General features: G+C 37.2%; 82 protein-coding genes and 1 pseudogene. 40 read left to right on the top strand and 43 right to left on the bottom strand.

Features of this window, described 5'->3' with window-relative positions; genetic code table 11:
- The 12 genes from PMI13_RS12820 to ypfJ all read left to right on the top strand — a co-directional run.
- Positions 1–619, top strand: a 619-nt coding sequence (locus tag PMI13_RS12820) for a 4Fe-4S dicluster domain-containing protein (protein ID WP_007844360.1), incomplete at its 5' end; no start/stop codon positions are given.
- Positions 620–644: 25 nt separating this feature from the next.
- Positions 645–2,042, top strand: coding sequence for an NrfD/PsrC family molybdoenzyme membrane anchor subunit (gene nrfD / locus PMI13_RS12825; protein WP_007844361.1), 1,398 nt, complete (start codon positions 645–647; stop codon positions 2,040–2,042).
- Positions 2,029–2,550 carry a DUF3341 domain-containing protein gene (locus PMI13_RS12830; RefSeq protein WP_007844364.1) on the top strand — a complete coding sequence of 174 codons (522 nt, stop codon included), beginning with the start codon at positions 2,029–2,031 and terminating at the stop codon, positions 2,548–2,550. Before nrfD ends, PMI13_RS12830 begins: the two co-directional genes overlap by 14 nt.
- A 55-nt stretch (positions 2,551–2,605) precedes the next feature.
- A complete protein-coding gene (locus tag PMI13_RS12835; RefSeq protein ID WP_034669666.1) occupies positions 2,606–3,289 on the top strand; it encodes a c-type cytochrome in 684 nt (227 codons plus the stop codon).
- An 8-nt stretch (positions 3,290–3,297) separates the two neighbouring features.
- Entirely contained in the window at positions 3,298–4,629 is a 1,332-nt protein-coding gene (locus PMI13_RS12840; protein ID WP_007844369.1) for a hypothetical protein, read from the top strand.
- Positions 4,630–4,772: 143 nt separating this feature from the next.
- Complete coding sequence (locus PMI13_RS12845) at positions 4,773–5,789, top strand: hypothetical protein (RefSeq protein ID WP_007844372.1); 1,017 nt, start codon at positions 4,773–4,775, stop codon at positions 5,787–5,789.
- Between the two features lie 49 nt (positions 5,790–5,838).
- Positions 5,839–7,020: an NTF2-like N-terminal transpeptidase domain-containing protein gene (locus PMI13_RS12850; protein ID WP_007844375.1), complete on the top strand. Its 1,182-nt coding sequence runs from the start codon at positions 5,839–5,841 to the stop codon at positions 7,018–7,020.
- Positions 7,021–7,557 (top strand): adenine phosphoribosyltransferase, encoded by a 537-nt coding sequence (locus tag PMI13_RS12855; RefSeq protein WP_007844380.1) that lies wholly within the window; start codon positions 7,021–7,023, stop codon positions 7,555–7,557.
- Between the two features lie 115 nt (positions 7,558–7,672).
- Complete coding sequence (locus PMI13_RS12860; protein WP_007844382.1) at positions 7,673–8,380, top strand: YfgM family protein; 708 nt, start codon at positions 7,673–7,675, stop codon at positions 8,378–8,380.
- Between the two features lie 3 nt (positions 8,381–8,383).
- A complete protein-coding gene (gene ribH, locus PMI13_RS12865) occupies positions 8,384–8,902 on the top strand; it encodes a 6,7-dimethyl-8-ribityllumazine synthase (protein ID WP_007844385.1) in 519 nt (172 codons plus the stop codon).
- Positions 8,903–9,132: 230 nt separating this feature from the next.
- Entirely contained in the window at positions 9,133–11,211 is a 2,079-nt protein-coding gene (locus PMI13_RS12870) for an LTA synthase family protein (protein WP_007844389.1), read from the top strand.
- Between the two features lie 85 nt (positions 11,212–11,296).
- Positions 11,297–12,151, top strand: coding sequence for a KPN_02809 family neutral zinc metallopeptidase (gene ypfJ / locus PMI13_RS12875; protein ID WP_007844391.1), 855 nt, complete (start codon positions 11,297–11,299; stop codon positions 12,149–12,151).
- Between the two features lie 49 nt (positions 12,152–12,200).
- Here ypfJ and PMI13_RS12880 read toward each other — a convergent pair whose 3' ends face one another.
- Positions 12,201–13,055: a GLPGLI family protein gene (locus tag PMI13_RS12880; RefSeq protein ID WP_007844393.1), complete on the bottom strand. Its 855-nt coding sequence runs from the start codon at positions 13,053–13,055 to the stop codon at positions 12,201–12,203.
- A 145-nt stretch (positions 13,056–13,200) separates the two neighbouring features.
- On the opposite strand from PMI13_RS12880, the gene PMI13_RS12885 reads away from it, so the two are divergent.
- The 5 genes from PMI13_RS12885 to sufD all read left to right on the top strand — a co-directional run bounded on the left by PMI13_RS12885 (position 13,201) and on the right by sufD (position 17,882).
- A complete protein-coding gene (locus tag PMI13_RS12885) occupies positions 13,201–13,530 on the top strand; it encodes a HesB/IscA family protein (protein WP_007844397.1) in 330 nt (109 codons plus the stop codon).
- Positions 13,531–13,609: 79 nt separating this feature from the next.
- Entirely contained in the window at positions 13,610–15,058 is a 1,449-nt protein-coding gene (gene sufB / locus PMI13_RS12890) for a Fe-S cluster assembly protein SufB (protein ID WP_007844398.1), read from the top strand.
- Between the two features lie 154 nt (positions 15,059–15,212).
- Complete coding sequence (locus PMI13_RS12895) at positions 15,213–15,602, top strand: GxxExxY protein (RefSeq protein ID WP_034669639.1); 390 nt, start codon at positions 15,213–15,215, stop codon at positions 15,600–15,602.
- Between the two features lie 112 nt (positions 15,603–15,714).
- Positions 15,715–16,458: a Fe-S cluster assembly ATPase SufC gene (gene sufC, locus PMI13_RS12900; RefSeq protein WP_007844400.1), complete on the top strand. Its 744-nt coding sequence runs from the start codon at positions 15,715–15,717 to the stop codon at positions 16,456–16,458.
- A gap of 116 nt (positions 16,459–16,574) precedes the next feature.
- Entirely contained in the window at positions 16,575–17,882 is a 1,308-nt protein-coding gene (sufD, locus tag PMI13_RS12905) for a Fe-S cluster assembly protein SufD (protein WP_034669665.1), read from the top strand.
- 74 nt (positions 17,883–17,956) lie between these two features.
- On the opposite strand, the gene PMI13_RS12910 is transcribed toward sufD, so the two are convergent.
- The gene (locus PMI13_RS12910) at positions 17,957–18,886 is read right to left on the bottom strand and encodes a DUF3078 domain-containing protein (protein ID WP_034669664.1); all 930 of its coding nucleotides are present in this window, start codon (positions 18,884–18,886) and stop codon (positions 17,957–17,959) included.
- A 196-nt stretch (positions 18,887–19,082) separates the two neighbouring features.
- On the opposite strand from PMI13_RS12910, the gene PMI13_RS12915 reads away from it, so the two are divergent.
- The 4 genes from PMI13_RS12915 (at position 19,083) to PMI13_RS12930 (ending at position 23,034) form a co-directional block, all read left to right on the top strand.
- Positions 19,083–19,850 carry a rhomboid family intramembrane serine protease gene (locus PMI13_RS12915; RefSeq protein ID WP_007844406.1) on the top strand — a complete coding sequence of 256 codons (768 nt, stop codon included), beginning with the start codon at positions 19,083–19,085 and terminating at the stop codon, positions 19,848–19,850.
- Between the two features lie 33 nt (positions 19,851–19,883).
- Positions 19,884–20,993: a DNA-processing protein DprA gene (dprA, locus tag PMI13_RS12920; RefSeq protein WP_007844408.1), complete on the top strand. Its 1,110-nt coding sequence runs from the start codon at positions 19,884–19,886 to the stop codon at positions 20,991–20,993.
- Positions 20,994–21,183: 190 nt separating this feature from the next.
- Positions 21,184–22,542 (top strand): NADP-specific glutamate dehydrogenase, encoded by a 1,359-nt coding sequence (gene gdhA / locus PMI13_RS12925; RefSeq protein WP_034669662.1) that lies wholly within the window; start codon positions 21,184–21,186, stop codon positions 22,540–22,542.
- 126 nt (positions 22,543–22,668) lie between these two features.
- Entirely contained in the window at positions 22,669–23,034 is a 366-nt protein-coding gene (locus PMI13_RS12930; RefSeq protein WP_007844411.1) for an iron chaperone, read from the top strand.
- A 45-nt stretch (positions 23,035–23,079) separates the two neighbouring features.
- Here the strand turns inward: PMI13_RS12930 and PMI13_RS12935 are convergent, their stop codons facing one another.
- From PMI13_RS12935 to PMI13_RS12945, 3 genes are all read right to left on the bottom strand, one after another.
- Positions 23,080–23,430 carry a hypothetical protein gene (locus PMI13_RS12935; RefSeq protein WP_007844413.1) on the bottom strand — a complete coding sequence of 117 codons (351 nt, stop codon included), beginning with the start codon at positions 23,428–23,430 and terminating at the stop codon, positions 23,080–23,082.
- 118 nt (positions 23,431–23,548) lie between these two features.
- Positions 23,549–24,037, bottom strand: a complete 489-nt coding sequence (locus tag PMI13_RS12940) for a YkgJ family cysteine cluster protein (RefSeq protein ID WP_007844415.1) — start codon at positions 24,035–24,037, stop codon at positions 23,549–23,551.
- Positions 24,038–25,009 carry an ion channel gene (locus PMI13_RS12945; protein ID WP_007844417.1) on the bottom strand — a complete coding sequence of 324 codons (972 nt, stop codon included), beginning with the start codon at positions 25,007–25,009 and terminating at the stop codon, positions 24,038–24,040.
- Between the two features lie 197 nt (positions 25,010–25,206).
- On the opposite strand from PMI13_RS12945, the gene PMI13_RS12950 reads away from it, so the two are divergent.
- On the top strand, positions 25,207–25,590 hold the full coding sequence (locus tag PMI13_RS12950; protein WP_007844420.1) for a group III truncated hemoglobin: 384 nt from the start codon (positions 25,207–25,209) through the stop codon (positions 25,588–25,590).
- Here PMI13_RS12950 and PMI13_RS12955 read toward each other — a convergent pair.
- The 9 genes from PMI13_RS12955 to hflX all read right to left on the bottom strand — a co-directional run bounded on the left by PMI13_RS12955 (position 25,587) and on the right by hflX (position 35,037).
- Positions 25,587–26,657 (bottom strand): calcium:proton antiporter, encoded by a 1,071-nt coding sequence (locus tag PMI13_RS12955; RefSeq protein ID WP_007844423.1) that lies wholly within the window; start codon positions 26,655–26,657, stop codon positions 25,587–25,589. The two genes, PMI13_RS12950 and PMI13_RS12955, sit on opposite strands and share 4 nt — an antisense overlap.
- Positions 26,658–26,722: 65 nt before the next feature.
- Positions 26,723–27,058, bottom strand: a complete 336-nt coding sequence (locus tag PMI13_RS12960) for a DUF6122 family protein (RefSeq protein ID WP_007844424.1) — start codon at positions 27,056–27,058, stop codon at positions 26,723–26,725.
- A 35-nt stretch (positions 27,059–27,093) separates the two neighbouring features.
- Positions 27,094–28,332, bottom strand: coding sequence for a hypothetical protein (locus tag PMI13_RS12965; RefSeq protein ID WP_007844426.1), 1,239 nt, complete (start codon positions 28,330–28,332; stop codon positions 27,094–27,096).
- Entirely contained in the window at positions 28,333–30,387 is a 2,055-nt protein-coding gene (locus PMI13_RS12970; RefSeq protein WP_007844429.1) for a hypothetical protein, read from the bottom strand.
- A gap of 14 nt (positions 30,388–30,401) precedes the next feature.
- Positions 30,402–31,070 (bottom strand): hypothetical protein, encoded by a 669-nt coding sequence (locus tag PMI13_RS12975; RefSeq protein WP_007844432.1) that lies wholly within the window; start codon positions 31,068–31,070, stop codon positions 30,402–30,404.
- A 76-nt stretch (positions 31,071–31,146) separates the two neighbouring features.
- Positions 31,147–31,872 carry a DNA alkylation repair protein gene (locus PMI13_RS12980; protein ID WP_007844434.1) on the bottom strand — a complete coding sequence of 242 codons (726 nt, stop codon included), beginning with the start codon at positions 31,870–31,872 and terminating at the stop codon, positions 31,147–31,149.
- A 14-nt stretch (positions 31,873–31,886) separates the two neighbouring features.
- Positions 31,887–33,173: a cation:proton antiporter gene (locus tag PMI13_RS12985; protein WP_007844436.1), complete on the bottom strand. Its 1,287-nt coding sequence runs from the start codon at positions 33,171–33,173 to the stop codon at positions 31,887–31,889.
- Positions 33,174–33,184: 11 nt separating this feature from the next.
- Positions 33,185–33,814, bottom strand: a complete 630-nt coding sequence (locus PMI13_RS12990) for a DUF4919 domain-containing protein (RefSeq protein WP_007844439.1) — start codon at positions 33,812–33,814, stop codon at positions 33,185–33,187.
- Positions 33,814–35,037 (bottom strand): GTPase HflX, encoded by a 1,224-nt coding sequence (gene hflX / locus PMI13_RS12995; RefSeq protein WP_007844441.1) that lies wholly within the window; start codon positions 35,035–35,037, stop codon positions 33,814–33,816. The genes PMI13_RS12990 and hflX overlap by 1 nt, the downstream gene beginning before the upstream one ends.
- Before the next feature lie 202 nt (positions 35,038–35,239).
- Between hflX and PMI13_RS13000 the strand changes: the two genes are divergently transcribed.
- The 4 genes from PMI13_RS13000 to PMI13_RS13015 all read left to right on the top strand — a co-directional run bounded on the left by PMI13_RS13000 (position 35,240) and on the right by PMI13_RS13015 (position 39,562).
- Complete coding sequence (locus PMI13_RS13000) at positions 35,240–35,953, top strand: LytR/AlgR family response regulator transcription factor (protein WP_007844442.1); 714 nt, start codon at positions 35,240–35,242, stop codon at positions 35,951–35,953.
- A 178-nt stretch (positions 35,954–36,131) separates the two neighbouring features.
- Positions 36,132–36,611: a T9SS type A sorting domain-containing protein gene (locus tag PMI13_RS13005; protein ID WP_007844445.1), complete on the top strand. Its 480-nt coding sequence runs from the start codon at positions 36,132–36,134 to the stop codon at positions 36,609–36,611.
- Positions 36,612–36,616: 5 nt separating this feature from the next.
- A complete protein-coding gene (locus PMI13_RS13010; RefSeq protein ID WP_007844447.1) occupies positions 36,617–39,136 on the top strand; it encodes a beta strand repeat-containing protein in 2,520 nt (839 codons plus the stop codon).
- 6 nt (positions 39,137–39,142) lie between these two features.
- Positions 39,143–39,562, top strand: a complete 420-nt coding sequence (locus PMI13_RS13015) for a hypothetical protein (protein ID WP_007844449.1) — start codon at positions 39,143–39,145, stop codon at positions 39,560–39,562.
- An 82-nt stretch (positions 39,563–39,644) separates the two neighbouring features.
- Here PMI13_RS13015 and PMI13_RS13020 read toward each other — a convergent pair whose 3' ends face one another.
- Positions 39,645–40,079 carry an META domain-containing protein gene (locus PMI13_RS13020; protein WP_007844451.1) on the bottom strand — a complete coding sequence of 145 codons (435 nt, stop codon included), beginning with the start codon at positions 40,077–40,079 and terminating at the stop codon, positions 39,645–39,647.
- An 86-nt stretch (positions 40,080–40,165) separates the two neighbouring features.
- Between PMI13_RS13020 and PMI13_RS13025 the strand changes: the two genes are divergently transcribed.
- Positions 40,166–42,367 (top strand): S46 family peptidase, encoded by a 2,202-nt coding sequence (locus PMI13_RS13025; RefSeq protein ID WP_007844452.1) that lies wholly within the window; start codon positions 40,166–40,168, stop codon positions 42,365–42,367.
- Positions 42,368–42,451: 84 nt separating this feature from the next.
- Positions 42,452–42,928 carry a YdeI/OmpD-associated family protein gene (locus PMI13_RS13030; RefSeq protein WP_007844455.1) on the top strand — a complete coding sequence of 159 codons (477 nt, stop codon included), beginning with the start codon at positions 42,452–42,454 and terminating at the stop codon, positions 42,926–42,928.
- 35 nt (positions 42,929–42,963) lie between these two features.
- On the opposite strand, the gene PMI13_RS20675 is transcribed toward PMI13_RS13030, so the two are convergent.
- The 20 genes and pseudogenes from PMI13_RS20675 to PMI13_RS20685 all read right to left on the bottom strand — a co-directional run bounded on the left by PMI13_RS20675 (position 42,964) and on the right by PMI13_RS20685 (position 69,331).
- Positions 42,964–43,785 (bottom strand): hypothetical protein, encoded by an 822-nt coding sequence (locus PMI13_RS20675; RefSeq protein WP_007844457.1) that lies wholly within the window; start codon positions 43,783–43,785, stop codon positions 42,964–42,966.
- 90 nt (positions 43,786–43,875) lie between these two features.
- Positions 43,876–44,451, bottom strand: a complete 576-nt coding sequence (locus PMI13_RS13040) for a Crp/Fnr family transcriptional regulator (RefSeq protein ID WP_007844459.1) — start codon at positions 44,449–44,451, stop codon at positions 43,876–43,878.
- Positions 44,452–44,613: 162 nt separating this feature from the next.
- Positions 44,614–47,721, bottom strand: coding sequence for a non-ribosomal peptide synthetase family protein (locus PMI13_RS13045; protein ID WP_007844461.1), 3,108 nt, complete (start codon positions 47,719–47,721; stop codon positions 44,614–44,616).
- A gap of 352 nt (positions 47,722–48,073) precedes the next feature.
- Complete coding sequence (locus tag PMI13_RS13050; RefSeq protein WP_007844464.1) at positions 48,074–49,609, bottom strand: YifB family Mg chelatase-like AAA ATPase; 1,536 nt, start codon at positions 49,607–49,609, stop codon at positions 48,074–48,076.
- A gap of 182 nt (positions 49,610–49,791) precedes the next feature.
- The gene (locus PMI13_RS13055; RefSeq protein ID WP_007844466.1) at positions 49,792–50,760 is read right to left on the bottom strand and encodes a T9SS type A sorting domain-containing protein; all 969 of its coding nucleotides are present in this window, start codon (positions 50,758–50,760) and stop codon (positions 49,792–49,794) included.
- Positions 50,761–50,850: 90 nt separating this feature from the next.
- A complete protein-coding gene (locus tag PMI13_RS20680; RefSeq protein ID WP_007844468.1) occupies positions 50,851–52,233 on the bottom strand; it encodes an outer membrane beta-barrel protein in 1,383 nt (460 codons plus the stop codon).
- Complete coding sequence (locus tag PMI13_RS13065; RefSeq protein WP_007844470.1) at positions 52,226–52,792, bottom strand: RNA polymerase sigma factor; 567 nt, start codon at positions 52,790–52,792, stop codon at positions 52,226–52,228. Before PMI13_RS13065 ends, PMI13_RS20680 begins: the two co-directional genes overlap by 8 nt.
- Before the next feature lie 103 nt (positions 52,793–52,895).
- On the bottom strand, positions 52,896–53,471 hold the full coding sequence (locus PMI13_RS13070) for a DUF4840 domain-containing protein (protein WP_007844472.1): 576 nt from the start codon (positions 53,469–53,471) through the stop codon (positions 52,896–52,898).
- Positions 53,472–53,707: 236 nt separating this feature from the next.
- Entirely contained in the window at positions 53,708–55,225 is a 1,518-nt protein-coding gene (locus PMI13_RS13075; RefSeq protein WP_007844473.1) for a TSUP family transporter, read from the bottom strand.
- Between the two features lie 4 nt (positions 55,226–55,229).
- Entirely contained in the window at positions 55,230–58,103 is a 2,874-nt protein-coding gene (locus PMI13_RS13080; RefSeq protein WP_007844474.1) for a TonB-dependent receptor, read from the bottom strand.
- 133 nt (positions 58,104–58,236) lie between these two features.
- Positions 58,237–59,919, bottom strand: a pseudogene (gene cysI, locus PMI13_RS13085) (assimilatory sulfite reductase (NADPH) hemoprotein subunit); the annotation flags it as partial.
- Between the two features lie 23 nt (positions 59,920–59,942).
- Positions 59,943–61,652 (bottom strand): diflavin oxidoreductase, encoded by a 1,710-nt coding sequence (locus PMI13_RS13090; RefSeq protein WP_007844476.1) that lies wholly within the window; start codon positions 61,650–61,652, stop codon positions 59,943–59,945.
- Positions 61,642–62,487, bottom strand: a complete 846-nt coding sequence (gene cobA, locus PMI13_RS13095; protein ID WP_007844477.1) for a uroporphyrinogen-III C-methyltransferase — start codon at positions 62,485–62,487, stop codon at positions 61,642–61,644. Before cobA ends, PMI13_RS13090 begins: the two co-directional genes overlap by 11 nt.
- Before the next feature lie 26 nt (positions 62,488–62,513).
- Positions 62,514–63,425 carry a cysteine synthase A gene (gene cysK, locus PMI13_RS13100; protein WP_007844478.1) on the bottom strand — a complete coding sequence of 304 codons (912 nt, stop codon included), beginning with the start codon at positions 63,423–63,425 and terminating at the stop codon, positions 62,514–62,516.
- A 22-nt stretch (positions 63,426–63,447) separates the two neighbouring features.
- Positions 63,448–64,278 (bottom strand): serine O-acetyltransferase EpsC, encoded by an 831-nt coding sequence (epsC, locus tag PMI13_RS13105; protein ID WP_007844480.1) that lies wholly within the window; start codon positions 64,276–64,278, stop codon positions 63,448–63,450.
- Positions 64,279–64,280: 2 nt separating this feature from the next.
- Complete coding sequence (locus PMI13_RS13110) at positions 64,281–65,519, bottom strand: sulfate adenylyltransferase subunit 1 (protein ID WP_007844483.1); 1,239 nt, start codon at positions 65,517–65,519, stop codon at positions 64,281–64,283.
- Positions 65,520–65,610: 91 nt separating this feature from the next.
- Complete coding sequence (gene cysD, locus PMI13_RS13115) at positions 65,611–66,519, bottom strand: sulfate adenylyltransferase subunit CysD (RefSeq protein WP_007844485.1); 909 nt, start codon at positions 66,517–66,519, stop codon at positions 65,611–65,613.
- A 10-nt stretch (positions 66,520–66,529) separates the two neighbouring features.
- The gene (locus PMI13_RS13120) at positions 66,530–67,243 is read right to left on the bottom strand and encodes a phosphoadenylyl-sulfate reductase (RefSeq protein WP_007844486.1); all 714 of its coding nucleotides are present in this window, start codon (positions 67,241–67,243) and stop codon (positions 66,530–66,532) included.
- A gap of 90 nt (positions 67,244–67,333) precedes the next feature.
- Positions 67,334–67,744, bottom strand: a complete 411-nt coding sequence (locus PMI13_RS13125) for an RrF2 family transcriptional regulator (protein WP_007844488.1) — start codon at positions 67,742–67,744, stop codon at positions 67,334–67,336.
- A 207-nt stretch (positions 67,745–67,951) separates the two neighbouring features.
- On the bottom strand, positions 67,952–69,331 hold the full coding sequence (locus tag PMI13_RS20685; protein ID WP_157158220.1) for an endo-beta-N-acetylglucosaminidase H: 1,380 nt from the start codon (positions 69,329–69,331) through the stop codon (positions 67,952–67,954).
- Between the two features lie 434 nt (positions 69,332–69,765).
- Between PMI13_RS20685 and PMI13_RS13135 the strand changes: the two genes are divergently transcribed.
- Together PMI13_RS13135 and PMI13_RS13140 are read left to right on the top strand one after the other, a co-directional pair.
- On the top strand, positions 69,766–70,821 hold the full coding sequence (locus PMI13_RS13135; RefSeq protein WP_007844490.1) for a sensor histidine kinase: 1,056 nt from the start codon (positions 69,766–69,768) through the stop codon (positions 70,819–70,821).
- Complete coding sequence (locus tag PMI13_RS13140; protein WP_007844492.1) at positions 70,811–71,503, top strand: LytR/AlgR family response regulator transcription factor; 693 nt, start codon at positions 70,811–70,813, stop codon at positions 71,501–71,503. Before PMI13_RS13135 ends, PMI13_RS13140 begins: the two co-directional genes overlap by 11 nt.
- A gap of 63 nt (positions 71,504–71,566) precedes the next feature.
- Here PMI13_RS13140 and PMI13_RS13145 read toward each other — a convergent pair whose 3' ends face one another.
- Positions 71,567–74,185, bottom strand: a complete 2,619-nt coding sequence (locus PMI13_RS13145) for a T9SS type A sorting domain-containing protein (RefSeq protein WP_007844494.1) — start codon at positions 74,183–74,185, stop codon at positions 71,567–71,569.
- A gap of 227 nt (positions 74,186–74,412) precedes the next feature.
- Between PMI13_RS13145 and PMI13_RS13150 the strand changes: the two genes are divergently transcribed.
- From PMI13_RS13150 to PMI13_RS13165, 4 genes are read left to right on the top strand one after another with little or no spacing between them, the layout of a single operon-like run.
- A complete protein-coding gene (locus PMI13_RS13150; protein WP_007844496.1) occupies positions 74,413–74,922 on the top strand; it encodes a hypothetical protein in 510 nt (169 codons plus the stop codon).
- A complete protein-coding gene (locus PMI13_RS13155; protein ID WP_007844497.1) occupies positions 74,919–75,266 on the top strand; it encodes a tRNA-binding protein in 348 nt (115 codons plus the stop codon). The genes PMI13_RS13150 and PMI13_RS13155 overlap by 4 nt, the downstream gene beginning before the upstream one ends.
- Before the next feature lie 14 nt (positions 75,267–75,280).
- On the top strand, positions 75,281–75,985 hold the full coding sequence (locus tag PMI13_RS13160; RefSeq protein ID WP_007844498.1) for a 3'-5' exonuclease: 705 nt from the start codon (positions 75,281–75,283) through the stop codon (positions 75,983–75,985).
- 3 nt (positions 75,986–75,988) lie between these two features.
- Positions 75,989–76,315 carry an SUF system Fe-S cluster assembly protein gene (locus PMI13_RS13165; RefSeq protein WP_007844500.1) on the top strand — a complete coding sequence of 109 codons (327 nt, stop codon included), beginning with the start codon at positions 75,989–75,991 and terminating at the stop codon, positions 76,313–76,315.
- A gap of 91 nt (positions 76,316–76,406) precedes the next feature.
- Here the strand turns inward: PMI13_RS13165 and PMI13_RS13170 are convergent, their stop codons facing one another.
- Positions 76,407–77,246, bottom strand: a complete 840-nt coding sequence (locus PMI13_RS13170) for a sulfurtransferase (protein ID WP_034669648.1) — start codon at positions 77,244–77,246, stop codon at positions 76,407–76,409.
- A 115-nt stretch (positions 77,247–77,361) separates the two neighbouring features.
- On the bottom strand, positions 77,362–78,210 hold the full coding sequence (locus tag PMI13_RS13175) for a hydroxymethylglutaryl-CoA lyase (protein ID WP_007844502.1): 849 nt from the start codon (positions 78,208–78,210) through the stop codon (positions 77,362–77,364).
- Between the two features lie 187 nt (positions 78,211–78,397).
- Here PMI13_RS13175 and pepT point away from each other — a divergent pair, with 187 nt between their 5' ends.
- Positions 78,398–79,645: a peptidase T gene (pepT, locus tag PMI13_RS13180; protein WP_007844503.1), complete on the top strand. Its 1,248-nt coding sequence runs from the start codon at positions 78,398–78,400 to the stop codon at positions 79,643–79,645.
- Positions 79,646–79,728: 83 nt separating this feature from the next.
- Here pepT and thiL read toward each other — a convergent pair whose 3' ends face one another.
- Both thiL and PMI13_RS13190 read right to left on the bottom strand, forming a co-directional pair.
- The gene (gene thiL, locus PMI13_RS13185; RefSeq protein ID WP_007844504.1) at positions 79,729–80,790 is read right to left on the bottom strand and encodes a thiamine-phosphate kinase; all 1,062 of its coding nucleotides are present in this window, start codon (positions 80,788–80,790) and stop codon (positions 79,729–79,731) included.
- A 74-nt stretch (positions 80,791–80,864) separates the two neighbouring features.
- Entirely contained in the window at positions 80,865–81,356 is a 492-nt protein-coding gene (locus PMI13_RS13190) for an acyl-CoA thioesterase (protein ID WP_007844505.1), read from the bottom strand.
- A gap of 110 nt (positions 81,357–81,466) precedes the next feature.
- Between PMI13_RS13190 and PMI13_RS13195 the strand changes: the two genes are divergently transcribed.
- From PMI13_RS13195 to PMI13_RS13215, 5 genes are all read left to right on the top strand, one after another.
- The gene (locus PMI13_RS13195) at positions 81,467–82,669 is read left to right on the top strand and encodes a BaiN/RdsA family NAD(P)/FAD-dependent oxidoreductase (RefSeq protein WP_007844506.1); all 1,203 of its coding nucleotides are present in this window, start codon (positions 81,467–81,469) and stop codon (positions 82,667–82,669) included.
- 110 nt (positions 82,670–82,779) lie between these two features.
- Positions 82,780–83,982: an alpha/beta fold hydrolase gene (locus tag PMI13_RS13200; RefSeq protein ID WP_238536312.1), complete on the top strand. Its 1,203-nt coding sequence runs from the start codon at positions 82,780–82,782 to the stop codon at positions 83,980–83,982.
- A 7-nt stretch (positions 83,983–83,989) separates the two neighbouring features.
- Positions 83,990–84,628, top strand: coding sequence for a DUF2306 domain-containing protein (locus PMI13_RS13205; RefSeq protein WP_007844508.1), 639 nt, complete (start codon positions 83,990–83,992; stop codon positions 84,626–84,628).
- Entirely contained in the window at positions 84,625–85,545 is a 921-nt protein-coding gene (locus PMI13_RS13210) for a YARHG domain-containing protein (RefSeq protein WP_007844509.1), read from the top strand. The genes PMI13_RS13205 and PMI13_RS13210 overlap by 4 nt, the downstream gene beginning before the upstream one ends.
- A gap of 10 nt (positions 85,546–85,555) precedes the next feature.
- Positions 85,556–85,972: a Gram-negative bacterial tonB protein gene (locus tag PMI13_RS13215; protein ID WP_007844510.1), complete on the top strand. Its 417-nt coding sequence runs from the start codon at positions 85,556–85,558 to the stop codon at positions 85,970–85,972.
- Here the strand turns inward: PMI13_RS13215 and PMI13_RS13220 are convergent.
- From PMI13_RS13220 to PMI13_RS13230, 3 genes are all read right to left on the bottom strand, one after another.
- Positions 85,959–86,354, bottom strand: a complete 396-nt coding sequence (locus PMI13_RS13220) for a ribosomal maturation YjgA family protein (RefSeq protein WP_007844512.1) — start codon at positions 86,352–86,354, stop codon at positions 85,959–85,961. The two genes, PMI13_RS13215 and PMI13_RS13220, sit on opposite strands and share 14 nt — an antisense overlap.
- A 144-nt stretch (positions 86,355–86,498) precedes the next feature.
- A complete protein-coding gene (locus PMI13_RS13225; protein WP_007844513.1) occupies positions 86,499–87,152 on the bottom strand; it encodes a thioredoxin family protein in 654 nt (217 codons plus the stop codon).
- 14 nt (positions 87,153–87,166) lie between these two features.
- Entirely contained in the window at positions 87,167–87,649 is a 483-nt protein-coding gene (locus PMI13_RS13230; protein ID WP_007844514.1) for a TlpA family protein disulfide reductase, read from the bottom strand.
- Positions 87,650–87,783: the final 134 nt, after the last annotated feature.

The following is an 87,783-nucleotide window of genomic DNA, read 5'->3' on the forward strand; positions in this document are numbered from 1 at the left end:
TCCTGAATTATACGGAACTGCTTTCGGCGACGGAGGTGCTCTTAACCACCCTGCCGATAATCCGGATGTAATCTTCCAGCCGGTAATGTGCCAGCACTGTAACCACGCTCCTTGTGAAACGGTATGTCCGGTAGCGGCTACTTCACATGGTAAGCAAGGTCAGAACCATATGGCTTACAACAGATGTATCGGTACAAGATATTGTGCAAACAACTGTCCTTACAAAGTAAGACGTTTCAACTGGTTTACATACAACCTTAATGACAAGTTCGATTTCAACATGAACAACGACCTTGGAAGAATGGTACTAAACCCCGACGTAGTTGTAAGAACAAGAGGGGTAATGGAGAAATGCTCAATGTGTATCCAGGAAACCCAGGCTACAATCTTAAATGCTAAGAGAGAAAACAGAAAAGTAACGGACAACGAATTCAAAAATTCTTGTGCTTGTGCTGCTGCATGTTCTACCGGAGCAATGACGTTTGGAGATATGAATGATAAAGAATCTGAAGTGAGAAAGCAATACGCTAGCAACAGAAGATATTATTTACTGGAAGAGATAGGAACAAAACCAAACGTGTTCTATCACACTAAAGTAAGAAACAGAGTAGAAAAATAACGTTTAAATAATAAATAGGTAAAAAATGTCAGGACATTACGAAGCTCCGATAAGGGAACCTCTAATTATTGGTCACAAAACTTATCACGATATCACAGAAGATATTGCACGACCTATCGAAGAAAGAGCAGGTAAATTATGGTGGATCTCATTATATGCAGCCTTAGTTCTATTCATCTATGGATTCGGGTGTATCGCTTATACTATCGGAACAGGTATTGGAGCATGGGGGCTTAACAGAACTATTAACTGGGGTTGGGATATTACCAACTTCGTATGGTGGGTAGGTATCGGTCACGCCGGAACCCTAATCTCAGCGGTATTATTATTATTTAGACAACGTTGGAGAATGTCGGTAAACCGTTCAGCTGAAGCGATGACCATCTTTGCAGTTGTACAGGCGGCCATTTTTCCCGTAATCCACATGGGTAGAGTTTGGGTAGGATACTGGGTATTCCCGTTACCTAACCAGTTCGGTTCTCTTTGGGGGAACTTTAACTCTCCTCTACTTTGGGACGTATTTGCAATCTCTACGTATTTCTCAGTATCTACAGTATTCTGGTTTATGGGATTGATCCCTGACTTTGCCATGATCAGAGACAGAGCAAAAACGCCTTGGACAAGAAAAATTTATACATTCCTTGCATTCGGTTGGGGTGGTAAGGCAAAACACTGGCAGAGATTCGAAGAATTATCCTTGGTATTGGCAGGTTTGGCAACTCCACTTGTATTCTCAGTACACACTACCGTATCTTTTGACTTCGCAACTTCGGTAATTAAAGGATGGCACTCTACAATCTACCCTCCTTATTTCGTTGCCGGTGCGATCTTCTCAGGATTTGCAATGGTACAGACCCTGTTGTTAATCGCAAGAAAAGTTTGTCACCTTGAAGACTATATCACGATGTATCATATCGAAATTATGAACATCGTAATTATCCTGACAGGTGGTATGGTAACAGTTGCTTATGCAACAGAATATTTTATCGGATGGTATTCCGGATCAAGATTTGAAGACTTTACCTATCTTTCTCCAGGTGCTGCCGTTGGACCTTACTGGTGGGCATTCTGGTCATTGATCATCTGTAACCTTGTAATTCCGGCTTCTTTCTGGTTCAAAAGATTGAGAACAAATATTATCTGGACGTTCATCGTTGCATTGATCATCAACATCGGGATGTGGTTTGAACGTTTTGATATCATCGTTATCAACCTTTCCAGAGATTATTTACCAGGATCTTGGACGATGTTTAAGCCAACGATTATTGATGTGGGTGTATATTTAGGAACAATCGGATTCTTTTCTACATTATTCTTATTGTACGCAAGAACATTCCCTGTCATTGCACAGGCTGAATTAAAATCGATTTTGAAAATCTCAGGTGAAACTTATAAAGCAAAAGAAGGAGATGAGCACCACTAAAATTGTATACGGACTTTATGCTGACGACGACGATTTAATGAACGGCGTTAAAGCATTCAACGATAAAGGAATTAAAATAAACGAAGTTTATACTCCATTCCCGGTTCACGGACTAGATAAAGCTTTAGGTTTAAAGAAAACAAGAATTTCTGATGCCGCATTTATCTATGCGCTTTACGGTGTTACTATCGGTGCTACTGTAACCTGGTATATTATGAATCATGACTGGCCTCAGAATATCGGTGGTAAACCGGCATTCGACTGGGGACATAACATGCCTGCATTCGTAGTTCCAATGTTTGAATTGATGGTGTTCTGTGCCGCTCACATGATGTCTTTAACTTTCTTGGTAAGAAATAAAATGTATCCCGGAGCTCCTGCACAAAACCCGGATCCGAGAACTACAGATGACAAGTTTATGATGGAATTTGTAACTGAAGATGTAGAATCTGTAAAGCAGTTGCTGATTGAAACCGGAGTTGAAGAAATAACTGTTAAAGATGCTTAAAATGAAACCTAATGCAATGGTTACATCTGACCATAAAAAAAATAAAAATGTCCAGATGAAAAAGAATGTATTAAAAATTACAGCAATTTTAGGTTTAACAACGGTTTTACTTAATTCTTGCGGACCAAAAGAAAATGTACCATTGGTATATTTCCCAGATATGTACTTTCCGGTAGCTTATGATCCATTGATGAAAGCTCAGGATGCTTATTCCGATCATGAAAATGAAATTCCTGCTTTTGTTAAAAACAGCTTCGCTACAGGGCTTGCTCCGGTAGAAGGAAGCGTACCTCAGAATAAGGACGGAATTTTTGAAGAAGGCTTACTTCCAAGAAATGTAGATGAATATAACGCAGGGTATGATGCTTCTAAAAAACTGACAGCTTCTCCTTTGAATCCGGCAAACGCTGCCAAAGATATCGAAAGAGGAAAAATGTTGTTTGACCGTACCTGTGCTGCATGTCACGGAACAGGAGGTGATGGACAGGGGCCAATTGTACAAAGCGGTGCTTTCTCAGGTGTACCTAATTATGCCGACAGAGAAATTACTGTAGGATCTGTTCATTATGTATTAACAAACGGTAGAAACGCGATGGGATCTTATGCGGGACAATTGAACGCAGGAGACAGATGGAGAGTAGCAATGTATGTGATTAGCGCCTTCAAAAAAGGAGCAGCAGCACCGGCAGCAGCTACAGAGACAGCAAAAACTGAAACTACTACCGAAACTAAAAAATAAGAAAAGAAATGTATAGTTTTTCACCAAAATTAAAATCAACTTCTATAATACTTCTTGTTGTAGGTTTAGTTCTGTTTGGTATCGGTTTCTTCATGAATAAAGGAATCTCTACTGAGAAAATAGAACAAATGATGGAAGCTGTTCATGCTTCAGGTCATACCGCACCTACACACTCAAGTGAAATGGTGGGCCCTCAGGATCATGCAGCTCATTTAGAGCATGCTACTCTTCAGGTTCACAACCAGCCTTTGGCATCATTACACTTTGTAGCTGTATTTTTCTTTGGAGTTAGTTGTGCTGTACTGTTCTTTTACTGTATTCAGCACGCGGCTCACGCAGGTTGGCCAATTATCATTACAAGAGTGATGGAAGCTATTGCTTCTTATATTCCTTGGGGTGGTGCTATTTTAATTATCCTTATGATAATTAATATCACTCACAACGGTCACTTGTTCCACTGGATGGATCCTGAGTTGACAGATCCTGAATCTGCACACTTTGATGTGATCCTATTTGAAAAGAAACGATTCTTAAATATTCCTTTCTACGCTATCAGAACGATTATTTATGTTGCTGGTGCCTCTTTCTTTGCATGGAAGCTTAAAGCTCAGTCTAAGAAAGTAGATGAAACAAAATCAAAAGTAGATTACCAAATGCTTTACAGATGGGCTGTAGGATATATTGCATTCTTCGGATTTGCATCTGCGGCATGGGCTTGGGACTGGTTAATGTCTATTGACCCTCACTGGTATTCTACGATGTATATCTGGTATTCAATGGTTAGCTGCCTTTCAAGTGGTATCGCTGTAATCATCTTACTAAGTGTATACCTTAAGAAAAACGGATTTCTTCCTCAGTTCAATGACAATCACTTACACGATTTAGGAGTATTCCTTTTCGCTACAAGTATGCTATGGACGTATACATGGTTTGCACAGTTCATGCTTTACTGGTATGCAAACGTTCCGGAAGAGGTTAACTATTTCTTTGGAAGATTCCAACACTATGCTCCTACATTCTTACCCATGTTGATCATTAACTTCTTATTACCATTATTGGTATTGGTAAGCAGCAGCATAAAAAGAAACTACAAAGTAGTAACAACGATGGCTGTAGTGGTTATCCTTGGACACATTTTAGATTACTTCAATATGGTAATGCCTGGAACAGTAGGTCCTTACTGGAAAACTCCTGAAGTGTTCTTATTAATATTAGGTGCTGTTTTATTTATCGCAGGATTATTTATGTTTACCGTAATGACTGCATTATCTAAACTGAAACTGATTCCTACAGGAAACCCTTTCTTACACGAATCTGAAATTTACGAGTATCCTTTCTAAGGGCTTGTAACAAAATAAAACTCCAAAAGACTGATTGATAAAACAATCGGTCTTTTTTTATGCGATAAAATGAAGTTCAGGCAACCAATTCAGATTTCATGCGTCTTATAATCAGATAAACTAACTATTGAAAAAATATTTACATGAAAAAAATTCACGTACTCAGCTTTTTGCTTATCCTGTTAATAAACTTTGTAAATGCACAGACCATCACTTTTATTTCTGAAAAGACCAATAAACCGCTACCCAAAATTTCGGTTTTCGGAAAAGACGGAAGTATTCTGGCTTTCTCCGATATTGACGGAAAAATAGATAAGCAGTTATTGGATCCTTCACAGGAAAAATTCCAGCTGGTTTATGATAATTTTCCCATTGCTACCCTATCTTATGCCGATTTTGATAAAGAGATCATAAAAGTAAATGACAGGGTGAAAGACATTGAAACCGTCGTTATAAAAAACAGCAAACCCGCAAAATATATTTTAATCAAAGGAAACTTCAACTCTTATGTTACAGTTAATAATAAACTTAACTCATATGCTGACGGAATTGCAACCTATATTTTTGACAACAAAACAAAAAAATTAAAAAGCACCAAAGTTGAGCAGTATAGAATTTTCAGGTTGACAGACGCTAAAAATGAAAAGAAGCAGACATCATCCTGGGATTATGGTAATTCTTTAAACCTTCCGAAGCTTAAAAATGTTGGAAACCCGGAAGAATACAAAACAAAAAATAATATCATAAAAGAACTGAAAGGAGACCAGAAAGACCAGATCGAAATTACCGGAGCTGCACTGCAGGAAAAAGAATTTGCTATTTTCGGATATAGGTTTTATGATATCAGATCTATTTTAAACCTGTCTTTTGAAAAAGGATCGCAAAAAACATTAAGGGATTTCTTAGAATATAACGAACTTATTTTTATCAAGCTAAAACACAAAAGTGAACCCAACTACAATCAGATTACAGTCTATGGCAATTTTTATCCTACCGAACTTAGCTTTGAAAACGGTGATGACATCGAAAAAGTGAAATTTGACAAAGACAACAGCAATTATCAGACAAAATATTGGCAAGAGCCTTCTTTTCCGAATATGCAGACTATTTTCAGTTCATTCTTTAAAGATGATTTAAAAGAAGCTGAAAATAAAAAATAAAAATTTCTATTAATAAAGGTTTTACTAAATTTGTAGCAAACCAATAAAAATGAAAAAGTTTTCTCTTCTGCTACTATTCAGTTTATTCTTTTTTACGGCTTGTAAGAAGGACCATGTTGATGCAAGCACAACCCAAACTTTACAAACCAGCATCAATGATATGGCTTCGAGTCTGTCTACCATTAAACAGATAAAATTTAATGAAGCTCTTTATATTTTAAAAACATTCGGAGTAGAGGCTGAAGGTGACGAAAATGAACTGAAAGCTCTTGGCCAGCTTATTAATGGAAAAAAAGTTCCTGAGATAATGACCATGGCAGATGAAGTGGCTCAAAAAAACGGGATCGAATGGGCAAGCAATGCACCGCCGTCATTAGGAGAAATGAACATTTTCGGAGATGATAAAGCTAAGGAAAGCGACCCGAACGATGTGAAAGCAAATTCATTAAGCATTATTACAAGACCTACAGGAGACAATGGAGAAGGTGCAACTGCCCTTCAGATCGTACCAAGACTTGTAGACAACACCGGAAAACCCATTTCTTTTACCGGAGCCGCTTTAGAAACAACTTTAGAGGTTTTCAGCAATGGCGTAAAACTTTCTACAGCAAAAAACCTGATGCAGGATAATAATTTCGGAGGTTTTAATCTAAAGTTCTCATCCATCCCTGCAGCTAAAGTCGTAGATAATAAAATAGATATTACAATCTCTGTAAAAACAACGGCAAAAACTTTCAAAATGACTAAAATAGGGCTTGATGTAAACCCTACCGCATTGAAAGTTCCTGCTCCACCGAAAGTGGATTCAACAGCAGTGATTCAGGATCCGAGTGCAGCAGACCCGAACAGTCCCGTAAATACTGCGAATCCTACAGATCCTACAACAACTCCTGCTACACCAAAACAACCAACAGGAGATCCGAAAAATACAGTAAACAAGTTTTTAAGCAACGTAAGTTCTCAAAACCTTAAGGCAGCATTTGACTCTTCCAGCAACCCAAGCTGGGGAAGCTACGAATCTTTTTCAAACCCTACGTCAGGATTTGGATCTGTAAAAAATGTAAACGTTAAAAATATCAGTACCAATGCAAGCAACACTAATAATGCAAGTGTAAATGCCACGTATGATGTAACTGATAAGAATGGAAAAGTAACTTCCCTGAAAGTAACTTTCGGACTTAAAAATGTAAACGGAGACTGGAAAATATCCAGTTATAAAATAAACCCATAAATGGCTTCAAAAGAACTCATCAAAAACCTGGAAGATACGATTGAGAATATTCCTGATTTTCCGATTCCCGGAATCCAGTTCAAAGATATCTCCCCTATTTTCCTAAATCCGAAATTGTATGAATCTGTTATTGAAGACCTTGTAACCTTCAGCAAAGGAAAAGTAGATGCCGTGTGCGGAATTGAGAGCCGGGGCTATTTATTTGGAATTGCAATTGCCGTAGCTTTGGAAGTTCCGTTTATCCTGATCCGGAAAAAAGGAAAACTCCCCCCTCCGATTATCTCAGAAAAATATGATCTGGAATACGGAAGTGCGGAAATTGAAACCCGTGAAGGGCAAATACAGAAAGGACAACGTATTTTAATTCATGATGATCTTCTTGCAACAGGCGGAACAACGGAAGCTGCCGCCAACCTGGTTGAGAAACAGGGGGCAGAAGTGACCCAGTTCAGCTTCCTGATCGGATTGAAAGGGCTAGGCGGCGATGAAAAACTGAAAAGGTTCAACGCTGAGGTCTATCATATTTTAGAATATTAGCATCCTTGTATTAGCAGTTCTCCGACATTTACCATACTTTTATTAATAATAACCTCAAAGTATTTTGTAAATCATTCAGAAACAATTAAATTTGCAATTCAATTTTTAAGAATTTATGGCAAAACTTGCAAAGAATGCTCAACATGAGCAAGAAGGTAAAGAAACAGTGGAATTTTTTAAAGATCTTGACAGAGAGGCTTTAAACACTGAAAGATTCCTTGAAAAATATTCAAAACCACTAGGTATTGTTTTTGGTGTGTTGGTGTTAGGCGTTCTTGGATTTTTCGCTTACAAACAATTCATTGTTGCTCCCAAAAATGTTGAAGCCGTAAAAAGCTTCCTTGCTGCACAAAAGAACCTGACTGAAGGAAAAGATAAAGAAGCTTTAGGAGGAAAATCTGCTGCAAACCCAGGATTTCTGGGAACGTATAATGAGTTCTCATCTACTGATATTGGCAAACTTTCTGCATACAATGCAGGTTTATTGAAATTCAAAGAAGGGAAATTCCAGGAAGCATATGATCTTTTAGATAAATTTTCGTCTGATAATAAAACATTGATGGCCATGAAGTATGGAGCAATGGCAGATGCAAAATCAGGCCTTAATAAAAATGATGAAGCTTTAGCGTTATTGGATAAAGCAGCTTCTGCTTCCAGTGACCCATATACCATTTATTATTTTACAAAAAAGGCAGGTATCGTAGCATTGGGATTAAAGAAAAATGCAGATGCTAAAAAATATTTTTCTGCTATTGACGAAAAATACCAGGACTACGATAACGGAATGTCTGATTCTTATATTGAAATGACTAAATATTACTAAAAAATGGCAACAGTTAATCTTTCCGATTACAAGCCACTTAATATAACTAATGCCGAAGATTTTTCTATCGGCATTGTTTTTTCTGAGTGGAATGATTTTATAACCTACAATCTTCGTGATGCAGCTTTGGAAATCCTGAAAAAAGAAGGGGTAAAAGCTGACAACATTAAACTTTTCCCCGTTCCCGGAGCGTTTGAATTAAACTATGCAAGCATGCAGCTTTGTAAAGAGCGAAAATATGATGCTGTAATTGCTATAGGATGTGTAATCCGTGGAGAAACTCCACATTTTGATTACGTCTGCTCAGCGGTAGCCCAGGGGATTAAAGACTGCAATATTTTAACGGATACCCCTACCATTTTCTGTGTACTGACTGACGACACAAAAGAACAGTCTATAGCAAGAAGTGGCGGTGATCTTGGAAATAAGGGTGTAGAAGCAGCCGTTACCGCTTTAAGAATGATTGATTTCAAAAAAAATCTCTCTGAGAAAAAAGGAAATATCGGATTCGGCCATTCTTAATTTTAACACTTATTACAGAATGATAAAACAAAAAGAGACTATTTTCATAGCCTCTTTTTTTTATGTATCTCCCCTTAAACCCTTCACAGAAAAGCTTTTCCGGATAATATCATTTTTTAATCTTAATTTAAACAATTATAAATAATCCAATAAATCGCCGATTTTTATTTTTTTTATTGAAAGATTTCGTACAAAAACTATCTTTGCGAAAACTATATATATTTAAACTAATGTTTACTCAAAAAACTAAACCATTCTTATATTTAGGATTTTTTTATCTTATCTTTTCATTGATTGTAAGGGTTGTTTTCCTGTTTCATCCGATCACCACAGCCAGTTTCGGTTTTTTTGAAATAATAAAAATAATATCACTGGGTATTTTAAATGATATTTTAGTTTTCATTATAACATGCCCATTTCTGGCTGTATATTTTTTATTCTTATCAAATTCAAAATATAAAAGCCCTTACGGCCAGATTATACTAACTGCGTTAGTGCTTCTCTTTTTATACATCCTTCTGATACCCAATAATATTTTCAAACAATACGGAGGTTCTTTGGCAGAGATAGCTCTTGCATTTATAGGATTGAAAATAATCCTATTCAGCTTAATGCTATTCTTACCGAATCAAAGGCTTAAAATTAGAAATACCCTCTATTTCATTACATTATTTTTATACGTCGTGCTCATTGTCTTTAATGCGGTAAGTGAATATTTCTTTTATAATGAATTTGGATTACGTTATAATTTTATTGCAGTTGATTATCTTATTTATACCAACGAGGTCATTGGAAATGTAATGGAAAGCTATCCGGTAATTCCTTTATTCCTTGTTATATTTGCTGTATCATTGGCTGTTACGTGGTTTATTTATAAAAAAACAAAACAGGAGCTGACTGACCTGCCTAACCTGAAACAGAAATTAATTTTGCTGGCAACATTCATCCTGTTAGTGGGAATCAGTTTGTCCGGATTACATTTTACAACGCAAATCAAATCATCAAATGTTTTTACAGAGGAAATTGAAGCCAACGGATTACCGAAATTCTATTGGGCTTTTACCCATAATGAACTGGATTATTTTCGGTTTTATCCACTAATCGGTCAGAAAACAGCTGAAGCCAACTTTTTGAGTCAATATTCTGAACATACTTTAACACGAAATATCATTTCTGATCAGCCGGAACTTAAGAAAAATGTAGTACTTATCTCTGTAGAAAGTTTATCGGCTGACTTTCTGGAACATTATGGAAATGATCAGAAGATTATGCCTTTTTTAGACAGCCTCGCGGATCGTTCATTGATGTTTACCAATCTTTATGCCACAGGAAACAGAACTGTAAGGGGTTTAGAAGCTTTGACCCTTTGCATTCCGCCCACTGCGGGAGAAAGTATCATCAAAAGAGAAAACAATAAAAATAAATTCACAACCGGAACTGTTTTTAAAGCTAAAGGATATGATGTGAAGTTCTTATATGGAGGTTATAGTTATTTTGACAATATGGAAGATTTCTTTTCCGGCAATGGATATGGAATTGTTGACCGGAATAGTTTTAAGCCTGAAGAAATTACATTTGCCAATGTTTGGGGAGTAGCAGATGAAGATATGGCGAAAAAAGCAATCCAGATAATGAATACAGAATCAAAATCCGGAAAGCCTTTTTTTAATCATTGGATGACTGTTTCCAACCACAGGCCTTTCACCTATCCCAACGGAAGAATTGATATTCCCGGAAATGCAAAATCCAGGGAAGGTGGGGTGAAATATACCGATTATTCATTGAGAAAGTTCTTTGAAATGGCAAAAAAACAAGACTGGTATCATAACACCGTTTTTGTGATTATCGCCGACCATTGTGCATCCAGTGCCGGAAGTACGGAACTTCCAACCGATAAATACAGGATTCCGGCTATGATTTTTTCTGACGGTTTTATCAAACCACAGAAGTTTAACAAGCTGATGTCTCAGATCGATATAATGCCTACTCTTTTTGGTCTATTGAATTTCAGTTATCAGTCCAAGTTCTTAGGACAGGATGTATTTAAGACCGAATTTCAGCCTAAAGCCTATGTTGCCACATACCAGGATCTGGGTTTTATAAAAGATGACCATTTAACCATTCTTTCTCCGGTAAAAAAAATAAAGCAGTATTCACTATCTCCGAAACCGGGCAAACTGGCTCCTCAATTCAATATCTATAATGATGAAAAGATTCTGAAAACACCTGATCAGAAACTGATCAATGAAACAATTTCAGCATACCAGTCTACATCATGCTGGCTTAAAACCAATCAGCTTAACCACTAATGAATTTTCTGAAGCTTACCATTAAAAAATAATCTTTTCGTATCAATAATAATTTTAAATTTACACTGATAAAAATTTATTTACTATGAAATGGACAGACGACAGAAGCGGTAATGTAGAAGACCGTCGCGGAAGCGGCAGTGGTGGTGCAATTGTAGGTGGTGGACTCGGAACTCTTATTATTGCTGCCATTATATTTTTTTTAGGAGGAGATCCTTCATCCATCCTTTCTTCATCCGGTGGCAACAGTTCTGCTCCAACTGAGCAAAGAGATTTGAATGCAAATGAACTTAAAGTTCGTGAATTTGTACAAATGATCACGGCCGAAAATGAACAGACATGGACTAAAATTTTTGCAGACAACGGAATGCAGTATCGCCCGGCAAGGGTAGTACTATTTGAAAGTACAACACAATCCGGATGTGGAACTGCACAATCTGCAATGGGCCCGTTTTATTGCCCGGCAGACCAGACCGTTTATATGGATATGAGCTTCTTTAAAGAACTTCAGCAACAATTTGGAGCCCAGGTTACAGAATTTACGATCGCTTACGTAATGGCTCATGAAATGGGACATCATGTACAAACACTTTTGGGAACAACCCAACAGGTAGATAAATTAAGAAGAGCAGGACAATATTCTGAAGCCCAAATGAACAGAGTTTCAGTAGCAACGGAGTTACAGGCCGACTTTTATGCCGGAGTCTGGGCGAAACAGACAGACAGCAGAGAACATATATTGGAACCCGGAGATATTGATGCTGCAATCAGTGCTGCTGAAGCAGTAGGTGACGATAATATTCAGAAAAGATCTCAGGGATACGTCAATCAGGAAAGCTTTACCCACGGGTCATCTGCCCAACGTAAAGAATGGTTTATGAAAGGCTATACTTCCGGTGATATCAGACAGGGCAATACTTTCGATCAGCTTTTAAAATAATTTTACATTATATAATAAAAACACCCTGAAGATAACTTCAGGGTGTTATTTATTTCAGTTCTATTGGGTTGCTGTTATTTTTAGCTTCTTCTTTCATTCTTTCTTCCATTCTCTTTCTCATATCGGCCGGATTTTGATTTCCTCCGCCGCCACGGTTTCCGCCACCACCCATAATACGGGTCTGGGCAAATCCTCCGCCACCTTGTTGGCTCATAAATGACATCGGGTCAGATTTAAACTTTTCCTGTTGTTTTACGAAATCCGTTCTTTTTACCTTAATGGTATTTCCAAACTGATTCATTGCCGGAAATTCTGCAATTTTATAGTTTTTCATCAGATCAAAAGAATAATCTCCCTCGCTGTCTTCCACTTTAATAATTAAGCCCGGCAATCCGCCAAACTTGTACGGACCATCCTGATAAGGCAGATCTGTACTGAACCATGCTGTCCATTTTCTTCCTCCAAAATCCGTTTCCGCTTTCTGAACCTTATATTCCCCGATTTTAGTAGTTTCTGAAAGAATCTTCCAGTTTAAAGGACGATCTTCTTCGTAAGAATAAATATCTCTTCCGATTCTGTCTTTAAAAAACGTTTTCTGGTTGGCTTTATCCTTTTCGATAGAATAATTGATATTTGATCTTAAACCTTCCATCTGCTCACGGTTGATGCTTCCTCTTCCCCCTCCGCCCTGAAAGGCTTTTTGCATAATCGAATCTCTTTTCAGTCTATTTTCCGAATAAAACATTGACTTTTCAGGAGAAATATCCAAATATGCATTTTCTGTCTTAATATCGTTTTTATTTGAAGCATCCGGCTTCATAGAAACCTGATACACAAATCGGTTGGTTTGTGCAAAAACATTTTGTATAAGCAGTGTTAAAGCAATGATACCTAACTTTTTCATGTTGAGTTAATTTAATCTTTGGATTTCAAAACCTTACCAAAGTTAAACTCATCAATGATAAAAATCGATAAAATAAAAATGTCGATTTTTATTTACTGATTTTTGTTCGTATTTTTGCAACATTAAATCATTCTAAATAAATACAATGATAAAAGTATCAGATCAAGCAAAAGAAAAAGCCATCCAGCTGATGACAGAAGATGGTTTTAAGCCTTTTGAAGATTATATAAGAGTTGGAGTAAAAAGTGGCGGATGTTCCGGTTTAGAATATGTTTTGAAATTTGACAATCAAAAAACAGATACTGACCAGATTTTTGAAGACAATAACATCAAAATTATTGTAGATAAAAAATCCATCCTCTATTTAGCAGGTACCATTCTTGAATATTCAGGAGGTTTGAACGGAAAAGGATTTGTTTTTAACAATCCTAATGCATCCAGAACGTGTGGTTGTGGAGAAAGTTTTTCTCTGTAGAGAAAAAAGACACTAGATACAAGACCAGGATCCAACTTATTCCAGAATCCGAAGTCTAACATCTGAAATCTAAAAGATAATGAGTAAATATACTGAAGACGATTTAAGAGTCGATCTCGAAAATAAAAAATATGAATTCGGTTGGGAAACAAAGATCGATTATGAAGATTTCCCGATCGGTTTGAATGAAGATATCGTCCGTGCCATCTCTGCTAAAAAAGAAGAGCCGGAATGGATGACAGAATGGCGTTTGGAGTCTTTCAGAATCTGGCTGAAAATGATAGAGCCTACATGGGCAAATATCAAATATGAAAAGCCTGATTTCCAGGCCATAAAGTATTACGCAGCTCCAAAAGCAAAACCAGAACTCGAAAGTTTGGACGAGGTAGATCCTGAATTGTTGAAAACTTTTGAAAAATTAGGAATCAATATCGAAGAGCAGAAAAGGCTTTCCGGAGTGGCTGTAGATATTGTGATCGATTCGGTTTCTGTGAAAACTACTTTTCAGGAAACATTGATGGAGAAAGGAATTATTTTCTGCTCCATTTCTGAGGCCATTAAAAACCATCCGGATCTTGTGAAAAAATATCTTGGAAAAGTAGTTCCCAGAGGAGATAATTTTTATTCCGCATTAAATTCCGCAGTATTTTCTGACGGAAGTTTTTGCTATATTCCTAAAGGTGTAAGATGCCCGATGGAACTTTCCACATATTTCCGTATCAACCAGGCAGGAACAGGCCAGTTTGAAAGAACGCTTGTGATCGCTGATGAAGGAAGTTATGTTTCTTATCTTGAAGGATGTACAGCGCCATCAAGAGATGAAAACCAGCTTCACGCAGCCGTTGTGGAACTGGTTGCCCTGGATAATGCTGAAATTAAATATTCAACCGTTCAGAACTGGTATCCAGGTAATGAAGAAGGAAAAGGAGGTGTTTTCAACTTTGTAACGAAAAGAGGTCTTTGTGAAAGAAATGCAAAGATTTCCTGGACTCAGGTTGAGACCGGTTCTGCAGTAACATGGAAGTATCCGTCTTGTATCCTGAAAGGGGATAATTCAATCGGTGAGTTTTATTCTATCGCAGTAACCAATAACCACCAGTATGCAGATACAGGAACAAAAATGATCCATATCGGTAAAAATACCAGATCAACAATCATTTCAAAAGGTATTTCTGCAGGAAAATCTCAAAACTCATACCGTGGACAGGTAAAAGTAATGCCTTCTGCAAAAGGAGCAAGAAATTTTTCACAGTGTGACTCTTTGCTAATGGGTAATGAATGTGGGGCACATACCTTCCCATATATTGAAATTAAAGATCCGACCGCTCAGCTAGAACACGAAGCTACCACTTCAAAAATTGGAGAAGATCAGATTTTCTACTGTAACCAGAGGGGTATTGATACTGAAAGAGCAATCGCTTTAATCGTGAATGGTTTCAGTAAGGAGGTTCTAAATAAACTTCCTATGGAATTTGCCATTGAAGCCCAGAAACTACTGGAAATCTCATTAGAAGGTTCAGTAGGATAAGGCTTGTTTATCGCAAAGTAAAACAAAGATATTTTTTAATATACCTGAAAATATTTTAAGCTAAACTAAGCCGCTAACGCTTAGGAAAGTAATACAAGTCTTAGATTTAAGTTTTCAAGAATTAACTTGTGTATCTTTGCAGAAAACAACACAAATGACTGAAAATGAAATTTCAAAAATTGTCTTTGAAATTGGATTAAAAATTCATAGAAAACTAGGAGTAGGCTTATTTGAAAGTATTTATGAAGAGTGTTTATTCTATGAATTACAAAAAACAGAATTAAAAGTCGAAAGACAAAAATTTCTAAATATCCAATATGAAGATTTGCTATTGGAAAAAGCATTTAAGATGGATTTATTGATTGAACACAAGGTTGTTTTAGAAATCAAATCTGTTGATGTTTTGAATAATTTTCATGCAGCACAATTAAAAAATTATTTGAGATTAGGAAACTATAAGTTGGGAATGCTTATAAATTTTAATTCCCAACTCTTTAAAAATGGAGTTAAAAGAATAGCCAACGGTCTCAACGAATTAAAATAAAAAAGAAAATAGTATTTCATTCATAAGCGCTAGCGCCTTTGTCTGTCTTTATTTTTTGACAACAAAGAAGACTAATAAGTCTTTGTCTAGCCTTGCGATAAATTATGAATATATGTTAGAAATAAAAAACCTACACGCCAAAATTGAAGATGGCGCAGAAATTTTAAAAGGGATCAATCTTGAAATAAAACCAGGTGAAGTTCATGCTATTATGGGACCGAACGGAGCCGGAAAATCTACTCTTTCATCTGTAATAGCAGGAAAAGAGGATTATGAAGTAACTGATGGAGAAATTCTTTTCGAAGGAGAAGATATTAGGGAAGATGCTCCTGAAGAAAGAGCTCATAAAGGAATTTTCCTTTCTTTCCAATATCCAGTGGAAATTCCGGGAGTTTCTGTGACCAATTTTATCAAGGCTGCTTTAAACGAAACAAGAAAGGCAAACGGGCTTGAGGAAATGCCGGCAAAAGAAATGCTTGCCATGATCCGGGATAAGTCTGAAAAATTAGGAATCAAGAAAGATTTTCTTTCAAGATCATTAAACGAAGGATTCTCCGGAGGGGAAAAGAAAAGAAACGAAATTTTCCAGATGATGATGCTTAATCCCAAGCTGGCTATTCTGGATGAAACGGATTCAGGATTAGATATCGATGCTTTAAGAATTGTTGCAGATGGTGTAAACTATTTTAAAAATGAAGGAAATGCAGTTCTCTTGATTACTCACTACCAGAGATTGCTTAACTATATCCAGCCTGATTTTGTTCACGTTTTGGCTAATGGTAAGATCATCAAAACAGGTGATAAATCTCTTGCCCTGGAACTTGAAGAAAAAGGGTACGACTGGCTTCTTAATTAAGAAGAAGAGCTTTTTGACAGGATTTTATCAATCCTTTAAAAAGAAAAGCGGAAAACCCGCAATATTATTACAATTTTTAAATATATAAAAAAGGTGTGATGGCCGAAATATCAGTAATGGCTTTATACGATCAGATTATTGACAACCACAGTGAATTTTTGGAGAGTCTTCATCATCGGTTTTTGGATGGCGACAGAAAGGCTGCTCTTCAAAGATTTGAAAACACTGGTTTCCCGACGAAGAAAGACGAAGAATATAAATATACCAGCCTTAAGGAAATCACGGAAAAAGACTATAATTTTTTCCCGAAAGAAAGTCATAATATCACCAAAGAACAGCTGGAAGAACTGCATTTAGGGGAAGAAAATTTTGACTGGATTGTTTTTGTTAACGGTAAACTTCATAAAGAACTATCAAAAATCTCTATTGAAAATGTTGAGTTTCTTTCTTTCAACTATGCATTGAATGATGCCAAACATAAAGAGGTTTTTGAAACTTATTTCAATACAATTGCGACTAAAGATTCAGCTTTCACCAATTTAAATCTTGCTTACTGCAAATACGGATTCTTCCTGAAAGTTCCTAAAGATGTAGTGATTGAAAAACCGATCCATGTTTTCTATCTTTCACAAAACCAGGAAGAAAACACATTCTATAATACAAGAAACCTATTGATTGTAGAAGAAGGGGCTAAAGTAGAAGTTATTGAAAGTCACCACAATTTTGATAACTCATACGTATTCACTAATTCGGTAACTGAAATTTTCACCTATCCGAATGCAAAAGCAGACTGGCACAAACTTCAGAACGATAATGATACTTCTTACCTTATTGACAATACATTTGCAAGACAGGAAAAAGACAGTTTAACGACTGTAAACACCTTCTCTTTCGGAGGAAAACTGGTAAGAAATAATCTGGATTTTATTCATAACGGACAGAATATTAATTCATTTATGAACGGAATAACGATTATCGGGAAAGATCAGTTGGTAGACCACCATACGGCGGTTCACCATAATCAGCCCAACTGTGAAAGTTATCAAAACTATAAAGGTATTTTCAAAGATAAAGCCCACGGTGTATTTAATGGAAAAGTTTTTGTAGATAAAATCGCGCAGAAAACAAATGCCTATCAGCAAAATAACAATGTTTTATTAAGTGAAGGGGCAACAATTGATACCAAACCTCAGTTAGAGATTTTCGCTGATGATGTGAAGTGTTCTCATGGCTGTACGGTAGGCCAGTTGAATGAAGACGCGTTATTTTATTTAAGAGCAAGAGGAATCTCTAAAAAAGAAGCCCAGGCGCTTTTATTATACGCTTTTGCCAATGATGCAATGCAGAATATCGATATCGAACCTCTTAAAGAAAAAATTTCACGCTTACTGGCGGAAAAACTGGAGGTACAGATAGAGTTTTAAAATTATTACTAATTGATATATAAAAAAACACTTCAAAAAATGAAGTGTTTTTTTATTAGGTAACCAGAGGCTTATTATTTTTTTATCCACCATTGGCTGTCTTTCCTTTCAGAGCGTTTACCTCCATTGTTAACAGTATATGCAAAACCGATTCCCAGAGTCTGTTTTAACTGCGTTTTCTGAATCTGGTTGTGATCGTACAGTATGTCCAAAGTAATATTGGAAGAAATATATTTATTAATCTTCATATTTAATACTGCACCATAAGCCAGAACCAGCCTTTCGGGATGATCCAGGTAGTTTGAGAAAACGGATGCTGTATTGGTTAAATTGATATTTTCCATTAATTTAACTTTATACAAAGCATTTCCCAAAAAACCGAACTGTAATAACGAATCATCTCCATCTGCTTTTAAACCGTAGCTTCCCGCGAGCTGAAGATCTTTATCCAGTACAAAGGTCCATCTCGCGTTGGCAGGGCGTAAAGTCACATTTAAATTATCATTGGGTCTGTAAGTAATACCGATACCCAGATTTAAATATCCTGGAGCCATAAAATTAGAGATCTTTTTAGCATCGGGATTGTTCCCGTCTTCATACCCTCCCGAAAACTGGGACTGAAAACTGGCCCCTGAAGAAATATACCAGCTTTTGGAAAACTGCCGCCCGTAATTGGTTGAAATATTAATAACATCCTGGGTCTTTCGGGTGCCTAAACCTTTTGTATTATTTTGACCATAATCCAGAATAATGATGTTCTCCCAAAGATCTTTGTCTTTTTCATAGGTGATATTATAATTGATGCCCGCCAGCCAGCCAACGTTGTTGGCGCCACCGCCTACCCAATTGGAAAAAGCAGCCTGATTAAGCATTACCGTATTCTTTCCCAACACCGACCAATGTTTTATAGTATCCGCCACCGGAGCCAGAGTATCTTTTTTCACCTCTTGTGCTCCTGCATTCAACCCGAAACAAACTACAAACACCGCTATAATTTTTCTCATAAACAAAAGATTTGTCCTGCAAAAATAAAAAATATAATTTTTGTCATCGTCATAAACAGCCTGTACTATCATTTATTAATGACATACTTAATTCATTTAAAATCATCCCTTTTGTCTTAAAATGAGTTTCATCATATAAAATATCGCCATAATTTCCGAAATTTATAATTGGCTTTTGATTTGAGATAATTCCTTCATGTTTAAAAATGTAATTTCCAAAAAAGCGATCATTAATCCATTGCTGATGCTTTCTGCAATGTGGTTGGGGTTCTTTTTACAGATGCACGGCTTTTTTGAAAGTTGCTTTGGAGCGATTATTCCTTTATTGCCGGAGGGTTTAATAGGAGTAATAACATCGCCGCTTTTACACGGAAATTTAGATCATATCATAGGAAACTCAATCCCGGTTGCGGTACTGATGTTTCTGCTCTATCAGTTTTATCCTTTAGTGGCTAATAAAGTATTCGTTATAGGATGGCTTGCTACAGGCTTATTGGTATGGATGCTTCCGCCCGTTGATATTCTTACCGGCGAATATATGTACACCTGTACAATCGGAGCCAGCGGTGTTGTATATGTTTTAGCCTTTTTCTTATTTTTCAGTGGTGTTTTTAAGTGGAATATGAAGCTTCTTACCATTTCACTGCTTGTCGTATTATATTACGGAAGCCTGGTATGGGGCATGTTTCCGGAAGAGCTTTTCTACAACCTTCAGGAGCCGAGTAAGATTTCATGGCAGGCCCATCTCTCCGGTGCTGTTGTAGGGAGCATTATTGCTTTTATGTTTAAAAATGTAGGTGAGAAAAAGAAAAAATACATCTGGGAATTCCCTAATTATTATAGTGAAAAGGATGATAAACTCTGGCAGGAATATAAAGAAAACCATCCTGAAGATTTCCTGGAGCTACCCTATAAAAAAAGAGATGATATCTGGGATCGTCTGGATGAATTAAGAAAAAGGTAAAACTTATTTCGTTACATTTGAATAAAAACACACATGATTTCCGAAGAACATCTTTATGCAATCGCGTTACGCGAATGCAACTTAATTGGTGACATTAACTTTGCCAAACTCATCAGGACTTTTGGGAGCGCAAAAAACGCCTGGGAGTATGCCAGAAAAGAATATCATAAACCGGAAGGCTTTGGCCGGAAAACAGTTTCAGACATTGGAAATATTAATCACCTGAATTTCGCTGAAAAAGAATTGACGTTTTGTGAAAAGAATAACATCCGGATCAGGCTAAAACATTTTGACGAACTTCCTTTCCTCCTCAGTGAATGCGAAGATGCTCCAGCCATTCTATATCAGAAAGGAGATTTTACCAACACCTTAAAGCCGTTAAGTATTGTCGGGACCAGAAATATTACCTCCTATGGAAAACAGTTTGTAAAAGATTTTTTTGAAGCACCAAAATCTTCCCGTTTTATCTCCGTAAGTGGTTTGGCATTGGGCGTGGATAAAGAAGTTCATGAGCAATCTATTCATCATAAAATTCCCACAATTGCCGTTCTGGCTCATGGCTTTCACACTTTGTATCCTTCAAAAAACAAAAAACTATCCGAAAAAATTCTTGAGGATTGTGGTGCTTTAATTACAGAATTCAATTCTTCGAGAAAACCTGACCGGGAAAATTTCATCCAGAGAAACAGGATTATTGCGGGGTTGTCTCCTGCAACGGTTGTAGTGGAAACCGGCTTTGGAGGTGGTTCCGTAAATACAGCAACCTATGCCAATAACTATAACAGGGATGTTTTTGCACTTCCCGGAAAAATTACAGATTTATACAGCCAAGGGTGCAATCAGCTTATTTTTCAGAATAAGGCAGCTACAATTTCTACCATAAAAGATCTTATTGAGATTTTAGGATTTAATAATTCCCAACATAAAATAGAGGAGCTTTTTCCACATAGCAGCCATACCATACAATTATCTGAAAATCAAGAATTAATCTATCAATATATCGACAAAAACCCACAAATTTCTCTGGACGATCTGGCCCATAAAATTTCTATCTCTTCCTATAAAATTTTACCGGTAATTTTAGAATTAGAGCTTTTAGGGAAAGTAAAATCATTTTCCGGGAGACAATTTATTGCAATTTGAAATTTAACCATTTCTTAATATTACATTATTTAATAGATAACATTTAATTTTTAATAAAATTTAATCACAAATTATTAATTTAATAATATTACCGCACATTATTATTAAATTTTCAGCAATCATCAAATGAGGTGTTGTGAATCTTGAAAAAAAAATTAAATTTGTTGGCAATAATATTCAACCTTACTATATGGAACAATATAATATTGACCAGAAAATCCAGGAGTTTATTGCAAAAATTGAAGCAAAAAACCCTAATGAGCCAGAATTTTTACAAGCTGTAAAAGAAGTTGCCGTAACTGTAATTCCGTTTATTATGACCAAAAAGGAGTATACAGGAATGAAGCTGCTTGAAAGAATGGCTGAAGCTGAAAGAATTATTATTTTCAGAGTTCCATGGGTTGATGACAAAGGAGAAATTCAGGTAAACAGAGGTTTCAGAATTCAGATGAACTCTGCAATCGGACCATATAAAGGCGGAATCCGTTTCCATCCTACTGTAAATTTATCTGTTCTTAAATTCTTAGCTTTCGAGCAGGTTTTCAAAAACTCATTGACTACTCTTCCGATGGGAGGTGGAAAAGGAGGTTCGGATTTCGATCCGCAAGGAAAATCTGATATGGAAGTAATGCGTTTCTGCCAGGCTTTCATGACTGAATTATGCAAGCATATCGGCCCTGAAACAGACGTTCCTGCCGGAGATATCGGTGTAGGTGCAAGAGAGATTGGATACCTTTTCGGCCAGTACAAAAAAATCAGAAATGAGTTTACGGGAGTTCTTACAGGAAAAGGTCTTGCTTACGGAGGTTCTCTAATCCGTCCCGAAGCTACAGGATATGGTGTGGTTTACTTTGCTGAGCAGATGCTTAAGACTATCGGACAAACATTTAAAGATAAAACAGTAACCGTTTCAGGTTTTGGAAACGTAGCCTGGGGAGTTATCAAAAAAATATCTGAGCTTGGAGGAAAAGTAGTAACGATTTCAGGTCCGGACGGATATATCTATGACAAAGATGGTATAGACGGAGAAAAAATTGATTATTTATTAGAATTGAGATCTTCCGGAAACAACAGGGCTGAGGATTATGCTAAAAAATATCCGTCTGCAGAATTCCATGCCGGAAAACGTCCTTGGGAAGTAAAATGTGATGTTGCTATTCCATCTGCAACTCAAAACGAACTGGATTTTGAAGATGCTAAAAAATTAGTTGAAAACGGATGTCTTTGTGTAACTGAAGCGGCTAATATGCCTTCTACTTTAGATGCCATCAATTATTTCCTGGACAGCAAAGTACTGTTCTCTCCGGGAAAAGCTTCTAACGCCGGTGGTGTTGCTACTTCAGGATTGGAAATGACTCAAAACTCGATCCGTCTTAACTGGACTTCTGAAGAGGTGGATGCAAGACTGAAAGAAATCATGATCGGAATCCATAAGGCATGCAGAGATTACGGAAAAGAGGAAGATGGCTATGTAAACTACGTAAAAGGTGCTAATATCGCCGGCTTCGTGAAAGTTGCAGAAGCTATGCTGGCTCAGGGAGTTGTATAAATAAAATATAAGGTTGGGAAAATTCCCGACCTTTTTTCTTATAACCTGTCCCGGGGAAATGGGAAAAAAGTAAAAAGTGAAAGGAGAAAGCATTGAAATATTCAATGCTTTTTTTATTTTTATACGATGAAAACGGCATTTAAAACTATTGATGAATATATTCTTTTATTTCCTGAAGAAGTGCAGGAAAAAATGGATCAGATGAGAGCTGCCATTCATTCTGAGGAAACAGATATTACAGAATATATTGGTTACCAGATGCCTGCTTTTAAATATAAGGACAAGCCCCTGATTTATTTTGCGGGGTATAAAAAGCATATCGGGTTTTATCCCGGTGCAGAAGGCATTAAGAATTTCGAAAAAGACTTTATTGCAGCCTGCTATAAATTTTCAAAAGGCGCCGTACAATTTCCCGTTACTGAAAAACTCCCTTTGGAGCTTATTAAAAAGATGGTCAGATTCAGGATACTTGAAATCGAAAAAAAATCCTGAAATAAATTATTTCAGGATTGCTAATTTCTACTTTTTAAAAATAACTTATTTCGACTTTGCTTTTCTTTTAGCTTTCTTTTCTTCTTTTGTTGCTTCAGCAGGTTTTGTAGCCTCCATGCTTGTGTCGGCAGTTGCACTCACTGTTTCATTAGGAGTTGCAGTTGTGTTTGCCGTAGCATCCACTGTTGTCGTAGCCGTCGTATTCCCTGTTGTTGAGGCATTGGTATTGGTGTTCACATCGGTCGTAGATCCCGCTGTTCCCAGTGTATTCTGTTGTTGGGTTTGAGTAGTCGTCTGGTTATTGGTATTTTCAACCGGTTTTTGAGGTTGAGTTTGAGCTGATACAGCGATTACTCCGACTAATGAGAATGCTGCTGTTAAGAATAACTTTTTCATAATGTAATATTTAAATGATTGTTTAGTATTTTTTAAACGACACATTTTCTATTAAATTATGTGCAACCTTCTTATTTAACGTACTTTATAATTCTTTAAGACGAATTGGGATTATCTCTTATTTTCCTAAATTTTTCATAATTTTTTCTACAAATTCAAAGGCAGCCGGACAAATTACGGTGTTTTTTATCATCAGATTATTGATCTGATAAATCTTCTTCCTGTCGGTATGCGGATACTCACGGCAGGCTTTCGGCCTTACTTCATAAATGGAACAGGTATTGTCTTGATTCAGGAAAAAGCATGGAAGGTTCTGTAAAACTTTATCATTATCTTCATCTATCCTCAGGAACTTAGCTTCAAAATCGGCAGGTTTCATCCGGAGATGTTTTGCAATCCGCTCAATATCTTTCTCGGTATACAAAGGTCCTGTAGTTTTGCAGCAATTGGCACATTGCAGGCAATCTATCTTTTCAAAAACTTCGTCATGGGTTTCCTGAACTACATAATCAAGATTTTTAGGCGGTTTTTTTTTCAATCCGTCTAAAATTTTTTTATGTTCTTTTTGCTTTTGTAAGGCCTGTTTTTTATAAAGTTCTAAATCCATTTATTTTTCTTCCTCTGCCCAAACGGGAAGATCTGCTTTTTGATATTCATTGATTTTATCAAGATCCAGAATTGTAGAAATGTTTTCTTTATCCGGATAATACATCGGAGTAAACTTTGCACCATAAATGATTTCACTGGTTACATAGGATGACCTCTGCACTACTGTATTTGAAAACACTTCATCAAATGCCCTTACCTGAACAATGATTTCGATATCCGTATTTTTAAAATCCTCTTCGGAAAAGCCATAGAAAGGAGAGTTTTCATCTATTTTATGAACAACCGTCCAGTTCAGAGCCAATGTGTTGATCTTACTTAGCTGGGTTTCCAACCTGTAAAAATTGCTTTTAGGAACTCCGTCTTCAATAACCTCTATTGCTGTAGATACAATTACATCTGCATCCGTGAGAGCATTATTTTTATAAGGAGCCAACCTGAACATTAAAGCGGTTGAGTCTTTAAAAGGAGCGATTATTGCAATATCCGAAAATCTCAGATAAGCTCTCGGCCTTGAGAACCTCCCATAAAACAAACCCGTAGCAATCGCAAAGGTAAGCAATCCCAGGAAAGCTTCAAATGTAGCGACTAAACTTGCCGTAAAACCTACCGGAGCAATTCTTCCGTATCCTACTGTGGTAAAGGTTTGGGAACTGAAGAAAAACACATCGATAAACTCATTGGATGGGGTACTTTTATCAATTCCCGTGAGATGCTGCACTCCTATCAGAAAATAAATCATGGCAAAAAGAAGGTTGATTGAGATATAGGCAATCACCAGATAAGAAAGAAAACGGAAAGTCGATAGGTTGAGCATGGTATGGTACCAGCTCAGCCTGTTGAAAACATTCACTCCTCTTCTCTGAACATTCGGCAGACCATCTTTATTGATAAACCTTCCGGAAGCATTACTTCCGAAACCACTGTTTTCAGTATTTCTTTGTCGAATTTTTTGTCTGAATCCTCTTGCCATTTTTTTAATGATTATTGTTTTAAGGGTTAATCGCAAATCTCTGAATCCTAAAAGTATACTGATTTTAAAATAATCTTGTTCCTTAACAGCTATTTTTATTTTCAAAGTTACAATATGCAAAGATAAAATATTGTTTTCATGAATTTTATCAAGCTGACATTTGAATTTTTAAATTGATTTTATACTAAATTTGAGGTATGAAAAAACTTAAAACAAGAGAAGACATTGAGCATCTTGTCAATTCGTTTTATGCAAAAGTAGTTAAAGATGAAACAATTGCATTTTTCTTTAATGATGTAGCCAGAATTGACTGGGATAAGCACCTTCCAAAGATGTATTCTTTCTGGGAAACCATTCTTTTCGGGCAAATGTCTTATAAAGGAAACCCAATGGCTGTTCATTTTCCTATCAATCAAGTGGAAGCTATGGAGAAAAAGCATTTCGACAAATGGCTCGAACTATGGAGAAATACAATTGAAGAAAATTTCATCGGCGAAAATGCTGATATGGCGATTTATAAATCTGAAAATATCGCCAGGCTAATGGCCCATAAAATGGAAATGGCAAGGAACCCGAATTAAGGAACAATCACTGTAAAAATATAAGCCGCCAGGTTGACCAGTAAAACCGTTCCGTAGAGGACATTTGTTTTTCCCCTGCTTAAAGACAGCATGACGATAAACACAGATAAAGAGAGCAGAATAATATCTTTTTTATCTAATCCTAAAACCAAAGGGATATCATACATAATACAAACTACCGATACCGCAGGAATAGTAAGGCCTATACTCGCTAAAGCTGAACCCAGAGCCAGATTTAAACTGGATTGTATCTGATTGCTTCTTGCCGCCCTGATCGCAGCAACACCTTCAGGAAGTAAAACAACGGCAGCAATGATAACTCCTACAAGAGATTTTGGGGCCCCAAATCCCTGAACCATAGTCTCAATCGATGTGGAAAGCCCTTTAGCCATCAATACTACAATAGCAAGACATGCCACAAGAAAAACAAAGCCTATTGAAGTTTTAACCATAGAAGGTATATAAAGCTCTTCAGGATGCTTATCTGGAATAATAAAATAGCTTCTGTGCCTTACCGTCTGAACCATTAAAAATACTCCATAGATTACCAGACAGGCAATAGAAACAAAAGTGAGCTGGGCTTCATTATAGAAAGGCCCGTTGACGCTGGATGTAAAATTGGGAAGTACAAGCGTAAGAACCAAAATAGAAACAATACTTACAAGATAAGTGGTCGCTGAGGTTCTTGCAAAAAACTGTTCATAATACTTCACCCCACCCACTAAAATACAGATTCCTAAAATACCGTTAAGAATAAGCATGACCGCAGCAAAAACCGTGTCTCTGGCCAGTGTGATCGCCTGATCTCCACCGGCCACCATGAGTGAGATGATTAAAGCAACTTCAATAATGGTGATACAAAGCGCCAGAATAATCGTTCCGAAAGGTTCTCCTACTCTATGGGCAACCACTTCGGCATGATGAACTGCCGACAACACACTCCCGGTCAGTAAAAGACCTGTAATGACATCATAAATAACACCCCTCCCCGTTAAGCCTGAAAAGTAATATCCCACTGCCAGAACAGGAAAAATATAAGTATAATGTAAAAGTTCTTTTAATTTCATACGTGTCTACAAAATACAAAAAATCAATGAAATTTGAAATATCAAAAGAAAATATTAATCATATTTTAATGAGTCCAGAAATAATAATCCTGAAAATCGGTGAAAATATGAAACAATAATCCTATACCTATGATCCTGATATTGCCTTTGAAAAAGAGCATCAAAAAATACACAGCAAGAGCATAGTAAGAATGTAAAAAATGAAATCCCACACTATTTCTTGAAGGGTCAAAAACAGGGTTTGCAAACAGATGATCAAGATCGATCAGCATAGTAGCCAATAGAATAAGATAAACTTTCTTCCAGTTTTCACGATAAAAAACCAACGCAATAAACACCGGAAAAACCAGATGTAAAAAGTAATGAACAAAGGGTTTTATCAATATCGTTTCTGAGAGCATGCCTACTTATTAAATTTTGGATTTGAGCAGTTATTTTACCATCTTAAAATTAATGGCAATCCTCCTTTCCTGGCTTTTAACTTTACATAATAATCCTGTGCTTTATTTCCGTAAAAAATATAATCCATCTCTGAAATTATCTTTTTTTCAGCAACGCTTAATGTACTGATTGAAGAAACCAGCAAGTTGTTATATTTAATGAAAATAAAGTTTTCTTTTAGCTTTTGGGATGATGGTATCGTTTTTCTGGTTGATTTTATTTCAAACCCATTTTTATTTCTTGCAATATTATTGGGCTGGAACGGAATGACTGTGAATTGATTCTGAGGGTTAATCCATTTTTTATTCCGGAAATATTCCCATGTCTTTTCAGGAGCCTTGCTTTGAAGTTCAATCACATAATTGGGCTGAATAATCTTTTGATACGTCTTCTTTTCCACTTCATTAAAATTATCATCATACCCGTAACTGATGATGGTGTCATTCACCTGCTCAAGCTCAGCTGATGCTCTAATATAACTTATTTCCGAGGAATTGCTGAAACTTTTATTAAAAAATCCGGTCAATGTTTTTACATTGGCAGCATCCAGTTCCATTTCTAAAAAGCTGGTCTTCTGCTCTGCCATAGCAAGGATTGAATTAAAAGCCTTTATTTTTGAGGTGTTTTTTATTTCAATGTCATCAGCATTCAGCTCAATAGAAAAATTCCGGATCTTTTCTCCTGAAATAAATGAAATACTTCCTACTGTATCATCAATAAATTTATCTGCATTTAAATTCTTTTTCCCGGAAGATCGGAAAAGCTGCTGATTTATATTTTCAAAAGCCAGATCAGAAGTTCCCAAAATACATTTTTCACCGTCTATTTTAAGAAAAAACTGATCTTTCTGAAAGGTGTTTTTACCTTTGTTTACAAACTTTTGTATTTTTAAAAAAGCTAAAAACTTCTCGTGATCTTTAACTTCAATGACACTATACCAATCTGAATATCCGGTGTTTTTGAGGTGGAAAATCTGTAAAAAATCAGGAATTTTCACCCCGGAATCTCTTAACGAATTTTCATCTTTCCTTTTCTTTTTTTCGTCAAACCACAAAGAAGGATGGGTAGTCAGACTGTAAATATATTGACCTCCCAGTTTTTTCACATCCAGCAAAACCACTACATCTGCATTTCCAGGGATAAACTTTAATGTTTTATTTTTATGGAAAAATATAAAATAAAAGACCAGTGCCAATAGGAAAATACATAGTACAATAAGCTTATTCCTTTTCATTTATAATATTTGTGGCTTTTTTTCTGCTTCCTGGATTTTATAAATCTCGTCAAACAAATCGAAGAAATACATCAGACTATTTTCGGCTGAATCTCTGATGTTATAATCTATTTCTGTTTGTACGCTTTCTCCTTTTACTTCTGATTTATAATACAGCTCGCCAATATTTTTTCTCAGCACATCCAGTGTTTTTCTTTCGGAAGCACTTTTGAATTCTTTTTCCAGTCCTATTAAAAGCTTCTGTATATCCAACCTTCCGGATAAAGAATATTTAGATGAATCTTTTGCCCATTTTTTAGAAATTTCAGACTGACTTTTTGGGGTGAGGTTATCTGTAGAAGTAGTAAGATATACAATTCCGTCTTTTACCGTAAAGTATAACTGATCAAAGTAGCCATTGTTTTTCCCTTCTTCTTTAAATGCATAAAAATCTCCTTTTTTAGAGAAGTTTTTAGCTAATTCTTTATTTGTAATTAACAGATTAAAAACACGGCTCCAATATTTCTCATTCTCTGTAGCGAAAGCAAAAATGAAATTCGGGATCATAACTTCCTTCGTTTTTTTCACTTCTTTTTCGTTATAATCATCATCGTAATCATAATCTGTATATTCTACCGTTTTTGGTTTTAGTTCATTTAAAACAAAAATTCCGTTTCCGGGTGCTATTTTGGCTATAGCTTCTTCATCAAGAATAATTTTCATGGTTTCCATCATCAGATCCATTTCTTTCTGATATTCACCTTCTCCCGTATCTTTAAGCAGGCTGTACATCATATCAAAATACTTAACCCCGTTTACATTGATTGCATAATATCCGATGCTTTTATCATTGATAAGTGCTGTCAGTTTTCTGTTTTTCTTTCCTTTATAAACCGATGAAATACTTTTCTGGGTTTCGGCATCTTTGTGCTGATAGTTATTAACCAGCTTTACTTTGTCTTTGTCAAAATATAAATTGTATGAAGAATTTGAATTGTATGCTTTTTCAAAAAACCTGCTGAAACTATAGCGTTTCATCATTTTCCCGTAAAGCCCTTCGTTAACTATTCTTCCATAATCTGTATAAACAAAGACATCTGAATCCGGATCCCGGAAAGAAAGCATATCCTTAGGGACATCAATTTCCAGATTGGAGCTGAAGTATCTGTCGAATGAATCTTCTGCAAATTTTTTCACGATTTTAAACTTCTCTATGCGCAGAGAATCCATTTCTTTTTGGAATGCGATGTCTTCTTCGGTTCCTACAGCTTCCGGTTCTTCCATTTCGGGAGCCGGTGAGGCCTCATCATGATTTTCTGAATATTCCGTATCTGTTGTGTCTTTTTTTTCTTCCGGATACTGATGGTGTTTTTCCAGATATTTTATATCCTTCTGAATTCTGGCAATTTCAGCATTATTATCTTTGATATTGTCTTTTAAATATTTGATGTCATCTTTCAGGTACTGTATTTCTTCTTTATAGTCAAACGGTTTTTCCGGTTCTTCGGCATAAACGCTGTCAATGGCAACAACAGCACTGTCTGCAACAACTGCAACACTATCTGCCACAGCTTCATCCAGCCACAGATCTTTCTGAGGCTTATTATAGTTTATCATGCTGAGAACAGCCCGGTCGCCGCTCCATGCAACGAAAACGTCATCGTCTATATCAACATAGGAATAATTGTTTCTCTTAGAAATCTCCAATCCTTTTTTCTTTACAGAATTAATAAATTCCTGGAATTTTTCTTTGTTATCTAAAATAAAATGAGTCGTGTACGTTTGCACAGAATCATTAAAGGCAGCATAATGATATTGCGTGGCATCGTATTTAATCCCCGTTTTGGAATAATCATTCCATGAAGGTTTTTCTTTATTTTTTTTATCTTTTTTGGTTATTCCCTGTAAAAAAGGATTTAATTTTCCCCAATTCATTTTTTTATTCAGCTGCTTACCGTTGATCTCCATATAAAATGCAGCATCACCAGGGATTTTCATGCTTTGTTGTGCAAAAGCAAAGGCAAAACCAAAAAGCAGGAATGTAATTATTTGTGTTTTTAATAGAATAGATTTCATGGCTTAGGATTAAATTATTGGAAGAGGATATTATTTTGTAATTGTTTTTTCTGAATGATTAAATCTAAAATATTCGCTTCCATCTTCACCGCTTTTTTATTGGGAGAAAGCAGGTAGGCAGCATTTGTCTGAGATTTTATCATATTTTCAAACTGCAGCACAGAAGTGTATCTGGCATTATTAAAGATTTCTTTATCTGCCTTACTCATCTTGTCATAATCATTTTTGAAGGTATTTATTTTGTTTCTGGTAAATGATTTATTCCCTGCATTTTGACTGTAGATCTGCGTAGGAACCATTTTCCCTATAATATTTTTATTTTTTAACTGTTCCAGCCCGGCATTGATATTTTCAATTTTTTTGAAATTACAGCTCAATTTGATGATATAATTATTAAAATCCATCGTTGTCTTCACATTGCTGATCCCCGGTGTTGCCCTGAATATTTTTGCCGCTTCATTGATTTTATTTTCAATTTCAGATTTTTTCGGAACTTTTTTCCCGTTCACTGTCTCCATTTTAGAAATGGAAGCCAGCCGGGTTTTACTCTTGCTTGCATTCAGAATAATGGTATATTCTCCGGTTCCATCTGCTTTTACATTGACTTTATCTAAAATGTCAAAACAACTTGTCAGCAATAACAGAGGAAATAACAGAATAAACCGCTTGAGAAAAATTTTCATGATTGAATTTTAAAAGACAAAACTACTTAATTCTATTTTAAAATGCTTTGTACCGATTGCTATTTTGAATCCTGTACTAATTAATTCTGCCTTTAAGATAATCCTGCCTTATTTCTTCATCAAGTTTTTCGATGGCATATCTAAGGCATGTCCTGGGCATTTCTTTGTAGTATTTATTTAAATAGTTAATTAATTCCATTTCATTTTTCTGTCCCATTTCTCTCAACAGCCACCCATTTGCTTTGTGCATCAGGTCGTGGGAATGCTTTAAATTATTGGTAACAAATTCTTTCGTCAGCTCAAATGAGCCTTTTTTCACATAATGCATGGTTCCAACCACCGCAATTCTTTTGTGCCACATTTCTCCGGAAGCCGAAAGCCTTCTCAATAACTCTTCTTTCTTATTTTCAAAGGCATATCTGCCTAAAATTTTATAACAGCTTGAATCTACCAGGTCCCAGTTATTGACATATTGTAAATGCTCAAGATAAAAATTGACAATTTCATCTTTTACAATCTGATCTTTTGTTTTTTCAAATTTAGAAATCAGCATAAATAAAGCCGTAAGCCTGTGTTCGTGATATTTTGACGAAAGCAGCTTACTCAGATCATCCAAAGAAATTTTTGAATAATATGCTCTGGCTACAGACCTCTGATCCGGAACCTTCACTCCTAAAAACAGATCACCTTCAGCATATTCTCCTTTTCCTGTTTTGAAGAATCTGGGGAAAAATTCTGCTTTTTCAGGAATGGATAAAACGGCCAATGCTTCCTGTATTTCCTTGACGATACTACTACTCATTGTGCTTTAATTATTTAATGATTTTTATCTAAAGCAATACTTTCCTGCTCCTCTTCTTCTTTTGCAATCTTATTAGGATTGGCCACTTTCGCAATGGTAAGCCCCTGAACAATAATAGAAAATACTACGACACAATAAGTAATGCTTAAAATAGTTTCACTGTACTCTCCTTTAGGAATAGACATCGCCAAAGCAATGGAAACCCCACCCCGGATTCCGCCCCAAACCAGCACTTTTACCGTCTGCGGGCTAAACCTTGTCCTGAAAGACATAAACCTTGTAGGAATCCAGATGGAAGCAACTCTTGCCAATAAAACAACAACGATCGCCATAAGCCCCGGAATGATAAAGTGGCTCAAATCTTTGATCATTAAAAGTTCAAAACCGATGAACAGGAAAAGAACGGCATTCAGGATTTCATCTATTAATTCCCAGAACTTAATCAGATAATCCTGGGTTATTGATTTCATTTTAAATTTCACATTAAAATTACCCATAAACAATCCTGCAGCAACCATCGTCAGCGGTCCGGAAATATGCATTTGTCTGGCGATAAGATAACCGCCCATTACGACAGAAAGCGTTACCAGAACAGAAATAATATAGTCATCCACTTCACGCATCAGCCTTGAGGTGATCCAGCCCAGTAAAACACCCAGTAAAAGTCCTCCACCTGCTTCTTTAATTAATAATAAGCCTATACTTTCAACACCCAGATCCACTTCTTTTCCGACTGCCAGCTGCAAAACGACAGTGAAAACCACAACCGCCATACCATCGTTAAAAAGAGATTCTCCGGCCACTTTTGTTTCCAGTGATTTTGAAACTTTCGCCTGTTTTAAAATGCTTAAAACGGCCACCGGATCGGTAGGTGAGATCAATGCTCCAAAAACCAGACAGTAAATAAACGGAATCTTAAACCCTACAAAAGGTAATAAATAATACATTCCGAAGCCTACCACAAAAGTGGAAATCACAACTCCTGCTGTAGAAAATATCACTACCGGCCGGAACTGTTCCTTTAAATCGTTGATATTGATATGAATTCCTCCTGCAAACAGAAGAAAATTAAGCATTGCTCCCATCAGAACTTCTGTAAAATCAATCCCGTTCATCAGGTTATTAAGATGTCCGAAAGTTCTTGGCAGAAAGCTTTCTCCAAATAGAACAAGAATAATGGAAACCACAATGGCGATCACCATAATCCCGATCGTACTCGGAAGTTTTAAAAATCTGTAATTGATGTATGAGAATATGGATGCCAAAACGATTAAGGCTGAAAATGAATAATATAATTCCACTAAATTGTTTTTTAAAGGTCTAAATAAAGTACTTTGATGTATATTTTGCTATTCTCTTTTTCCCATATATCCATTACACCATCTCTCAATGTTTTTGTGCTTCTGGTATAATCCTGCCCTACATTCAGGAGGTTAAGAAAAATGTATTCATCTCCTACCGAGTTGACATTGTAGGCTGTTTTTTCAGTTTTCCCGTCTCCGGAATTTTTTATAGCGTCTGTTAAAAGGCGAAGCTGTGCGAGATGGTGTGTAAAGTTGCTTATATCTTTTTTAGAATCATAAGCCCGTAATAAAATCAGTATAACGTCCAGGTTAGTTGGATCTTTATCGTATAAAATCTTCCCTAATCTGATGCAGTCGTCAGAATTATTATTCTTAAATGCTTCTGTGAGGCCTTTAAAATCATCATCCGAAGTTGAGACTTTATTCTTCTGGAAATTTCTGCCATAATAAAGGTACTGCGCTTCTATGCTATCCAATGATTTGGGAATCCCTTTATATTTGAAAACCAGCCTGTCATGAGGATAGGGAGATTTTGGATCTTTAATACTTTTTTCTATACTTTTAAAATCGATTTTTGACTTCTGGCTAAAACCAAAAACCGAAATAAAAATAAGCAGAAGGAAAAAGGGATATTTCATTAATTGTTATTTTCTTCTTCGTCATTGTCAAAATACTCGAAAAGAAAGTCATTGTAAGGAAATCTTGAAATATGAATTTTCATCACTTCATCATAGATCATTTTCTTCATTTCCGGAAAGTTTTCTTTCGTTAAAGCCGAAATAAATACCGTTGGATACTTAGATTTGCCCATCCAGGTTTTCTTCCATTCTTCCAGAGAAATATTTTTTCTGGTAGCAGGGGTCAGGTCATCTTCATCCTTTTTTTCATAGCTGAAATCATCGATTTTATTGAAAACCATAATCATTGGCTTCTGATGCGCATTGATTTCCATTAAAGTATGATTTACAGATTCGATATGGTCTTCAAAACTTTCGTGAGAAATATCCACAACATGGATCAGCAGATCCGCCTCTCTTACCTCATCCAGAGTTGATTTAAAAGATTCCACCAATTGGGTGGGCAATTTTCTGATAAACCCTACAGTATCTGTCAGAAGAAACGGCAGGTTTCCGATAACCACCTTTCTTACGGTAGTATCCAGTGTTGCAAACAGCTTGTTTTCAGCAAAAACTTCAGATTTTGACAAAGCATTCATCAAGGTAGATTTTCCCACATTGGTATATCCTACCAAAGCAGCACGAACAACTTTTCCGCGGTTATTACGCTGTGTTGCCATCTGCTTGTCAATGGTTTTCAATTTATCTTTTAACAGGGAAATTCTGTCACGGATGATACGGCGGTCGGTTTCAATTTCCGTTTCCCCGGGGCCTCTCATCCCGATACCCCCTTTCTGACGTTCAAGGTGGGTCCACATTCTTGTCAGCCGGGGTAAAAGATATTGGTACTGTGCCAGTTCCACCTGAGTTCTTGCATAGGAAGTCTGGGCTCTTTGTGCAAAAATATCAAGGATGAGGTTGGTTCTGTCAAGGATTTTAATTTCTATTTCTCTTTCCAGGTTTTTCAGTTGGGAAGGAGATAATTCATCATCAAAAATGACAGTTCCTATTTCGTGTTCTTTTACGTATTCTTTTATTTCCTGGGCTTTCCCGCTTCCAATAAAGGTTTTGGAATCAGGCTGAGTTAATTTTTGAGTGAAACGCTTTTGTACGGTTGCTCCTGCTGTGAAAGCCAAAAACTCCAATTCATCCATATACTCCGTCAGTTTTTCTTCATCCTGGTTTTGTGTAATAACGCCTACCAAAACAGCATTCTCGTAATTATGTTCTTTCTTTTCTAGCATTAATTTCTTTACTATTATATGAGATTTACAAGTTAATATTTTTAAACAGAAAATGCAAGAATATCTTAACCTTAGCAATGATTTAACACTAACTTAAATTTATAATATTGTTGATTTGCATATTTTTAATAACTTTATGAAAGAAATTTTTACGTTTTATTTCTTAAAATTTAAAAATTAATAAAAATAACATCCAAAGCTCATGATTACCAATATTAAATGTATGATTATTGATGATGATGAACTGGACAGGCTGGTTCTTCACCACCATCTCAAACAATATGAGAATATAGATATTGTTGCTTCTTTCGATTCAGCGGAAAAAGCAGTTCCTTATCTTGAGCTTCCCATTGATCTTTTATTTATTGAAATCAGCCTTCCCGGAATGAGCGGAATTGAATTCAGAAAATTGGCCCATAAAATTCCTGTCTGTATCTTTATCAGCTCACATTCAGAGCTCGCCATTGAAGCATTTGAACTCGACTCTCTTGATTTCATCCCAAAACCTTTAAAAACAGAACGTTTTCATCATTCGATGCGAAAGCTATTCGATTTTTTTGAAATGAAAGAAAAATGTGAATGTTTTGATACACTTTTGGGAGAAAATAGCATTAAAATAAAAGAAGGAAGTACAATCTCTCAGGTCAAAATCACCGATATCCTGTATCTGGAAGCGCTGAAAGATTATACGAGAATTATAACCCCCGAAAAAAAGCACTGCATTTTAGATTCTTTAGGTAATCTTCTGCATAAAAGCTTTTTTGATTCTTTCATCAGAATACACAGAAGTTACGCTGTTCCCAGACATCTCATCCGCAGTAAAAACACTCATGAAGTAGAACTGATCCACCAGATCAAACTTCCAATCGGAAGAACCTACAAAGACAACCTTTCATTTTTTGATCAAAAAAAATAAAATCGCTACTTATTGATTTTCAATAAATTCCAAAAAATAACTCCACATTTGTCATTCGTCGATTTTTTGTGTCGTTTATCTATTTTTCAAATATCCGTCCTGTATATGTGGTAATTTAGTCTTCCAAAAATCGATGAGATTCTGGACATACCAATTAATAATCACAAAACTATTTTACATGAAAAGAACATCTATTCACTGCTTCTTTTTCATTCTGTTTATCATAACCGGGCAACTGAAAGCACAATCAGCTGTTTTGGCAACGGGAACAAATGCTAACGGAGGCAACGGCTCAGTTTCTTACAGTGTAGGTCAGGCTGCTTACCTCAACAAAGGCAGCAACTCTCAGGTAATGGAAGGCGTACAGCAAGCCTATGAAATCTCCACCCTGTCTACCGATGAAACTACAGTTACACAAGACGGTATTTTCCTATACCCAAACCCTTTTAAAGATTATTTGTATTTAGATTTCACAGTAAGCAATTACAAAAACTCGGAATACCAATTATTTGATGCACAGGGTAAGTTGATTAAAAAAGATAAAATCACACAATCAATGTCTGAATTTAATTTTTCATCTCTTCCCTCTGCAATGTATATCATCAGAATCAATCAAGAAGGTAAAAACATCAAAACATTTAAAATCATTAAAAAATAACTACCATGAAAAAAATATTATTATCGATGGGGATAATGCTCGGGCTCTTTACGGCCTTGGCACAAGCTCCTGAAAAAATGAGCTATCAGGCTGTTGTCCGTAATATTTCGGGACAATTATTACTTAATCAGAGTATTGGGATGAGAGTAAGTATATTACAGGGATCCGCAGCCGGTCCGGCAGTATACTCCGAAAGATTAACAGGAAACACCAATGCCAACGGACTCATAAGCCTTGAGATAGGTACAGGAACTGTGCTTACAGGAACCTTCAACACAATCAACTGGTCTGCCGGAAGCTATTATCTAAAAACAGAAACTGACCCAACCGGTGGCACAACTTACACCATCACAGGAACAAGCCAACTGTTAAGCGTTCCTTATGCTATGTATGCCAAAACAGCTGGCGGAGGTGGTGGAAGTTTTGCAATTCCTTACACCAATACTGTAAACAATGCCGGAACCTTATTTACCTTAATCAATGATGGTGACGGCACCTCTGTGGAAGGGGTAAACAACACAGCCACATCCAATATTGCATCCGTAAGAGGTATTGTAAGCAGTACAACTCCGGGAGGATTTTCAGCCGGAGTTCGCGGTATCAATAATGGTACAGGCGGCCTGGGAGTTGGGGTCTGGGGAAGCCAGGCAGGAAGCGGATGGGGAGTTTACGGAACTACGCCAAACGGTCTTGGAGTTTATGGAAACTCAAGTGCCAATGGATTCGGAGTTTATGCAAACAGCAACACAGGAACAGGTTTGAATGCAACCAGTAATAGTGGTATTCCGGCAACAATTGCCATCTTTAATAACGCCAATAACAATAATGCCCTTAATGTAAACTCTGTAGGAAACGGAACGGTTGTCAATGTTTCCACCTCCGGAAACGGTGCCGGTGTTCGCAGTTCTACAACGGCTGGATTTGCATTGCATGGAATTACCTCTACCCAGACCTCTGCTGGTCTCGTGGGTGACAATACCGGAGGCGGAGAAGCTGTAGTAGGAAGAAATACCAGTGATATTGCAGGAGCCGTAGTAGGCCGAAACGATGGCGGCGGATATGGAGTAAGAGGTTTTATTGCAACCAATACAACAGGAACGGCAATTGGTGTTCTGGGTCAAATCGGACTCAATAACAGTAAAGGGCGTGCAGGCCGTTTTGAAAACTTCAATGCGACCAATGATAAAAATACATTTGAAGTAGAAACCAATGGAAATGGAAATATCCCCGATAATACGCAAGGAAATGCAGCATCATTTCTGGTAAATAATACAAACAGTGTAGCTGCTGCCGTAAGAGGTGAAGTGAAAACCATATTCGGAAACTTCGGAGCTGCCGGGATCTTTGGGATTTCGTCTGGAACAGGAGGTTTTGCAGGGTTATTCCACGCTTCCAATGTATCCGGAAACGGGCCGGCACTGGTTGCTATAACTGATGGAAATGGAAACGCCATTACAGCCAATGCAAGTAAAGACGGAAACGCCGTAGAAGCCAATATTGATGGCGGCGGAAATGCTTTATATGCCTGGGTTCCATCTTTTGCAACAGGACGTGCAGGAAGGTTTAATATTTTCAATGAATCCAATACCAGCGATGTAATAACAGTGACTACTGTAGGAAACGGTATCGCCGGAAACTTTAAAGTAGATAAAGTAACCGGGACCTCTGCTGCCGTAAGAGGTGAAGTCAACTCACAATTTGCCAATTTCGGAACTGCCGGAGTTTATGGAATTTCTTCCGGAACAGGAGGTTTTGGAGGGTTATTCCATGCCTCAAACCCTTCCGGAAACGGTCCTGCCCTGATTGCAATAGCAGACGGAAACGGAAACGGGATCACTGCAAATGCCTCTAACACAGGTGATGGTGTAGAAACCACAGCTGACGGAAGCGGAAGTGCCATTTACGCGTGGGTCCCTAATTTCGGTACAGGACGTGCTGCAAGATTTGTAAATTATAATACGGCAAATACAAACCCCGTTCTTACGGTCGAAGGCCACAGCAATGGTTCATTGGCGTTATTTAAATCCGGAAATCCCGGAACCGTAAATGTTGCCCGTATCAATTCTGCAGGCAGGGGTTTCTTTAACGGAGGAACTCAGTCCAGTGGTGCTGACGTAGCAGAAGCGTTTGATGTAGAGGGTAATATTTCACATTACGAAACCGGAGATATTTTAGTCATTTCCACAAATTCAGACAGAACGGTAGAGAAATCATCCAAACCTTATTCTACCCTTGTAGCAGGCGTTTATGCTACAAAACCGGGTGTATTACTTACTGAAGAACATATAGATACGGATATTTCAGACAAAGTTCCGATGGGAGTAATCGGGGTTGTCCCTACCAAAGTATGCCTGGAAGGCGGTAAGATAAAAAGAGGTGACCTTTTGGTGACTTCATCCAAACCCGGCGTAGCCATGAAAGCCAATCTTAAAAAAGTAAAAGTAGGACAGGTCATTGGAAAAGCCCTTCAGGATTACAGCCAGAATGAAACCGGAAAAATTAAAGTATTAGTAAGCATTAAATAAACCATCATGAAAACATTATATATTACGGCATTATTAACATTAAGCTTAAGCATTTATGCCCAGGAAAATAAAATGGCTCCTCCGGTTCAGGAAGATCAGACCCTGAAGCAGGCCAAAGACTTTGAAACTAAAATGCTGAAAGAAGCTAAAGAAAGAGCAGAAAAGAAAACCGTTCAAACTATATTGGCCTCCGACCAGGGACTTGAAGTAAAGCAGGAATCAAAGCCCGCTACTGCTGCTTCCAATAACACGGGGAAACTGCTTCCCAATACAGCAAGTTTTGAAGAAATGCTGGCAACCATACCCAACAGACAAACAAAAAAGGCAAATAATTCTAGGAACACAAATAATAATGTAGCCGGCCTCCCAAATACCGCCACCTTGGAAGAAATAAAAAAAACAATTCCAAAAACTAATAACCGGTAATAAACTAGATTTTTCAACCAAAAGAAAGTCCGCGAAACTGCGGACTTTTTTACTTATTACCTTCGGGATCATTATGTACAAATCAATCCCAATCCGATGCTACAAATTTCATAGAATTGCCTTTATTATCAGACAGGGTAAGAAAGTGCCCTTCCACGGAATATTTCGTCATCATTTCAAAGCTTTTTGTAAATGAGGTTTCCAGATTCATATCTTCACATGCCATAAGGGTGCTTCCAACTCCTGTTATTTTTACTTTTCCATTGTTTTTAAATTCGGAATTAAAAAACATTTTATTACATCCCATAAAAGCTCCGCCACGTATTTTCCCATTTTCAATTTTAGCGGTCAAATTGATTCCTGCTCTATTTTTAATCAATTGATCTTTAGAAAAACTCCCGAAAGATACCAGCATCCATTCTCTTTGGATATGCTTATTTTTAATTTGTGCTGACGAGCAATTTAAAATGATTCCTAAAAATAAAATCGCCAAAAGCAGTATAAATATTTTTTTCATGAAGCTTATCCTCCCATTTTCATACCAATCACGGGCAGAATATCGTAAAAATTAGTAAATTAGCGTCACAAAAATTAATTTATAAAATGAAAAGACTATTTCTACTATTCACTTTTTTACTGGGCTTTGCCCAAATGAGGGCGGATGAGGGGATGTGGCTGCTAATGCTCATCAAAAGATTAAATGGTGTTGACATGCAAAAAGAAGGTTTGCATCTGACTCCTGAAGAAATTTATTCGGTAAACAATTCAAGCTTAAAAGATGCTATCGTAAGCTTTGGAGGATTCTGTACAGGGGAAATTGTTTCTGATAAAGGACTTATTTTTACCAATCACCACTGTGGTTATGGCGCTGTAGCAGCAGCTTCTACACCGGAAAAAGATTATCTGAAAAACGGATTCTGGGCAATGAAGCAAAAAGATGAGTTTAATGCAAAAGATCTTTATGTAAGATTTTTGGTAAGAATGGATGATGCTACGCAAAGAATCAATTCTAAACTCAATAATACAATGACCGGCGAACAGAGAAAAGCAGTAATCGATGCTGAAACAAAAGCGATTCAGGCTGAAAACTCTGAAAACGGAAAATATACGGTGGTAGTAAGAGATTTTTTTAACGGAAATGAGTTCTATTATTTTGTTTACCAGGATTATAAAGATATCAGACTGGTAGGTGCTCCACCTTCATCTTTAGGTAAATTCGGTGGTGATACAGACAACTGGGAATGGCCAAGACATACGGCAGACTTCACCGTTTTCAGAGTGTATTCTGACGCTGCAGGCAATCCTGCAGAATATTCTCCAAGCAATATTCCTTTAAAGCCTAAACATTTTTTACCTGTTTCTCTTAAAGGAGTTAAACCTGGTGATTTCTCAATGATTTTAGGATATCCGGGAAGAACAAACCGTTATTTAACGTCATATGGCATCCAACAGATGGTCAATAAAGATTATCCGGCTTGGGTAGAAGCTTCTAAATTAGCAATGGATGTAATGAAGAAGTATATGGATAAAGATAAAGCGACTCAGCTTAATTATGCTTCTCAATATGCTTCTGTGGCAAACTACTGGAAAAACAGACAGGGAACCATTGATGCCGTCATCAAAAACGGAACGATCACTGACAAGCAAAATATCGAGTCAACTTACAGACAATGGTCTGCACAGCCGGGAAATACAGAATACGACGGAGTATTGGAAGACATCCAAATTTATTACAAGCAGGTTTCTGACAGAAATGTTGAGAGAAATTATATGTCTCAGCTTTCAAGAAACTCAAAATACATCAGCCTTGCTTACCAGTTAGGTTCTGTACTTAAAACTTACGCGGCACAGGATATGCAGGGAAGGCTGGCTATGAAGCCAAAAGTAGAAGCGGCAATCAAGTCTGCTTATGAAAACTTCAATCCTTCTTTAGAGGGTGAAATGATCAACTCTATGGTAAACCTTTACCAGTCAAGAGTAACGAATAAAGATATTGCTTCCGCTACTATTTTGGGATTGGATGCTAAGAATTTATCAAACGTAGCTTATTCTTCTATTTTTGCTAACAAAACTTCTGCAACGAACTTCCTCCTGAATCCGGATGCACTGAAGCTTGATGCAGATCCTCTTTGGAAAATTGCAAACGGCCTTGCTGCTGATCAGAAGATGTCTGTTGAGAAATTCTCTAAAATTGATGATTTCTTTGCTAAAAACAACCGTTTATTCTTAGCCGGCCTAATGAAATCTATGCCTGAGAAGAAATTCTATCCGGATGCCAACTCTACGATGAGATTAACATACGGAACGGTAGATAAATTGCCAATCAGAACCGACAGAAATTATTTCGGGGTTACTGATAACTATTATACGGATATGACCGGTTTGGTAGGTAAATATAAAAAAGGAGATGAAGAATTTGATCTTCCTCAAAGGGTAATCGACCTTTATAATATGAAGGATTTCGGACAATATGCTGATGCTAAAGGATATATGCCGGTAAACTTTCTTTCCAACAATGATATCACAGGTGGTAACTCCGGTTCTCCCGTAATTGATGGTGACGGAAACCTTATCGGTATTGCATTTGACGGAAACAGTGAAGCATTAAGCGGGGATATTGTTTTCGAACAGGAATGGCAGAAAACCATCAACGTTGACGTTCGTTTCGTTCTTTGGACAATCGACAAATATGCAGGAGCAAGAAGACTGATTGATGAATTAAACCTGATCAGAGATGAAAACCCTCCGGCCGATACCAAAACAAAAGCTGCAAAGCCAGAGCATGTAAAAGCTAAAAAGAAATAATATTTTCATTGAATATATTTTCAAAACCGTGAAATTTGTTTTCACGGTTTTTTTATTTTTGATGAACTTAATATTATTTTCTGTATGGACTCTAAACCTATTCAATTTTCAGCACCAATTCAACAAAACGGAGAGATGGATGCTGCCTTTGTAGATTTCCCTTTTTCTACTGAAGAATTATTCGGGAAAAAAGGACAGGTGAAAATTAAAGCCCTCTTTGACGGAAAAACAGAATATCGTGGAAGCCTGGTTAAAATGAAATCTGACTGCCATATTCTGGGATTAACCAAAGAAATAAGAAAAGAACTCGGGAAAACTTTTGGGGATGAGATTTCTGTTTCTCTTTTTGAAGATAAAGAGGAAAGAACCGTTGAAATTGCAGATGATATCATTTTTGTTTTTAATGAAAACCCCGATGCAAAGAATCTGTTTGATAAAATGAGTTATACCCATAAAAAAGAGTATATCCGTTGGATCGAGGAAGCTAAGAAACCGGAAACAAGAGAAAACAGAAAGATCAAAATGATTGAAATGATCCTAAACGGAAAAAAGGGAGTATAGAAATAATTAATCCCTAAACTCCCTGATTACTCTGCTTATTGTATCGGCACTGCTGAAATAATATTTTCACCCCAACTCGAACCGCCTAAACGATCCAGATAAGCTGCAGGGTCCGGATTTCCAATCACTTCCGAATCCCCTACAATCAGCCAATAGGTTTTTGCTGTCAGAGACTGGTTATTGATCACAAGCTGCCCGTTGGCAATATTATATTTTAATGCTCCGCCAGTCACAGCTCCCTGTAACATTCCGCTTACTTTATCAGCGGTTCCAATAATATCCGGACTTTTATTCGTGGTAAACTGTGAATCTGAAAAAGTAGATCTGAACCATATATAATCATCTATGTCTAAAACAGCGAGTTGGTTGTTTACAGCTAACATATTTACAGTAACCAGCCATTTCCCGGGAGGAAGAACGATGCTTGATCCTGTCTGAAAGTAATTGAGATCAAATTTAAAAGGAAGATTATACCCGTTACCCATTGTTCCTACCACCAATTCCAGGCTTTGTCTTTTCCATGAACCCACTCCGTTATCATCGGAAGTAAGAACCTTGCCCTTTCCCTGCAAACCATCTGTAATTTTAATTCCTGCAACGGGAACTGTAGGTGTCCCCTGCGTAAATATATCCAGTTTTACGGACGGAGAAATAGTTCCCAGGCCTACATTTCCTGTTTTAGCTACAATGAAATCATCATTGAGCTGAGCTTGTGAAGGAAGTCCGGATTGTGGATTGTTTTTACTACCGTCTACATGGAAGGTCCCTTGTGGATTAGGTGTATTTATCCCTACCTGAGCTAAAGTTATCGTACTGATAAAAAGGAAATAAGTTCCAAAGTGTTTTAAAAATGTCATGTGTGTCTTTTTGTTTTTGTTAATTAAAATGATCTTTTAAAAATCTGGACAAAAGTAGGGTGACATTTAAAAGTATACAATGAACAAATGTTAATAAATCTGTCTTCTGATTCTACTAAGTGCCTGTGGAGTTATTCCCAGATAAGATGCTAAATATTTTTGAGGGATTTCCTGAATTAAAACCGGGTTTTCTTTAAATAAGTTCTGGTATCTTTCCTTCGCAGAATATTTCAGAAAAGAATATAGCCTCTGAGATCTTTCGAGAAATAATCTCTGATGTGCAATTCTTCCGATACGGTCTGCTCCACCTGTCCTTTTATAAATATCCTGTAAATCATCGTAAGTGAATCTATAAAGCACAACATCTGATAAGGCTTCTATTCCATACAGGGAAGGAGTTCTTGTTAAAAATGATTCATCTCCGCAGACAAATTTTTTCTCAAACATGAAGTCAAAGGTTATATCATTGTCTTTATTTTCTTCCGCCGGGATAAAAAACCTCAGCACACCTTTAGACAGAAATGACAGCATATTTTCCTGTTCTCCTGCTTCAAGAAGAATATCTTTTTTTTTAAACTTTTCTTCAAACATTTTCGATGCTATGATCTTCCAATCTTCCTCTGTAATTTCAAAATTAGCTTTTAAGTATTCATATGCTTCTTCCATATTTTTATTTGTGTGATATAAAATTAATCAATTCAACGAAAATGATTTATATTTTCATTAAAACTGACACATAATGCAATAAATACTAAAATAAAACTGCCCAAAGCAAAAAGCTAAGAGCTGTTTAAAAAGATATTTTTCAGGTCACAATATATAAAATAATTATAAAACCGGAATTCCCAAATATTTCAAATAAGAATCCAACAAAGCTTTATCAAATACCGGTTCCTGAATGCCTGAACCTTCCAGAAACTTAATGGCATTTGAGCAATCCCAGACATACGTATGCTGATAAAGTTCTACAGTAGACAGGCCCTCATGCATATTGTCTTTAAAGAGACTGGTGAGGGGATACAGACGGTTTTTACTATCGTTTTCCCAGTGTTTTCGCCATTCTTTATATGGAAGTGCTTCCAGAGGATGTGGATAATATTTTTTAAGCAGACCGAAAAAGCCTTCCAGAGTTAAATTGGTTTCCGGCCTGGCAATCAGATTGAACTTCATCCCGATGGCTTCTTTATTTTTTGTAATATGCCCCATTGCTTTCACCATATAATCTACAGTGATCAATCCCTCTCTTAGTTCGGTAAGTGCCGGGTAAGATTTAAACTCAATGCAGTTTTTAACCAAACCGGACCACCATTGATAAGGTGCACTGGCTCCGGTCTCACTGTGGCACATCGCATATCCCAAACGATACGTAATCAATGGCAAACCTTCTTTGGCAGCCAGGTCAGCAATGGCTTCCATCACATATTTACTTCTCACATAACCGATGTCTTTACTGACTGATAAAATATTCTGTTCGATATCATCAGATTCAAGCATTACTTTTTTACCGGTAAACACATGTCCCCAACTGTATACCGAAATAGTAGATAATAGAGCAAGGCATTTGGTTCTTTCTGCGCCGGCCAGTCTGATGATTTCCCTTAGACCTTCCACGTTCGGAGCCTTCATATAAGAATAAGGCTCAATAAAGTTGACAGAACTTCCGGAGTGGTAAATAAGATCAATTGTACTTGCCAACATCATAAACTGCTCTTCTGAAAGGCCTAATGAAGGTAAAGCTAAATCTCCTGGCACAGGAATAATCCTTGATTTTTGGGTTTCTTTTTTCGGAACGTTAAACCTGGCAAAGCAATGGTCTATTTTCCCCAGAGCATGAAATTCATCCTGAGCTCTCACCAGGCAATAAATATCACCATTTGTTGTATCTAAAAGCTCCTGTAGCAAATGGATTCCTACAAACCCGGTGACCCCTGTTAAAAATATTGCCGATGGGTTTTCTATCTGTTCAGGATTAAACCCTCCTGCAAATACCGTCCCGGGAGCGAGATAAACATCCTGCTGCAATGCCACATCTGGCTCAACATCTTCAACAGGAATCACATCTCTTTCTTCTTTAGCTCTTGTTATTAATACATTTGAAAGTGCCTGTAATACTGGGTATTGATAGATATCACGCATATATACTTTTACTTCTAGTCTTTCCTGCAATGCCGTTGTAACAATTGCTACGAAAAGAGAGTTTCCTCCAATATCAAAAAAATTATCTGTAATATTAATCACGGGACGTTCCAGCTCTTCCGACCAGATATCCGCGATAATTCTCTCGGTTTCATTAGTAGGAGGCTCGTGTGAAACCAACTCTTTAGCTTCTCTATCTGCTAGCTCTTTCAGAATTTCAGTATTGGTTTTCCCGTTTGGTGTAAGGGGTATTTTATCAATCGTTATAATCTGAGATGGCATCATATAGCCGGGAAGCTCTTCTTTCAGATGCTGTCTTATCAGGGTAATATCTTTTTCCGCGTTGTTGTTCAACACAATGAAAGCAACAAGATACTTGTTATTTCCGGCTGTATCCTGTGTTATCACTACTGCCTCTTTTATTTTTTCCAAGCGGGTAAGTGTGCTTTCTATTTCGCCCAGCTCAATACGGAATCCTCTTATCTTCACCTGATTGTCTATTCTTCCCAAAAACTGAATATCTCCATCTGCAGTCCATTTGGCAAGATCTCCGGTATGATAAATCTTTTCTGTTTCCATGAAAGGATTGGTCACGAATTTTGAATCTGTAAGTATTTCATTATTAAGATAGCCTTTAGCCAGCAACACTCCCCCGATATACAATTCTCCGGTAGCACCTATCGGCAGCAATTCCATATGCTCTCCTAAAATATAAGCCTGTGTATTGGCAATGGGCTTACCAATGGAAGATACATATTCACCATTTACATCTTTTACAGTTTTAAAAGTAGCAAATACAGTACACTCCGTCGGACCGTAATAATCAATTAATTCATAACTCAATCCTGCTGTAAGGACAGGTTTAAGTTTTTCCCCACCTGTAAAAAGATATTGTAATTCAAGATCATTGTATTGTTTAGTATGATCAACAACAGAGGGCGCCAGAACAACAGGCACAAAACCATGGGTAATGCGGTTATTCCGATAATAATTTACCAGAAGTGCTGCTTCTGTTCTCTGCTCATTATCCGCAATAAAAAGTGTTGCTCCCGCAGTAAGGGCCGACCAGGTTTCCCAGACAGATATATCAAATGCCAATCCGGCAACCAAAGACAATCTGGAGGTATGATCTATCTTGAAATGCTGGTTATGCCATGTAATTAAATGTTGAATACTCAGGTGTGTCACCATAACCCCCTTAGGTTTTCCGGTAGATCCTGAAGTATAGATAGTATAGGCCAATGAATCCGGATGCGGAATCACTTCCGGATGCTCTACAGCCGGTTTTTCCTGCTTATTGTTCTGATCTAAATAAAAAACCTCAACACTTTTATTTTCAGCCAGAAGTTTTCCATGCTCATGATCTGTAATGATAATTCCGGCTCCGGTATCTGAAAGAATATAATCTATTCTCTTTACAGGATAAGCTGTATCAATGGGAACATAAACTGCTCCGGTCTTTATTACTCCAAGAATAGCGATAACCCATTCCAGAGATCGGTCCAGCCATACCGGAACATACATTCCTTCTTTTACTCCTTTTGCCAGCAAGGCATTAGCAACTCGGTTACTTTGCTGATCCAGTTCGTGATAAGTAATTTGTTGACCCTGATATACTGCGGCTATATTTTCCGCATACCGGTTTGCCTGTTTCCGGAAAAGTGAAACTAAGGTTTCTTCTTTTTGATAATCCCATCCGGTATTGTTAAATCCATTCAGTAGTTTTTCTCTGTCTTCAGGAGATAATGTGGTAGTGACAGGAGCAGAAAATGCTCCTGATGTTGAAATCGTATTTGGCATATTAGTTTTTTTGATTGGGTAAAATTGGTCTGAATGATCTACTCAAGAAGCAGAACTATAAACAAGCAAAAACATTGCTTTACTTATCAATCTCTTATGAAGAATATATTTATATCTTCATTAATCTTTGTTTTAAATTCAAAAGCATCTATTAATCATGTAAATTTATCTTTCATAATTAAATATTATTAAAAATTCAGCAATCAAATTTAATATAATAAATTGAACAAGCGTTAAAGGCATGTGTTAAATTTTCACATTGGAGAGAATTAAGAACGTAAATATCTGCTCAAATCCATTAATAAGACTCTTGTTTAGAAAAGTATATTTCCTGAAGCCATAAAATTCTAAATTATACATTCCAGAATTCTCTGTCTAAGCTTCTGTACTGTATGGCTTCAGAAATGTGATGGGATAAGATTCTTTCAGATTCTTCCAGGTCAGCAACTGTTCTTGCTACTTTTAAAATCCGGTCATAAGCTCTGGCAGAAAGATTTAACTTTTCCATTGCTAATTTAATCAGATTAAATGATGCTTCATCTAATTCACAAAACGCTTCAATTTCTTTTGGTCCAATCTGGGCGTTATAGCTAATTTTCAAATCTTTATATCGTTCCTGCTGTATCTCGCGGGATCTTAAAACACGTTTTCTTATTTCTTCACTTTTCTCACCTTTTCTCTTTTCGGTCAGCTGTTCAAATTCCACTTTCTGAACTTCAATATGAATATCAATCCGGTCTAAAAGCGGACCAGAAAGTTTATTCATATAACGCTGCATTTCAAAAGCTGATGAGGTATTATTCGGGTCATCAGGAAAGTATCCGCTGGGGCTTGGGTTCATTGAAGCAATCAACATAAAGCTTGCCGGATAATTGATGGTAAATTTCGCTCTTGAAATGGTTACTTCCCTATCTTCCAGTGGTTGCCTCATAACCTCAAGAACCGTTCTTTTAAATTCCGGCATTTCATCGAGAAACAAAACGCCGTTATGAGCTAAAGAAATTTCGCCCGGCTGGGGATAACTTCCGCCTCCCACTAAGGCAACATCTGAGATGGTGTGATGCGGAGATCTGAAAGGACGGATCGTCATTAAAGAAGTTTCTGTTCCCATTTTACCGGCAACTGAATGAATTTTTGTGGTTTCCAAAGCTTCTTTCAATGTTAAAGGCGGTAAAATACTTGGAACCCTTTTGGCAAGCATTGTTTTTCCACTTCCGGGCGGACCGATCAAAATAATATTATGCCCACCGGCGGCGGCAACTTCCATTGCTCTTTTGGCGGCTTCCTGTCCTTTAACTTCTGAGAAATCAAAGGGAAACTGACAGATCTTTTCCTGAAATTCTTTCCGGGTATCCAATACTACTCTGTCAATAGGTTTTCCTTCATTAAAAAAATCAATGACTTCTTTGATATTTTCAACACCATATACTTCGAGGTCATTAACAATAGCTGCTTCACGGGTATTCTGCTTGGGCAAAATAATTCCTTTGAAGCCTTCCGCCCTTGCCTGGATAGCAATCGGCAAAACACCTTTTATAGGCAATAAACTCCCATCAAGGGAAAGCTCACCCATAATGATATAATCCTGGATATTTTCAGCGACAATCTGATCTGAAGCCACTAAAATTCCGACAGCAATGCTCAGATCATAAGAAGACCCTTCCTTTCTGAGATCTGCCGGAGCCATATTGATCGTAATTTTTTTACCGGGAATTTTGTAACCTACATTTTTTAAAGCTGCTGAAATCCTATAACTGCTTTCTTTAATCGCATTATCGGGAAGGCCTACAAGATGATACCCTACTCCGCCGGTGTCTATATTGACTTCAATGGTAATAGTCTGCGCTGCAACTCCATGAATTGCGCTTCCGTAAATTTTGATCAGCATATGTGTGTTTTGAGGTAAATGTAATAAATTTTTGAAAATAAATTATTCTTATAAAACTCTTAAACACTGTCCCGTTTTCCTAACGATGAAGCTATCATTTAAAATAAAAAATCGGCACAGGCCACATCCTGTACCGATCAGACAATTATTAAAAACTAACAATAATTAGGAAGTCTTGTTTCCTATTTTTTTATGAATTTATTTCTGTATACTTTTCCTTCTGCACTTTTGGATGCGATAATATACGCTCCCGGAGTCAGTGCACTTACATCGATTGGCTGGTTATACTGGTGATTGGTTTTCTGGATCATCAATCTCCCTGAAGCATCTACAATTGAAATCTCTTTATAGGTTTTATCAGAAGCTTTTCCGATATAGATCAATTGTGTAGCCGGGTTTGGATATAAAGTAAGATCATTGGATTTAGGCTTCGTTTCGTCTGTTCCTAAGCCACAAAAGCTCCAGTTGCCAAAATTCAGTTGCTGGAATCCTCCAAGTCCTAAAAACTCACATTGATCCGGGCAATATTCTGTACAGGCATAGAACCCGTAAAATCCTGTTTCCGTAGCAGTATAGGAATCTCCGGTAGCCCCACTGATGATACAAGGGTCTCCGGGAACAGGCGGAATATTACCTGGAGTACATTTATACCAGGTATGATTTCCATATACAACGGGATATATATTTTCAAATTTCACAGATGCTCCTTCACAGATATTATATTCACCTGCTCCAACCTGCTCATAGGTTCCGGGCGTAAAGGTGGTCATCATTGCCGGAAGACCATAGGCATACCCGTCTGACATAATTTCTGCACTTTGCGCTGTACAGTTTGCCTGCGTAACTTCTACTTTAAAATAGTAAAGCATATCATTAGTCCCGTCAATCGTCAACGTTTGAGAAGTCGCTCCCGGGATTGCAACCCAAGGGTTTGTATTGGGTGTCTGCCAGTCCCATTCCTGCTTGTACCATTGATAACTGTCGTACGTTTGTGTGGAAAGTACTTCGGATTCAGTATTACAGAATACTACTTTATCCGGAAACATCGCTCCCAGTCTCGGACTGGTAATGGTAGGAGTAAATGGGCACTGCGCATTTATATTTAAAGCAGTAAAAGCCAAAAACATTAATAAAATCAATTTTGTCTTCATAGAATATATTTAATGGTTAATTTTAAGATCATCAAGCCAACCCTATTGAAAACAGGGTGCTATCCTAGGTTTCAACAATTAAAAATTCAATTAATCAATGGATACTCTGATTCCAAACTTCACATTGAAATTCAATGGTTTGTCTTTATAAATTGTGTTCAGGGAGCTGTTGTCTTTGAAATGATATCCAATTCCCGGTTCTACATAAACCCCTATTTTATCCACAAGTTTCAATTGCGCTCCCAAACCTCCATTTAAAGAAACCTGCACCGGCTTTACTTCAAGCTTTTCTTTGACCTCATCTGTAACCTCATCATTCACTATATATTTTGTTTTCAGATTACCGGCAACAGCTTTTTCAACTAATGCCCCACCGGTAACATAACCTGTAAATCTGCCTTTCTGAATGACATTATAATTAACCTGAACGGGAACTCCAATGTAATGAACCGTCTGCTCACCTTTAATAAAATTAGAACTGCTTCCCGAATGAAGTTCTGATGATAATTTGGTATAATTCACTCCGGTACCTATTCCCCATCTTTTTCCAAGATTATAATACAAAGAGATGCCTAAATTGAGCGGTATTTTATGTCTTACTGTAGCTTCCACCTGCTTGCTCTGATTGGCCAGTAATATTTCCGTAAGAGGGTTTTCCTCATAGCTGGCAGTTCCCCATACATCACTAATACTCAACGGATTTCCGCCCATTGTAGCGTATCCCGGAAACTGTTGCGCCGAATTGGGTGCTGCTTTTCCGGTAAGCAAGCTTAACATCCATGATTTATTTGAGCTCTTCTTTGCGGTCTTGGTCTTATTCTCAGCAAACAAAGGAGCAAGATCTCTTTCTTCCTGCTTTAAAGATTCATTACTTTCATTAGGCTGAATGATATCCTCTTTTTTATTCTGTCCGATTTTTTCATCCTGATCAGGCAAGCTGAAAGTACTGTAATCCTTCTGTTCTTCTGCTTGTTGCGCATCCGTTTTCAATAAAGCTTTCTCTTTACTGAGGCTTTTTGTGAAAATATTTTCAAATAATTCTATTTTTCTGTTTGATGCAATCTCTTTCAAATAAGAATTTCCGGAAGAAATCACATCAATATTCTTTTCTTTTGTATTCTCTTTCAAAACAGGATTACCTGTTTTTTTGTCAGTCCTCTTTTTCGTTGCGTATGCTGTTTCTTCTGACTGTTTAGATTCTTTAGTATTTAAGCTAAGCCACTGTCTTCCAACCACAAACAGCAGCACAATCACAGCAGCAATACCACCAATGCGGTACAGTACAGCCGTAAAACCTGATCCGGAAATCTTTTTCTCTTTTGAGACCGGTTCTTCCGGAGCGAGTCCAATGACTGTTTTCTTATCCTCATCATTGAATAATTCTTCCCTGATATCATCCCACAATCCATCCGGAATATCCCCGGTGTGGTCTTCCATTTTCCTGCGCAGATCGTTTAACCATTGATTATTCATATTGCGCTTTTTTTACCATTTTATATTCTTTAATTTTCTGGGCAAGCATTCCTTTGGCTCTGTGAAATTGTGAGGCAGAGGAATTTTCTGCAATTCCCAACAGCGATGCAATGTCTTTATGACTTTTATTCTCAAAAACATACAGATTGAAAACAGTCCGGTACCCTTCAGGAAGAGCACGGATCATTTCCATGATCTCTGCCTGTGGTATCTCATCCAGATTCGGTTCTTCTTCATCTGGAATATCCGGGATTTCAAACTCATCTGCCGATATTTTAAAATCCGGGTGTTCCCTGATATGTTTTAACGACTCATTGACCACGATCCGGGTTATCCATGCTTTCAGGGAGCCGTTTCCCCTGTATTCAAATGAATCTATTGAGCGGAACATCTTTATAAAGCTATTCTGAAGCACATCATGTACATCATCTTTCCCGATGATATAGCGGGAACATACATAGGTAAGACTTCCGGAATAAGTTCCGAAAAACTCTTTCCAAGCCTCTTCTTCTTTTAACAGAAGACGGTTGACCAATATCTGCTCCTTGCTTTTCTCCATTTAACCTTAACAATGATTTTCCACTGAAATACTGACTGATTAATCTTAATGCAAAAATAGGCTGCATCCTTAAAGGATACAACCTATTCTTCTGATCCCAATTTTAATATTTTACACAATACGGAAAATCATATTTAATCATTTCATAAGGGGTTAATAATACCCCATCAACCGTTATTTTCTCTGCTTCCAGACCAAATTGCATTGCTCTGTTCTGGCCAACATAGAATCCTTTCTCTTTAGTAATGAACGTTACAACTGTTTTTTTAATTGCCCCGTCCTCCGGGATCTGGATTTCTAATGTCTTAGGTGCAAAAATCAACTCTACCACGTTATGATTTGCATTGATTGATGAGGTATAATTAAGATTATATTTCACTTTTCCGATTGCTGCCAATGCGCTTTCTGTTTTTGCGGGATCTTTCACTACTGATTTAACAATTTCTTTTACCGGAAAATCTAAAAACGTAATCGTATCTTTTTTCGCTTTAAAATCTGCAACTTTCTCAATTTTATTATTCCCCTGGGTTACAATAAGCTTTGCCTTATAATTTCCGTTGACATCTTCCAGTTTCACAGGAATGATTTCCGGGCCATCATCCATACATGACATTAAGGAAAGACTTACTGCTGAAACCAGGACAGCCATAAAAGTTTTAAGTACCGTTAATTTCTTCATTACTTTAATTTTTTTCTTTAAACATTCTATTACTTTGAGTACTCACTTATATAAATCGTCTTTTTAAAGAATCTTGCATATGATTTTTAAACAAAACCATAACCAACTGGTTTACAGAACGAAAAAAAATATAATTTTTTGATTTTATGCTTGATTTTTTTCAGCACAAGTCTATAAAAAGAAAAAACAGCTCCAGTCAGGAGCTATTTTTCTAATGATATGATCAAGTTTTAATCTTAGACTAATGATTTGATGATGGTAATGAGGCTCATGATAATGACTACTATTCCTACAACAACAAACATTTTTTGAGTAGGTAACCTGGAAGTAAGCATTGCAGAAAACGGAGCCGTAAAAACACCTCCTAAAAGGAGCCCCAATACAATATTCCAGTGATGGATCCCAATGGTAAAGATAAAGGTAATGGCACTTGTCACCGTAAGTAAAAATTTCGTTACAGTAGAGCTTCCGACAACATACCGTGGAGTTCTTCCTTCTTTGATCAGAGTGCCTGTCACCAGCGGACCCCAGCCTCCGCCTGCGAAAGAATCAATAAAACCGCCAATGAGCCCAAGTACTTTAAGATTTGTTTTTTTCTTAGCTTTAGTTTGTTCTGCATTTTTTTTCTTAAAGGCATTTTTAAGAATATTAATCCCCAGATACAATGTGTAACAGGAAATGATCGGTTTAATGATATGGGCATAATATTCGCCATAATGTGATAAGGTCAATGCTCCGGCCACAGATCCGATTATTGCCAGAGGAAACAATACCCAAACCATTTTTTTATTGACATTTCCCAGTTTGTAATGGCTGACGCTGCCTGCTGCTGTTGTGAATGATTCTGCAGAATGAATGCTCGCACTTATGACCGGTGGGGGAACATTCAGTAATAACAATATGGTGGTACATATCACCCCGTATCCCATTCCCATTGATCCGGCAACAATCTCTGCCATGAAGCCGGCAAACAGCATCCAGTAGAAAATATGCCCGTCTTTATTAAGGAAGAATGCAATATCAGCAGAAAGGTTAAATCTGTAAATGGTAAAACCCAATATTCCAAAAAGGATTAAAACTCCGATAATTCCGAGATAAATATTGGCTCTCCGCTGTACTATTTTGGTAATATTGATCAGATTTTCAATTTCCAGGTCAGATTTTTCAGGGTTCTTTTTTTCTTCAGATAAATACTGAGTGGTGAGCCTGTTCAGCTCTTTTACTTTAAAATCAAAATCTCCTTTTAACCGGTTCCGGATACTCTGCATATTTTCCAATACATCTTCTGTTTCGTCGGGAATTGCCTCTGTGAATATTTCACGCAATCTTTTTGCTATCGTCGGTGATTTCCCGTTGGTTGAAATCGCAATTTTCAGGCTTCCTTTCTGCACAATGGAACCTAAATAGAAATCACACAGATCCGGTTTATCTGCAATATTTACCAGTAAATTCTTCTGATGAGCCTTATCCCTGATCTCTTCAGCAAGTGCAATATCGTTCACTGCAATGATCGCAAGGTCTGCATCACTGAAGTCATTGTCATCATAGGTTCTCTCATATAATCTCAGATTAGGAAATGTTTCCTGTAAGATTTTAACTTCTGGTATTATTTCTTTTGCAACAAGCTTCACAGATGTTCCGGGTGAATTGGTGAGAACGGATTCCAGTTTTTCCAGGGCAATTTTTCCGCCTCCGATCACCAGCAATGACAATGTTTCGAGTTTCAGGAATACGGGATACAATGCGTTTTTCATCTCATTACAATTTTAAATCATAAGTAAAAGCCATATAATACAATCCTCCGATTTCAGGCCCGGCTGCATACTGAAAATACCGGCGGTTCAGCAAATTGGTCGCTCCAATTTTAATATTCACATTAATTTCAGGAATCCTCCAGGTAGCCTGTGCATCAATGGTATAAAATGATGGAATTTCACCCGAAGCCAAAGGACTTTCCCATAAAAACCTGTTTTGCCATCTTGCCACTACTGTAAATCCGATATTCTTAATAATTTCCCTGTTTCCTAAGCTTACGTTTACCGACCATTTAGGTGTATTGAAAGATGTTATAAAAAGATCAGAATTTTGAGATGAAATCAGGTCGTTGTACGATACGTTTGCATTGATATTGTAATTTTTCACAAGGTTATAGCGGAGCCCCAGAGAAGTTCCATAGCTTTTATAGGTATTATTACTGTTCGTATATACCCTGTAACGGTCCTGTTTACTGCGGTCAATCATATCGAGAACAGCGTTATCACTGCCTACCTTTCCATTTTTGGGAACGGCCACTTCCACCTGGCCCAGAAAACCTTCGTAGATATTATAATAAAAATCCCAGTCAATGACCAGTTTGTTATTAAATAAAACCGATTTATAGCCCACTTCAAAAGAATTTATCTTTTCCGGCTGCAGTTTTTGCAGATTAGCCACCACCAAACGATTTCTATTATCTAAAGCTGCCTGGCTTTGGCTTTTTCCGCCGTCAACATCTGCATTTACAGCAGAAATAAACTGATCAATCGATGCAAGGGTATAGGAGTTTTCAAGATAACCCAATCCTTCATTCACTTTTGTAAGTCCACCTACACGTCTTACATTACCGTTATTAACAAAAGAAAAGGCTTCAAACAACGAAGGAAAACGGAATCCGTTCTGAAAAGAGGCTCTGAAATTATGCCGGTTAACCGGAGAATATACAAGACTTATCCTCGGATTAAATTTGGTTTCAAATTCTGGGTTTCTATCAACCCTCAATGCTACATTAAGTTTTAACTTTTCATCGAAAAAGAGTTTGGTAAGCTGTGCAAAGGCACCATATTTCTGATAAGTGACATCTTTTCCAAAGGTTCCGTCAGGCAATGGAATATTCCTTTCACTGACTGGTCTTTCAAAATCAACAAAGTTATTTCCGTCCGGTGTTATGCTGTAAAAACGATAATCAATTCCGGCAAGAAGATTAAATATTTCCACGAACCTGCTTAAATCATAGGTGATTTCCCCCTGGTAAAAACGGGATTCCTGCTCCAGTTTAGCACCACCCGTTGCGGGAGCTCCTGCCACACCACCGTTGGCTGAGTCCCAGTTATTAATTCCGATAATCCTGTTCTTTAGTTGCTCAAAGGCTGCCGTTCCGGGAACTACCCTGTTTTTATCCGCTTCCTGCCGCGCAAAAATAAAGGCATCATTCAGGTTGACTCCAGCGTTAAGATTATTCTGTAATGTGGTCTGAAATATATTTTTCCAATTTGTATTGGAAAGATTGGTAAGGTCGAGATTATCTGCCAAAGGTTTAAGATTGTAGGAATCTCCGGTATTTTCTATCGACACATAAGTTCTGAAAGTCAATTCTTTTCCGGTCAGCTCTACTTTATGATTCTGAACGGTTGCATTTTGCAGCCGGATCTTATTTCCCCTTTGAAAAGTTCCGTCCAATAATCCGTAGCGATACACATAAGAAGCCCGCCACTGATCACCGAAACGGTAATACAGCCCTGCATCAAATTTTATATTTTTTACTTCCGGGCTTACCAGATCTTTTTCTAAATAGCCCGTTCTTGAAACATTGAAAGTCGTTGGTTTCCCGTTATAATCTACTTTTACTGCTACTCTGTTATTTCTTTCGTCTCCATATTTATTCCAGAGGTCTTCTGCGGGATTATTCACAAAAGAAAACTTCGGATTTCCGGTAACCAGAGAATTAGGATTCTGATCTGTATGGTTATCTGAAATCCAGTCGATCCCGCTAAAATAAGAAGCATTAACTTTTATTGCCAGATTTTTATTGAATGCTTTTGCAAACCTTATAGCACTTTCGCCCAACGGAGCTATTGTATGATTAACATTGTCTACATGATTGACTCCGCCACGGAAATAAAAGCTTAATCCTTCAGAGGTAAAAGGATCTTTTGTCTGAAGGCTTGCAAGACCGTTGATGGCATTCATTCCGTAAAGTGCAGAGGCTGCACCCGGAGTAACTTCCATAGACTGGATGTCGAGCTCTGTAGGGCCAATGGCATTTCCCAACGGAACCCCCAACGTAGCCGACTGTACATCAACGCCATCTACCAACTGCATAAAGCGGAAATTATTGGGTGAATTAAATCCTCTTGAATTAGGTACTTTCAGGGTAAGGCTTGACGTTAAAAGCTGTAATCCTTTTACATTTTCCAAGGTTTCATAGAATGAAGCTGCCGGGCTTTCCCTGATTGCTTTAATATCAATTTTCTCAATAGCGATGGGCGATCTTAATACTTTTTCGGGAACACGTGACGCTGAGATCACCACTTCATTAATGATGGTATTCTGAGGATTGAGCTCAATGGCTATTTTATTGGAAAGGGAAAGTATTTCAACTGTTCGACTGGTAAAATCTTTTTTCGTGATCACAATTCTGAAGGGTATTTTAACTCTTGTTCTCAGGCTAAAATTTCCCTGTTGATCCGTTAATGCCATATCCTGAGTGTTTTCAACCTGAATCTGCACTCCTGCAAGCCCTTTCCCGGTATCTGTATGGTTGATAATACCGCTTAATTCTATAAGCTGCTGTGCCTGTATGAGATTAAAGAATAATATTGTAAATAATAGAATGCCTGTTTTTTGCAGAAAATATCCCTGGGTGTTATTTTTCATTGTTTATTTTTTAGGTTAATAAGAATGTTAAGTGAAGCCTGATGGTAAACAACACATGCACATTCGCATTCCTAAAAGGCGCTGATCCTGCTTTTGATATTTTTTCTGACGGTAAAGAATATTGATCATATATTTATTTTAAAGTTTGCAGGTAGCGGTATGAAAAATCCCCAAATGTTTCTTCTCCGTTTCTTCCTTTCACATAGATCCCGAAAAGCTCATCCAGCGTATTGAGAATTTCTTCTTCGCCGATATTTTCTTTAAATTTCGTATTAAGGCGCATTCCTAGTCTGTCTCCGCCGATATGAAGATTATATTTCCCATAAGCCGTCCCTACGAATCCTATTTCAGCGTTGGGAGATCTTCCGCAACCGTTTGGGCATCCGGTCATCCGGATCGTAATATCTTCATCTAAAAGACCGTGTTTTCCGAGTACGGGTTCTATTTTTGTCACTAAGGAAGGCAGGTAACGCTGTGCTTCTGCCAAAGCCAGAGAACAGGTATTTAAAGCGACACATGCAACAGAGTTTTTACGCAGGGCACTTGCTTCTTCTGTGTAATTGAAAATTCCGTATGTTTTCAGGAGATTTTCAATTTCATTTTTATCTGCTTCTTCAATATCAGAAAGGATCAGGTTTTGGTTACAGGTAAACCGGAAATTGACTTTTCCGGTTTCAGCTATTTTCAACAGCCCTGATTTCAAAGGGTATTCCTGAGTATCCAGAACTCTTCCATGCTCAACAAACAGGGTATAAAACCATTTTCCTTCATGATTTTTTATCCAGCCATAACGGTCTTTTCTCTGTTCAAACTTAAATTCCCTGGCAGGTTCAAAAGCAAAGCCGGTTCTTTTCTCAACTTCTGCTTTATACTGGTCTATTCCGAGCTTGTCTATTGTATATTTTAATCTTGATAATTTTCTGTCGCTCCTGTTCCCAAAGTCCCGCTGTACGGTAATGATTTCATAAACCGCCTTCAGGGCTTTTTCTTCAGTATCTACAAAACCCAATACCGAGGCAAGCCGTGCATAGGTTGCCTCATTGCTGTGGGTTGCCCCAAGCCCGCCTCCGGCAGCTATATTGTACCCAATGATCTGATCATTTTCGATAATTGTGATGAGGGCAATGTCATTAATAAAAACATCTACATCATTGTTGGGCGGAATTGCAATTCCTATTTTAAGCTTTCTGGGCAGATATCTGTCCTGATACAAGGGGTCTTCTTCTGCCTTTCTGTCGATTAGCAATTCGTTATCAATCCAGATATCATAATAAGCTTTGGTTTTAGGCAGGCACATTTCACTTATTTTCCCTGCCAGCTCGTAAACTTCCTGGTGAACCGGCGATTCGGAAGGGTTTGAGGTACAGGTAACGTTTCTGTTGACATCTCCACATGCAGCAATAGAATCCAGGTGCTGAAGATTAAATTCCTGAATGGTAGGCCTCAAATGAGATTTTAAAATTCCATGCAGCTGTACGGTTTGTCTCGTTGTAATTTTTATGGTTCCGGTCGAGTGCTTCCCTGCAACTTCATGAAGGCCGACCCATTGTTCCGGAGTGATGAAACCTCCCGGCAAACGTAAGCGGATCATAAATGAATACAGCCATTCCAGTTTTTTGGCTACACGCTCTTCCCGTCTGTCTCTGTCATCCTGCTGGTACATCCCATGAAATTTCACAAGGGTCTGGTCGTCTTCTCTTATGGCTCCGGTAAAATCATCTGAAAGGCTTTCATTCAGGGTTCCCCTGAGCCCGTTGCTCCCGGTTTTAATCCTTTCTACCGGCGAAAGGTTATCTTTATTATTCATTTTGTTTTTCTCTTTATTATTTGTGACTCATTTTAATAAACATCTTTGGCATATCTCCCGTTAAGCTCCATTTCTTCAAGGTAAAGGCCTGCTTCTTCTTTCGTACATTTTCCATGATCCTGAATAATATTCAAAAGTGTTTCTTCCACATCCTTACTCATCGGTTCTTTTGCACCGCAGATATAGAGAGATGCTCCTCCTTCAAGCCAGTTAAAAATCTCATTTGCTTTCTTTTTCAGCTTATCCTGAACATATATTTTTTCAGGTGTGTCTCTGGAGAATGCCATATCTAAATGGGTTAATGTTCCGGTTTTCATAAAATCCAGGATTTCCGACTGGTAGAGAAAATCCGAGATAAAATTCCGGTCCCCGAAAAAGAGCCAGTTTCTCCCTTCGCTTCCTGTAGCATCCCTTTCCCAGAGAAATGACCTGAAAGGGGCAATCCCTGTTCCCGGGCCAATCATGATAATGTCTTTATCTGGTCTGGGCAGTTTAAAATGTTTGGCTTCCTGGATATAAAACTCAAGGCTTTCTCCTTCGTTAAATTCGCTAAGGAAACCGCTGCACAAGCCGCTTTGTTTTTTATCATCAATGAAAAACTGTGATTTCGCAACCGTGATATGAATTTCCGTATCTCCATGGGCTTCCAGAGATGAAGAAATGGAGTATAAACGGGGAGCCTGACCTGTTAAAACAGGAATAATCTGTTCAAATTCACCGGCACTTCTTACCGGATAAATCCTAAGCAGATCAAGAAGACTTAAACGGACCTCGGGAATGTTATGCCCGGTTATTTGTGCATATTGGGCAACCGTTATTTTAAGCAGAAAACTGATATTCAAATATTTAGTCAGCAATTCATCTATGCTTGCCGTAATTTTTGAAGTTTCGATCTGTTTTTGGGGATCAACTCCCGTCAGTTCAATAATTTCACTGACTACAGCTCTTGAATTAACGGGAATTACTCCTAAGGCATCTCCCGGCTTATAAATAACAGGCTCTTCCGATTCTATTTCGATATGATAGGTTTCTTTTTCAGAAGTGATATCATTAAGGTTAATGATCGCCGAAACGGTTCCGGAATAGGTTTTTCTTGAAGATGAGGTTTTTGTTGTTAAAACATTTGACTTAGCCGTTCCTGAAGTTTTATTCACTGCATCAAAGAGATGTTCCACCCAATTATGGGCGTCCTGCTCGTAATCAATATCACACTTCTTTAATGGGATAATCCGCTGAGCTCCCAGGATTTCAAATCGGAAATCAACATCTTCACCTGTTTTGCAAAACAGCGGATAACTGGTGTCTCCTAACGCTAAAACTCCAAATTTCAGATGATTAAGGTTTATTTCATTCTCATGAATATGGTCATAGAATTTTTTAGCCAATATTGGAGGCTCCCCTTCTCCCTGAGTACTTATGATCATAAAGAAAAACTCTTCTTTACCCAGGTCTTTAGGCTTGTACTGTGAAAGGTCTGCCAATTTCACCTGAATCCCTTTTTTCTTGATAATTCCGGCCAGCTCGGTTGCCAGCTTTTTGCTGTTCCCGGTTTCTGTTCCGTAGGCAAGTGTTATTTTCTTTACCTGATTTTCAGTTATGAGGTTCTGTTCAGTCACCGTCGGCTGAACAGTCAAAGCAGATCCGGCCAGCCCTGCCAGATAGCCACTCGCCCAGATGGTTTCGTCTCTCGAGAAATCACCGGATATTTGTTTAAGGATATTAAATTTAGTTTCAGACAGCATATTCGAAAAGGTTTTGGATGTTTGATATGATACTTCCATTAGCAATGGATTTAAAATAAAGGCCTTCCTGTTCTGCATTATCAAGCCAGGAGAATTCTTCATGCAGATTCACAATTTTTCCCACGACCACCAAAGAAGGGGAAGCAAAAGTTTTATTTTCAAATTTACTTTCAAAATCATCAAATGATGAGGTATACACTTTTTGATAGGGTGTAGTAGCCTGTTCGATAACCGCAATCTTTTTTTCTTCTGAAATATTCAGTTTTATAAACTTCTCAACAAGGCCGGAAAGGTTTCCTTTGGACATATAAAACACAAGGGTATCGTTGGTTGAAGCAAGTTCTTTCCAATAATCACCGGTAAGGATTTCTGATTTGTAATAAGTCAGAAAACGGACTGATGTGGCATATCCCCGGGCTGTTAACGGCATTCCTGCATAAGCAGCAGCTCCCAAAGCAGCCGTAATTCCGGGGATGATTTCAAAAGGAATCTCTTTATTTTTCAGAGCCTGCAATTCATCCAGAATATTGGAAAATATGGAAACATCACCACCTTTTAATCTCACAACCACTTTATTCTGAAGGGCATAATCAACCATTAAATTATTAATCTGGGATTGAGGGGTCGAGGCGTTTTTACTGCATTCTTTACCTACATACAAAACTTCAGTATTTTCGCTAATATATTCTTCTAAAATTTCAGGGCTTACAAGGCGGTCACACAGGATTACATCTGCTTCAGCAATTGCTTTCACCGCTTTTACTGTGATGAGATCAGGGTCACCGGGTCCCGCACCGATAAGGTAAACCTTTGGTGTTTTATTATTTGTTTTCATTTAAAATCTGCTTTAGAGGTTAAGCTTTAGAACAATCCTTCAATGGAAAGATACCTTTCGCCTGTATCATAGTTGACGGTTAATATTTTCGATCCGGCTTTTATTTCAGGTAATTTTTTGGCTACTGCAGCTAAAGCGGCTCCTGTTGAAATTCCTACAAAAAGACCTTCTTTTCTGGCAGCATCAACAGCAAAACTAAAAGCTTCGTCTTTACCTGTTTTAATGATCTCATCCAAAAGATCCGTATCCAATATGGAGGGAATAAATCCTGCTCCCAACCCCTGTAACGGGTGTGGCCCCGGTTCTCCACCACTCAGCACCGGAGACAGATCCGGCTCGACAGCAATCACTTTAATATCCGGAAAGTGTTGTTTTAATACTTTTGCAATCCCTGTGATGTGTCCACCTGTTCCTACTCCTGTAATGAAATAGTCTAAGCCATCCGGAAAATCTTTCAGAATTTCCTGTGCCGTGGTATCGGTATGGATTTTTACATTGGCCGGATTATCAAATTGTTTCGGCACCCATGAGTTTGGAGTTTCTGCTGCCAGCTCATTGGCTTTTTCAATGGCTCCTTTCATTCCTTTCTCTCTCGGAGTCAGCACAAATTCTGCACCGTAGGTTTCCATAATCTTGCGGCGCTCCACACTCATGCTTTCGGGCATCACCAGAATAAGCTTATAACCTTTCACTGCTGCTACCAAAGAAAGTCCTATCCCGGTATTTCCGCTTGTAGGCTCAATAATGACACTGTCTTTGTTCAGCAATCCTTTAGCTTCAGCATCTTCAATCATTGCTAATGCAATCCTGTCTTTGATGCTTCCACCCGGGTTACTTTTTTCTAATTTGATCCAGATCTCATGGCCCGGACTGAAAAGCTTATTAATTTTTACTACCGGAGTATTTCCGATGGTTTCTAGTGTGTTTTGGAATTTCATACCGATTAAATTTTTATTTTTTTTATATCACAAAGGTTAAGGACTCAGGTAATGAATTGTTATCCTTAATTTTAATTTCACTTTTATTGTAAACCAGGGAATTGGAAGGAACATTTTGTGTAATCCACACATTTCCGCCAATAATGCTTCCCTTTCCTATCGTTGTATTTCCTCCTAATATGGTTGCCCCGGAATAGATAATGACATGGTCTTCAATATTAGGATGCCTTTTCTGGTTAGCTTTCTTTTTGGAGACATTCAATGCGCCGAGGGTTACTCCCTGATAAATTTTCACATGATCCCCTATTACTGAGGTTTCCCCGATCACAATTCCCGTTCCGTGGTCAATGAAAAAGGATTCTCCGATTGATGCTCCCGGATGAATATCTATTCCTGTTTTACTGTGTGCATATTCTGAAATGACCCGGGGTAATATTTTTATTTCCTGATTCCACAGCTGATGGGATATTCTGTATACATAAGTCGCAAAATAGCCCGGATAAGCCAGAAGTATTTCTTCCAGAGAACCGGTTGCCGGATCAAATTCCAGTACCGCTTCTGCATCTATGATCAGTTTATCATATATCACGGGTAAAGCATCGAAGAAATAATCAACCTGCTTTTCTGCAAGACGCTCTTCTTTTACAATACTGACGATCAGGTCAAAAAGAGCTTCCTGTGCTTTTTCAAAATCTTTTTTCAGATTATCTTGAGTATTGATATGCTGAGGAAGGAAAAGCACTTCATATAATTGGGTTACAAAGGTTTCAGCTTTACTTTTATCAAAGAAGCCATAAGAACTGTTTTGCTTGTTCTTAAGAATCTGATCAAAAAAATGTCCCTTCGTTTTCATTTCTACTGAATTATACATGCTGCCACCGTCGAGTTGGAAGTTTCATCCACCAGGATTGCCGATCCTGTTATTTTATTGTTTATAAAACTATCATAAACCAGAGGCTGCGCGGTTCTTAAAGTAACTTTAACAATTTCATTAAGCTTTATTTCTCCTTCTGCTTTTTCCTGCACCAGGGTGTTTACATTTATTTTGTAATCAATTTCCCTTACCACAGCTTTTAATACATGGCTGTGATGCTGCAGCAAATATTTATTGCCCGGCTGTAATGCTTTCTGATCAAGCCAGCATAGCAAAACCTCTACCTCTTTTTCAACTTCCGGAAGCTTTTCTTCTGTGGCAAAAAAATCACCCCTGCTGATATCTAAATTATCTGCGATATGAATCACTGCCGGCTGCCCTTCAAAAGCTTTATCTTTTTCAACTCCGTTAATTTCAATTTTAGTAATCTCGCTCACTGTACCTGCCGGAAGGATATGAACAGCATCTCCTTTCTGAAATTTACCACTCAGTATTTGTCCTGCATATCCTCTGTAGTCATGCAGCTCATCAGTCTGTGGACGAATAACGTACTGAACCTGAAAGCGGCTTCCGCCATTAAACTCTTCATTCAGGGTAACTTCCTCAAGGTATTCGAGAAGTGAACCGCCATCGTACCAGTCTGTTTCAGGTGATACTGATACAATATTATCTCCTTTCAAGGCCGAAATAGGAAAATATTTCACCTCATTTAAGCTCAGGCTGGTTGCAATTTTTGAATATTCGTCTTTAATATTTTCATATACTTCTTCAGAATAATCCACCATATCCATTTTATTAATGGCTACGACTACTTTTTTCAGTTTCAGCAATGAAGCGATGATGGAATGCCTTCTGGTCTGCTCAATGACTCCTTTGCGTGCATCTATAAGGATCACCATCAGATCTGAATTGGAGGCACCGGTAATCATATTACGGGTATACTGTACATGTCCCGGAGCATCTGCAATAATAAATTTTCTCTTTGGTGTTGAAAAATATCTGTAGGCAACATCTATCGTTATCCCCTGTTCTCTTTCTGCCCGCAAACCATCTGTTAAAAGAGCCAGATCGACACCGTCCTCATTCTTGTTTTTGGAATGTTTCTCCAATACTTCCAGCTGATCCTGTAAAATACTTTTGCTATCGTAAAGCAGTCTTCCGATAAGGGTACTTTTACCGTCATCAACACTTCCTGCCGTTATAAATCTTAAAATATCCATCTTTTGAGTTATGAGTTATAAATTATGAGTTATGAGTGATAAGTAATGATTAATAAAAAGCCGTTAATATTTACCATACTCATTGCCTATATTAAAAGTAGCCGCCTTTTTTGCGGTCTTCCATTGCTGCTTCTGTTACCTTATCATCAATTCTGGTTTCCCCGCGTTCTGAAATTCTGGTTGCCAGGATTTCTTCAATGACATCGTCTATGGTGTCAGCTGCTGATTCTACCGCTGCAGTACATGTCATATCACCAACCGTTCTGTAGCGAATCCTTTTTACAGTCAAAATATCATTTGCTTCCAGAGAGGCATGAGGTGAATTGGCTATCCACTGCCCATTGAAATCAACAACCTCTCTTTCATGGGAAAAGTAAATAAAGGGGAGCTCTATTTTTTCCCGACGGATATAATTCCAGACATCAAGCTCCGTCCAATTGCTTATCGGGAAAACTCTTACATTTTCCCCTTTTTGGATTTTTCCGTTGAAAATGTTCCATAATTCAGGGCGTTGAAGTTTAGGGTCCCATTGTCCGAATTCATCACGGACAGAAAAGATTCTTTCTTTTGCACGGGCTTTTTCTTCGTCTCTGCGCGCACCTCCAATGCAGGAGTCAAATTCAAACTCTTCTATTGTATCAAGTAATGTAAAGGTCTGCAACCAGTTCCTGCTCGGAAATTTACCCTTCGGTTCCGCCAGTTTTTTACGTTTAATTGTATCTTCTACTTTCCGTACAACCAGATTAACATCCAGCTGATTTGTCAGTTGGTCACGGAAATCCAGAACCTCCGGAAAATTGTGCCCGGTATCTACATGAACAAAAGTAAAAGGGATCTTCCCGGGACGGAATGCCTTTGAAGCTAAATGTGCCAGTACAATACTGTCTTTCCCGCCACTGAATAGTAAAGCAGGCCGCTCAAACTGCCCTGCAACTTCTCTTAAAATGTAGATCGATTCTGCTTCCAGCTGATCCAAGTAATCTAAATGATATGTTGACATCTTTTGTTTTTTATTTATGAATATGTAAGCCGCATTCCTTTTTATCAGCATCTTCCCACCACCAGCGGCCAGCCCTGAAATCTTCCCCTTCTTTAACAGCTCTGGTACAGGGCTCACAGCCGATACTCATAAAACCCTTTTTATGCAGATAATTATAGGGTAAATGATGATTGCTGACATAATCTGTAACCTGCTCTGTCGTCCAGTTCAGCAAGGGATGATATTTTATGATCTGATTATCTTCGTCCCATTCCAATTGAGATATATTCTTCCTGTTTAATGAATGCTCCGCTCTCAATCCTGTGATCCAGATTTTATAGCCCTGCAACGCTTTTTTCAAAGGCTCCACTTTACGGATATTGCAACATGCTTTTCTCTGCTCTACAGACTGATAAAATGAATCCGGCCCATTTTCTGAAACAAATTCTTTTAAGGTTTCCGTATCCGGATAATAGGCTTTGATATTCTTTTTGAAAAAAGCCCTTGTTGCGCTCCAGGTTTCATAAGTTTGCTCAAAAAGCCGCCCTGTATCTAATGTAAATACATCAACATTCAGGTCTTTTATCAGATGAGTTACTACCTGATCTTCATAACTGAAACTGGTAGAGAAGATCACCTGCCCAGGAAACCTATCCGAGAGAATTTTAAAAAAATTCCCGTCAGAAGGCCTCCCATAGGCTCCTTCCAATAATTTTCCGAACTCTTTTTTCAGACTCATTTTCATTTCGTTTGAATTAATTTTCTGCAAATATAAATTAAAATTCTATTAATCCTACCTAATTAGTAGAATTTAGAATAAAAAAATTTTTAATGCTTATTTTAGAAATGAAGTTAACGTAGCATCCATCATGCTTCTCCTTGTTTTTTCTCTGACATTAATTAATTCATTTCTCAGATAACAGGTCGCTTCATCCAGACAGTCGTCACAGGGTTCATAGAAATTTAAGGAAACACAAGGGGTTAAGGCAATCGGACCTTCAAAAATGCGGTAAATATCAGCCAATGAAACATCATCCGGAGATTTCAACAGATAATAACCACCAGCAGTACCTTGTTTGCTGTTAACAAGTTTTGCCCGTTTTAATTCTAAGAGAATCTGTTCTAAAAATTTTTTGGGAATATTTTCGTCCTGTGCAATTATAGAGGTAGACAAAAAGCCCTGATTATAGCTTCTTGCCAATCTAACCATTGCTTTTAAAGCATATTTGCACCTTTTCGACATCATAACTGATGCAAGTTATAACAATTTATTCGATTTACGAAATCTTGAAAATTGGGGCCATTACAGATTGGTAAAACAAAAAAATTAAATCAATGAACTTTTTACTATAAAAATGAGAGCAGTCTTCCTCTGCTCTCATTTTGTTTAAAGAAATTGCCCCAAAGAATATAAAATAATCTAAACCATTCCGGGACTGAACATACAATGAAACTATAATTTTATTAATTTCCATTTCTGGGCACTGCTTCCGTTGGCTGTCCATATCTGGATTTTGGTTCCATCAGCAGTTGCAGACTGGTTAACATCCAGACAGGAATTAGGGGCACATGCCGGTGACAACGTAAAATATCCATTCCCTACTGATGTTATTTTCCATTGCTGATTCGAGGATCCGGCATATGACCAGATCACCTGCTGAGTCCCATCTGCCGTACCTGAACCACTGTCATCTAAAGCTTTAGTGGAAGCATTAACTGGCTGTAATTTATAATATCCGTTATTGAGGCTGGTGATGACCCATTTCTGGGCGTTTGAATTATTGGAGCCCCATAATTGCACTTTCGTTCCGTTCGTAGTTCCTGACGACGCTACATCCAATACACTTGAATTGTTAACGGCTGAAACCAGGGTATAGGTCGCTCCGGATACAATATCGGCTACAGGTGGCGTAGTCGTTCCGCTATCATAGGTTGTAGTGTAGCCATACAGGGCATTCGTAGCACTGGAGATATAAGATGCAATATTATTAGACGTCAGATTATAGCACAGGTAAACGCCGTAACCATCTGTTTTTGTTTTGGTCGCAAAATTTGTAGCCGTCGAAGAACTTGTAGCAGTTACATCTACTGCAGCTGCCCCCAACTGACTTTTTACCAGTCCCGGAATATTCGGTGCCGAGTAAGTACCATAATAAGGATTCCATGCAAAATCAACTTTAGAGCCTACCGTTACTCCGTTATAAGATAAGTTACTGGCAGAAGGTCCTATATTGTAAAAGCTTATTATTTTATCCGGTAATAAGTCTCTAAGGGCTGTAACGAGGTAGACAAATGAAGATGCATTGGGTTGCGATGTAGAATTATTTCCATATTCGGCATATTCGTCGTCAAAGTCGATTCCATCCAGCCCATAAGTGTTGACTGCATCAGCCAGCTCCTGTGCAAATGCCTGTGCGGCAGCCTGGGAAGGGAAATTGGCAAAACCAGCTCCCTGATGGTTTCCCAATACAGACAGCATTACTTTTATCCCTTTATCCTGCAGAGGTTTTATATAGGTGGAAGAGTTCGTAAGAACATTCGTTACCTGATCATTAAAATGCAGATAGGCTTTCTGAGTGGTCGTATTGTAATTAATGTTCGCCGCAAAAATAATTGCAACATCAAACAGCTGTTGGCCGTTGGACAATTTATATTTTCCAACTTCACGGATGTCATTATTATTAACTTCAACATACATTACAGAAATCGGGCTCTTCTGTAAGGTTACAATACGCGAGTTTGTATCTGCTTTTAATGGTGTTGCATCCGGACCATTGTTTTCAGCTTCTGTAAAAGGATCACTATTACAGCCTGATAAAAAAAACAGACTCATTATTAAAATTAATATTCTGTTCCGTTTTAAAATCGAAGATAGGTTTTTCATAGATTTAAGTGTTTTGCATTTATTTATTTTTTTATTTTTGACAAGATTTGATTAATAATATTTAGATATTGATAATTTTTGAGATAATAATTTATCATTAAATTAAAAAAAAGTTACAATCAATATTTCTATCAAATAGCCATAAGATTATATGAATGTTAAGTTTTTATTACGTTTTTCTAAATGTATTTCTTTATGAACAGCTAAAAAAAAATATTAAACCAACAGCATTAAAATTTAAACAAAAAACAAAATATCATCTACCAACAACATTTTTGACACCCTTAATTATCTCTTTTTAGATATGAAAATGATTTATTTTAACAAATTTTCACCCCAAAAAGCAGTCTGTCCCTGTTCAAATAAAAAGTCCCGCAAAAAATATGTTAACAAATAATAGTCAAATACTTAGAATTGATTTCAGGCTGAAGTACCATGTTTTATTTTGGATTCTTTACTTCCTTCTCAATTTTTTGAGATGGGGGGCTTATTATGATGATTATATTTATTCTTTTAAATCAAATCTTGTAGAATTTTCTCTTCATATTGCATTTATTTACTTTAATATTTTCATTTTAATTCCCCGGTTTATTTTAAAATCGAGGTACATAAGCTATATTTTCATTATTCTATTTTGCCTGGGACTGATCTATGTTCTTAAAACTTTTTTAATCTTATTCCTGATATCGGAGGATATCTGGCCGGAAGCAAACATCCGGTATCAACCTTTTGGTATCAATCATATTATTTCCGAATGTGTAGGGGAACTGTATGTGCTTACTTTGGCATCTTCTGTTTATCTGACCATGAATTGGTTAAGGGAAAGAGAAAGAAACAGGAAATTAAGGGAAGAACAGATTAAAATAAAGCTTAAAAACTTTGAAAACCAGATACAGCCGCACTTCTTCTTCAATACACTGAACAATTTATATTCATTATCTATTTCCAACTCGGATCTGGTTTCCAGTGTGATCATTAAGTTATCCAAACTGATGAAATTTGTGCTGTATGATGTGAAAGACAATAGCTTCGTGCCTTTAGTCCGTGAGCTTGAGTATATCCAGAATTATATTGATATTGAAAGGCTCAGATTTAAAAATATTGAGGTCATAACGAGCATCAATTCCAATATTGAACACATTTTCGTTCCCCCTATGATTTTCATTACTTTTATAGAGAACGCCTTTAAACATGGTGGTTATAAAGGTATTATAAAAATCAAGATCAACTGTAATACAGAAAATGATCAATATTTCGTTTTTGAAGTAATTAATAATTATGTGAATTCAAAGGAAGCTTTCCGGGAAGGCGGAATTGGAATCGAGAATGTCATCAACCGGTTAAAGCTGTTGTACCAAAATGAATTTGAACTCTCCCAGACCAGCAAGCTGAATTATTATATTGTTAAATTAAAAATCCCTGTCAATTATGAAAACTAAGTGTGTAATTGTAGATGACGAACCTTTGGCAACCGATGTTCTGGTCAATTATTTTAAAAACTATCCGAATTATGAAATTGTGAGTGTTTTTTTCGATTCTGTTCAGGCATTGGAATTTTTGAAGAAAAATCCAATAGATATACTTTTTGTAGACATTAATATGCCCCAGATGTCCGGTTTCGAATTAATCCGGCTTTATGAAAACAGCAATAACACTAAGATTATCGTCACCACAGCATACAGGGAATTTGCTGCTGAAAGCTATGATTTAAATGTGCTGGATTATCTTGTAAAGCCAATCCCTTTGTTCCGGTTTATTAAATCTGTTTCAAAGATTGAAAATGAACTGAAAAGGAAAGTAACGGACGCCAGGAGTGGCCATATCATTATAAAAGTGGAAAAAAAGATGGTCAAACTTTGTTTTGACGAAATCCTTTTTGTAGAAGGCATGAAAGAATATATAAAAGTAATTGCCCAGGATAAAATATATATTACATACAGAACCCTCTCCTCTATTTCAGAAGAGCTTCCTGAACAATTATTCTCCAGGGTTCACAAATCTTTTACGGTTTCTCTGGATAAAATCAATTCTATTGAGGGAAATATGCTGCATATTGCGGGATACCGGATTCCTATTGGGAGAAAATTTAATAAGGAAGTAAAAACGAAAATTTTAAAATGACAGCAAAAAAAGAAACAGAGTGATTTACCCTGTTTCTTTTTTGATCATAATACAATGAAAATCTTAATGTTTCACTATAAATTGTAAAGATTTACTTTCAGACCCTGTACTCATATTCAGAATATAAATTCCGTTTATAAGGTCAGCTGTTGAAAATTTAATCCTATTCGCTCCTTTTAAACTGGAACCAACGGGTATTACTTTTATTTGTTTTCCATAATAATCAACAACTTTAGCGGCTATTTTTGCATCTTCTTTTAATATGAAATCCACAATTGCCATATCAGACACCGGATTAGGGGAAAACTTGATGCTTCCGTCAAATACAGATGTGATATCCACTTTTTTATTTTCTTCTGAACATTCTCCGTCACAGATCGGTTCTCCGTTTTTGATTTCTTCATTGACAGAAACTAAGAAATGACATACTGTACCATACGGTTGATCAGGTTTATCTGTCGTATGCTGTGAAACGGCAAAATCATATTTTTCAATGGTGCTAATGTTATTATTCAGCTTAAAATTCAGTACGATTGGTAAATATTCTTTCGGTTGTATAGGAATATTTTTTAATTGGGCATTCTGAAGGTCAGTAATAATAATTTCATGATTATTATAATCTAAAACCTCAACCCCTTCTGCCTGCATTCCTGCCGCTTTCCATCTGTCCCAGACCTTATCCTCTAATTTTATTGTTATGGTTCCTACACTTTCAAAAGGAACAGAAGAGGTTTTTAGTCTTTGAAAACGGACATTAAAATTCCTTACATGGTCTAAATAATTACCTATGAAAAAGCCACTCGGACTTAAAAAGAAAGCTCCGCTCAGGTTTACCAGCCTCGTGTTTCTTGTAACAATATTGTTATTTTTTATCACATTCGCTTCTACAGGTGCATTGGGTCCCGGATTCTCATCAAACATAGGGTCATTGGAACTCACAATCCGTCCTAAAAAGCAAATAACATTATCTGCATTTACACCATATATTGCGGGATTAACAGGGTACCATTTAGCATCTATGATATATTCCTGGCCTGGTGCCAATGCCGGTATTTTAAATCCCTGCCCAACAACGTATTCATTTGATGAGTTAAAGCCTGTATAGGCAATATTCAGTTCTGCACCTAATGGCTGATTATTTGCTGTCATTACTCCTGTCCAGGATTCGGGCCATGCTTCTCCCGTAGAGCCCATAGTCCAGTACAACCTTGCAAAGCCTGGGGCAGATGTTGCACAGCTAATATTGTGAACCCGGAATCTCATTACATTAGAGCCCGGCCCGGCATAACCCGGATTTTCATGGGTGATATTTAGCCCAACATTCGTTACCCTATTCCATATATCATTACTCTGATAAGTATTTATCCAGGTATTTGCAGACGGATTGGGCTCCAATCCGATATCGTACTGACTATCAAAAGCAGCTAAATCATTGGCAGGGCTCGACTGTACATAATAATTTTCATCATCTACCTGATCCGGTAAGAAAGTTCCTTCATAAGTGTTCGGGTTTAATAATAAATTATTCAGGTCAACCGTCATCAGTTTAAATGTCATCCCCGGGTTGGGCCCGCTGTAAATGTATTCTGTTTTAACTACAAAATAATTTCCAAATACATCTTTTTCTATAGCATGATAATTATCTATCTGTCCAGAAATACCTTCCCTTAAGGAGTTGGTAATCGGGGTTATGGTTCCGTTACTGAGATTGATTGTCCGTAAACCATAATCTACCATTCCCGGGGAACCCTGAAAATTACTTATTGAAAAAACCAGATTTTGTCCGTTATTGTAAAATTCCAGTCCTCCAACCATCCCTCCTTGTGGTAAAGGATAGTTGGTAATTATGCAATTAAGAGGTGCAGACGAATCGATTGCAGCAGTATATAGCCTTGCCGGATTATAGGAATTGATATTATTGGGTGGATCAGTAGAGTCTCCCCATGCCAGCACTTTCAAACCGTTAGCAGATTCATATAATTCTAATTCTCTTACAGCACTTCCGAAATAAGTGGGAAGATAATTGCTCGAGACCGGAGAAGACTGAAAACTATTTGTAGGGCTTACTCCATTAATGATAAATCTTCGAATAGTAGATACTGTAGAACTGTTATTTAGATAATTAAGTCCAACGGTATATACATATCTTTCGTTGTTTCCATTGAGTTTCGATACTGCAATTCCCGGTAACTGAACAGGATTCATAGGGTTTGTGGGACCTGGATATCCTAAATCTGCTATTATTCCATCATCAACAACAGCTCCGATAAGATTGGGAGATCCGCTGATCATTTTTATTACCGCATGATAAAGCTTGTAAAGATACCGGTCATCACTGTGAACATTCGGATTGGGATTATTGCCATATGCTATAAACAGCTTCACTCCTATTACATACCACTCGTCACATTTTCCCGGGACCCGGATTACCGATGTTTCTCCTTCCGAAATATTAACTGCTCCTGCATTAGAAGTATTAATATTTCCTCCGGTTACCGTAAATAATATATTTCCCGATTCATCATAAGCTCCCGTTCCTGAATTAATTGATGACGGAGTAAATTGAGGAGCAGCGCCTGTAAAATCTAAATAGCCTCCACCTCCTGTCAGCCATTTCGGCATTTGCCCATTCATCAATACAATACCTATACAGGTAAATAAGAATAGAATTCTTGTTTTCATAAAATTAGTTTTTGTTTGAAGTTACTTCCTGTTATTAAAAGAAGCAACGAGAAATCATTAAGTGTACAATTATATTAATTAAGTGTAAAGAACCCTCAATTAACTGTGTTTCAAATAAGTAAATTTCAAGTATAAAGAATAGAGAAAATATTTTTAGAAATAGTTCAGATATTCTGTCTAAACTTTTCAGTAAATATTTTAATACATTTGCTTAAAACATATTTTGAATGAACTTCGAACAAATCAATTTACACCTTAATGCCTATAAAGAGCATGATCAGATCCTGGATGCAGCCAAATATTTAATTTCCTCTTTCGGTTTAGAACATGATAATTTTGCGGGTTTTGGTTTCAGGGAAGAGCTGTCACCAAACTCTATGCTTCTGACTGCCGAAGGAGCATTGGGGCAGGCTCAGAGAGTAATGATTCCTAAAAATTTATTTGATTTTGACCTGAACCTCGTTTTGAATATGCTGGCTCATGAAATGCTTCATGTAAGACAAAAAGCTCCAGGAAATATCATTGAAGATAAAAATGAAAGAGAGTTTCAGGCGTATTATGAAATGCTTTTTCATAAGGTTTTCCCACAGGTTCCCGAAGTTTCGGATTTCCATAAAAAGTTTTTCGGAAATAAAGCGCTGGAATATTACAGAAGAATGGGGGAAGGTTCGGAGCTACAACGAAAATATGCTGAACAGAAAACAGAAGTTGAACAATTAATTGACGAATTATCATGACCATAAAACCGGAAATATCCTGGGAAGATTTTGAAAAAATAGATATGCGATGCGGAACCATTATTTCCGTAAATGATTTTGAAAAAGCCAGAAACCCTTCCTATCAGTTAGAAATTGATTTCGGAGATCTGGGAATAAAGAAATCTTCTGCTCAAGTTACTTCACTCTATCAAAAAGAAGAACTGATCGGAAAACAGGTTCTTGCCGTGGTCAATTTTCCTAAAAAACAGATCGCTAATTTTTTCAGCGAATGCCTAGTATTGGGAGTTTATGGGGAAAACAAAAAGGATGTCACCCTTTTAACCCCATCATTACCTGCCAAGAACGGCATGCAGGTCGGCTAAAATAGTAAACACATATGATACAGAACATTCCATTAGAGAGAATATTGTTCCTCGATATAGAAACGGTCCCGAATGCCGGATCATGGGAAGATTTATCAGAAACTGATCAGAAACTTTGGGATAAAAAAACAAGATTTCAGAGAAAAGAAGAAGTTTCTGCAGAAGAATTTTATCCGGAAAGAGCCGGAATTATGGCAGAATTCGGTAAAATAATCTGCATCACAATCGGGATGCTCGAAAAGAATGAAACTTTAAAAATTAAAAGCTTTGCCGGTCATGATGAGAAAAAGCTGCTTCAGGAATTTGGAGAAATTTTCAACAGCCCAAGACTGCGGGATGTGATCCTTTGCGCCCACAACGGAAAAGAATTTGATTTCCCTTGGATTTCAAGAAGGTTTCTGATTAACGGCATGTTTCCGCCTGTACCGTTTCAGATGTTTGGGAAAAAACCCTGGGAAATTCCCCACATCGATACAATGGAACTCTGGAAATTCGGAGATTATAAAAGCTTCATTTCATTGGAATTACTGGCTCATGTTTTCGGAATTCCCACCCCTAAAGATGATATTGACGGCTCAATGGTTTCATCAATCTACTACATAGAAAAAGACTTGCAAAGAATAGTTGACTATTGTGAAAAAGATGTCTTAACTTTGGCAAATATTTTCCGGCGCATGCGTCAGGAAGATTTGTTGAAAAGGAATATCAATCTAGATTAAAAAATGAAATTTACAGACGATCAAATTGCTGATATCGGAGAAGAAATCATAAACCAGCTTAAAACCGTTTACGACCCTGAGATCCCGGTGGATATTTATGAGTTAGGCCTTGTTTATGATGTACAGATTTCCGAAGACGGTGATGTAAAAATTATCATGACCCTTACTACACCCAACTGCCCGGTTGCCGAAACCCTGCCACAGGAAGTAAAAGACAAAGTTGCGGAAGTAGAGCATGTAAACAGCGTAGACTTAGAGCTGACTTTTGAACCAAGCTGGAACAAGGATATGATGAGTGAGGAAGCGAAGTTTGAGCTGGGAATGCTTTAATATAACATAAGGAGGTCATCAGGCCTCTTTTTTTATGGTCAGAGTTTTACCCTGCCATTTAAAGCTGATTCATTGGTCTCTTTCTTCTCTTTCAAATTCCTTTTGCAATTTCTTTCCCTTCCCTTCTGCTCCATTCACTCCATGATCCCACATACAAATTAGGAATCTTAAAACCAGCATGTTCCAAAGCCAGAATCGTATGACACGCCGTTACTCCTGAACCGCAGTGAATGATTAAATTTCCAGGCTTACCTTCCAATAATTTCAGATATTTTTCTTTCAAAATTTCCGGTGGTAAGAAATTTCCGTTTTCATCAAGATTTTCAGAAAAAGGGATATTGATCGCTCCCGGAATATGTCCCGCAACCAAATCTATAGGCTCAGATTCTCCTTTATAGCGATAAGCATCTCTCACATCAATTACAACTGAATAATTGTTTACCAACTCATTTTCAATCTCTTCCAGAGTTGATACAGGAAGAAGCCAACCCGGTCTTTGGATCAGTTCAGCCTTATTAAAATGTTCTTCACCGGATGAAAAATCCAACCCGTTTTTTTCTGCAGCCTGAATTCCGCCATCTAGAACCTGAACATTTTCAAATCCGAAAGACTTCAGCATCCACCAGGCTCTTGCTGCTGCGTTTGCTCCATTTTTATCGTCATACACAACAATATGGGAATTTTCTGAAATGCCCAAGTCCGAAAGGGTTCTACTGAATTTTTCAATGCCCGGCAACGGATGTCTTCCTCCAAAAGCAGCATTATCACCAATTTCCGCAAGGTCTTTATCGAGATCAATAAATCTGGCTCCTTTGATATGCCTTTGAAGGTAGTTTTCACGCATATCTTTCCCCGCTCTTGCATCGAGGAGGATGAGATTTTCATTCTTGAAATTTTCTTTTAATTCGGAAGATGACAGGATTGGAGACATTTTATTGATTTTGAAATTAATTTCTAAGATAAGTTTTGATTGAACTCTCATTGAGTTTTTAATCTACGAGAGCGGGTTAAAGCCCGCTCCTATTGATTTTTATGGTTGATTCATTTTAAAAATGAAAAATATCCTTTGCTTTATTGTATGAGCTTTCGAAATTGAGGAGGTTTAAATGATGTTCTACCTTTTCTACACTCATAAAATTGATGACCTGCTCTGTAGGCATATTCCCCACAAGGTCATCTTTTGCCATTGGGCAACCCCCGATTCCTTTAATGGCACTGTCAAACCTTCGGCAGCCTTTATCATAAGCTGCTTTTAATTTTGAGTATGAATCTTCATACCTGTTGTGGAAGTGGCTTCCGAAATGAATCTCCGGATATTTTGAAGGGATCTTCTCAAATAAAAGAGAGATTGTCTCCGGCGTTGCAACTCCTGTAGTATCAGAAAGTAAGATGTTTTTAATTCCTATTTCAGAAAACCTTTGTGCCCAGAAATCCACGTCTTCCCATTTCCACATTTCACCATAGGGATTCCCGAATGCCATTGAAAAATAGATATTCAGCTCACGATTTTCACTTTTCACCAGCTCAAGCATTTTAATAATTTCATTAAAAGCTTCCTCCTGACTTTTATTGGTATTCCTGTGCTGAAATGTTTCCGAAATTGAAAACGGGAATCCCAGAATATCAACAGACTGATGTTTTAAGGCTTTCTCTGCACCCCTGTAATTTCCGATAATGGCGGAAACCTTGGTATTGGAGAGCGATTTATCAATATTTCCAGCAACTTCATCAGAATCAGCCATCTGGGGAATTGCTTTTGGAGAAACAAAGCTCAGGCTATCCAATACATCAAACCCAACTTCCATTAAAGAGTTGATGTAATCTATTTTTTTGCCGGTAGGGATAAATTCTCCCCAACCCTGCATTGCATCTCTAGGACATTCAGTAAGAAACATTTTTACTTTTGATTTTCTCAAATATAATAAAAACTAAACAAGTTTATATATGATCTTCACAAAGCTAACATATTTTTGATTTTCAACAATTTATAGGTGATTTAAAATTTCAATAACTGATATTCAATTGCAAATAATATATTCTGAGCACCAAATTTATTAACTTTGTTAAAATTTATGATATCTGATGAGTACAATAGAATTCACCCCATTATGGAAAGAAAAACTGCTAAACCGCTTTCTTAATTATGTAAAAATATATTCAACAAGTGATGCCGAAAGCGAAGCAACCCCATCTACACCTCAACAATGGGACATCGCCAAATATATTGTTGAAGAACTGAAAACAATTGGTCTGGAAGGGGTTTCGATTGATGATAACGGCTATATTATAGGCTACGTTCCTTCTAATATTGAAAATGATGAAAGGCCAACAATCGGGTTTATTTCACATTACGACACATCACCGGATTTCAGTGGGGAAAATGTAAAGCCCCAGGTTTGGGAAAATTATGCCGGAGATGATTTAATTTTAAATCAGACTACAGGATTCACATTATCACCTTCAAAATTTGAAAGTTTAAAAAAATATATCGGCCAGACCTTGATTACTACTGACGGGAATACCCTTCTGGGAGCTGATGATAAAGCAGGCTGTGCAGAAATTGTAACAGCGGCAGAATATCTGATTGCCCATCCTGAAATCAAACATGGAAGAATTGCAATAGGGTTTACTCCTGATGAAGAAATCGGAAGAGGGGCTCATAAATTTGACGTCGCTAAATTCGGGGCAGAATGGGCTTACACAATGGATGGTGGAGAAGTAGGTGAACTGGAATATGAAAATTTTAATGCGGCAGGAGCTGTAGTAAAAATCCACGGATTGAGCGTGCACCCAGGTTATGCTTATGGGAAAATGGTAAATGCAGCATTATTGGCTTCTGAATTCGCTCAAATGCTTCCAGCTAACGAAACACCGGCTACTACTAAAGGCTTTGATGGTTTTTATCATTTAATGGAAATTACAGCTGATATTTCTGAAGCCAAGCTTCAATACATCATCCGTGATCATGATGAAGAAAAATTTGAGGCAAGAAAGAAACTGATGGAAGAAAAGGTGGCTGAATTCAACCAAAAGCATGGTGCAGGAACTGCGGACGTTGAAATAAAGGAACAATACCGTAATATGAAGCAACAGTTTGAAGGTAAAATGCACATCATCGACCTTGCGGCAAAAGCGATGCAGGAAGCGAATATTGAACCTAAAATCAAAGCTATCAGAGGTGGAACTGACGGAGCCCAGTTGTCTTATATGGGACTTCCATGCCCGAATATTTTCGCAGGCGGAATCAATTTCCACGGGCCTTACGAATACGTTGCCCTTGAAAGTATGGAAAAAGCTACAGAGGTGATTATTAATATTGTGAAAGCATAATTTAATTAATAATCCACATTTATATATTAAAAACCACGGCCAAAATACCGTGGTTTTTTACAATATTGAAAACTAAATATAATTTATCCTTCTTGATTCCCTAAAAAAGCATCCCAACCCTGCGCGGTTAAAGAAACCAATTGGTTGGAGCCTCTTGCCACCATAAAATTTCCGTCTTCTTTGTCTACAGCATGTCCGATAATGGTAAAATCAGGGTGATTTTTAATTTTGTCAAAATCATTAGATGAAATCGTGAATAATAGCTCGTAATCTTCCCCGCCACTTAATGCAGTCATTACAGGATTCAGGTTCATGCCATCTGCCGTAGAGATTGTAAGGCTATCCATCGGGATTTTTTCTTCATACAATCTGAAACCGACCTTCGACTGGTCTGAAAGATGAAGAATTTCCGAAGCCAGCCCGTCAGAAATATCAATCATAGAAGTCGGTTTAATATCCAGTTCTGCCAGGATCGTTTTAATATCTGTTCTTGCTTCAGGTTTCAATTGTCTTTCAAGAATATAATCGAAGCCTTCCATTTCAGGCTGCATATTCGGATCTGCAAGGAAAACAGCATGTTCTCTTTCCAGAATCTGAAGTCCCATATAAGCCCCACCCAGATCTCCGCTCACGACAAGCAGGTCATTCGGTTTTGCACCGCTTCTTTTCACAATATTTTCTTCCGCTTCAATTCCTACGGCAGTAATACCCATCACCAATCCTGCATTAGAGCTTGTGGTATCTCCGCCAATCAGATCTACTTTATAACGGCCACAAGCCGCCTGAATCCCGGAATACAGTTCTTCCAGAGCCTCTACCGGAAAACGGTTTGAAACTGCCAGAGAAACCAAAATCTGTGTAGGGGTCGCATTCATTGCTGCAATATCACTGAGATTGACGACCACCGCTTTGTAGCCTAAATGTTTTAACGGAACGTATCCTAAATTAAAATGAACACCTTCTGCCAGAACATCGGTTGTAAGAACTACTTTTTTATTCCCGGGATTGATCACCGCTGCATCATCCCCTACTCCAAGCTCCGAAGATTCATTCGATAAGGGAAAATGCTCTGTTAAATGCTTAATCAGTCCAAATTCTCCTAATTTGGATATGGGTGTTAATTCCTGTGATTTATCTTCAAACATAAATTTTATTTTTTGTACAATGTCCAATATAAAATGTATTCATGACTGACACATTCTAAACCATGAACTTTAAATTATTTAAATTCTTCCGGGTCAACATTTTGCGGATGAAAAGGGAACTTCTTAAAATCTTCCCTCGTTAAGACTTCTGTATCTGCCGTTTTATATTTATTCATTGCTTCTACTACATCATCAGGCGGAGTGGTCATTTTTCTCAGCATCGTATCAATCCAGACACCTGTTGCTTCGGAGGTGGCACAGTGTACACCATCCGGAGTATAGAATTTGTGTAAAAAACGGTAAATAGAAGAATCTTCTGAACATCCGTCTATTTCCACACTTACAATCACTGTCTGATCTGCATAGATTTCTTTGAAAAAAGAATATCGCTCATGCAGGATAACCGGCCCGATTCCCCATCGGCTTAGCTGGGTGACACCCATTTTTTCTTTGGTCATAAAAGCCATTCTGGCCTGTGCACAGTATTGTACATATGATGAATTGGCTAAATGTTTGTTGGCATCAAGATCGCTCCAACGCACTTCGAATGTATGGTAGAATATCATTTAAAAATCGTTTTTAGGATAATAAAATTACATTCTTCAAAAATACTCAAATAAGATGGTTTATAAAAATTGTACTTTTGGAAAAATAATCTTCAGCATAGGATTAAAGAATGAAACAAATTATCATAATCGGGGGTGGTGCAGCCGGATTTTTCTGTGCATCAAATCTTGACGAAACCCAATATAAAATTACCATCCTTGAGCAAAATTCGGATGTGCTTCAGAAAGTGAAAGTCTCCGGCGGCGGCCGCTGCAATATTACTCATGCCTGTTTTGATCCAAGAGAATTAATCCAGTTTTATCCCCGTGGAAACAAAGAATTACTCAGTGTTTTCACCAAATTCCAACCGGGAGATACCATGGACTGGTTTGATCAACGAAAAGTTTCGTTGAAAATAGAAGATGATAACAGAATCTTCCCTGAAAGCAATTCTTCTCAAACGATTATCAATACATTCCTTAATGAAATTCAGCAGAAGCATATTGAGGTTAAGACAAAATGCTCTGTAAAAGAAATTGAAAAATCTGGTGAGAAATATGGAGTCAGAACCAGTTTAGGTGATTTTGAAGCTGATTTTGTAATTTATACAACCGGAAGCTCACCGAAATCCCTGAAGATTATTGAGAATTTAGGGCATACCATCGTTGATCTGGTTCCATCGCTTTTCACTTTTAATATCAAAGATGAATTATTGAAAGACCTGGCGGGAACAAGTTTTGAAAATGCAGAGATTTCTATCCCTTCATTAAAGACCGAAGAAAGCGGGCCCTTGCTGATCACCCATTGGGGTCTTTCAGGGCCTGCAGTTCTGAAAATATCTGCATGGGAAGCCATAAGTCTGGCAAAACTCAAATATAATGTTGAAATTGAAGTAAATTTTATTTCAAAAGCCATTCAGGACGCTGAAGAATCTTTTCAAAATTTTAAACTGACCAATCCAAAAAAAACGATCGGACAATCTAAAATTTTTGACATCACCAATCGTTTCTGGCAGAAGATCCTGGAGGTTTCAAAAGTTGATCTCAATAAACAGATGGCCAATATTTCCGGAAAGGAGATGCAGAATATTCTTGAAAACCTATGTAAAAAGAAGCTCAGAGTAAACGGGAAATCAACGTTTAAAGATGAATTTGTAACGGCTGGAGGTGTAGATTTAAAGGAAATCAATTTTAAAAATATGTCTTCTAAAATTTTGCCTAATTTTTATGTTGCCGGAGAGGTCCTGAATATTGATGCAGTAACAGGTGGTTTTAATTTCCAGGCATGCTGGAGTGAAGCGTGGCTGATTGCACAGGATCTGAATAATTTATAACAAACATATTTATGAAAAATCTTATTACAATTTTTCTTTTATTATTTTCCGTTGTAATTTTTTCCCAAAACAGGACAATAAAGTCAAATTGGACATCTCTTGTACAAACCGTGAATGTAGAAGATAAACAAGACTGGAAATTTCGTGTAACGGCAAAAATCAGGAAAGGAAATGAACAGGATTCTGACTGTGCTATTTGGGCAAGGATTGATAAAGTAGATGACACGATGGGCTTTTTTGAAAATCAGGCTTACTCGAATATAAAAGTTACTACTGAATGGACAACATTTCAAATAAATGGAATTATTGATTCCAATGCAAAAAATTTAAACATCGGTGCTTATACCAAGGATAATGGTGAATATTATTTCGATGATTTCAAACTGGAAGTTAACGCCCCGAAATCCAAAAAGTGGATCGAAATTCCCTTAAAAAATGGAGATTTTGAAGAAGATTTGGTTTCAGGAAAAGGTTGGGCAGAAGGTATCGGGAGAAATAAAATTACCCATGTAACAAATTTTGCAATCACAACCTCAGATAATACCCCCTATAGCGGAAAAAAATCTCTCTTCATCAAAGGAGAAAATATTATCGGAAATATGCCTCACGGAAAATTTGCTGATGTAAATGGCATAAAAATGTATTATGAAACCTACGGTGCAGGCGAACCGCTTTTGATGCTTCATGGTAACGGGCAGTCTATAAACGCTTTCATGAATCAGGTTGATGATTTTTCAAAAAAATATAAAGTAATCATCATCGATTGCAGAGAAAGAGGAAAATCTTCGTATGACAAAACAAAGGAATTGACTTTTGATATTCAGGTCGAAGATTTAAAGCAGTTTTTAGATCAGCAAAATATCAAAAAAGTAAAAATTCTTGGTTGGAGTGATGGGGGCATTCTTGCTATTTTAATGGCTCTAAAATATCCGGATTTGGTTGACAAAATTGCCTGTTCAGGAGCAAATATATTTCCAGAAGGGCAGAAAGACGAAGAGCTGAAAGACATGAAAGAAACATTAGCCCGGCTTATCAAAGAAAATAAGGATCATAAAAACGATGTTTATATTGATCTGTATAATTTAGATTTAAAATATCCTAATTTAAAGTACGAAGATTTAAAAGCTATCCTGTGCCCGTCATTGATAATGGCAGGAGATAAAGACGTGATAAAAACCGAGCATACGGTAAAAATTGCAGAATCAATTCCAAAAGGACAATTGGCTATTATTCCCAATTCAACACATTCTGTTGTCGTTGAAAAACCAGAGCTTTTCAACTCTTTAGTTATTGATTTTTTTGAAGGAAAATAGTTTTCAAATGCATTTAGTCAAAAAAAATATTTCGGATCTCTTTAAAATCCTTTTAATTATAGGGTTTGGATATTTCTTTTGGCTGATGCTGCAAATAACTTTAGAGTATGTTCCGTTAAAAACCAATGTAAGTTTTTTAATGATCAAGCAAACGGAGGTAGAACACAGATCTGAATATCTTTATTTTTTCTACGCTCATGTTTATACGAGTTTTTTTGTTTTGTTATCCGGCTTTCTGGCAATTCTCAGAAAAGATTTCGGAATTAAAAATTTTCACAGAACATCCGGAAAGGTTTATATTTTTCTATTGCTTATTTTTGCTGCTCCATCAGGAATTTACATGGGAATTTTTGCGAATGGCGGAGTTTTCTCTAAAATTTCTTTTGTTATTTTGGGTGGCTTGTGGTGGCTGACGACTTTTAAAGCATATCAACTTTCCCGCCAGAAAAACTTTAAACAGCATAAGCAATGGATGTGGCGCAGCTTTGCCTTAACATTATCTGCTGTAACTTTGAGAATGTGGAAAGTTATTATTGTATATTTATTCCACCCCAATCCGATGGATGTCTATCAAATCATTGCATGGCTGGGATGGATTCCGAATCTTTTATTAATTGAATATTTAATCACCAAAAAACATATATGAAAATTTTAAATTACACTCTTATTTCTTTATTAACAGTTTTTCTGATAAGCTGTAAAAAAGACGGGAAAATTACAGATTCAACAAAGGATTCCCTGACTGTAAAAAAAGATTCTGTGGTAATGCCTGAAATCTATAAAGAATATTACGGAATTTATACCGGAGATTTTGCGGGAATGGAAAAAACAGCTGATGATGAAGACGGCTCTGAATATAATTCTAATGTTTTGAAAAGGATTTCTTTAAAAATTAACAGAATTACAAAAGACAGCGTTTACGGACAAAGCATTGTAAATGGAAACCAGCGCCCTTTCCGGGGTGTCTTTAATGGAAGTTCAAAATCTTTTGTTCTGGATGAGCCCGGAAATGATAAAACCGACGGGAGATTTGAAGTTAAGCTCAATAATGACAGTCTGAGTGGGAAATGGACAGCATTTAATGCATCTGCCGTAAAAGCACCCAACAAAACAGTAAAATTATCTAAAAAGGAATTTGTTTATAATCCTAATTTTATGCTGGATCAGAATTCGGATCTGGTAGACTGGAGCAATCCTAAAGATTTTATCGAAAAATATACTGATGAAGAAACCGGAAAAACAGAGAGCTATACAACTTCCAAAAACAGGGTTGCTTCTGAAGCTATTTTCAAATTGAATGCATCCAAGCAGAAGCTGACGGAAAAAGATCTTAAGAATTTAAGAAAACTCGATATGGAAATTATAAAAAATTCAGTTTTCGCAAGACATGGCTATTCTTTTAAAAAGGAGACTTACAGAAACTTTTTTGAACAAACCGATTGGTACATTCCGGTTTCAAATAATGTGGATCAGGATCTTTCACCAATGGAAAAAGAGAATGTAGCTTTGCTGAATCGTTTTATTAAATATGCAGAGGATAAGTATGACAGTTTTGGAAGATAAACCCCTGATAATGAATAAATATTTTTTCCCAATCCTGTTTCTGTTTTGTGGCATTACAGTTTCAGCCCAGAAAGATTCAACTATTGTTCCGGGTCTGAAACCGTTGACAGATGTAACATCTGCACCGAGTAAAATTGCTGAATTTCCTGGCGGACATCAGGCGTTCGTAAGGAAAATTTTAGACAATTTTCATACGCCCCCATTGGTAAAAGCTGATATTGTGAAAGCAAAAGCCGTCGCTACTTTTATTGTTGATACAGAAGGAAATATGACAGACATCAAAATAGAATCCTATCAGCATCAGATGGTAAGAGATGAATTTCTGAAGGCATTGAAAATGATTAAAACAAAATGGATTCCTGCTGAGCAAAATGGTCAAAAGGTGAAAAGCCTTATGAGGCAGCCTCTGATCTTTAATCTGCAATAATTTCTTTTTTTGAATCATTAAGCTTTACCCAAAGATAAAGCAGTAAACATCCTGCAGCATAACACAGAATATCGATCCAGGAAAAAGAGTTTCCTATGATAATATACATCAGGCTTCCTTTCCGGAAGCCTGATTTTTCCGCAATATTAAAATACTGGGCAAATTCTATCAGGCAGGAAAAAAGCAGTATTCCCAAAATAAGTTTTTGATTATTAACAATTAAAAAGCTTTTAACGAAAGTATAAAGAAGGATAACAATGATAACATCACCAAGATAAGCTCTTACAAAGAATACATCTTTCAGTTTTGTTGCGATTAAGACTTCAGTGAAGAAGATGATTACGGTTAGAAAAAAGCAGGGTAGGTTAAATTTTAATTTCATTTGTTTTTCATGTTTTGGCTAAAGCCATTTTGCTTTCGAATATTAAAGCGGGCTAAAGTCCACTCCTATTGATAATAAACTTACTCCATGGATAAAAAAAACGGTATTCAAAAGAACACCGATTCATAATTATTTACAAATATATTATTTCTTTACTTTGACCGTACATCCGATGGCTACTGTTTTTGTCATTTTTATAGGCTCTCCTTTTATTAAAGCGTTTACGGCGTCCTGTGCATAATACTCTGAAACATCGTTCGGGTTTTCATAATTGTTGTCGATAGCCCCAATATATTTCACAATATTTTTACCGTTTTCTTTCTGTAAAACAAATACATGCGGCGTTTTTGTCGCTCCATACTGAGGATAAATCTTTTGTCCATCATCTACCAGATACGGAAATGTAAAGCCTTTCTGCTTGGCTCTGTCGATCATTTGTTTGTATCCGTCTTCAGGCTGTGCGGCCGGGTCATTCGGATTGATGGCAATGACAGGATATCCCTGATCTTTATATTTCTTATCCAGCTCAATGATTCTATCTTCATATTTTTTAGCGTACGGACAATGGTTGCAGGTGAAGATCACAATAAATCCTTTAGCGCTTTTATAATCACTTAGGGAAACCATTTTCCCATCAACATTCTTTAATTTAAAATCTGTGGCTTCATCTCCTACTTCATAACCTTTGGAAGAGGAAATGTTTTGTTTCTGTCCGTCTTTATCATGACTGCCCGACGTGAAGCTTAGTGCTCCCAACCCCACGATAAAAGCTGTTATTAAAATTTTAAAGTTTTTCATATTATTTTTGATTATTACAGGTTTTTACTGATTGTGTTTTCCAATTCTTGTTTGCTCATTTCGCCATCATTAAAATGCACTTTTGCCCCGTTCTTATAGAAAATCGTTACCGGAATATTTCCATCCCAGTCTTTTTCAAACTTCGGGATCCAGGTATTCATTCTTTTGATGTCATCCAATAAAATAACTTCGGCGGTAAGGTTTTTATTTTTGATAAATTTAAGCACTCTTTCTTTATCAACCATCCTATCGAGTGAAACCAGAATCATTTTAAATCTTGGATTTCCTGCATATTGGTTATTCACTTCCATAAAATGAGGGAGTTCTTTTACACACGGAGCACAGGTAGTTGCCCAGAAATTCACTACAAGAAGCTTGTCACTTTCCTGTTGAATACGTTTTTCCAGCTCTTCATATTTTATCGGAGAAACCGTTGTCTGCCCTTTGAAAGCAGTAAACCCGATTATCAGGAATAAAATAATAATTAAATTCTTCATGCTTAAAATTAAGAAATGCTTTTCTTTCCAGTGAGTATCAATATGTTAAACTTTGTTAAGGATTTTAAATTTTACTATTTTTTTTCACATTCATTTGAAATAAAATGTAAATTAGCTTAGACTAAATCAAAAAT

It is taken from the genome of Chryseobacterium populi (assembly GCF_000282115.1).
Lineage (GTDB): Bacteria > Bacteroidota > Bacteroidia > Flavobacteriales > Weeksellaceae > Chryseobacterium > Chryseobacterium populi.

Excerpts from the sequence above, each read along its gene's own strand:
- pepT (WP_007844503.1), top strand. The coding sequence starts at position 78,398 with ATGAGTACAATAGAATTCACCCCATTATGGAAAGAAAAACTGCTAAAC.
- PMI13_RS13020 (WP_007844451.1), bottom strand. The coding sequence starts at position 40,079 with ATGAAAAAAATATTTATACTGCTTTTGGCGATTTTATTTTTAGGAATC.
- thiL (WP_007844504.1), bottom strand. The coding sequence starts at position 80,790 with ATGTTTGAAGATAAATCACAGGAATTAACACCCATATCCAAATTAGGA.
- dprA (WP_007844408.1), top strand. The coding sequence starts at position 19,884 with ATGATTTCCGAAGAACATCTTTATGCAATCGCGTTACGCGAATGCAAC.
- sufD (WP_034669665.1), top strand. The coding sequence starts at position 16,575 with ATGGCTTTATACGATCAGATTATTGACAACCACAGTGAATTTTTGGAG.
- PMI13_RS13210 (WP_007844509.1), top strand. The coding sequence starts at position 84,625 with ATGAAAATTTTAAATTACACTCTTATTTCTTTATTAACAGTTTTTCTG.
- PMI13_RS13015 (WP_007844449.1), top strand. The coding sequence starts at position 39,143 with ATGAAAACATTATATATTACGGCATTATTAACATTAAGCTTAAGCATT.
- cysD (WP_007844485.1), bottom strand. The coding sequence starts at position 66,519 with ATGTCAACATATCATTTAGATTACTTGGATCAGCTGGAAGCAGAATCG.
- epsC (WP_007844480.1), bottom strand. The coding sequence starts at position 64,278 with ATGAAAACGAAGGGACATTTTTTTGATCAGATTCTTAAGAACAAGCAA.
- sufC (WP_007844400.1), top strand. The coding sequence starts at position 15,715 with ATGTTAGAAATAAAAAACCTACACGCCAAAATTGAAGATGGCGCAGAA.
- PMI13_RS12950 (WP_007844420.1), top strand. The coding sequence starts at position 25,207 with ATGAAAAAACTTAAAACAAGAGAAGACATTGAGCATCTTGTCAATTCG.
- PMI13_RS12965 (WP_007844426.1), bottom strand. The coding sequence starts at position 28,332 with ATGAAAAGGAATAAGCTTATTGTACTATGTATTTTCCTATTGGCACTG.
- PMI13_RS13160 (WP_007844498.1), top strand. The coding sequence starts at position 75,281 with ATGATACAGAACATTCCATTAGAGAGAATATTGTTCCTCGATATAGAA.
- cysK (WP_007844478.1), bottom strand. The coding sequence starts at position 63,425 with ATGAAATTCCAAAACACACTAGAAACCATCGGAAATACTCCGGTAGTA.
- PMI13_RS13175 (WP_007844502.1), bottom strand. The coding sequence starts at position 78,210 with ATGTTTCTTACTGAATGTCCTAGAGATGCAATGCAGGGTTGGGGAGAA.
- PMI13_RS13195 (WP_007844506.1), top strand. The coding sequence starts at position 81,467 with ATGAAACAAATTATCATAATCGGGGGTGGTGCAGCCGGATTTTTCTGT.
- ypfJ (WP_007844391.1), top strand. The coding sequence starts at position 11,297 with ATGAAATGGACAGACGACAGAAGCGGTAATGTAGAAGACCGTCGCGGA.
- nrfD (WP_007844361.1), top strand. The coding sequence starts at position 645 with ATGTCAGGACATTACGAAGCTCCGATAAGGGAACCTCTAATTATTGGT.
- PMI13_RS12930 (WP_007844411.1), top strand. The coding sequence starts at position 22,669 with ATGAAAACGGCATTTAAAACTATTGATGAATATATTCTTTTATTTCCT.
- PMI13_RS12835 (WP_034669666.1), top strand. The coding sequence starts at position 2,606 with ATGAAAAAGAATGTATTAAAAATTACAGCAATTTTAGGTTTAACAACG.
- PMI13_RS13135 (WP_007844490.1), top strand. The coding sequence starts at position 69,766 with ATGTTAACAAATAATAGTCAAATACTTAGAATTGATTTCAGGCTGAAG.
- PMI13_RS13000 (WP_007844442.1), top strand. The coding sequence starts at position 35,240 with ATGATTACCAATATTAAATGTATGATTATTGATGATGATGAACTGGAC.
- PMI13_RS12940 (WP_007844415.1), bottom strand. The coding sequence starts at position 24,037 with ATGGATTTAGAACTTTATAAAAAACAGGCCTTACAAAAGCAAAAAGAA.
- PMI13_RS13090 (WP_007844476.1), bottom strand. The coding sequence starts at position 61,652 with ATGCTGTCTGAAACTAAATTTAATATCCTTAAACAAATATCCGGTGAT.
- PMI13_RS13215 (WP_007844510.1), top strand. The coding sequence starts at position 85,556 with ATGAATAAATATTTTTTCCCAATCCTGTTTCTGTTTTGTGGCATTACA.
- PMI13_RS12840 (WP_007844369.1), top strand. The coding sequence starts at position 3,298 with ATGTATAGTTTTTCACCAAAATTAAAATCAACTTCTATAATACTTCTT.
- PMI13_RS12935 (WP_007844413.1), bottom strand. The coding sequence starts at position 23,430 with ATGAAAAAGTTATTCTTAACAGCAGCATTCTCATTAGTCGGAGTAATC.
- PMI13_RS13045 (WP_007844461.1), bottom strand. The coding sequence starts at position 47,721 with ATGCCAAATACGATTTCAACATCAGGAGCATTTTCTGCTCCTGTCACT.
- PMI13_RS12870 (WP_007844389.1), top strand. The coding sequence starts at position 9,133 with ATGTTTACTCAAAAAACTAAACCATTCTTATATTTAGGATTTTTTTAT.
- PMI13_RS13080 (WP_007844474.1), bottom strand. The coding sequence starts at position 58,103 with ATGAAAAATAACACCCAGGGATATTTTCTGCAAAAAACAGGCATTCTA.
- PMI13_RS12850 (WP_007844375.1), top strand. The coding sequence starts at position 5,839 with ATGAAAAAGTTTTCTCTTCTGCTACTATTCAGTTTATTCTTTTTTACG.
- PMI13_RS13120 (WP_007844486.1), bottom strand. The coding sequence starts at position 67,243 with ATGAAAATGAGTCTGAAAAAAGAGTTCGGAAAATTATTGGAAGGAGCC.
- PMI13_RS13065 (WP_007844470.1), bottom strand. The coding sequence starts at position 52,792 with ATGGAGAAAAGCAAGGAGCAGATATTGGTCAACCGTCTTCTGTTAAAA.
- PMI13_RS13165 (WP_007844500.1), top strand. The coding sequence starts at position 75,989 with ATGAAATTTACAGACGATCAAATTGCTGATATCGGAGAAGAAATCATA.
- PMI13_RS12960 (WP_007844424.1), bottom strand. The coding sequence starts at position 27,058 with ATGCTCTCAGAAACGATATTGATAAAACCCTTTGTTCATTACTTTTTA.
- PMI13_RS13040 (WP_007844459.1), bottom strand. The coding sequence starts at position 44,451 with ATGGAAGAAGCATATGAATACTTAAAAGCTAATTTTGAAATTACAGAG.
- PMI13_RS13025 (WP_007844452.1), top strand. The coding sequence starts at position 40,166 with ATGAAAAGACTATTTCTACTATTCACTTTTTTACTGGGCTTTGCCCAA.
- PMI13_RS12845 (WP_007844372.1), top strand. The coding sequence starts at position 4,773 with ATGAAAAAAATTCACGTACTCAGCTTTTTGCTTATCCTGTTAATAAAC.
- PMI13_RS12980 (WP_007844434.1), bottom strand. The coding sequence starts at position 31,872 with ATGAGTAGTAGTATCGTCAAGGAAATACAGGAAGCATTGGCCGTTTTA.
- PMI13_RS13110 (WP_007844483.1), bottom strand. The coding sequence starts at position 65,519 with ATGGATATTTTAAGATTTATAACGGCAGGAAGTGTTGATGACGGTAAA.
- PMI13_RS13075 (WP_007844473.1), bottom strand. The coding sequence starts at position 55,225 with ATGAAAAACGCATTGTATCCCGTATTCCTGAAACTCGAAACATTGTCA.
- PMI13_RS20675 (WP_007844457.1), bottom strand. The coding sequence starts at position 43,785 with ATGACATTTTTAAAACACTTTGGAACTTATTTCCTTTTTATCAGTACG.
- PMI13_RS13125 (WP_007844488.1), bottom strand. The coding sequence starts at position 67,744 with ATGATGTCGAAAAGGTGCAAATATGCTTTAAAAGCAATGGTTAGATTG.
- PMI13_RS12945 (WP_007844417.1), bottom strand. The coding sequence starts at position 25,009 with ATGGCAAGAGGATTCAGACAAAAAATTCGACAAAGAAATACTGAAAAC.
- PMI13_RS13150 (WP_007844496.1), top strand. The coding sequence starts at position 74,413 with ATGAACTTCGAACAAATCAATTTACACCTTAATGCCTATAAAGAGCAT.
- PMI13_RS12880 (WP_007844393.1), bottom strand. The coding sequence starts at position 13,055 with ATGAAAAAGTTAGGTATCATTGCTTTAACACTGCTTATACAAAATGTT.
- PMI13_RS12975 (WP_007844432.1), bottom strand. The coding sequence starts at position 31,070 with ATGAAAATTTTTCTCAAGCGGTTTATTCTGTTATTTCCTCTGTTATTG.
- hflX (WP_007844441.1), bottom strand. The coding sequence starts at position 35,037 with ATGCTAGAAAAGAAAGAACATAATTACGAGAATGCTGTTTTGGTAGGC.
- PMI13_RS13190 (WP_007844505.1), bottom strand. The coding sequence starts at position 81,356 with ATGATATTCTACCATACATTCGAAGTGCGTTGGAGCGATCTTGATGCC.
- sufB (WP_007844398.1), top strand. The coding sequence starts at position 13,610 with ATGAGTAAATATACTGAAGACGATTTAAGAGTCGATCTCGAAAATAAA.
- PMI13_RS13055 (WP_007844466.1), bottom strand. The coding sequence starts at position 50,760 with ATGAAGACAAAATTGATTTTATTAATGTTTTTGGCTTTTACTGCTTTA.
- PMI13_RS13070 (WP_007844472.1), bottom strand. The coding sequence starts at position 53,471 with ATGAAGAAATTAACGGTACTTAAAACTTTTATGGCTGTCCTGGTTTCA.
- PMI13_RS12915 (WP_007844406.1), top strand. The coding sequence starts at position 19,083 with ATGTTTAAAAATGTAATTTCCAAAAAAGCGATCATTAATCCATTGCTG.
- ribH (WP_007844385.1), top strand. The coding sequence starts at position 8,384 with ATGGCAACAGTTAATCTTTCCGATTACAAGCCACTTAATATAACTAAT.
- PMI13_RS12955 (WP_007844423.1), bottom strand. The coding sequence starts at position 26,657 with ATGAAATTAAAAGAACTTTTACATTATACTTATATTTTTCCTGTTCTG.
- PMI13_RS13155 (WP_007844497.1), top strand. The coding sequence starts at position 74,919 with ATGACCATAAAACCGGAAATATCCTGGGAAGATTTTGAAAAAATAGAT.
- PMI13_RS12830 (WP_007844364.1), top strand. The coding sequence starts at position 2,029 with ATGAGCACCACTAAAATTGTATACGGACTTTATGCTGACGACGACGAT.
- PMI13_RS13205 (WP_007844508.1), top strand. The coding sequence starts at position 83,990 with ATGCATTTAGTCAAAAAAAATATTTCGGATCTCTTTAAAATCCTTTTA.
- PMI13_RS20680 (WP_007844468.1), bottom strand. The coding sequence starts at position 52,233 with ATGAATAATCAATGGTTAAACGATCTGCGCAGGAAAATGGAAGACCAC.
- PMI13_RS20685 (WP_157158220.1), bottom strand. The coding sequence starts at position 69,331 with ATGAGTCTGTTTTTTTTATCAGGCTGTAATAGTGATCCTTTTACAGAA.
- PMI13_RS12855 (WP_007844380.1), top strand. The coding sequence starts at position 7,021 with ATGGCTTCAAAAGAACTCATCAAAAACCTGGAAGATACGATTGAGAAT.
- PMI13_RS12990 (WP_007844439.1), bottom strand. The coding sequence starts at position 33,814 with ATGAAATATCCCTTTTTCCTTCTGCTTATTTTTATTTCGGTTTTTGGT.
- gdhA (WP_034669662.1), top strand. The coding sequence starts at position 21,184 with ATGGAACAATATAATATTGACCAGAAAATCCAGGAGTTTATTGCAAAA.
- PMI13_RS13140 (WP_007844492.1), top strand. The coding sequence starts at position 70,811 with ATGAAAACTAAGTGTGTAATTGTAGATGACGAACCTTTGGCAACCGAT.
- PMI13_RS13170 (WP_034669648.1), bottom strand. The coding sequence starts at position 77,246 with ATGTCTCCAATCCTGTCATCTTCCGAATTAAAAGAAAATTTCAAGAAT.
- PMI13_RS13220 (WP_007844512.1), bottom strand. The coding sequence starts at position 86,354 with ATGAAATTAAAATTTAACCTACCCTGCTTTTTTCTAACCGTAATCATC.
- PMI13_RS13145 (WP_007844494.1), bottom strand. The coding sequence starts at position 74,185 with ATGAAAACAAGAATTCTATTCTTATTTACCTGTATAGGTATTGTATTG.
- PMI13_RS13010 (WP_007844447.1), top strand. The coding sequence starts at position 36,617 with ATGAAAAAAATATTATTATCGATGGGGATAATGCTCGGGCTCTTTACG.
- PMI13_RS13225 (WP_007844513.1), bottom strand. The coding sequence starts at position 87,152 with ATGAAAAACTTTAAAATTTTAATAACAGCTTTTATCGTGGGGTTGGGA.
- PMI13_RS12895 (WP_034669639.1), top strand. The coding sequence starts at position 15,213 with ATGACTGAAAATGAAATTTCAAAAATTGTCTTTGAAATTGGATTAAAA.
- PMI13_RS12970 (WP_007844429.1), bottom strand. The coding sequence starts at position 30,387 with ATGAAATCTATTCTATTAAAAACACAAATAATTACATTCCTGCTTTTT.
- PMI13_RS12885 (WP_007844397.1), top strand. The coding sequence starts at position 13,201 with ATGATAAAAGTATCAGATCAAGCAAAAGAAAAAGCCATCCAGCTGATG.
- PMI13_RS12860 (WP_007844382.1), top strand. The coding sequence starts at position 7,673 with ATGGCAAAACTTGCAAAGAATGCTCAACATGAGCAAGAAGGTAAAGAA.
- PMI13_RS13005 (WP_007844445.1), top strand. The coding sequence starts at position 36,132 with ATGAAAAGAACATCTATTCACTGCTTCTTTTTCATTCTGTTTATCATA.
- PMI13_RS12910 (WP_034669664.1), bottom strand. The coding sequence starts at position 18,886 with ATGAGAAAAATTATAGCGGTGTTTGTAGTTTGTTTCGGGTTGAATGCA.
- PMI13_RS13050 (WP_007844464.1), bottom strand. The coding sequence starts at position 49,609 with ATGCTGATCAAAATTTACGGAAGCGCAATTCATGGAGTTGCAGCGCAG.
- PMI13_RS13230 (WP_007844514.1), bottom strand. The coding sequence starts at position 87,649 with ATGAAGAATTTAATTATTATTTTATTCCTGATAATCGGGTTTACTGCT.
- PMI13_RS13030 (WP_007844455.1), top strand. The coding sequence starts at position 42,452 with ATGGACTCTAAACCTATTCAATTTTCAGCACCAATTCAACAAAACGGA.
- cobA (WP_007844477.1), bottom strand. The coding sequence starts at position 62,487 with ATGAAAACAAATAATAAAACACCAAAGGTTTACCTTATCGGTGCGGGA.